This is a genomic window from Actinoplanes sp. NPDC020271 (genome assembly GCF_044388125.1).
In the GTDB taxonomy this organism is placed as follows: Bacteria; Actinomycetota; Actinomycetes; order Mycobacteriales; family Micromonosporaceae; genus Actinoplanes.
Genome location: NZ_JBIRWQ010000013.1, coordinates 1 through 115,343, shown reverse-complemented (window position 1 = coordinate 115,343; position 115,343 = coordinate 1). Strand labels below are relative to the sequence as shown.

At 70.6% G+C, this 115,343-nt stretch carries 102 protein-coding genes and 2 pseudogenes (1 of these 104 running past the window's edge); 51 read left to right on the top strand and 53 right to left on the bottom strand.

Going from position 1 to position 115,343, the window contains the following annotated elements; all coding sequences use genetic code 11:
- Window positions 1-424, bottom strand: the beginning of a protein-coding gene (locus tag ACH442_RS26890) for an oxidoreductase (protein WP_396340881.1). 482 nt of this gene lie to the left of the window's left edge; the window shows 424 of its 906 coding nt (coding positions 1-424); its start codon is at window positions 422-424; its stop codon lies off the left edge, out of view.
- A 128-nt stretch (window positions 425-552) separates the two neighbouring features.
- On the opposite strand from ACH442_RS26890, the gene ACH442_RS26885 reads away from it, so the two are divergent.
- The 5 genes from ACH442_RS26885 to ACH442_RS26865 all read left to right on the top strand — a co-directional run bounded on the left by ACH442_RS26885 (window position 553) and on the right by ACH442_RS26865 (window position 4,553).
- Window positions 553-1,416 (top strand): helix-turn-helix transcriptional regulator, encoded by an 864-nt coding sequence (locus tag ACH442_RS26885; protein ID WP_396340880.1) that lies wholly within the window; start codon window positions 553-555, stop codon window positions 1,414-1,416.
- A gap of 196 nt (window positions 1,417-1,612) precedes the next feature.
- Window positions 1,613-2,077, top strand: coding sequence for a VOC family protein (locus tag ACH442_RS26880; protein WP_396340879.1), 465 nt, complete (start codon window positions 1,613-1,615; stop codon window positions 2,075-2,077).
- A 378-nt stretch (window positions 2,078-2,455) separates the two neighbouring features.
- Complete coding sequence (locus ACH442_RS26875; RefSeq protein ID WP_396340878.1) at window positions 2,456-2,797, top strand: hypothetical protein; 342 nt, start codon at window positions 2,456-2,458, stop codon at window positions 2,795-2,797.
- 104 nt (window positions 2,798-2,901) lie between these two features.
- Window positions 2,902-3,423 (top strand): hypothetical protein, encoded by a 522-nt coding sequence (locus tag ACH442_RS26870; RefSeq protein ID WP_396340877.1) that lies wholly within the window; start codon window positions 2,902-2,904, stop codon window positions 3,421-3,423.
- A gap of 953 nt (window positions 3,424-4,376) precedes the next feature.
- Window positions 4,377-4,553, top strand: a complete 177-nt coding sequence (locus ACH442_RS26865; protein WP_396340876.1) for a DUF6959 family protein — start codon at window positions 4,377-4,379, stop codon at window positions 4,551-4,553.
- On the opposite strand, the gene ACH442_RS26860 is transcribed toward ACH442_RS26865, so the two are convergent.
- Window positions 4,545-5,327, bottom strand: coding sequence for a transposase family protein (locus ACH442_RS26860; protein ID WP_396340875.1), 783 nt, complete (start codon window positions 5,325-5,327; stop codon window positions 4,545-4,547). The genes ACH442_RS26865 and ACH442_RS26860 overlap by 9 nt on opposite strands.
- Before the next feature lie 672 nt (window positions 5,328-5,999).
- Between ACH442_RS26860 and ACH442_RS26855 the strand changes: the two are divergent.
- Window positions 6,000-6,056: pseudogene (locus tag ACH442_RS26855) on the top strand (hypothetical protein); the annotation flags it as partial.
- Between the two features lie 89 nt (window positions 6,057-6,145).
- Here the strand turns inward: ACH442_RS26855 and ACH442_RS26850 are convergent.
- From ACH442_RS26850 to asnB, 3 genes are read right to left on the bottom strand one after another with little or no spacing between them, the layout of a single operon-like run.
- Complete coding sequence (locus ACH442_RS26850; RefSeq protein ID WP_396340874.1) at window positions 6,146-7,330, bottom strand: serine/threonine-protein kinase; 1,185 nt, start codon at window positions 7,328-7,330, stop codon at window positions 6,146-6,148.
- A gap of 53 nt (window positions 7,331-7,383) precedes the next feature.
- Window positions 7,384-7,878 (bottom strand): MarR family winged helix-turn-helix transcriptional regulator, encoded by a 495-nt coding sequence (locus ACH442_RS26845; protein WP_396340873.1) that lies wholly within the window; start codon window positions 7,876-7,878, stop codon window positions 7,384-7,386.
- 38 nt (window positions 7,879-7,916) lie between these two features.
- Window positions 7,917-9,761 carry an asparagine synthase (glutamine-hydrolyzing) gene (gene asnB, locus ACH442_RS26840; protein ID WP_396340872.1) on the bottom strand — a complete coding sequence of 615 codons (1,845 nt, stop codon included), beginning with the start codon at window positions 9,759-9,761 and terminating at the stop codon, window positions 7,917-7,919.
- 181 nt (window positions 9,762-9,942) lie between these two features.
- Here asnB and ACH442_RS26835 point away from each other — a divergent pair, with 181 nt between their 5' ends.
- Window positions 9,943-10,308 (top strand): DUF6578 domain-containing protein, encoded by a 366-nt coding sequence (locus ACH442_RS26835; RefSeq protein ID WP_396340871.1) that lies wholly within the window; start codon window positions 9,943-9,945, stop codon window positions 10,306-10,308.
- A 253-nt stretch (window positions 10,309-10,561) separates the two neighbouring features.
- On the opposite strand, the gene ACH442_RS26830 is transcribed toward ACH442_RS26835, so the two are convergent.
- The 3 genes from ACH442_RS26830 to ACH442_RS26820 are packed head-to-tail and all read right to left on the bottom strand — an operon-like array spanning window position 10,562 to window position 13,673.
- Window positions 10,562-11,395, bottom strand: a complete 834-nt coding sequence (locus ACH442_RS26830; protein ID WP_396340870.1) for a carbohydrate ABC transporter permease — start codon at window positions 11,393-11,395, stop codon at window positions 10,562-10,564.
- A gap of 2 nt (window positions 11,396-11,397) precedes the next feature.
- The gene (locus tag ACH442_RS26825; RefSeq protein ID WP_396341022.1) at window positions 11,398-12,369 is read right to left on the bottom strand and encodes a carbohydrate ABC transporter permease; all 972 of its coding nucleotides are present in this window, start codon (window positions 12,367-12,369) and stop codon (window positions 11,398-11,400) included.
- A 17-nt stretch (window positions 12,370-12,386) separates the two neighbouring features.
- Window positions 12,387-13,673: an ABC transporter substrate-binding protein gene (locus ACH442_RS26820; protein WP_396340869.1), complete on the bottom strand. Its 1,287-nt coding sequence runs from the start codon at window positions 13,671-13,673 to the stop codon at window positions 12,387-12,389.
- Between the two features lie 226 nt (window positions 13,674-13,899).
- Here ACH442_RS26820 and ACH442_RS26815 point away from each other — a divergent pair, with 226 nt between their 5' ends.
- On the top strand, window positions 13,900-15,420 hold the full coding sequence (locus ACH442_RS26815; RefSeq protein WP_396340868.1) for an alpha-N-arabinofuranosidase: 1,521 nt from the start codon (window positions 13,900-13,902) through the stop codon (window positions 15,418-15,420).
- A gap of 7 nt (window positions 15,421-15,427) precedes the next feature.
- Here ACH442_RS26815 and ACH442_RS26810 read toward each other — a convergent pair whose 3' ends face one another.
- The 4 genes from ACH442_RS26810 to ACH442_RS26795 all read right to left on the bottom strand — a co-directional run bounded on the left by ACH442_RS26810 (window position 15,428) and on the right by ACH442_RS26795 (window position 21,449).
- Entirely contained in the window at window positions 15,428-17,083 is a 1,656-nt protein-coding gene (locus ACH442_RS26810; protein WP_396340867.1) for a glycoside hydrolase family 43 protein, read from the bottom strand.
- Window positions 17,084-17,329: 246 nt separating this feature from the next.
- Window positions 17,330-18,679 carry a PHB depolymerase family esterase gene (locus ACH442_RS26805; RefSeq protein WP_396340866.1) on the bottom strand — a complete coding sequence of 450 codons (1,350 nt, stop codon included), beginning with the start codon at window positions 18,677-18,679 and terminating at the stop codon, window positions 17,330-17,332.
- A gap of 16 nt (window positions 18,680-18,695) precedes the next feature.
- The gene (locus tag ACH442_RS26800) at window positions 18,696-20,003 is read right to left on the bottom strand and encodes a cellulose binding domain-containing protein (protein ID WP_396340865.1); all 1,308 of its coding nucleotides are present in this window, start codon (window positions 20,001-20,003) and stop codon (window positions 18,696-18,698) included.
- 66 nt (window positions 20,004-20,069) lie between these two features.
- The gene (locus ACH442_RS26795; protein ID WP_396340864.1) at window positions 20,070-21,449 is read right to left on the bottom strand and encodes an endo-1,4-beta-xylanase; all 1,380 of its coding nucleotides are present in this window, start codon (window positions 21,447-21,449) and stop codon (window positions 20,070-20,072) included.
- 350 nt (window positions 21,450-21,799) lie between these two features.
- On the opposite strand from ACH442_RS26795, the gene ACH442_RS26790 reads away from it, so the two are divergent.
- The 9 genes from ACH442_RS26790 (at window position 21,800) to ACH442_RS26750 (ending at window position 36,917) form a co-directional block, all read left to right on the top strand.
- The gene (locus ACH442_RS26790) at window positions 21,800-22,891 is read left to right on the top strand and encodes an RICIN domain-containing protein (RefSeq protein WP_396340863.1); all 1,092 of its coding nucleotides are present in this window, start codon (window positions 21,800-21,802) and stop codon (window positions 22,889-22,891) included.
- A 2-nt stretch (window positions 22,892-22,893) separates the two neighbouring features.
- Complete coding sequence (locus ACH442_RS26785) at window positions 22,894-24,516, top strand: glycoside hydrolase family 27 protein (RefSeq protein WP_396340862.1); 1,623 nt, start codon at window positions 22,894-22,896, stop codon at window positions 24,514-24,516.
- Window positions 24,516-25,883 carry a glycoside hydrolase family 43 protein gene (locus ACH442_RS26780; RefSeq protein ID WP_396340861.1) on the top strand — a complete coding sequence of 456 codons (1,368 nt, stop codon included), beginning with the start codon at window positions 24,516-24,518 and terminating at the stop codon, window positions 25,881-25,883. The genes ACH442_RS26785 and ACH442_RS26780 overlap by 1 nt, the downstream gene beginning before the upstream one ends.
- 122 nt (window positions 25,884-26,005) lie before the next feature.
- Entirely contained in the window at window positions 26,006-27,526 is a 1,521-nt protein-coding gene (locus tag ACH442_RS26775) for a sigma-70 family RNA polymerase sigma factor (RefSeq protein ID WP_396340860.1), read from the top strand.
- A gap of 163 nt (window positions 27,527-27,689) precedes the next feature.
- Entirely contained in the window at window positions 27,690-29,714 is a 2,025-nt protein-coding gene (locus ACH442_RS26770) for an RICIN domain-containing protein (protein ID WP_396340859.1), read from the top strand.
- 41 nt (window positions 29,715-29,755) lie between these two features.
- A complete protein-coding gene (locus ACH442_RS26765; protein WP_396340858.1) occupies window positions 29,756-31,279 on the top strand; it encodes a non-reducing end alpha-L-arabinofuranosidase family hydrolase in 1,524 nt (507 codons plus the stop codon).
- Window positions 31,280-31,345: 66 nt separating this feature from the next.
- Window positions 31,346-33,643 (top strand): beta-L-arabinofuranosidase domain-containing protein, encoded by a 2,298-nt coding sequence (locus ACH442_RS26760; protein ID WP_396340857.1) that lies wholly within the window; start codon window positions 31,346-31,348, stop codon window positions 33,641-33,643.
- Window positions 33,640-35,085, top strand: a complete 1,446-nt coding sequence (locus tag ACH442_RS26755) for a non-reducing end alpha-L-arabinofuranosidase family hydrolase (protein ID WP_396340856.1) — start codon at window positions 33,640-33,642, stop codon at window positions 35,083-35,085. The genes ACH442_RS26760 and ACH442_RS26755 overlap by 4 nt, the downstream gene beginning before the upstream one ends.
- 362 nt (window positions 35,086-35,447) lie before the next feature.
- Window positions 35,448-36,917, top strand: a complete 1,470-nt coding sequence (locus ACH442_RS26750) for an endo-1,4-beta-xylanase (protein WP_396340855.1) — start codon at window positions 35,448-35,450, stop codon at window positions 36,915-36,917.
- Window positions 36,918-37,054: 137 nt separating this feature from the next.
- Here ACH442_RS26750 and ACH442_RS26745 read toward each other — a convergent pair whose 3' ends face one another.
- The gene (locus ACH442_RS26745; protein WP_396340854.1) at window positions 37,055-37,762 is read right to left on the bottom strand and encodes a VIT family protein; all 708 of its coding nucleotides are present in this window, start codon (window positions 37,760-37,762) and stop codon (window positions 37,055-37,057) included.
- A 108-nt stretch (window positions 37,763-37,870) separates the two neighbouring features.
- Between ACH442_RS26745 and ACH442_RS26740 the strand changes: the two genes are divergently transcribed.
- On the top strand, window positions 37,871-39,019 hold the full coding sequence (locus ACH442_RS26740; protein ID WP_396340853.1) for an erythromycin esterase family protein: 1,149 nt from the start codon (window positions 37,871-37,873) through the stop codon (window positions 39,017-39,019).
- Here ACH442_RS26740 and ACH442_RS26735 read toward each other — a convergent pair.
- Window positions 39,004-39,363 (bottom strand): response regulator transcription factor, encoded by a 360-nt coding sequence (locus ACH442_RS26735; RefSeq protein WP_396340852.1) that lies wholly within the window; start codon window positions 39,361-39,363, stop codon window positions 39,004-39,006. The two genes, ACH442_RS26740 and ACH442_RS26735, sit on opposite strands and share 16 nt — an antisense overlap.
- Window positions 39,364-39,373: 10 nt before the next feature.
- Between ACH442_RS26735 and ACH442_RS26730 the strand changes: the two genes are divergently transcribed.
- Entirely contained in the window at window positions 39,374-41,572 is a 2,199-nt protein-coding gene (locus ACH442_RS26730; RefSeq protein ID WP_396340851.1) for an NACHT domain-containing protein, read from the top strand.
- A 319-nt stretch (window positions 41,573-41,891) separates the two neighbouring features.
- On the opposite strand, the gene ACH442_RS26725 is transcribed toward ACH442_RS26730, so the two are convergent.
- Window positions 41,892-42,611 carry a hypothetical protein gene (locus ACH442_RS26725; RefSeq protein WP_396340850.1) on the bottom strand — a complete coding sequence of 240 codons (720 nt, stop codon included), beginning with the start codon at window positions 42,609-42,611 and terminating at the stop codon, window positions 41,892-41,894.
- A 170-nt stretch (window positions 42,612-42,781) separates the two neighbouring features.
- Window positions 42,782-43,570: an SDR family NAD(P)-dependent oxidoreductase gene (locus tag ACH442_RS26720; protein WP_396340849.1), complete on the bottom strand. Its 789-nt coding sequence runs from the start codon at window positions 43,568-43,570 to the stop codon at window positions 42,782-42,784.
- Window positions 43,571-43,804: 234 nt separating this feature from the next.
- Between ACH442_RS26720 and ACH442_RS26715 the strand changes: the two genes are divergently transcribed.
- Window positions 43,805-44,404, top strand: a complete 600-nt coding sequence (locus ACH442_RS26715; protein ID WP_396340848.1) for a DUF4352 domain-containing protein — start codon at window positions 43,805-43,807, stop codon at window positions 44,402-44,404.
- Here the strand turns inward: ACH442_RS26715 and ACH442_RS26710 are convergent.
- Both ACH442_RS26710 and ACH442_RS26705 read right to left on the bottom strand, forming a co-directional pair.
- The gene (locus tag ACH442_RS26710) at window positions 44,385-44,999 is read right to left on the bottom strand and encodes a hypothetical protein (RefSeq protein ID WP_396340847.1); all 615 of its coding nucleotides are present in this window, start codon (window positions 44,997-44,999) and stop codon (window positions 44,385-44,387) included. The two genes, ACH442_RS26715 and ACH442_RS26710, sit on opposite strands and share 20 nt — an antisense overlap.
- Window positions 45,000-45,069: 70 nt before the next feature.
- Entirely contained in the window at window positions 45,070-45,534 is a 465-nt protein-coding gene (locus tag ACH442_RS26705; protein WP_396340846.1) for an SRPBCC family protein, read from the bottom strand.
- A gap of 105 nt (window positions 45,535-45,639) precedes the next feature.
- Here ACH442_RS26705 and ACH442_RS26700 point away from each other — a divergent pair, with 105 nt between their 5' ends.
- Entirely contained in the window at window positions 45,640-46,101 is a 462-nt protein-coding gene (locus tag ACH442_RS26700; protein ID WP_396340845.1) for a DUF427 domain-containing protein, read from the top strand.
- A 9-nt stretch (window positions 46,102-46,110) separates the two neighbouring features.
- Here the strand turns inward: ACH442_RS26700 and ACH442_RS26695 are convergent, their stop codons facing one another.
- Window positions 46,111-47,037, bottom strand: a complete 927-nt coding sequence (locus tag ACH442_RS26695) for a zinc-binding alcohol dehydrogenase family protein (protein ID WP_396340844.1) — start codon at window positions 47,035-47,037, stop codon at window positions 46,111-46,113.
- Window positions 47,038-47,119: 82 nt separating this feature from the next.
- On the opposite strand from ACH442_RS26695, the gene ACH442_RS26690 reads away from it, so the two are divergent.
- The gene (locus ACH442_RS26690; protein ID WP_396340843.1) at window positions 47,120-47,533 is read left to right on the top strand and encodes a MarR family winged helix-turn-helix transcriptional regulator; all 414 of its coding nucleotides are present in this window, start codon (window positions 47,120-47,122) and stop codon (window positions 47,531-47,533) included.
- A gap of 53 nt (window positions 47,534-47,586) precedes the next feature.
- Here the strand turns inward: ACH442_RS26690 and ACH442_RS26685 are convergent, their stop codons facing one another.
- Window positions 47,587-47,748 carry a hypothetical protein gene (locus tag ACH442_RS26685; protein ID WP_396340842.1) on the bottom strand — a complete coding sequence of 54 codons (162 nt, stop codon included), beginning with the start codon at window positions 47,746-47,748 and terminating at the stop codon, window positions 47,587-47,589.
- Window positions 47,749-47,895: 147 nt separating this feature from the next.
- Between ACH442_RS26685 and ACH442_RS26680 the strand changes: the two genes are divergently transcribed.
- Together ACH442_RS26680 and ACH442_RS26675 are read left to right on the top strand one after the other, a co-directional pair.
- Window positions 47,896-50,469 carry a DUF4132 domain-containing protein gene (locus ACH442_RS26680; protein ID WP_396340841.1) on the top strand — a complete coding sequence of 858 codons (2,574 nt, stop codon included), beginning with the start codon at window positions 47,896-47,898 and terminating at the stop codon, window positions 50,467-50,469.
- 149 nt (window positions 50,470-50,618) lie between these two features.
- Window positions 50,619-51,188 (top strand): NUDIX domain-containing protein, encoded by a 570-nt coding sequence (locus ACH442_RS26675; protein ID WP_396340840.1) that lies wholly within the window; start codon window positions 50,619-50,621, stop codon window positions 51,186-51,188.
- A 163-nt stretch (window positions 51,189-51,351) separates the two neighbouring features.
- Here the strand turns inward: ACH442_RS26675 and ACH442_RS26670 are convergent, their stop codons facing one another.
- Entirely contained in the window at window positions 51,352-51,969 is a 618-nt protein-coding gene (locus tag ACH442_RS26670; RefSeq protein ID WP_396341021.1) for a 3-oxoacid CoA-transferase subunit B, read from the bottom strand.
- Window positions 51,970-51,973: 4 nt separating this feature from the next.
- The gene (locus ACH442_RS26665) at window positions 51,974-52,672 is read right to left on the bottom strand and encodes a CoA transferase subunit A (RefSeq protein WP_396340839.1); all 699 of its coding nucleotides are present in this window, start codon (window positions 52,670-52,672) and stop codon (window positions 51,974-51,976) included.
- Window positions 52,673-52,760: 88 nt separating this feature from the next.
- On the opposite strand from ACH442_RS26665, the gene ACH442_RS26660 reads away from it, so the two are divergent.
- A complete protein-coding gene (locus tag ACH442_RS26660) occupies window positions 52,761-53,528 on the top strand; it encodes an IclR family transcriptional regulator (RefSeq protein WP_396340838.1) in 768 nt (255 codons plus the stop codon).
- Between the two features lie 209 nt (window positions 53,529-53,737).
- Here the strand turns inward: ACH442_RS26660 and ACH442_RS26655 are convergent, their stop codons facing one another.
- On the bottom strand, window positions 53,738-53,896 hold the full coding sequence (locus ACH442_RS26655) for a hypothetical protein (RefSeq protein WP_396340837.1): 159 nt from the start codon (window positions 53,894-53,896) through the stop codon (window positions 53,738-53,740).
- 112 nt (window positions 53,897-54,008) lie between these two features.
- Here ACH442_RS26655 and ACH442_RS26650 point away from each other — a divergent pair, with 112 nt between their 5' ends.
- The 3 genes from ACH442_RS26650 to ACH442_RS26640 all read left to right on the top strand — a co-directional run bounded on the left by ACH442_RS26650 (window position 54,009) and on the right by ACH442_RS26640 (window position 57,045).
- Entirely contained in the window at window positions 54,009-55,619 is a 1,611-nt protein-coding gene (locus ACH442_RS26650; protein ID WP_396340836.1) for a hypothetical protein, read from the top strand.
- A 203-nt stretch (window positions 55,620-55,822) separates the two neighbouring features.
- Window positions 55,823-56,356, top strand: a complete 534-nt coding sequence (locus ACH442_RS26645) for a GNAT family N-acetyltransferase (RefSeq protein WP_396340835.1) — start codon at window positions 55,823-55,825, stop codon at window positions 56,354-56,356.
- Between the two features lie 236 nt (window positions 56,357-56,592).
- Window positions 56,593-57,045 carry a hypothetical protein gene (locus tag ACH442_RS26640; RefSeq protein WP_396340834.1) on the top strand — a complete coding sequence of 151 codons (453 nt, stop codon included), beginning with the start codon at window positions 56,593-56,595 and terminating at the stop codon, window positions 57,043-57,045.
- Between the two features lie 261 nt (window positions 57,046-57,306).
- On the opposite strand, the gene ACH442_RS26635 is transcribed toward ACH442_RS26640, so the two are convergent.
- From ACH442_RS26635 to ACH442_RS26615, 5 genes are all read right to left on the bottom strand, one after another.
- Window positions 57,307-59,094: a glycoside hydrolase family 15 protein gene (locus ACH442_RS26635; RefSeq protein WP_396340833.1), complete on the bottom strand. Its 1,788-nt coding sequence runs from the start codon at window positions 59,092-59,094 to the stop codon at window positions 57,307-57,309.
- Window positions 59,091-59,438: a hypothetical protein gene (locus ACH442_RS26630; RefSeq protein WP_396340832.1), complete on the bottom strand. Its 348-nt coding sequence runs from the start codon at window positions 59,436-59,438 to the stop codon at window positions 59,091-59,093. The genes ACH442_RS26635 and ACH442_RS26630 overlap by 4 nt, the downstream gene beginning before the upstream one ends.
- Window positions 59,435-59,611, bottom strand: a complete 177-nt coding sequence (locus tag ACH442_RS26625; protein WP_396340831.1) for a hypothetical protein — start codon at window positions 59,609-59,611, stop codon at window positions 59,435-59,437. The genes ACH442_RS26630 and ACH442_RS26625 overlap by 4 nt, the downstream gene beginning before the upstream one ends.
- A 222-nt stretch (window positions 59,612-59,833) precedes the next feature.
- The gene (locus tag ACH442_RS26620) at window positions 59,834-60,850 is read right to left on the bottom strand and encodes a hypothetical protein (RefSeq protein ID WP_396340830.1); all 1,017 of its coding nucleotides are present in this window, start codon (window positions 60,848-60,850) and stop codon (window positions 59,834-59,836) included.
- A 41-nt stretch (window positions 60,851-60,891) separates the two neighbouring features.
- Window positions 60,892-61,623 carry a TSUP family transporter gene (locus ACH442_RS26615; RefSeq protein WP_396340829.1) on the bottom strand — a complete coding sequence of 244 codons (732 nt, stop codon included), beginning with the start codon at window positions 61,621-61,623 and terminating at the stop codon, window positions 60,892-60,894.
- A 195-nt stretch (window positions 61,624-61,818) separates the two neighbouring features.
- On the opposite strand from ACH442_RS26615, the gene ACH442_RS26610 reads away from it, so the two are divergent.
- Window positions 61,819-62,301: a MarR family winged helix-turn-helix transcriptional regulator gene (locus tag ACH442_RS26610; protein WP_396340828.1), complete on the top strand. Its 483-nt coding sequence runs from the start codon at window positions 61,819-61,821 to the stop codon at window positions 62,299-62,301.
- A 161-nt stretch (window positions 62,302-62,462) separates the two neighbouring features.
- On the opposite strand, the gene ACH442_RS26605 is transcribed toward ACH442_RS26610, so the two are convergent.
- Window positions 62,463-62,672 (bottom strand): hypothetical protein, encoded by a 210-nt coding sequence (locus ACH442_RS26605; RefSeq protein ID WP_396340827.1) that lies wholly within the window; start codon window positions 62,670-62,672, stop codon window positions 62,463-62,465.
- Window positions 62,673-62,792: 120 nt separating this feature from the next.
- On the opposite strand from ACH442_RS26605, the gene ACH442_RS26600 reads away from it, so the two are divergent.
- From ACH442_RS26600 to ACH442_RS26575, 6 genes are all read left to right on the top strand, one after another.
- Window positions 62,793-63,764, top strand: a complete 972-nt coding sequence (locus ACH442_RS26600) for an alpha/beta fold hydrolase (RefSeq protein WP_396340826.1) — start codon at window positions 62,793-62,795, stop codon at window positions 63,762-63,764.
- 94 nt (window positions 63,765-63,858) lie between these two features.
- Entirely contained in the window at window positions 63,859-65,673 is a 1,815-nt protein-coding gene (locus ACH442_RS26595) for a rhamnogalacturonan lyase (RefSeq protein WP_396340825.1), read from the top strand.
- Between the two features lie 2 nt (window positions 65,674-65,675).
- Window positions 65,676-66,635, top strand: a complete 960-nt coding sequence (locus ACH442_RS26590; RefSeq protein ID WP_396340824.1) for a pectinesterase family protein — start codon at window positions 65,676-65,678, stop codon at window positions 66,633-66,635.
- A 70-nt stretch (window positions 66,636-66,705) separates the two neighbouring features.
- Window positions 66,706-67,176, top strand: a complete 471-nt coding sequence (locus ACH442_RS26585) for a hypothetical protein (RefSeq protein WP_396340823.1) — start codon at window positions 66,706-66,708, stop codon at window positions 67,174-67,176.
- 254 nt (window positions 67,177-67,430) lie between these two features.
- Window positions 67,431-67,748: a hypothetical protein gene (locus ACH442_RS26580; RefSeq protein ID WP_396340822.1), complete on the top strand. Its 318-nt coding sequence runs from the start codon at window positions 67,431-67,433 to the stop codon at window positions 67,746-67,748.
- Between the two features lie 351 nt (window positions 67,749-68,099).
- A complete protein-coding gene (locus ACH442_RS26575) occupies window positions 68,100-69,230 on the top strand; it encodes an FAD-dependent oxidoreductase (RefSeq protein WP_396340821.1) in 1,131 nt (376 codons plus the stop codon).
- Between the two features lie 231 nt (window positions 69,231-69,461).
- Here ACH442_RS26575 and ACH442_RS26570 read toward each other — a convergent pair whose 3' ends face one another.
- On the bottom strand, window positions 69,462-70,124 hold the full coding sequence (locus ACH442_RS26570) for a hypothetical protein (RefSeq protein WP_396340820.1): 663 nt from the start codon (window positions 70,122-70,124) through the stop codon (window positions 69,462-69,464).
- Between the two features lie 22 nt (window positions 70,125-70,146).
- Window positions 70,147-71,553 (bottom strand): YhjD/YihY/BrkB family envelope integrity protein, encoded by a 1,407-nt coding sequence (locus tag ACH442_RS26565; RefSeq protein ID WP_396340819.1) that lies wholly within the window; start codon window positions 71,551-71,553, stop codon window positions 70,147-70,149.
- A 190-nt stretch (window positions 71,554-71,743) separates the two neighbouring features.
- On the opposite strand from ACH442_RS26565, the gene ACH442_RS26560 reads away from it, so the two are divergent.
- The 3 genes from ACH442_RS26560 to ACH442_RS26550 are packed head-to-tail and all read left to right on the top strand — an operon-like array spanning window position 71,744 to window position 74,492.
- Complete coding sequence (locus tag ACH442_RS26560; protein WP_396340818.1) at window positions 71,744-72,439, top strand: ABC transporter ATP-binding protein; 696 nt, start codon at window positions 71,744-71,746, stop codon at window positions 72,437-72,439.
- A 1-nt stretch (window position 72,440) separates the two neighbouring features.
- Window positions 72,441-73,733: a hypothetical protein gene (locus ACH442_RS26555; protein ID WP_396340817.1), complete on the top strand. Its 1,293-nt coding sequence runs from the start codon at window positions 72,441-72,443 to the stop codon at window positions 73,731-73,733.
- A gap of 9 nt (window positions 73,734-73,742) precedes the next feature.
- Window positions 73,743-74,492, top strand: a complete 750-nt coding sequence (locus ACH442_RS26550) for a hypothetical protein (protein ID WP_396340816.1) — start codon at window positions 73,743-73,745, stop codon at window positions 74,490-74,492.
- On the opposite strand, the gene ACH442_RS26545 is transcribed toward ACH442_RS26550, so the two are convergent.
- Together ACH442_RS26545 and ACH442_RS26540 are read right to left on the bottom strand one after the other, a co-directional pair.
- Window positions 74,493-74,795 carry a hypothetical protein gene (locus ACH442_RS26545; RefSeq protein WP_396340815.1) on the bottom strand — a complete coding sequence of 101 codons (303 nt, stop codon included), beginning with the start codon at window positions 74,793-74,795 and terminating at the stop codon, window positions 74,493-74,495.
- Window positions 74,796-74,825: 30 nt separating this feature from the next.
- A complete protein-coding gene (locus ACH442_RS26540; RefSeq protein WP_396340814.1) occupies window positions 74,826-75,365 on the bottom strand; it encodes a TetR/AcrR family transcriptional regulator in 540 nt (179 codons plus the stop codon).
- 63 nt (window positions 75,366-75,428) lie between these two features.
- Here ACH442_RS26540 and ACH442_RS26535 point away from each other — a divergent pair, with 63 nt between their 5' ends.
- A complete protein-coding gene (locus ACH442_RS26535) occupies window positions 75,429-75,890 on the top strand; it encodes a nuclear transport factor 2 family protein (protein WP_396340813.1) in 462 nt (153 codons plus the stop codon).
- 384 nt (window positions 75,891-76,274) lie between these two features.
- On the opposite strand, the gene ACH442_RS26530 is transcribed toward ACH442_RS26535, so the two are convergent.
- The 3 genes from ACH442_RS26530 to ACH442_RS26520 all read right to left on the bottom strand — a co-directional run bounded on the left by ACH442_RS26530 (window position 76,275) and on the right by ACH442_RS26520 (window position 79,098).
- Window positions 76,275-76,802 carry an NUDIX domain-containing protein gene (locus tag ACH442_RS26530; protein ID WP_396340812.1) on the bottom strand — a complete coding sequence of 176 codons (528 nt, stop codon included), beginning with the start codon at window positions 76,800-76,802 and terminating at the stop codon, window positions 76,275-76,277.
- Window positions 76,803-76,874: 72 nt separating this feature from the next.
- On the bottom strand, window positions 76,875-77,438 hold the full coding sequence (locus ACH442_RS26525; protein ID WP_396340811.1) for a hypothetical protein: 564 nt from the start codon (window positions 77,436-77,438) through the stop codon (window positions 76,875-76,877).
- A 265-nt stretch (window positions 77,439-77,703) separates the two neighbouring features.
- Entirely contained in the window at window positions 77,704-79,098 is a 1,395-nt protein-coding gene (locus ACH442_RS26520; RefSeq protein WP_396340810.1) for a Fic family protein, read from the bottom strand.
- A gap of 208 nt (window positions 79,099-79,306) precedes the next feature.
- Here ACH442_RS26520 and ACH442_RS26515 point away from each other — a divergent pair, with 208 nt between their 5' ends.
- Together ACH442_RS26515 and ACH442_RS26510 are read left to right on the top strand one after the other, a co-directional pair.
- Complete coding sequence (locus tag ACH442_RS26515) at window positions 79,307-79,933, top strand: ClpP family protease (protein WP_396340809.1); 627 nt, start codon at window positions 79,307-79,309, stop codon at window positions 79,931-79,933.
- Entirely contained in the window at window positions 79,930-80,544 is a 615-nt protein-coding gene (locus ACH442_RS26510) for a ClpP family protease (RefSeq protein ID WP_396340808.1), read from the top strand. The genes ACH442_RS26515 and ACH442_RS26510 overlap by 4 nt, the downstream gene beginning before the upstream one ends.
- Window positions 80,545-80,634: 90 nt before the next feature.
- On the opposite strand, the pseudogene ACH442_RS26505 reads toward ACH442_RS26510, so the two are convergent.
- Together ACH442_RS26505 and ACH442_RS26500 are read right to left on the bottom strand one after the other, a co-directional pair.
- Window positions 80,635-80,898 (bottom strand): annotated as a pseudogene (locus ACH442_RS26505) (helix-turn-helix domain-containing protein); the annotation flags it as partial.
- Between the two features lie 73 nt (window positions 80,899-80,971).
- Window positions 80,972-81,730, bottom strand: coding sequence for a hypothetical protein (locus ACH442_RS26500; RefSeq protein WP_396340807.1), 759 nt, complete (start codon window positions 81,728-81,730; stop codon window positions 80,972-80,974).
- A gap of 342 nt (window positions 81,731-82,072) precedes the next feature.
- On the opposite strand from ACH442_RS26500, the gene ACH442_RS26495 reads away from it, so the two are divergent.
- The gene (locus tag ACH442_RS26495) at window positions 82,073-82,396 is read left to right on the top strand and encodes an STAS domain-containing protein (RefSeq protein WP_396340806.1); all 324 of its coding nucleotides are present in this window, start codon (window positions 82,073-82,075) and stop codon (window positions 82,394-82,396) included.
- A gap of 21 nt (window positions 82,397-82,417) precedes the next feature.
- Here the strand turns inward: ACH442_RS26495 and ACH442_RS26490 are convergent, their stop codons facing one another.
- Window positions 82,418-84,343 carry a putative bifunctional diguanylate cyclase/phosphodiesterase gene (locus ACH442_RS26490; protein ID WP_396340805.1) on the bottom strand — a complete coding sequence of 642 codons (1,926 nt, stop codon included), beginning with the start codon at window positions 84,341-84,343 and terminating at the stop codon, window positions 82,418-82,420.
- Between the two features lie 68 nt (window positions 84,344-84,411).
- Between ACH442_RS26490 and ACH442_RS26485 the strand changes: the two genes are divergently transcribed.
- Complete coding sequence (locus tag ACH442_RS26485) at window positions 84,412-84,996, top strand: hypothetical protein (protein WP_396340804.1); 585 nt, start codon at window positions 84,412-84,414, stop codon at window positions 84,994-84,996.
- A gap of 33 nt (window positions 84,997-85,029) precedes the next feature.
- Here the strand turns inward: ACH442_RS26485 and ACH442_RS26480 are convergent, their stop codons facing one another.
- The 6 genes from ACH442_RS26480 to ACH442_RS26455 all read right to left on the bottom strand — a co-directional run bounded on the left by ACH442_RS26480 (window position 85,030) and on the right by ACH442_RS26455 (window position 89,814).
- Entirely contained in the window at window positions 85,030-85,881 is an 852-nt protein-coding gene (locus ACH442_RS26480; RefSeq protein WP_396340803.1) for an aldo/keto reductase, read from the bottom strand.
- Window positions 85,882-85,904: 23 nt separating this feature from the next.
- Window positions 85,905-86,723: a CPBP family intramembrane glutamic endopeptidase gene (locus tag ACH442_RS26475; RefSeq protein WP_396340802.1), complete on the bottom strand. Its 819-nt coding sequence runs from the start codon at window positions 86,721-86,723 to the stop codon at window positions 85,905-85,907.
- 296 nt (window positions 86,724-87,019) lie between these two features.
- A complete protein-coding gene (locus ACH442_RS26470) occupies window positions 87,020-87,874 on the bottom strand; it encodes a M15 family metallopeptidase (protein ID WP_396340801.1) in 855 nt (284 codons plus the stop codon).
- Between the two features lie 62 nt (window positions 87,875-87,936).
- Window positions 87,937-88,899: an undecaprenyl-diphosphate phosphatase gene (locus ACH442_RS26465; protein ID WP_396340800.1), complete on the bottom strand. Its 963-nt coding sequence runs from the start codon at window positions 88,897-88,899 to the stop codon at window positions 87,937-87,939.
- A gap of 43 nt (window positions 88,900-88,942) precedes the next feature.
- Window positions 88,943-89,401: a DUF6232 family protein gene (locus ACH442_RS26460; protein ID WP_396340799.1), complete on the bottom strand. Its 459-nt coding sequence runs from the start codon at window positions 89,399-89,401 to the stop codon at window positions 88,943-88,945.
- 74 nt (window positions 89,402-89,475) lie between these two features.
- Complete coding sequence (locus tag ACH442_RS26455) at window positions 89,476-89,814, bottom strand: STAS domain-containing protein (RefSeq protein WP_396340798.1); 339 nt, start codon at window positions 89,812-89,814, stop codon at window positions 89,476-89,478.
- 607 nt (window positions 89,815-90,421) lie between these two features.
- On the opposite strand from ACH442_RS26455, the gene lysX reads away from it, so the two are divergent.
- From lysX to msrA, 3 genes are all read left to right on the top strand, one after another.
- Window positions 90,422-93,811, top strand: coding sequence for a bifunctional lysylphosphatidylglycerol synthetase/lysine--tRNA ligase LysX (lysX, locus tag ACH442_RS26450; protein WP_396340797.1), 3,390 nt, complete (start codon window positions 90,422-90,424; stop codon window positions 93,809-93,811).
- Between the two features lie 694 nt (window positions 93,812-94,505).
- Window positions 94,506-94,988 carry a GNAT family N-acetyltransferase gene (locus ACH442_RS26445; RefSeq protein WP_396340796.1) on the top strand — a complete coding sequence of 161 codons (483 nt, stop codon included), beginning with the start codon at window positions 94,506-94,508 and terminating at the stop codon, window positions 94,986-94,988.
- Between the two features lie 310 nt (window positions 94,989-95,298).
- The gene (gene msrA, locus ACH442_RS26440; protein ID WP_396341020.1) at window positions 95,299-95,802 is read left to right on the top strand and encodes a peptide-methionine (S)-S-oxide reductase MsrA; all 504 of its coding nucleotides are present in this window, start codon (window positions 95,299-95,301) and stop codon (window positions 95,800-95,802) included.
- Between the two features lie 732 nt (window positions 95,803-96,534).
- Here the strand turns inward: msrA and ACH442_RS26435 are convergent.
- From ACH442_RS26435 to ACH442_RS26420, 4 genes are all read right to left on the bottom strand, one after another.
- Window positions 96,535-98,607 (bottom strand): iron ABC transporter permease, encoded by a 2,073-nt coding sequence (locus ACH442_RS26435; RefSeq protein WP_396340795.1) that lies wholly within the window; start codon window positions 98,605-98,607, stop codon window positions 96,535-96,537.
- On the bottom strand, window positions 98,604-99,659 hold the full coding sequence (locus ACH442_RS26430; protein ID WP_396340794.1) for an ABC transporter substrate-binding protein: 1,056 nt from the start codon (window positions 99,657-99,659) through the stop codon (window positions 98,604-98,606). The genes ACH442_RS26435 and ACH442_RS26430 overlap by 4 nt, the downstream gene beginning before the upstream one ends.
- Entirely contained in the window at window positions 99,656-100,486 is an 831-nt protein-coding gene (locus tag ACH442_RS26425) for an ABC transporter ATP-binding protein (protein ID WP_396340793.1), read from the bottom strand. Before ACH442_RS26425 ends, ACH442_RS26430 begins: the two co-directional genes overlap by 4 nt.
- Window positions 100,487-100,800: 314 nt before the next feature.
- Window positions 100,801-101,271 (bottom strand): ArsI/CadI family heavy metal resistance metalloenzyme, encoded by a 471-nt coding sequence (locus ACH442_RS26420; protein ID WP_396340792.1) that lies wholly within the window; start codon window positions 101,269-101,271, stop codon window positions 100,801-100,803.
- 76 nt (window positions 101,272-101,347) lie between these two features.
- Between ACH442_RS26420 and ACH442_RS26415 the strand changes: the two genes are divergently transcribed.
- On the top strand, window positions 101,348-101,719 hold the full coding sequence (locus ACH442_RS26415; RefSeq protein WP_396340791.1) for an ArsR/SmtB family transcription factor: 372 nt from the start codon (window positions 101,348-101,350) through the stop codon (window positions 101,717-101,719).
- Between the two features lie 26 nt (window positions 101,720-101,745).
- A complete protein-coding gene (locus ACH442_RS26410; RefSeq protein WP_396341019.1) occupies window positions 101,746-102,219 on the top strand; it encodes a GNAT family N-acetyltransferase in 474 nt (157 codons plus the stop codon).
- Between the two features lie 39 nt (window positions 102,220-102,258).
- Here the strand turns inward: ACH442_RS26410 and ACH442_RS26405 are convergent, their stop codons facing one another.
- Window positions 102,259-102,636 carry a hypothetical protein gene (locus tag ACH442_RS26405; RefSeq protein WP_396340790.1) on the bottom strand — a complete coding sequence of 126 codons (378 nt, stop codon included), beginning with the start codon at window positions 102,634-102,636 and terminating at the stop codon, window positions 102,259-102,261.
- 238 nt (window positions 102,637-102,874) lie between these two features.
- On the opposite strand from ACH442_RS26405, the gene ACH442_RS26400 reads away from it, so the two are divergent.
- On the top strand, window positions 102,875-103,972 hold the full coding sequence (locus tag ACH442_RS26400) for a Dyp-type peroxidase (RefSeq protein WP_396340789.1): 1,098 nt from the start codon (window positions 102,875-102,877) through the stop codon (window positions 103,970-103,972).
- Here ACH442_RS26400 and ACH442_RS26395 read toward each other — a convergent pair.
- The gene (locus ACH442_RS26395; protein ID WP_396340788.1) at window positions 103,918-104,379 is read right to left on the bottom strand and encodes a helix-turn-helix domain-containing protein; all 462 of its coding nucleotides are present in this window, start codon (window positions 104,377-104,379) and stop codon (window positions 103,918-103,920) included. The genes ACH442_RS26400 and ACH442_RS26395 overlap by 55 nt on opposite strands.
- Window positions 104,380-104,543: 164 nt before the next feature.
- Here ACH442_RS26395 and ACH442_RS26390 point away from each other — a divergent pair, with 164 nt between their 5' ends.
- Together ACH442_RS26390 and ACH442_RS26385 are read left to right on the top strand one after the other, a co-directional pair.
- Window positions 104,544-111,779 carry an IPT/TIG domain-containing protein gene (locus ACH442_RS26390; protein WP_396340787.1) on the top strand — a complete coding sequence of 2,412 codons (7,236 nt, stop codon included), beginning with the start codon at window positions 104,544-104,546 and terminating at the stop codon, window positions 111,777-111,779.
- Between the two features lie 50 nt (window positions 111,780-111,829).
- Entirely contained in the window at window positions 111,830-113,617 is a 1,788-nt protein-coding gene (locus ACH442_RS26385; RefSeq protein WP_396340786.1) for a hypothetical protein, read from the top strand.
- Window positions 113,618-113,964: 347 nt separating this feature from the next.
- On the opposite strand, the gene ACH442_RS26380 is transcribed toward ACH442_RS26385, so the two are convergent.
- Together ACH442_RS26380 and ACH442_RS26375 are read right to left on the bottom strand one after the other, a co-directional pair.
- Window positions 113,965-114,747: a hypothetical protein gene (locus ACH442_RS26380; protein ID WP_396340785.1), complete on the bottom strand. Its 783-nt coding sequence runs from the start codon at window positions 114,745-114,747 to the stop codon at window positions 113,965-113,967.
- A 231-nt stretch (window positions 114,748-114,978) separates the two neighbouring features.
- On the bottom strand, window positions 114,979-115,203 hold the full coding sequence (locus ACH442_RS26375; RefSeq protein WP_396340784.1) for a hypothetical protein: 225 nt from the start codon (window positions 115,201-115,203) through the stop codon (window positions 114,979-114,981).
- Window positions 115,204-115,343 lie beyond the last annotated feature (140 nt).

Here is a 115,343-nt window from a genome sequence, read left to right as displayed (position 1 = left end):
TCACCCGGGCCGGCCCCGCCGCGGTCAACGCGTCGAGCAGCAGACCGGTCAGCGCGAAGTGGCCCAGCACGTTGGTGGCGAGCTGCAGCTCGAAGCCGTCGGCGGACGTGCGGCGCGGGCCCAGCAACACCACCCCGGCGTTGTTGACCAGCAGATCGATCGCCGGATGGTCGGTGGCCAGCTTCGCCGCGAACGCCCGCACCGAGGCCAGCGAGGCCAGGTCCAGCTCGCGCACCTCGACGTCGCCGCCGACCCGCCGGGCGGCCTCCGCGCCGGCGGCGGTGTCCCGGACGGCCAGCACCACACGGGCGCCGTGGCGGGCCAGCTCGGTGGCGGTGACCAGGCCGAGGCCGGAGTTGGCGCCGGTCACGACGGCGACCCGGCCGTGCTGGTCCGGAATGCGGTCGGTGGTCCACCCTGTCATCTGCTGCTCCTCGGAGTCGGTTCGGTGACCGCCGACGCTAGAGGCGATCAGGGCGGGTTCCGTCGCACATCGTTGCCTAGGACTGCGGGACCTACCTTCGGGCGTCCGGCGCGGGGCACACTTTCGGCATGAGCAGCCCGAACCCGTACGCTCGTGAGCTCGCCGACTTCCTGCGCGCCCGGCGCAGCCAGCTGCGCCCGCACGACGTCGGCCTGGAACCGGGCGGCCGGCGCAAGGTCACCGGGCTGCGGCGTGAGGAACTGGCCCTGCTGGCCGGCCTCAGCACGGACTACTACCAGCGGATGGAACAGGCCCGGCAGGTGCGCCCGTCCGACACCGTCCTCGACGCGCTCGCCGTCGCGCTCGGCCTCGACGACGAGGACCGGCGACACATGTTCGCCCTGGCCCGAGCCGCCCGCCGGCCGGCGCCCACCGGGGTCGACCGCGGCCGGGAACAGGTGCCGGACAGCACCCGGCGACTGCTGCGGGTGATGGACACCCCGGCGGTCGTCCTGGGCCGGCACCTCGACCTGCTCGACTGGAACCCGATGGCCGAGGCGCTGCTCGGCGACCCGGACGGCCTCCCGCCCGAGCGGCTCAACATGCTCCTACTGATCTTCGAGGACACGCTGACCGGCGGGCGCACCTGCCGGGACTGGGAGCGGCAGGCCCTCGACTACATCGGCATGATGCGCGCCGCCGTGGCCGCCGACCCGACCCACCCGCGGGCCACCGCGATCATCGGGGAGCTGAGCATCCGCAGCCCCGAGTTCCGGCGGCTGTGGGCGCGGCACGACATCCGCGAGTCGGTCCGCGGGACCAAGACGTTCCAGGTGCCCGAGGTGGGCGACATCGTGCTGGACTGGGACACCTATCCGCTGCCGGGCAACCCGGGGCCGGTCATGCTGGTCTTCACCGCCGAGCCGGGCAGCGCCGGCGCGGACCGGCTGGCGCTCCTGGCGTCCCTGCACGCGACCCGCTTCACCCGGTGAGCTCTCGGTCCGAGACCCGCGTCGGTGTGCCGTCTGACCTCCGGCTCTGCCCCGACGTCCGTGCGGACGAGAATCCTACGTCGGCAAGGGTGACCACGGTGCCCGCCCCCCGGTGTGCTGGGCGTGGGCAGCGACTGGACCCAGCGCGCGTTGTGTGCGGCAGATGCGCGCTTGTACGCCGTGTACCGTCGCGACCGTGAGCAGTGAGCCGCCGGTGCGGGTGGGACTACGAGTCAATGACGTGACCGCCGCCGCGACGTTGTACGAAACCCTCGGTTTCGTCCCGGTGGGGACCGTTCCGGGTGCCGATGGCGGTGTCGTGATGGCGATCCTGCGCCGGGGACCGCTGCAGTTGCTGGTCGACGCCCTGGTAGGAATGCCGTTCCCGGACAGCCCGCGGGAACGGCAGACGAAGGCCGGCCCGCGGGGGCTTGGCGTCGTCATCGGACTCGAGGTCGACGATGTCGACGAGACGGCGCGTCAGTGCCGGGTCGCCGGGTGCGTCATCACTTCCGCTCCGGCGGACGCACCGTGGGGCGAGAGATACGCCGAGCTCGAGGACCCGTACGGGTACGCGTGGAAGCTCTTCCAGTCGACCGGTTCGTCAGACGACGGCATGCAAGCTGCCCATGACGCGTGGTTCACGGAGACGCGTTCATGAGGTAGCGGGGTCATGCCCAACCAGCGCAGACAATCCGTTCTTCGGTGAATCCGCGCATTCCCAGAGGCGGCCTTCGGTCTCAGCATGCCGTTTAACCTCCGGCTCCACCCCGAGGTTGCTGCGGACGAGGGCGCTGCGTCATCAAGGATGACTACGGCGCGTTCCGACCAGCGCTGGACGAGAGCAGCGACGGGAACCCAACGCGCGTTCTCTGCGGCAAATAGTAATCAGCTGATCTGTGACGCAGGGGTGTATACGTGCGGGTAGCGGGCGTCGCCGTGTTGGTCGCGCTGGTCGGATTGTCGGCCTGCGGGGTCCTCGGGCCGAACGAATCGGAGCGGGACCGCGATCAGATTCGCGTCGCCGGTTTCCGGGCACGTGGGAGATGGCCGGGCTCAACTGGGTGCCGCTGACGGTTTCTACGTCGGCCCGGCCAACGTGGACGTTGCCACGGCGGTGTCCGGGCCGGAGCTGACATTTCAGGACAATGTTGCGAACGGTTCGTCGGTCGGCACTTCTCAACGGGTCGCGTCCGGGGTGGGCCGGACCGATGACACCGGGAAGTGCCAGGTGCTGGTCGACCGGATCACCGGGGACACCACCGCGCAGTATCTGCGTTCCCAAGGTGATCTGACAGAAGCAGAGGAAGCGGGCCTGGCCGACGGAACCATGGTCGGTGTAGAAACGTCGGTGCTGTGCGATGCGCAGGGCGATGGATGACATCATGCCCGCCTGAAGGCTGACGTCCTCCGATATTCGAGGCTGCGGCCCGACTCCACGTCGGGTAGGAGCCGCGTCGTCTCAGCGGCGGGGGAAGGTGGACGATGCTGACTGTGAAGAACGCGATGGCCATCACCGCTTCGCTGCGGACCTCGGGAATCGAGGTGCTGGATTTTCGTTGGGACGCGGTGACGGTGCCGGCGTCCGCCGCCTGGAATCTCTCCGGATCCTCGGGGGCCGACGGCCGAGACGATGCCGTGATCCTGTTCGGCGACCCCGATCTGGTGGCGAACGCCAACGCCGCGTGGTGGCGCCTCGCGGAGGGCGGCGGTCTGTTCGGTGACGACCGCGACTTCCTCGTCTCGGTCGGTCCGGAGGACGGCGAGGTGCCGGCCCGGCCGCACTGGGCGCGCGTGCGTCTGATGGACGAGTGGGACGTCATCGGGGCCGGCACGGATCATGGTGTTCTCGGCGGTCCCCCGGGACGCCCGGGGTTCGTGATGATGTCGCTGGACGAGCGGTTGCTCATCGGTGCGACGACCTGGGACGGATTCCTCAGCATCATGACCCTGCCGGACCCGGGCACGACGGCTCCGATCCGTCGCGGCATGGGTTTGCCGTACTAGTCAACCGACGCCTGGTCTGACCTACCGGTCAGACCAGGCTTCGCCGGCGTGGCCCGCGTCGTCTCAGCGGCGGGAAGGCCGACGAACTGCTGTTCGGTATGAATCTGAGGCCAGGAACAGGTAGCGGTCGGTGCCCTCGCCGATCAACGCGAGCATATCGTCGGCAATGACTACGTGAGCTGGCTGCTGTGGGGCCGCAGCCTCAACGCCGACGCGGCTAGGTTCTGTCCCGCGGATCATGTCCGTCGGGGACCGCGCGTAGCCAGTCGAGCATCTCGACCAGGTCGAGAGTGGCCTGGCAGTCGACACCGAGTTTGTCGAACCTGGTCGCCAGCCCGCGCCAGTGTTTGCGCCGGTTGAAGCCGCGTTCGACTTGGTTGCGGCGTCGGTAGGCGTCGGGATCGAAAGCGGTGGGCGGCCGCCGCGAGAGCCGCGGCGTTTCCGGTTGGCGATCTGGTCGTTGGGTTCCGGGGTCGTCGCGCGGATTCGCTTACCGCGCAGGGCTTGGCGGTTCGCCCGTGACGAGTAGGCCTTGTCACTGGTGACCGATACGGGCCGGGTACGGGGCCGGTCGGCACCACCGGGCCGGGGCACGCGGACCTGTTCGAGCAGCGGGATCAGCTGCCGGGTGTCAGCGGCCTGACCTGGCGTGATGAGGGTGCCAGGGACCGGCCGCGTCCGTCGGCCAGGGTGTGGATCTTCGTGGTCAGCCCGCCGCGGGACCGGCCGATGCTTTCGCGTGCCTGCGTCTCGGTGACGGTCAGCCCCTTTCAGCGGCGCCGACGGCGTCCTGGTGGGCGCGCACGATGGTGGCGTCAACCTGGTCATCCATGATCGCTACGCATTATCCGCGGGACAGAACCTGGCCGCCTCGTCCCGTAGGGAGCACCACTCGGCATTTTCGAAAGCCTCGCGCGGGGACGAAATCTGCGATGCAGTGCGATCATCGGTGGGTGAGTGACGAACAGGCGCATGTATTGGCGTGTGGCGGGAACCTCGCGGTAACGCAGCTGGATGGCCGTGCCTTCCCGGGAATTCACATCCAAGGCGATACCTTCGCCGCGCTGCAACGGCAGATCACGCAGTCGGTCGGCCGGTTGCGGGGCACCGTTGAGCCGTTTTCATCCTGAGTAGGTCGGGTGCTCTACGTAGTGGAGAGCGAGGATGGCCTGCACGATTGCGGTTGCCCGGTGAGGGCTGCAGCGGAGCTTGGTCAGGATTTGCCAGGTCTTGAGGGTGGCGTTGGCTCGTTCGCCGATGGCTCGGATCCGGGCGTGAGCCCGGTTGACCGTCTTCTGCCAGGCCGTGAGCTTCGGCCGGTAGCGGTGTCTTTTGAACGGTGTCCGGATGCTGCCGCGGGCGCCTTGGTAGGCCTTGTCGGCGAACGTCATTACCTTCGCGCTGGTCAAGGCCTCGATGATGGCGTGGGTGCGGGCGGCGGTCAGGTCATGAACGGCGCCGGGCAGTGCTGGTGATGCCCAGACGAGCCGACCTGCCGCGTCGGCTATGACCTGCACGTTTACGCCGTGGCGGCGGTGTTTGCCCGAGTAGTAGGGCTTCTGGTCGGCGACTCGATCGATCGGGATCAGGGTGCCGTCGAGGATCACGTACGCCAGCAGCCGGATCCTGCTCATGGCCTTGTCGAGGTCGTCGGCGGTGGCGGCGAGCAGGTTGATGGCCTCGCGGACGTACCGCCAGGCCGTCGTCACTCCGACCTCGAATCCGCAGGCCAGACGGGCCAGGGTGTCACCGTTGCGCAGGTGGGCCAGGGCGAGCAGCGCTTGCCGGCCGGGATCGAGGCGCCGCCACCGTGACCTGCGCTGGTCACGGTGGGCCCGGATGAGGCCGGCGAGGTGGTTCAGGCTGCGAGTGGACAACCGAATCGCGGCAGGGTAGGACAACACGGCGAGGCTCCCGGTTGGGGCATCGGATCTTGGTCGACTGCTGTCTTACCGGGAGCCTCGTCCTATGTCGACTTCCGGCCGCCGCTACCCACCGTGACCTGCTCAGGCAGGATGAAAATGGCTCGTTGACGATGCTGATGTGCTCGATGACCTCGAATATGTTGCCAGGGAGATAACGGAAATTCTGCACTTCTACGAAGCCGCACTTGAAGAACGCGGCATCAAGCGACCGTACTTTCACTGACCGAGCGGCGCTGATCGGCGCCGGCACGACACACTCAACTCGGCAAATCCGTGCACTCGTAGGGTCCCGCTGCCGAGCCGACCGACGGTGACCCAGCGTCATCTGGCGCCCGGGTAGGTGACGCTTCGGCGTGCTGGCGCCTGCGGAGCCGTGTCCGCGCCTATCGATGATCGTTATTGCGGTCGTGACGAATACGGCGGAAACGATCGATGTGTTGGCGGAGCTCCGTGAGCAGCTCTACCGATGCATGACTCGGCGGGCGGGCGCGTGTTCGAGCTGGCCGACGCGCTGTTGTGCACCGATGGGCCGGTCAAGACACTGGTCGGGTTGTCGCTTGCTCCGCAGCACCGGTGGGGCCACGACGCCCTGTATGACGCGCTCGACGCGGGCGCATCGACGTCGAGTCGCTGCGCCGGCTGCTGGCCGGCTTGCCGCTCCCGCGGCCGGCGGACGGCCGCCTGGTCCTCGCGGTGGACGTCTCGCCGTGGCTGCGCCCGGACGGCAACTGCAGTCCGCAGCGCTCGTTCTGCCACAAGAAGGGCACCGAGCCTGCCGGACCGGTTGAACGACAAGCTTACGGGTGGCCGTGGCGAGGCTTCGGCGGTTTGGGATGCTTCAACGCCTTGGGAAGCTTCGGCGGCGTCGGAAGCTTGAGCGCCGGGCCGGCTGGTTTCGCCTGCGTCGGTGTGGCCGGGACCCGCGCGTCGCTGTGCTCCACCACCTGCCGGACGACTGTGGCCTGCACGGTCGTCGTCGTTGTCGTCGTCGGCGGCGGTGCGGCGGGAGAGCCAGTGGCGGCCGAGGCCGCCTGCGGTGCCGGAGACGGGTCACCGCCCAGCGTCCACCAGGAGGCACTCAACGCCAGCACGGTGGCCGCCGCCGCCCCGACCAGCACCGGCCGGCGGAGTGCGAACGTCAGGGAACGGGCCCCTTCGGGCTCCCGCCGGCCGCTGATCTCCCCGAGCACCTGAGCGATCTCCGCCGACGACGGACGTTCCCCGGGCTTCTTCGCCAGGCAACGTCCGAGCAGCCCGACCACCTCGCCCGGCAGCCCGTCCACCGTCGGCAACGGCGCCGGGCTCGTGTAGACGTGCGCCTTCAGCATTTGCGTCACGGTCGACACCTGCCACGGCAGCCGACCGGCCAGGGACCGGTAGAGCAGCAGCCCGAGCGCATAGACGTCGGTAGCCGGCCGCACCGGCCCACCCGCGATCCGCTCCGGCGCCAGGTAGGCGGGCGTGCCCAGCACCATCCCGTCCTGCCCGTCGAGTTCTCCGACGGTCGCCGAGATGCCGAAGTCGACCAGTTTGATCCCGGCGGCGCCGACCATGACGTTGCCCGGTTTCACGTCCCGGTGCACGATGCCGGCCCGGTGCGCCGCGGCGAGCGCGGCCGCCACCTCGGCGCCGATCAGCACCGCCATCGGCCATGCGAGCGGGCCGCCGCTGAGCATGTCGTTGAGCGACCGGCCTTCGACCAGCTCCATCACGACGTACGAGAGAACCTGCCCGGCCTCGGTCAACTCGCCGTAGTCGTAGACCGCCACGATGCCGGGGTGCCAGAGCCCGGCGGCGGCGCGTGCCTCGGCCTGGATCCGCTGCCGCAACGCCGGGTCACCGGCGAGGGCCGGCGACAGGATCTTGACGGCGACCTCGCGGCCGAGGCTTTCGTCGTCCGCGCGCCAGACCACCGACATACCGCCCTGCCCGAGGCGTTCGCTGAGCCGGTAGCGGCCGTCGATCAGGTCTCCGCACTTCACGGCGTCTTCGGTTCCCGTGTGCCGCCCGCCGAAACCCGATCGAAGATCACAAATTATGCCGTACGGCGTCTGCGCGGCGCCGCCGAGCGAGGCGGCAGTCCCCGCATGTGTGCCCGGATCCGGGTCATCAGGTCACCGAGCCGGTCCACGTCGGTGTCGCTGAGCGGGTCGAACAGCAGGCTGCGAGCCACCTGCACGTGACCGGGCAGCACTCGCGCGACGAGGGCGGCCCCGGCCTCGGTGATGGTGACCAGCGTGGCCCGCTCGTCGTCGGGGCTGGGTCCGCGTGTGATCAGCCCGGCTTTTTCCAGGAGCCCGGCCTGGTAGGTCAGCCCGCTGCGGCTGTAGACCACGCCGTCGGCCAGCTCGGTCATGGTGAGCCGGCCTTCGGCGTCGGCGAGCCGGGCCAGCAGCTGGAACTGGATCCAGCTCAGGTCGCCCTCGGCTCGCAGCTGCTTCTCCACTTCGTGCTGGAGCAGGCTGACCGCTTCCATCAGCGCGAAGTAGGCCCCGAGCTGCTTGGGGTCGAGGAAGTCGGATTCAGCCATCCGGCCAGGTTACTGCCGGGCGACCGGTGACCGGTGCCTCAGTCCAGCTGAAGGCTCACCGGGTACCGGGTCAGCCACTCGTCGAGGCTGAGGATCATCTCCATGCCACGGCGGCCCGCCCCGAACGAGTCGCCCTCGTAACCGCCCGTGGTGAGTTTCCGGACGGCCTCGTCGTCGATCAGCGGGCGCAGCGGCGAGTTCGGGTCGTCCAGCACGGTCCGGGTCTGCGCGCGCAGCATCTCCTCGTAGGCCGGGTCCTGCGTGGAGGGGTAGGGGCTCTTGCGGCGGTTCACCACCGAGGCCGGCAACACGTCGGCGGTGGCCGCCCGCAGCAGGCTCTTCTCCCGGCCGTCGAAGGTCTTCAGCGACCAGGGCGCGTTGTAGACGTACTCGACCAGACGGTGGTCGCAGAACGGCACCCGGACCTCGAGCCCGTGGGCCATGCTCATCCGGTCCTTGCGGTCGAGCAGCAGCTGCACCATGCGGGTCAGGTGCAGGTAGCTGATCTCGCGCATCCGGTGGTCGCCCGGCGACTCGCCGGGCAGGTGGTCGACCTCGCCGAGCGCCTGCCGGTACGCCGCGTCCTGGTAACCGGTCAGGTCGAGGTCCGCGGTCAGGTCCGGGGTGAACAGCGGTAGCTCGGGCCCGGGGGAGAGCGCCCGGATCGCGGCGACCCAGGGGAACGTGTCGGCGGCGATCACGGCCGGGTCGTGGAACCAGCGGTACCCGCCGAACACCTCGTCGGCGGCCTCCCCGGACAGGGCGACCGTCGACCGTTCCCGGACGGCACGGAACAGCAGGTAGAGCGAGGTGTACATGTCGCCCATGGCCGACGGCAGGTCGGCCGCGGTCAGCACCGCGCTGCGGTAGAGCGGGTCCATCAGCGCCGGCGAGTCCAGGACGATGTCGGCGTGGTCGGCGCCGACGTGCCGGGCCACGTCCCGCACGTACGGCGCGTCCGGCGTCGCCCGCATCTCGTCGGCGCGGAAGTTCTCGGTCTGGCCGACGAAGTCCACCGCGAACGAGCGCACCGCCTCCGCGCCGAGCGTCTTCGCGGCCAGCGCGGTGATCGCCGAGGAGTCCAGACCGCCGGAGAGCAGGACACCGACCGGCACGTCGGCGACCAGTTGCCGTTCGACGATGTCGTCGAGCAGACCCCGTACGGTCCGGACGGTCGTCTCCTGGTCGTCGGTGTGTTCCCGGGCGGTCAGCGTCCAGTACCGGCGGGGGTGCAGCCCGGCGTGGTCGACGCGGATCACCTCGCCCGGCAGCACCTCGCGCAGACCCCGGTAGATCCCGTGCCCCGGCGTCTTGGTCATGCTGAGCAGCTCACGCAGGCCGTCGCTGTCGAGCACGACCGGCACCTGCGGATGGGCCAGCACGCCCTTGGGCTCGGAGGCGAAGACCACCCCGTCGGGCAGCCGGTAGTAGTACAGCGGCTTGATCCCCATCCGGTCGCGGACCAGCAGCAGCGCCTGCTCGCGCGGGTCCCACAGGCCGAACGCGTACATCCCGTTGAGCCGGTCGACGAAGGAGGCACCCCACTGCAGGTAGGCCCGGAGCAGCACCTCGGTGTCGCTGGTCGTCCGGAACTCGTGGCCCAGAGTGCGCAGCTCGGCCCGCAGCTCGCGGTAGTTGTAGATCTCGCCGCTGTAGGTGACCACGGCGATCGTCGCGCCGTCGTGCTCGACCGTCATCGGCTGGGCGCCGGTCTCCAGGTCGATCACCGACAGCCGGCGATGACCGAGCCCGGCGTGCTGATCGAGCCAGATGCCCTCGGCGTCGGGGCCGCGCAGACTCATCGTCGCGGTCATGGCCCGCAGGACTGCCCCTTCGTGCCGCAGGTCCCGCCGGTAGCTGATCCAGCCCACGATTCCGCACACAAGCGACCTCCTACGCATCGATCGTCATCTCAGCAGTAGTCGATGCGTGCTGGGCTGGCAACGCTTGGTGACATTACAGACAATCAACGTCAAGGGGCTTGCGCCGGAAACCTTCCGGCGGTTCGGATCAGGACGTCGATCAGGTGGCTTATTCGCATCCGGTCGTGGGCACTCTGTCGACGTGCAGATCACGGTGTGGATTGACCGAGCGGACTGGAACTGTTGTGGCGAGCCGTTCCAGCCGGGTTCTCAGGTGACCTGGGAACTGCGGCGCGACATCGACACGGCCTGGCTGAGCGAGGCTCTGGGCCCCGACGTCGCGGCCGGGGTGGATGCGTTCCAGTATCACCACAGCCACACCGACATGGTGATCGAGCCGGCGAGCGGCACCGTCGCCCGCATCCAGGCAGTTCACTGGAAGACCGATCCGCAGACCGGCACCGTACGGGGTTCGGGTGTGCTCACCGACGTGGCCGACGCCGAACGCGGCGCCGCGAACCGCGGGGAGCTGACGTTCGAGGGCTTCCTGGTCGACCTGGAGGTGTGACGGCCGTTTGCCGCGGTGGTCGCCGGGCAGCCACCTTCCGGTGGGCTCACCGTCCGGCCGGCGCGAGCGCGTATCCCGGCCGGCGCGAGCGTGTCTCCGTCGGGCGGGCCGGCGGCCCCGACCGCCCGATCGAAGAGCCGGTCCTGACCCAGCTCGACCCCCGGATCGGCGAGGGCCGTCGGGTCCGCGGCGGTCTCGATGCCCTCGGCGACCACCGTGGCGCCGACCGCCGCGGCCGGCCCGGCCGGCACCGTCACCCTTTGACGGCCCCGGTGAGACCACCCACGATGCGGCGCTCGAAGAGGCTGAAGAACGCCAGCGCCGGGATCATCGACAGCGACGTGAACGCCAGCACTTTCGCGGTGTCCACCGAGTACTCCGACGAGAACGCCTGCACGCCCAGCGGCAGGGTGAACGAATCCGAGTCGTTGAGGATGAACAGCGGGAGCAGGTAGCTGTTCCAGCTGTTGACGAACGCCAGGATCCCGGTGGTGACCAGGCCGGGCACCGACAGCGGGATCACGATCCGCCAGAAGAACCCGAGCCGGCTGCACCGGTCGATGGCCGCGGCCTCCTCGATCTCCCGGGGGATCGCCCGCAGGAACGGCACCAGGATGATGATCGTCGTGGGCAGCGCGAACGCGATCTGCGGAAGGATCACCCCGGGCAGCGTGTTCACGATTCCCAGGCTCTTGACCAGGATGTAGACCGGGGTGATGGCGACCGTCACCGGGAACATCAGGCCGGCGGCGAACAGGGCGTACATCGCCCCGCGGCCACGGAAGCGGTAGCGGGCCAGGACGTAACTGGCCATCACACCGAGCAGGACCACCGCGAGCGTGGTGGCCACCGCGACGATCGTCGAGTTGCCGGCCTGACGCCAGAAGCTGCTGCCGCCCAGCACGTTCGTGTAGTTGGCGGTCTCCCACGGGTCGGGCAGACCGGCCGGGTCGGTGGTGATCTGCGCGTTGGTCCGGAACCCGCCGATGATGATGTAGACGACCGGCCCGAGCATCACGCCGATCAGTAGCAGGGCCCCGGCGTAGATGCCCGGGTGGCCCCAGCTGTTGTCGTTCCTGCCGGCCATGTCTACCGTCCTCCGGTGAGCGCGCCCTCGGTGTCCCGGCGCAGAACGAAACGCTGGTACAGCAGCGCGATGGCCATCGTGACGACGAAGAGCACCACCGCGACGGCGTTGCCGTAGCCGTAGTTGCCGGCGTTGCGACCCTCGTTGACCAGGTAGGTGACCATCGTCGAGGTGCCGGCGGTCGACGAGACGTACTGGCCCCAGATGATGTAGACCAGGTCGAACAACTGCAGGGACCCGATGATCGACAGGAACGCCCAGATCCGGATGGTCGGCCCGAGCAGCGGCAGCGTGATCCGCCACTGGGTCTGCCAGTAGGACGCGCCGTCGACGGCGGCGGCCTCGGCCAGCTCCTCCGGGATGTTCTGCATGCCGGCCAGGAACAGGATCACCGCGAAGCCGACGTACTTCCAGGTCAGGATCAACATCAGGGTCCAGATGGCGAGTTTCGGGTTCGCCAGCCAGTCCTGCGCCAGACCGCCGAGACCGATCGATCGCAGTACGTCGTTGACCGCCCCGTTGGTCTGCAGCATCAATGCCCACGCGGTCCCGACGATCACTTCGGCGATCACGTACGGGACGAAGATCAGCACCCGGATGACGGATCGTCCCCGGATCTTGCGGTTGAGCAGCAGCGCGAGGAGGACCGCGATCGGCCCCTGGAACACCAGCGACAGCACGAGGATCATGCCGTTGTGCTGGAGCGCTTCCCAGAATGCCGTGTCGTGCAGGATCGTGACGTAGTTGTCGAGGCCGACGAAGTTGGTCGGTGGCCCGAAACCCTTCCACCGGTAGAGGCCGAGGTAGACCGCGATCAGGACCGGGGTGACCACGAAGCCCAGGAAGATCAGGACGGCCGGGCCGGACAGCAGCAGGATCTCCAGGCGTTGCGCCCAGCCGATGCCCCGCCGCCGGGGACGTGCCGGGGGTGGCGGCTGCACGCCACCCCCGTCGCGTACGTGATCGGTGACCACGAGACTGCCGGTCACTCTCAGCCCTTCTTGGCCGCGTCGTTGACGGCCTTGATGATCCCGGCGACGTCACCCTTGCCGGCCAGCAGATTCACCACGCCGACGTTCAACGCGTTGCCGACGTTCTGGCCGTACAGGGTGTCGAGCCACTGGGACACGTACGGCGCCTTGTTGTAGGCGTCGAGAACCGCCTTGAGGTACGGCTCGTTGATGGCGCCCTGGGCCTGCTTGTTGACCGGCAGCGAGTTGAACGCCTTGTAGAACGCCTCCTGCACGTCCTTGGTCACGATGTAGTTCAGGAAGTCGCCGCACTCCTTGGGTGCCTTGGCCGAGCAGGAGTAACCGTCGGCGCCGCCCATCACCGCGGCCGGGTCGCCCTGGCCGCCGGGCACCGCGGGGAACGGGAAGTAGCCCAGGTCGGGCAGCGGTTTGGTGTCCTTGGTGAGGGACGCGATCACACCCGGGTCCCAGGCGCCCATCAGCTCCATGCTCGCCTTGTGGTTGGCGAGCAGCCCGGCCGAACTGCCCGCACCCTGCTGCGCCGGGGTGGTCAGGAAGCCGTCGTTGAACGGTTTGGTGTCGGCGAACGCCTTGAGCTGCTCACCGGCCGTGGTCCAGCACGGGTCGTCGAAGGTCTTGCTCTTCGCGGTGGCGTCGAGAGTGGCCTGGCTGCAGGCGCGCAACGCGAAGAAGTAGAACCAGTGCGCGGCCGGCCACGCGTCCTTCGCACCGAGCGCGATCGGGGTGCCCTTGGCCTTGAGTTTGGTCACCGCGGCGTTGAGGTCGTCCAGGGTGGCCGGTGGCGTGGTGACGCCGGCCGCCTTGAACAGGTCCTGGCTGTACCAGAGGCCGCCGGGCAGAATCGAGACCGGAACCGCGTACGCCTTGCCGTCGACCTGTGCGTTCTTGAGCGCGGCGTCGCCGATCGCCTGCTTGGTCTCGGCGCTGAGGGCGCCGGTGACGTCCTTGAGTTGGCCGGCCTCGACCATCGCGGCCATCTTCCCGCCGCCGCGCTGCAGGAAGATGTCGGGCGCGGAGCCGGAGTTGAGCGCGGTCTGCAGCTTGCCGTCGAGGTCCTCGTTCTGGATCGACTGAATATTGATCTTGACGGTCGGGTGGGCGGCCTGGAAGTCGGCGACCGTCTTCTGCCAGAACGCCTTGCCCGGCCCGGTGGTGGAGTTCTGCCACAGCTCCATCGTGACGTTGCCGCCGGAGCTCGATCCGTCGTCGCCGCCCGAGCAGGCGGTCAGGCCCAGCGTGCTCAGAGCCAGCGCGGCGGCCACGGCGAGGGTCCTCTTGGGTGTCATGAAAGCCGACCTCTCGTGAGCGAAAGTTTCGGGTTTTTATCGGAAGGTGGGCGCTCAAACTATGAAGCAGGTCATAGAGATGTCAAGATATTGACGGGGACGAAACACGGGGGAAAGGGCGGGAAGATCGCCTTGGGTTGAGTGGCACGCGTCCGCTCGATGCCCTGCGCGCTGTCTTCGATAGTTGCGAGATTCGTTCCGAAATTATCGGAGGAAAGGCAACCGATTGACCATCGAAGCTGTCATCAACGTGGACCTCGACGGCCCACGGATCAACCGCCACGTCTACGGGCACTTCGCCGAGCATCTCGGCCGCTGCATCTACGGCGGCTTCTACGTCGGCGACGACCCGGACGTCCCGAACGTGGGCGGTCTCCGTCTGGACGTCGTCGAGGCCCTGCGCGACCTGAACATCCCGAACCTGCGCTGGCCCGGCGGCTGCTTCGCCGACGAGTACCACTGGCGCGACGGCGTCGGGCCGAAGGATCAGCGGCCGGTCATGGTCAACACCCATTGGGGCGGGGTGGAGGAGAACAACCACTTCGGCACCCACGAGTTCCTGGCCCTGTGCGAGATGCTCGGCGCCGAGCCGTACATCAGCGGCAACGTCGGCTCGGGCACGGTGCGCGAGATGAGCGAGTGGGTCGAGTACCTGACCCGGGACGGCGACTCACCGATGGCCCGCCTGCGCCGGGCGAACGGCCGCGAGCAGCCGTGGCGGGTGCGCTTCTGGGGTCTGGGCAACGAGGCGTGGGGCTGCGGCGGCAACATGACCGCCGAGCACTACGCCCAGGAGGCCCGGCGGTACGGCACCTACAGCCGCGACTACGGCGACAACCGGCTGTACAAGATCGCCGCGGGCGCCAACGGCACCGATTACGCCTGGACCGAGACCCTGATGAAGCAGCTCGGCCACCTGGGCTGCCGGCACATTGCCGGCACGGCCTACCACGCCCTGTCGGTGCACTACTACACCGTCACCGGCCCGACGTGGGAGGAGAAGGGCTCGGCCACGGTCTTCGACACCGGGGAGTACTACACGACGATGGTGGCCGCGGCCCGCGTCGAGGAGGTGCTGGCCGGCCACGCCGCGGTGATGGACTGCTACGACCCCACCCGCAGCGTCGGCCTGGTCCTGGACGAGTGGGGCACCTGGTTCGACGTGGCGCGTGGCACCAACCCGGGCTTCCTGTACCAGCAGAACACGCTGCGCGACGCCCTGGTGGCGAGCGTCCACTTCGACGTCTTCCACCGGCACGCCGACCGGCTGGTGATGGCCAACATCGCGCAGACCGTGAACGTGCTGCAAGCCATGATCCTCACCGATCCGGACGCGAAGGCCATGGTGCTGACCCCGACCTACCACGTCTTCCGGATGAACCGCGACCACCAGGACGCGACGTCGCTGCGTGTCGACTTCCGCACCGCGCTGCCGTCCCGCCCGGTCGGCGACGCGACGCTGACGACCGTCTCGGCGTCTGCCAGCCGCAAGGACGGCCGCCTGCTGCTGTCCCTGTCGAACCTGGACGCCACCACCGCCGTCGACATCACGATCGACCTGCGGGGCGGGACGATCGGGACGGCTGACGCGACGATCCTGACGGCGGGCCTGCTGCAGGACCACAACACGCCGCAGGCGCCGTCGACGGTCGTGCCCCGGCCGTACGACCGGGTGTCGGTGACCGGGAGCACGCTGCGAGTGCACCTGCCGCCCCACTCGTTCGTGACGGTGAGCGGCGTGCTCTGATCCCCGCTCAGTCCGTGTGGAAGGCCGCCCGGTCGAAGTCGGCGTAGCCGCCCTCGGCCCCCAGGTCCTGAACCCAGAGGCCGACGAAGGCGCCGGTGAACCCCCACGCCGGGGGCTCGCCGGGGGCGGCCGTCGCGGCGTACTCGTCGGACAGGGTGGTGGCGTCGAACCGGCCGCCGATCTCCTGCCAGTCCGTCCCGGCGGTCCAGGCGAACGTGAGGTCCGGCCCGTCCAGGCGCGCGCGCAGGCCCACCCGGTGGACGTCGCCGAGCGGAACCCGCACGCCCGGGGGCACACTGACCCGCCCGCTGTCGCAGCACAGCACGTCGAGCACCGCCGCGCCGTCGTCGTCGGCGGTCACGTGCAGGTAGTACCAGTTGCGGGTGTTGTAGTAGGCGGTGATGCCGGCCAGCTGCCGGTAGCTGCCCGGCCGGAAGTCGAGGGTCGCCTCGAACGTGCACCTCGGCGCCGTCACCCGGCGGGCCACCAGGCTCGGTCGGCGCCGGGTCATCGGCGACTGCCCGCCGTGGATCCGCAGGTGCGACGGGCGGGCGGACAGGTCGACCCAGTCCGGGGTCGCCGGGCGGCGCAGCGTCGACCAGTTCGGCCCGAGCACCGGCGCGTCGAAGTGATCGTCCTCGGACTGCTCGCTGGAGACCCGCGGCGGCGTCAGGGTCACGCCGGCCGGAGCCGGGACCTGCTCGGCCGGCACGCCGTCCGGAATGCGCGGCCACCCGCCGGCCGGCCAGTCCACTCTCTGCAGAGCGCTTTCGCGGCCCAGCACACAACGATTGCCCTGCTGGTACGGGCGAGCCGCCAGATGCGCGAGGTACCACTCGCCCTGCGGGGTGCGCACCAGACTGCCGTGCCCGGCCTTCTGCAGGGTCAGATCGGGACGGCCCATCGAGGTCAGCATCGGGCCGGCCGGGTCCACCTCGTACTCCCCGAGCAGGTGCCGCGACCGGGCCACGGTCACCTGGTGCTCCCAGCTGGTGCCGCCCTCGGCGGTGACCAGGTAGTACCACCCGTCGTGGCGGTAGATGTTCGGCGCCTCGGTGAGGCCGGCCCCGGTGCCCTCGAAGATGACGTGCTCGGGGCCGACCAGGCGGCGCTCCTCACGGTCGTACCGTTGCAGGGAGATCCCGGCGAAACGGTCGCGTCCGGGACGCCAGTCGGCGCGCATCGACAGCATCCACGTCGTGCCGTCGTCGTTGTGGAACAGCGAGGCGTCGAAGCCGCGGCCGTGCAGGACGACCGGATCCGACCACGGGCCGTTGATGTCGGGCGCGGTGACCAGGTAGTTCTGCGGGTCCCAGTAGCCACCGGCGAACGTGCCGACGTCGGCGTAGAGCAGGTAGAACTGCCCGTCGTACCAGGTCAGGTTCGGCGCCCAGACCCCGCACGAGTCGGCCGTCCCGGTGAGGTCGAGGAGCCGTCGCTCGCCCAGCGCCCCGCCGAGCGGCTCCCACTGGACCAGGTCGGTCGAGTGGTGCAGGCGCACCCCTGGATACCACTCGAAGGTGGACGTCGCGATGTAGTAGTCGGTGCCGACCCGCAGGATCGACGGATCCGGGTGGAAGCCCGGCAGCACCGGGTTGCGGATCACGCCGTCGCCGCTCCCGGCGACTTCGGCGGAGGCGGCAGTGGCCTTGACGATCGTCATGCGGAACCTCCGCTGATCGGTGGCGAGGGATTGGCGGCCGTCCCGGTCCACCATGGCGCGATCGTCACCCGGAAACGGTAACGCTGTCAACAACTTCCGGAATTGAAACGGAAATACCGGGTCGCTCAGAGGCAGACAGAAGCCGGGAGTCCGAGCAGCTAGAGGCCACTCCGACTCCCGGCTCCCATCGCATTCCGTCACTGTTTTTTGGACTTCACGAAAGTCCGCTGACAATGTTTCCGAAACTTACGAAGCCGTGCAAGGGCTCCCGTTGAGCGTGTATCCGGTCGGCGCCCCGGCGTTGCCCGTGTGGGTCGCCTGGAAGCCGGCGGTGACCGTGCTGCCCGGTGCGATAGTGGCGTTGTAGGAGGCGTTGCGGGCGGTCACCGCGCCCGTCGCGGGCGTGTAGGTGGCGTTCCAGCCACCGGTGATCGTCTGCCCGGTGGGCAGCGTGAATCCCAGCGACCAGCCGTTGATCGTGCTGGTGCCGGTGTTGCCGATCGTGAGGTTGACGGTCAGGCCGTTGCTCCAGGCGCTGACCGAGCTGGTCACCGTGCACGCCGCGGTGACCGGCGGGCTGCTCGACGGCGAGACCGGCGTGGACGGCGAGACGGGGGTGGACGGCGAGACCGGTGTGGACGGCGAGGCCGGCGACGACGGCGTGGTGGTGCCGTCCAGGCCCAGGAACGAGATGGCGTACGCGAGTTGCCCCGCCATCGGAAGGGCGTGGCCCACCCCGGCGATGCTGATGCCCTCGACCGTCGCCCGGGTGCCGGTGGCGCCGTACCGGGTGCGGGTCCAGGACGACTGCGGGTGATCGGTGAACGCGGGCGTCTGGCTCAGCCCGTGCAGGTTGGTCCACTGTTTGATCTCCTCGCCGAAGTTCGGGTAGGCGAGGGTGGTGTCGGTCGTGCCGTGCCACAGCTGCATCCGCGGGTAAGCGCCGGTGTATCCGGGATACATCGCCCGGGCCTGGTCACCCCACTGCTGCGCCGACTTGATCAGGTTCCCGCCGGAACAGGTGCTGTTCCAGAGCGAGCCGTTGGTGGTGGCGAAGCAGCCGGCCGGCACCCCGGAGAAGGCCGACGCGGCGGAGAACACGTCCGGGTACTGCGCGGCCAGCACGTTGGTCATCATGGCCCCGGACGAGAAGCCGCTGACCACGATCCGCGCCGGATCCACGTTGTACCGCGCGCGAGCCCAGTCGACCATCGACTTGATCCCGGTGGAGTCGCTGCCACCGTCCCGGCGCAGCCCCTGCGGGCTGGAGACGTCGAAGCACTTCTCGGTACGGGTCGCCTCCGGCAGCACGACGACGAAGCCGTACCGGTCGGCGGCGGTCAGATAGTCCTTACCGTTGCCACCGGCGATCGCCGAGGCCGAGCCGCCGCAGTAGTGCACGAGCACGAGCAGCGCCGGCTTCGCCGCCACCCGGTCGGGCACGTAGGCGTACATCTTCAGGTTCGTCGGGTTGTTCCCGAAGCCGGTCACCTGGCTGAGCGAGGCGGCAGCGGCGGGCCGGGCGAACAGCAGGACCGCGATCCCGATCAGTGGCACCAGCGCCGCGACGAGCGCGGCGCGAAGATGGCGTCTCATGTCTTCCTTCCGTCGTTCAGGCGAGCGTGCAGGCGAGGGTGGGCGTCGACGCGGAACTGCCGTTGGCGAGCAGGCCGAACGTCGTGGCCGCGCCGGGTGCCAGCGCGCCGTTGTAGCTCGCGTTGGTGACCGTGGCGGTACTGCCGCTGGTGGTCAGCGAGCCGTTCCAGACCTGGCTCACGGACTGGCCGGCCGGCAGCGTCCAACTGACCCGCCATCCGGTGGTGGCCGCCGAGCCGCTGTTCGACACGGTGACCTCGGCCTGGAAACCGCCCTGCCAGCTGTTGACCACCCGGTACGCGGCAGCGCACCCGCCGGGCCCGGTCGACGGTGAGACCGAGACGGACGGTGAGACCGAGACCGACGGTGAGACGGAGACCGAAGCCGAAGCCGAGGCCGAGACCGACGCGGACGGTGAGGTCGTCGTCGTGCTGGGCAGCTGCGAGAAGAAGTTCCAGATCTCGCCGCCGACCCAGGTCCGGGCGCCGCTGGTGCTCGTCGAACCGTCCACGGGCTCCGGCGTGTGATCGCCGTCGAACGCGATCCATCGCACCGGATAGCCGGCGCGGCATCCGGTGTACGAGGTGGCGATGTGTGTCAGGCTGCCGCGGGCGGGTTCCGGCGGGTTCTGCGCGGCGCAGCCGTTGTTGCGCACGAACGTGTCGCGCAGCGAGCGGCCCAGCGAGATGTCCAGGACGCTGTCGTGGATGCCGTGAATCCCCAGGTAGGCGACCGGTTGGGTGCCTCCGGAGCAGCCGCTGAGGTTGGCCCCGGAGAGGACCGCGACCGCCCGGAAGACGGCCGGCCGGGCGCACGCCACGGCGTAGCTCATCGCGCCGCCGTAACTCCAGCCGGTCGCGAACACCTGCGAGGTGTCGACGCACAGGTCGCCCTCGATCAGCGCGGTCAGATTGTCCACCAGGGTGAGATCGCGCCCGCCGGTGTTGGCCCAGCCGTTGTCGATGCCCTGCGGCGCGACCAGGATCGCGCTGTTGTTCGAGAGTCCCTGCAATCCGTAGTAACCGGCGCTCGAGACGTTCTGGGCGGTGCCGTTCAACCAGTGAAAGGCAAAGATCAGCTTGTACGGGCGGGTCCGGTCATAGCCGTCCGGAATCCGCAGGATGTAGGTGCGGTTCTGGTTGCCGCTGCTGATGGTGCGGGTGCCGCTGGTCAGCGTCGGGGCCTTGCCGCACCCGGCGGTGGTGGCCGCGGCACCGGTCGGCGCGGCGGAAGCGACGCCACCGAGGACACCGGTGAGCATCGCGGTGGCGATCGCCAGGGCGGCGGCGAGAGCGGTCAGTGGCGCGAGTTTTCGTCGGGACATCGTGGTTCCCTTCCCCGGCGCCGGCCGGTGGCGGCCGGCGCCGGGAGCGGATCGTGGGGGAGAGGATCAGGCCGCGGAGCAGACCGGCGTGGCGGTGGGACCGGTGCCGGTGCCCTGGAAGCCGAACTCGGTGGTGCCGCCGGCCGCGAGCTGTCCGTTGTAGGAGACGTTGCGGAAGCCGACCGTGCCGGTGGTGCCGGTGTTGGTGGCACTCCACGTGCTGGTCACAGCGCTGCCCGAGGGCAAGGCGACGCTGACGTTCCAGCCGCTGAGCGCCGCGGACCCCGCGGTGACCTTGATGGTGGCGACGAACCCGCCGGTCCACGAGTTCAGCGACACCGACGCGCTGCACGCGCCACCGGGCTGCGGCGACGTGCTGGTGCTCGGGGAGGGCGACGACGGGGACGGCGACGGCGACGACGGCGACGGCGACGTGGTGGTGCCGCCGGCGTTGAGGGCGTTGAGCACCGAGGTGTACGCGGCCTTCTTGTTGCCGGAGTTGTCGAACAGCAGCGGGTTCTCCCCGGTGCGCCACGAGTCGCTGTCGCGGATGCCCCACACCGTGATGCCGGTGCACCGGGACACGGCCATGCAGGCGCGGGTCACGCTCGCGTAGATGCCGGCCTGGTTGCCGCCCTGCGCGACGTCGAGCTCGGTGATCTGCACGTCGACGCCGAGGTCGGCGAAGCGCTGCAGGTTGGCCTGGTAGTCGCCGGGGATGCTGGTGCCCAGGTGGGACTGGAAGCCGACGCAGTCGATCGGCACACCGCGGGACTTGAAGTCCTTGACCATGTTGTAGACGCCGGTCGACTTCGCGTTGACCCCGTCGGTGTTGTAGTCGTTGTAGCAGAGCTTGGCGTTCGGGTCGGCGGCGCGGGCTGCCTTGAACGCGGCCTCGATCCAGTCGTTGCCGGTGCGCTGCAGGTTGGAGTCACGCCGGGCGCCGCTGCCGCCGTCGGCGAACGCCTCGTTCACCACGTCCCAGGCGTAGATCTTGCCCTTGTAGTGGGTCGCGACCTGGGTGACGTGGTTCATCATGGCGCTGCGCAGCGCCGAGCCGGACATGGACTGGGCCCATCCCGGCTCCTGCTGGTACCAGAGCAGGGCGTGGCCGCGGACCTTGGCGCCCATGGAGATGCCCTGGTTGAGGATGCGGTCGCCGTTGGTGTAGGTGAACCGGCCCTGGGAGGGCTCGGTGGCGTCCCACTTCATCTCGTTCTCGGGCGTGACCGCGTTGAACTCGCGGTTCAGGATGCCGGTGTACGTGCCGTCGCCGAGCTTGCCGGCGGCGATCGCCGCACCGAAGTAGCGGCCGGTCTGTGCGGCCGAGGCGCCGAGTGTGCTGGCGGCCTCGGCCGAGCCGATCACGGCGACGCTGGCCGCGACGGCCACGGCGGCTGCGGCCGAGGCCAGCAGCAGGGAGCGGCTTCTCTTGAGGATTGGCATGGTGGGGAAACCTTTCGGGGGCAAGGTTTGGGAGCGTTCCCAGTGATGGTGGCCAATGTTGCCAGCGGGTTTCGCGGAAAGGCAAACACGACCATCGGCCCGCGATCGACATAACAGTTCCTGCGGGACGGGTCCTGCGCCAGGGCGGAAATTCGTCGCGGCGGAAGTGTTATGCCGAGGGCCCCGAGCGGGTCGCTCAAAGACCGTCTTGAATGTCAGGAAACATCCTGGCAATCTTCCAAGTCAAGCTGTTAGCGCTCCCATCCCTGATCTTTTCCCCGCCTGAAACGGCGTGTGAGCGATAACAGCGCATCCCCCGGTTCCACCAGAAGTCAGGGAGGCGCATCGCCATGCCCAGAAGAAGACGGTGGTTGTTCGCCACACTCCTCGCCACACTCCTCGCCGCCGCCGGTGTCATGATTCAGCCCGGTGCGGCGCTCGCCGAGTCCAACGGCGGAACCCGCGTCATGCCGCTCGGCGATTCGATCACCGAAGGCACGCAGGTGCCCGGCGGGTATCGGATCGGCCTGTGGCAGCGCATGGCCGGCGCCGGTTACCGCGTCGATCTGGTCGGATCGCAGTTCAACGGGCCGGCCGCGCTCGGCGACCACGACCACGAGGGCCACCCCGGTTGGCGGATCGATCAGATCGACGCCAACCTCAGCGGCTGGCTGGGAGCCACCACCCCGCGCACGATCCTGCTGCACATCGGCACCAACGACATCCTGCAGAACTACAACGTGAGCGGCGCCCCGAGCCGGCTGTCCACCCTTCTCGACCACATCAAGGCGGCCGTGCCGTCGGCCGACGTCTTCGTGGCCACGCTCATCCCGCTGGCCAATTCCGGTCAGGAGGCCGCGGCCCGGACCTTCAACGCGGCCCTGCCCGGCATCGTGAGCGGCAAGGGCTCCCGGTTCCACCTCGTCGACATGCACGCCGCGCTCACCACCGGCGACCTGACCGACGGCATCCACCCGACGGCCGGCGGCTACGACAAGATGGCCGCGACCTGGTACTCGGCGCTGCGCTCGGTGCCGGGCACGATCGGTGACCCGGCCACCGGCACCGGCACCGCGCTGGTCGGCACCGGGTCCGGCCGCTGCCTGGACGTGCCGGGCAGCAGCACCACCAACGGCGTCCAGCCGATCATCTGGGACTGCAGTGGCGCGGCCAACCAGCAGTGGGCCTACGGCGGGTCGACCCTGCGGTCGCTGGGCAAGTGCCTGGACTCGCCGACCGGGGCGACCGCCGGCAGCAAGGCCCAGCTGTGGGACTGCAGCGGCGCCGCCAACCAGCAGTGGACGTTCACGTCGGGGTCCACGATCCGCAACGTGCAGTCGGGTCTGTGCCTGGACGTCACCGGGAAAGCCACCGCCAACGGCACCGCCGTCGGGCTCTGGACCTGCACCAATGCCACCAACCAGCTCTGGACGAGGCGATGAACATGAAGCTGCGAAATCTGCTCGCTGCGGGATTGCTGCTGCTCGGCGGCGCCGTGGCCGCGCTGCCGGGCACGCCGGCCCAGGCCCTCGACAACGGGGTCGCGCGGACCCCGCCGATGGGCTGGAACAGCTGGAACACCTTCGGCTGCAACATCAGCGAGAGCCTGATCCGCGGCATGGCCGACGCGATGGTCAGCAGCGGCATGCGCGATCTCGGCTACCAGTACGTCGTCGTCGACGACTGCTGGTTCAACCCGAACCGTGACTCCGCCGGCAACCTGCAGGGCGACCCGACCCGGTTCCCGAGCGGCATGAAGGCGCTCGGCGACTACCTGCACGGCAAGGGCCTGAAGTTCGGTATCTACCAGGGCCCGCTGGACAAGACGTGCGCGCAGTACTTCAACAGTTACCCCGGCGCCACCGGCAGCCTGAACCACGAGGCACAGGACGCCCGGCAGTTCGCCGCCTGGGGCGTCGACTACCTCAAGTACGACTGGTGCTCGCCGACCGGCACGATCAACGACCAGGTCACCACGTTCGCCAAGATGCGCGACGCGCTCGCCGCCACCGGCCGGCCGATCCTGTACAGCATCAACTCGAACAGCGTCCACTCCAAGACCGGTCCGCAGCGTAACTGGGGCGACGTCGCCAACATCTGGCGCACCACCGAGGACATCCAGGACATGTGGGACAGCGGCCAGACCAACGGCTATCCCATGGGGGTGAAGAACATCGTCGACGTGACCGTGCCGCTGGCCGGTTACGCCCGGCCCGGAGCCTTCAACGACCCGGACATGATGGAGGTCGGCCGCGGTGGACTGACCGACACCGAGCAGCGCAGCCACTTCGCGCTCTGGGCGATGATGGCCTCCCCGCTGATCGCCGGCAACGACCTGCGCTCGATGAGCACGGCCACCCAGACCATCCTGAAGAACTCCCGGCTGATCGCGATCAACCAGGACACGCTCGGCCTGCAGGCGACCCAGGTCTCGTTCGACGGCACACGTCGCGTACTGGCGAAGCGGCTCTCCAACGGTGACGTCGCGGTCGCCCTCTTCAACCAGGGCGGCTCGACCACGACGATCTCCACGACCGCCGCGGCGGTCGGCAAGTCCGGCACGTCGTTCACGCTGCAGGACGCGTGGAGCGGCGCGACGACGAGCAGCACCGGAGCGATCAGCGCGAGCGTCCCCGCGCACGGCACGGTCGTCTACCGGGTCAGCGGCGGGACGACCACCACTCCGCCGCCGAGCAACACGCTGGTCAGCGCCTCCTCCGGGCGGTGCCTCGACGTACCCGGCGGAAATACGGCCAACGGGACGCAGCCGGTCATCTGGGACTGCAACGGCGGCACCAACCAGCGCTGGACGGTCAGTGGCCAGAGCCTTCAGGCGCTCGGCAAGTGCCTGGACGCGCCGACCGGCGCCACCGCCGGGGCCAAGGTTCAGCTCTGGGACTGCAACGGGCAGACCAACCAGCAATGGACGCTCCAGTCGGACGGCACGATCCGCGGCACCGCCTCCGGGCTCTGCCTCGACGTGGACCACAACCTGACCGCCAACGGCACGCTCGTCCTGCTCTGGACCTGCACCGCCGCCACCAACCAGCGATGGAGCCGGGCCTGATGTCGAGAAGATCGCTGATCGGCGCTCTCTGCGCGGCCGTGATGGTGCTGGTCACCGCCGCCCTGCCGGTCGCCGCGCACGCCGACAACCCGATCGTGCAGACGATCTACACCGCGGACCCGGCGCCGCTGGTCTACAACGGCCGGGTCTACCTCTACACCGGGCACGACGAGGACAACTCCACCTACTTCACGATGAAGGAATGGCGGGTCTACTCGTCGGCCGACATGGTCAACTGGACCGACCACGGATCCCCCATGAGCCTGGCCACGTTCAGCTGGGCGAAATCGGACGCCTGGGCCGGCCAAGTCGTCGCCCGCAACGGCAAGTTCTATTGGTACGTGCCGGTCACCGACCGCGCGACCGGGCGGATGGCGATCGGCGTGGGCGTGGCGACCAGCCCGACCGGGCCGTTCACCGACGCGCTCGGGCACCCGCTCGCCGAGAACGGGGAGATCGACCCGACGGTCTTCATCGATGACGACGGTCAGGCCTACCTCTACTGGGGAAACCCCAACCTGTGGTACGTGCGCCTGAACGCCGACATGATCAGCTACAGCGGCGGAGTCAACCAGATCCCGCTGACCACGTCCGGGTTCGGCACCCGGACCGGCAACACGAGCCGGCCCACGCTGTACGAAGAGGGCCCCTGGGTCTACAAGCGCAACGGCCTCTACTACAACGTGTTCGCGGCCAAGTGCTGCTCGGAGTTCATCGGCTATTCCACCGCACCCGGGCCGACCGGGCCGTGGACCTATCGGGGAACCGTGATGCCGACCCAGGGAAGCAGTTTCACGAATCATCCGGGCGTCATCGACTTCAACGGCAGCTCGTATTTCTTCTACCACAACGGGGCGCTTCCGGGCGGTGGAGGATACACCCGTTCGGTCGCTGTGGAGAGGTTCAATTACAACGCCGACGGCACCATTCCGACGATCAATATGAGTACTGCCGGAGCGCCGCAGAACGGGACGCTCGATCCGTACGTGCGGCAGGAGGCGGAGACCATCGCCTGGAGTTCCGGGGTGGAGACGGAACGGGCGAGCGAGGGCGGCATGAACGTCGGCTACCTCGAGAACGGTGACTACGTCAAGGTCAAGGGCGTCGCGTTCGGTTCGGGGGCGACCTCGTTCTCGGCCCGGGTCGCCTCCGCCGCGGCGGGCGGGCGGATCGAACTGCGGCTGGGTAACGTCAACGGCGCTCTTGCCGGCACCTGCACCGCGCCGGCGACGGGCGGCTGGCAGACCTGGACCACCGTCACGTGCCCGGTCAGCGGCGCCACCGGCACTCAGGACCTCTACCTGCGGTTCACCGGCGGCAGCGGCTATCTGTTCAACGTGGACTGGTGGCGGTTCGCCCACGCGTAGGTGTAGTAGGGCAGGATCATAGGCAACTCACAGGTAGGTCGTGTGCCGGAGCCCGGCCACACCGCAGCCCTCGGCCGGGCTCCGACACGACCTACGCCCGGCGCGGTGATGGTGGCAAGAGCATGGCGGTGACGCGGGTTGGCGGTCCCGGCCTGGTGCGAGCAGCCCAGGCCGGGGACCGTCACGCGCTGGACGAGCTCGTCACAGTGCATCTGCCGATGGTCTACACGATCGTCCGGCAGGCTCTTGACGGCGATCCGGACGTCGACGACGTCACGCAGGACATCATGCTGCGCGCGCTGCGGCAGCTGCGGTCGCTGCGCTCGCCGGACAGCTTCCGCCCGTGGCTGGCGGCGATCGCCCTGCGCCAGATCAGCACCCATCAGCATCGGCAGGACCGGGAGACGGCCCGGGTCGTGCCGCTCGACGACGCCCCGGAACTGCCGGACGCCGGGGCGCGCTTCGAGGGCCTCACCGACCTGCGCCTGGAGTTGTCGGCCCAGCGCCGTCAGGTGCGGCGGGCCGGCCGCTGGCTCGACCCGGACGACCGGATGCTGCTGTCGCTGTGGTGGCTGGAGGTGGCCGGTCGGCTGTCGCGCGCCGAGGTCGCCGAGGCGCTCGGCGTCACCGCGATCCATGCCGGCGTACGCATCCAGCGCATGCGCGGCCAGCTGGAGTTGAGCCGGGCGATCCAGGCCGCGCTGGACGCCCGGCCCCGCTGTCCCCAGCTCGACGCCGAGCTGACCGGCTGGTCCGGCACACCCGATCCACGATGGCGCAAACGCCTGGCCCGGCACGTGCGCGACTGTCCGGTCTGTGCCCGGGCCGCCGCCGATCTGCTGCCCACCGAGCGCCTGCTGCCCAGCCTGGTGCTGCTGCCGGTGCCGGTGGCGCTGACGGCGGCGGTGCTGGCCAAGAGCTCGGGCACCGGCGGGGTGGTGACGGCGCTGTCCTCCGCCTCGGCCGCGGTCGGCAAGGCCGGGGTGCTCGCGCAGTTGGCGGCGGCCCATCCGGTGGTGTCCGTGGTCGCCGCGGCGACGCTGATCGCCGGTGCCACCGCCGGCGCGGTGAGCCTGACCGGCCCGGAGACCCCACGCCCGGCAACGGTCGCGCAGACTCCGCAACCGGCCGCGCCGAGCGCGGTCGCGAGCGGGCCGGCTCCCGCGGTCGCGAGCGGGCCGGCCTCCGCCGCCGGGACCGGCCTCCTGCGCGCCGGACCGGTGTCGCTGGAGGCGGCCGACGCCACCGGGCGGTTCGTCACGGTGGCCGCCGACTACGGCCTGCTGACCCGGGTGGGGGCGGGTAACACGGTGACCGCCCGGCGGCAGGCCAGCTTCCGGGCGGTGGCCGGGTTGAACGACCCGCGGTGCTTCTCGTTCCGCGCGGCCGACGGCGGCTACCTGCGGCACTCGTCGTGGCGGTTGCGGCTCAGCCGGGACGAAGGGTCGAAGCTGTTCCGCGGCGACGCCACGTTCTGCCCGGGGCCGGGTCAGGCGGCCGGCTCGATCACTCTGGAATCGTCCAACTATCCGGGCTGGTTCCTGCGGCACCGCGGCGACGAACTCTGGGTCGACCAGTTCGACGGCACCTCCGGTTTCCGCGCCGACGGCTCATTTTTCGTGCGTCCGGCACTGGCCGACTGACACCGACCCCGGCCCGGCCGCGTACATAACAAAATTTTCCTTCCCAGAAATTGTTATAGCGAAGCGTTCCTGTTGGTCGGGCGGTTAAGGAATTGAAACACCTGAAACCGTCTGGCAATATCGCATCACGAATGTGAGCGCTCCCATAACGGAGGATCAGGCGATGAGAGCTGCCATTATCCGTGTGTTAGCCGCGTTTCTGAGTGCGGCCCTCGTCTTCACCGCCACTTCCGCGGCGGTTGCGGCGACGATCGACACGAGCGCCACGTACGTATTGGTCAACCGCAACAGCGGCAAGGCCCTGGACGTCCACAACCTGGCCACCACCGACGGCGCGAAGATCGTGCAGTGGGCCCGCAACGACGGGGCGCAGCAGCAGTGGCAGTTCGTGGACTCGGGCGGTGGTTACTACCGGCTGAGGTCCAAGTTGTCCGGCAAGGTGCTCGACGTCTCCGGCGCCTCGACCGCCGACGGTGGCGCGGTCGTCCAGTGGACCGACAACAACGCGTCCAACCAGCAGTTCAGCATCCAGGACGTGGACGGTTACGTCCAGCTGATCAACCGCAACAGCGGCAAGGCGGTCGAGGTGCAGGGCGCGTCGACCGCCGACGGTGGCGCGGTCGTGCAGTACAGCGACTGGAACGGCGCCAACCAGCAGTGGCAGCTCGTCAAGGTCGGCAGCGGCACGCCGTCCACCGGGACGTTCACCAACCCGGTGGTGTGGCAGGACTTCGCCGACGGCGACATCATCCGGGTCGGGGACGCCTACTACTACTCGGCGTCGACCATGCACTACTCGCCGGGCGCGCCGATCCTGCGGTCGTACGACCTGGTCAACTGGGAGTACGCGGGTCACTCGGTGCCGCGGCTGGACTTCGACTCGAACGCGTACGACCTCAACGGCGGCCGGGCCTACGTGAAGGGCATCTGGGCGTCGGCGTTGAACTACCGGCCCAGCGACAGCACCTACTACTGGCTGGGCTGCACCGAGTTCAACCGCACCTACGTCTACTCGGCGCCGGCGGTCGACAGCACGTGGTCGAAGCGGGCGCGGATCAACAAGTGCTACTACGACGCGGGGCTGCTCTTCGACGGCGACACCCCGTACGTCGCCTACGGCAACTCCACGATCAGCGTCGCCCAGCTCTCGTCCGACCTGACCTCGGAGGTGCGCTCGCAGACGGTCTACACCACGCCGTCGAGCATCGGCACGCTCGAGGGGTCCCGGATGTACAAGCGGGGCAACTACTACTACATCTGGGTGACCCGCCCGGCCAACGGTCAGTACGTGCTGCGCTCGACCAGCCCCTTCGGTCCGTACGAGCAGAAGCAGGTCCTTCTTGATCTTCCGGGGCCGATCTCGGGTGGCGGGGTGCCGCATCAGGGCGGCCTGGTCCAGACGCAGAACGGTGACTGGTGGTACATGGCGTTCACCGACGCCTACCCCGGCGGCCGGGTGCCGACGCTCGCGCCGATCACCTGGAGCAACGACTGGCCGATTCTGACCACTGTCGGCGGACGGTGGGGGAGCACGTACCCGAAGCCGAACATCACCACCTCGAAGACCGTCGCGTCGATGATCGGCCCGGACACGTTCACCGGCAGCACGCTCGGGCCGCGCTGGGAGTGGAACCACAACCCCGACACCAGCAAGTTCAGCGTCGGGAACGGGCTGCGGCTGTCCACCGCCACGGTGACGAACGACCTGTACAACGCCCGCAACACGCTCACTCACCGGATCCAGGGGCCGTCGTCGACCGCCACGATCGAACTCGACTACTCGCAGATGGCCAACGGTGACCGATCCGGATTGGCCATGCTGCGCGACTCGTCGGCCTGGATCGGCATCCGCAAGGACAACGGCACCACCCGCGTGTCGATGACCAACGGGCTGACCATGAACTCCAGCTGGGCCACGACCGGCACCGGCACCGAGGCCGCCGGCGCCAACGTCAGCGGCGGCAAGATCTGGCTGCGCGTGAGCGCCGACATCCGGCCCGGCTCCGGACGCACCGCCACGTTCTCCTACAGCACGAACGGCAGCACGTTCACCACGCTCGGCCCGGCGTTCACCCTCAACAACGCCTGGCAGTTCTTCATGGGCTACCGCTTCGGCCTCTTCAACTACGCCACTCAGGCCCTGGGCGGCGCGGTCACGGTCAACCGCTTCGACCTGACCACCCCCTGAATCACCTCCCCACCCCCACCCCCATCCCCGAGGAGACAGACATGAGAAGACCCGATTTCCCCGTACGGGGAACGGATGCGCGACCAGAGACGGCGGTGACGCGCCGCGGGTGGTGGCGCAGCGGCCTGGCCGCGCTGGCTCTGCTGACCGGCGTCGGCATCGCGGTGACCACCTCACCGGCGTCCGCGGCGACCGTCGACACCAGCGCCTCGTACATGCTGGTCAACCGCAACAGCGGCAAGGCCCTGGACGTCTACAACCTGGCCACCACCGACGGCGCGAAGATCGTCCAGTGGGCGCGCAACGACGGGGCGCAGCAGCAGTGGCAGTTCGTCGACTCCGGTGGCGGTTACTACCGGCTGAAGTCGAAGCTGTCCGGCAAGGTCCTCGACGTCTACAACCTGTCGACCGCCGACGGCGGCGCGATCGTGCAGTGGACCGACAACAACACCACCAACCAGCAGTTCAGCCTGCAGGACATCGACGGCTACATCCAGCTGATCAACCGCAACAGCGGCAAGGCCGTCGAGGTGCAGGGCGCGTCGACCGCCGACGGTGGCGCGATCGTGCAGTACAGCGACTGGAACGGCGCCAACCAGCAGTGGCAGCTGGTGAAGGTCGGTAGCGGCACGCCGAGCTCGCCGCCGCCGTCCGGCTCGTGCACGCTGCCGTCGACCTACCGCTGGTCGTCGACCGGCGCGCTGGCCACCCCGAAGTCGGGCTGGGTGTCGCTGAAGGACTTCACGGTCGTGCCCTACAACGGCAAGCACCTGGTCTACGCCACCACGCACGACACCGGCTCGGCCTGGGGATCGATGAACTTCACCCCGTTCACCAACTGGTCCGACATGGCGTCGGCGAGCCAGAACGGAATGAGCTCCGGCACGGTCGCGCCGACGCTGTTCTACTTCGCACCGAAGAACATCTGGGTGCTCACCTACCAGTGGGGCGGCAGCGCGTTCTCCTACCGCACCTCCAGTGACCCGACCAACGCCAACGGCTGGTCCGCGGCGCAGCCGCTGTTCACCGGGAGCATCTCCGGGTCGGGCACCGGGCCGATCGACCAGACGATCATCGGTGACGGCACGAACATGTACCTGTTCTTCGCCGGTGACAACGGCAAGATCTACCGGGCGAGCATGCCGATCGGGAACTTCCCCGGCAGCTTCGGCTCGTCCTACACCACGATCATGAGCGACACCACGAACAACCTGTTCGAGGCGCCGCAGGTCTACAAGGTGCAGGGCCAGAACCAGTACCTGATGATCGTCGAGGCGATCGGCAGCCAGGGTCGCTACTTCCGGTCGTTCACCGCGACCAGCCTCAACGGGTCGTGGACGCCGCAGGCGGCGACCGAGAGCAACCCGTTCGCGGGCAAGGCCAACAGCGGCGCGACCTGGACCAACGACATCAGCCACGGCGAGCTGATCCGCGCCACCGCCGACCAGACGATGACCGTCGACCCGTGCAACCTGCAGCTGCTCTACCAGGGCCGCTCGCCGAGCTCCGGCGGCGACTACGGGCTGCTGCCGTACCGGCCGGGTGTCCTCACCCTGCAGCGGTAGCTGATCCACCCCCGGTGGGCCGGCCCCCTTCCGGCCCACCGGGGACCTTCCCCTCCAGGAGCCAGCATGACCATCCCCATCAGCCGCCGACGCCTGCTGCAGGCCGCCGGGGCCGGCGCGGTCGCCGGCACCATCGGCGGCGTCGCCCGGGCCGACGCCGCGGCGATACCACCGGCCCGCCCGGACCTGGGCGTCTCGGCCTACCCCTTCGACCTCGGCCAGGTCCGGCTCACCGCCGGGCGATGGCTCGACAACCAGACCCGCACCCTCAACTACCTGCGGTTCGTCGACGTCGATCGGCTGCTCTACAACTTCCGGGCCAACCACGGCCGGTCCACCGGCGGCGCCACGGCCAACGGCGGCTGGGACGCGCCGAACTTCCCCTTCCGTACGCACATGCAGGGCCACTTCCTCACCGCGTGGGCCCAGGCGTGGGCGGCGCTCGGCGACGTCACCTGCCGGGACAAGGCGACCTACATGGTCGCGGAACTGGCCAAGTGCCAGGCGTCGAACGGTTACCTCTCCGGCTTCCCGGAGTCCGACTTCACCGCCCTGGAAGCGCGCACGCTGACCAACGGCAACGTGCCCTACTACTGCGTCCACAAGACGCTCGCCGGGCTCCTCGACGTGTGGCGGCTGATCGGCGACACCACCGCTCGCGACGTGCTGCTGCGCCTGGCCGGGTGGGCCGACACGAGAACCGCGCGACTGACCACCAGCCAGATGCAGGCGATGCTCGGTACGGAGTTCGGCGGCATGAACGAGGTGCTGGCCGACCTCTACCAGCAGACCGGGGAGACTCGGTGGCTGAGCGCGGCCCAGCGCTTCGACCACACCGCGGTGTTCACCCCGCTCGCCGCCGGCAGTGACCAGCTCAACGGGCTGCACGCCAACACCCAGGTGCCCAAGTGGGTCGGCGCGGTCCGCGAGTACAAGGCGACCGGGACGAGCCGCTACCGCGACATCGGGCTCAACGCCTGGAACATCACGACCGGCGCGCACACGTACGCGATCGGCGGCAACAGCCAGGCCGAGCACTTCCGCGCGCCGAACGCCGTCGCCGGGTACCTGACCAACGACACCTGCGAGCACTGCAACACGTACAACATGCTCAAACTCACCCGGGAGCTGTGGCTGACCGACCCGGGGCGCGCCGCCTACTTCGACTTCTACGAGCGGGCGCTGCTCAACCACCTGATCGGGGCGCAGAACCCGGCCGACAGCCACGGGCACATCACGTACTTCACGCCGTTGAAGGCCGGTGGCCGGCGCGGCGTCGGGCCGGCGTGGGGCGGTGGCACCTGGTCGACCGACTACAACAGCTTCTGGTGCTGTCAGGGCACCGGCGTCGAGACCAGCACGAAGCTGATGGACTCGATCTACTTCTTCAGCGGGACCACGCTGACGGTCAACCTGTTCACGCCGTCCGTGCTCAGCTGGGCCGAGCGGGGCATCACCGTCACCCAGTCCACGTCGTACCCGGTCGGTGACAGCACCTCGCTGACGCTGTCCGGCACGATGAGCGGGTCGTGGAGCATCCGGGTCCGCATCCCGGGCTGGACGTCGGGCGCGACCCTGGCGGTCAACGGCGTCGCGCAGAACGTCACGGCCACGCCCGGCAGCTACGCCACCGTCACCCGGGTCTGGGCCGCGGGCGACGTGCTGACCGTCCGGCTGCCGATGCGAGTGATCATGCAGCCGGCCGCCGACAACCCGCAGATCCAGGCCATCACGTACGGCCCGGTGGTGCTGGCCGGCAACTACGGCAGCACGACGTTGTCCGGCAATCCGTCGCTGACCGTCTCGTCGATCGCCCGGACCGGCACCGGGAGTCTGGCGTTCACCGCGACCGCCAACGGCGCCACCGTCGGCCTCGGGCCGTTCCACGACGCGCACGGCTTCAACTACGCCGTCTACTGGAACGCCGCCGGCGGGACCGGTGAGGCGACGTACAAGCTGGTCAACGCGGCCTCCGGACTGGTCCTCGGTATTCAGGACATGTCCACCGCCGACGGCGGGACGGCCGTCGTCTGGGGCGACACCGGCACCGCCGACCACCGGTGGGTGCAGGTCGCCGACGGCGGCGCCGTGCGGTTCCGCAACGTCAACAGCGGCAAGGTGCTCGGCGTCGAGAACATGGCGACCGGTGACAACGCGCGCGTCCTGCAGTGGGCCGACAACGGCACCGCCGACCACCGCTGGACGCTGATCGCCAACAGCGACGGCTCCTACCGCATCCGCAACGTCAACAGCGGCAAGGTGCTGGCCGTGCTGAACGCCTCGACTGCCTGGGGGACCCAGGTCGTCCAGGAGTCCGACAACGGCAGCGCCGACAACAACTGGCGTCTCGTCCGAGAGGAATGATCATGAAAAGATCCAGACTTCTGGTGTCGGCCGGCGTGGCCGTGCTGGCCTCGACGGCGGTCGTGGCGACGATGCCCGCCGACGCCGCCGCGGCCGGCTGCTCGGTGAACTACGCGGTGTCCTCGCAGTGGCAGGGTGGGTTCAACGCCGACGTGTCGATCACCAACCTGGGCGATGCCCTGTCCGGTTGGACACTGACCTGGGCGTACGGCAACGGGCAGACGGTGACGCAGGCGTGGAACGCGACGGTCACGCAGAGCGGGTCGGCGGTGACGGCGAAGAACGTCAGCTACAACGGCGCGGTCGCGACCGGCGGCACGGTGTCGTTCGGCTTCACCGGAGCGTGGAGCGGGGCCAACGCCGTACCGGCCAGTTTTGCTCTCAACGGGGTTGCCTGCACCGGAGGGACGGTGCCGTCCCCGTCCAGCCCGTCCCCGTCCAGCCCGTCCCCGTCCAGCCCGTCCCCGTCCAGCCCGTCCCCGTCCAGCCCGTCCCCGTCCTCGCCGTCGCCGTCCACCTCGCCCTCGACGCCGACGACGTGCACGCTGCCGTCGACCTACCGCTGGTCGTCGACCGGCGCGCTGGCCCAGCCGAAGAACGGGTGGGTGTCGCTGAAGGACTTCACCAACGTCGTCTACAACGGCAAACATCTGGTGTACGCGTCGAACGTCTCCGGCTCGGGCTACGGCTCGATGAACTTCGGGCTGTTCAGCGACTGGTCCCAGATGGGTTCGGCCAGCCAGAACGGGATGAGTCAGGGCACCGTGGCGCCGACCCTGTTCTACTTCGCGCCGAAGAACATCTGGGTGCTGGCCTACCAGTGGGGGCCGACCGCGTTCAGCTACAAGACATCGACCGACCCGACCAACGCCAACGGCTGGTCCGCGCCGCAGACGCTGTTCACCGGCTCGATCACCGGCTCCGGCACCGGCGTGATCGACCAGACGCTGATCGGTGACGGCACGAACATGTACCTGTTCTTCGCCGGTGACAACGGCAAGATCTATCGGGCGAGCATGCCGATCGGGAACTTCCCCGGCAGCTTCGGCTCGTCCTACACCACGGTCATGAGCGACTCGACGAACAACCTGTTCGAGGCGGTCGAGGTGTACAAGGTGCAGGGCCAGAACCAGTACCTGATGATCGTCGAGGCGATCGGCAGCCAGGGTCGTTACTTCCGGTCGTTCACCGCGACCAGCCTCAACGGGTCGTGGACGCCGCAGGCGGCGACCGAGAGCAACCCGTTCGCGGGCAAGGCCAACAGCGGCGCGACCTGGACCAACGACATCAGCCACGGTGACCTGGTCCGCACCAACCCGGACCAGACCAAGACCGTCGACCCGTGCAACCTGCAGCTGCTCTACCAGGGCAAGGACCCGAACGCCGGCGGGGCTTACGACCAGCTGCCGTGGCGGCCGGGTCTGCTCACCCTGCGGCGGTAACCCAAGACCCAACTCGGTGGGGAAAGTCGGCCCGGTGCGCATCCGGGGAAAGGCCAGCGCGCCGGGCCGACGCCTTTCCGGGTTTCTGTTATATCGACTGCTCGCCGATGGTCCATAGTCCGTAATTCTCGTAATTCTCTTCGAAACTTACGATAATGATTTGTCGGCCCGCGCATTGATGAGCGGGCATCTAGCTGGTCATTCGCTGGTGGGGCGATCTGATACTTCCGGAACTTTCCCGGAACTACTTGTTTCGGGAATGTTGCCGTGCCTAGCATCTGTCGCATTGAAGTCGGTCGTTCGACTTCTCCCCCCACGCGCGGCGGCCGTCCTCTGCCGTGCGTGCAGAACGGAGGCTCCACGTGGAAACCAGCTCCCCCGTCCCGCGCCGGGCATCACGCGCCCGGCTCCTGCTCGCCGGCACGGTGGCCGCCGTCACCGCGCTCGGCGCCGTGCTGGTGGCGTCCCAGGCCAGCGCCGCGGCCAGCACACTCGGCGCGGCCGCGGCCCAGTCCGGCCGCTACTTCGGTACCGCCATCGCCGCCAGCCGCCTCGGCGACTCGACGTACTCCACGATCGCCGGCCGTGAATTCAACATGATCACGGCCGAGAACGAGATGAAGCCGGACGCCACCGAACCCCAGCGGGGGCAGTTCAACTTCAGCTCCGGCGACCAGATCTACAACTGGGCCACCCAGCGCGGCCTCAAGGTCCGCGGACACACCCTGGCCTGGCACGCCCAGCAGCCCAGCTGGTGGGGCGGCCTCAGCGGCAGCAGCCTGCGGCAGGCCATGATCGACCACATCAACGGGGTGATGGCCCACTACAAGGGCAAACTCGCCGCGTGGGACGTGGTCAACGAGGCGTTCGCCGAGGACGGCAGCCGCCGCAACTCCAACCTGCAGGCCACCGGCAACGACTGGATCGAAGCCGCGTTCCGGGCCGCGCGCACCGCCGACCCGTCGGTCAAGCTCTGCTACAACGACTACAACATCGAGAACTGGTCGTACGGCAAGACGCAGGGCGTCTACAACATGATCCGCGACTTCAAGTCCCGCGGCGTGCCGATCGACTGCGTGGGCCTGCAGACCCACTTCACCGGCGGCAGCTCGCTGCCCGGCAACTTCCAGACCACGCTGCAGAACTTCGCCGCCCTCGGCGTGGACGTCGCGCTGACCGAGGTCGACGTCACCAACTCCTCCACCACGCAGTACGCCGGCCTGACCCAGGCCTGCCTCAACGTGCCCCGCTGCATCGGCATCACCGTGTGGGGCGTGCGGGACAGCGACTCGTGGCGGTCCAGCGAGAACCCGCTGCTGTTCGACGGCGGAGGCAACAAGAAGGCCGCGTACACCTCCGTCCTCAACGCCCTCAACAGCGCCGGGCCCGGCCCGTCCTCGCCGCCGCCGAGCGACGGCACCGGCTCGCCGTCCCCGTCGACCTCGGTCCCGGCCGGCAACGGCAACCGGATCGTCGGCGCCCAGTCCGGCCGGTGCATCGACGTGCCCAGCTCGTCGCAGAACAACGGCACCCGAGTCCAGCTCTACGACTGCAACGGGCAGAGCAACCAGACGTGGACGCTCACGTCGAGCAAGCAGCTCACCGTCTACGGCAGCCGGTGCCTGGACGCGGCCGGTTCCGGCAACGGCTCGGCCGTGCAGATCTACGCCTGCAACGGGCAGGCGAACCAGCAGTGGAACGTCAACAGCAACGGCACCATCACCGGAGTGCAGTCCGGACGCTGCCTGGACGTGTGGGGGACCGGCAACGGTCAGCAGGTCCAGATCTACGACTGCAGTGGACAGGCCAACCAGCGGTTCAGCCTGAACTGAGCCGCCGGCGGGGGTGAGAACCGGCCGGTCATCGGGGTCCGATACCCCGGTGGCCGGCCGGTTCGTTATGCGAGCCGGGTGGCGCCCGGAGCCACGGCCGCCGCTTCGGGTTGCCCGTGGCTAGGTGTGATGTCCAGCTAGGCGGTGGCGGTGCCGATCAGGGCGCCGACGGCGAAGGTCACCGCCATGGCCAGCGCGCCGCCGAGGACCAGCCGCAGGATGGCGCGGGCCGGGCGGGCGCCGCCGAGGCGGGCGCTCAGGTAGCCGGTGGCGGCCAGAGCGGCGATGACCACGAGGAACGTGACCGGGACGCGGGCGCCGGCCGGTGGGAGCAGGATCGCTGCCAGTGGAAGCAGGGAACCGGTGGTGAACGCGACCGCTGACGCGCCGGCCGCCTGCCACGGGTTGGTCAGCTCGTCGGGGGAGAGGTGCAGCTCGATGTCGGCGTGCGCGGCGAACGCGTCGTTGGCGGTCAGCTCCAGCGCCACCTGACGGGCGGTGGCCGAGGACAGGCCCTTCGCCTCGTACAGCTCGATGAGCTCTTCCAGCTCCTGTTCCGGGAATTCGGCCAGTTCCCGCCGTTCCTTGTCGAGCAGCGCCTTCTCGGTGTCGCGCTGGCTGCTGACCGACACGTATTCCCCGAGGGCCATCGACACCGCACCGGCGACGAGGCCGGCCAGACCGGCGGTCAGGATCGAGCCGGTGGACGTGGTGGCGCCGGCGACGCCGACGACCAGGCCGGCGGTGGAGACGATGCCGTCGTTAGCGCCGAGGACGCCGGCGCGCAACCAGTTGAGCCGGCCGGCCACGGTGTCGTCGTGCGGCTCGTACGGATGCGTGACCATGGAAGCGAACTATAGTCGCCGACCAGTTCGATTGAAGGTTCGAGGCACCGTGACGCAGGTGACTTCCGGTCAAGTCTCCACCGACGATTCAACGATACCGTTGAGGGAGTGAATATTCAGGACTTCGCCCGGCAAGCCGATGGACCGGGCATCTCGGCATTCCTGCGGGCGCTTCCCGAGCGGCCCCTGCTGCTCGGCCTCGGTGAGGCCCGGCACTTCGTGACCGAGCTCGGCGAGGTGCGCAACGCGATCTTCCGGCATCTGGTCGAGCACGAGGGGTTCCGGTCGATGGCGGTCGAGAGCGACTGCCTGCTGGGCCTGCTGGTCGACGACTATGTGACGAGCGGGGCGGGTGACCTCGACGACGTCATGGAACGGGGCTTCAGCCACGGGTTCGGGGCGGCGCCGGGCAACCGTGAGCTGGTGCGGTGGATGCGGGCGTACAACGAGGACCATGACGACAAGCTGCGGTTCTTCGGGTTCGACGGGCCATTGGAGTATTGGGCGGCGAGCCCGCGGCAGGCACTGACCGGGCTGTACGAGCTTCTCGACGGGCCGCTGCCCTGCACCCGGGAGACGCTCGACGCGCTGCTGGGGCCGGACGAACGCTGGTCGGACGAGGCCACGGTGATGGACCCGGCGCGATCGATCGGGCAGTCGGCGGACGCGCAACGACTGCGAGTGATCGCCGATGACCTGCTCTGTCTGCTGGACATGCAGGCGCCCGGGCTGAGCACGCGGGACAGGGAACGGGCGGAACTCCACGGGCGGACCGCGGTCGGGCTGCTCCGCTACCACCACTGGATGGCGGACACCTCGCCGGCGCGGATCTCGCGGCTCTCCGGGCAGCGGGACGCGATGATGGCGGACAACCTGCGGGCGGTCGCCGGGCACGGGCCGGCGCTGGTCTTCACCCACAACCTGCATCTGCAGCGGAATCGGAGCGTCATGTCGCTCGGCGAGCAGCGGGTGGAGATGTGGAGCGCGGGAGCGATTCTCACGGCGCGCCTCGGTGCCCGGTTCGCGTTCCTGGCCTCGGCGTTCGGCGTTGCCGGGAACGACGTGCCGCCGCCGGACACGGTGGAGGGTGTGCTCTCCGCGCTGCCGTGGGACGCCGCACTGGTCGATGCGCGTGGGCTGGCCGGATCGGTGCCACGGGTCTCCACGGACTTCGCCTACTTCCCGCTGGACCCGGCCCACCTCGACCTGATCGACGGAGTGCTCTTCCTCAGGGAAGCCAGTCACGTGCTCAAATAGCGCAGCACTGCGAGGAAACGGCGGTTGTCGGCCTCGTCCGGTGGCAGGCCCAGTTTGTCGAAGATGCTCACGACGTGCCTCTCCACGGTTCCGCCGGACACCACGAGCGCGTCGGCGATCCCGGCGTTCGACCTGCCCTCGGCCATCGGGGTGAGCACCTCGCTCTCCCACGCGGTGAGTGCGGCCAGACCGTCGGCGCGGCGGCTGGCGCGCAGCGGCTGGGCGACGACTGGATGAGGCCGGCCCCCTGATCGGCTGCCCGTCCGGAAGCGCGGGATGCTCGCACTTCCGGACGCTCCGCTTCGCCCGGGACATCGATGTCCTTGGCCTGTCCTGGCTGGCACAATGTCGCTCGTGAGCCGGACGGTGTTGCGGATCGTGCAGGTCAGCCTGGTCGCCGTCGGCAGCCTGGTGGTGATCCCGTACGCGGTCAACACGGACGCCCCGGCATGGCTGACGACGCACGTCACGGCGCTGCGCGTGCTGGCCCTCGGATGTCTCGTCCTGATCATCGTGCTGCAGGCTGCCGACGTGGTGAACGCGCCCGGCGAGGCCAAGATCTGGCTTGGTCCCCACCATCCGTACAACCGGGACATCGTCGTCCGGCGCGTGGACACGTATCTACGGCAACGTCAGGAGGGCCTTCTCTCCGAACGCATCCGCATCATGCTGGAGGAGCGTCCGGAAGCGGTCCGGCAACCCGTTCACCTCGTCGGGCGCATCCGCGGTGTCGAACACGAGATCTCCGGGAGCCGGCCGGTCGTTCAGGTGTTCGACGAGATGCTGGGCTCGATGCTGATTCTCGGAGCTCCCGGGGCCGGTAAGACGACCCAGCTGATCGACCTGGCCCAGCAGTTGCTGACTCGCGCGCAGGGCCGCCCCGAAGCGCCGGTCCCGGTCCTGTTCGACCTGTCGGACTGGGTGAACTCACGACCGTCCCGCTGGGCCGTTCGCCGCGACGGTCAGGAGACGCGCACCGTGCTGAACTGGCTGCTCGGTCAACTCCGGGAACGATACGGCTTCCACCGGCTGCTCGCGCGCCGCTGGCTGCGCGACAACGGCTTCGTGATCCTGCTGGACGGCCTCGACGAGGTTCCCGCCCGTCTCCGCGAGGCCTGTGTGGACCAGATCAACCGGATGCAACGCGACGCGCACGTCACCCAGATCGTGGTGTGCAGTCGCGAGATCGAGTACGACCAGCTGACGAGGCGCCTGAAGCTGGCCGGCGCGGTGCTGGTCCGGCCGCTCACCCGCGAGCAGGTCCTGGAGTACCTGGCCGCCACCAAACCCCGGCTCGCCGAGATCGCCGCGACACTCGACGAGGACGAGGCACTGTGGGAGCTGCTCACCACGCCACTGATGCTCAGCGTGATGATGCTCGCCCATTACCAGGGCCAGGACTGGCAGGCGGTGATCCTGCACGCCGACGCGGAGGAGAAACGGCGGCGCATCTTCAACGCGTACGTCGTCGAGGTTCTTGCCCGCCCCCGCACCCGGCAGGTGGCGCCGCCGGTGCAGACGCTGCAGACCTTGAAGGTGTTGTCCCAGCTGGCCGACCAGCGCGAATCCGGGATCCAGGTGGTTTTCCCGGCCCGGACGGATCTACGCTGGCTCCTGCCGTTCGAGGTCAGCGATCTGGTACGGGAGTGGCTCGTGCCACTGCCGTTCGCGGTCTGCCTGCTCGCTTGCGCCGCCGTTCTGGGCCGGCTCGGCGGGGTGGCGGCTGCCGCGGTCATGATCGTGCTCTGCACTGCGGTCCTGCTCCGGTTCCCGCAACGGCCCGGCCCGCAGACCGTGGACGATGACGGCGCGTCGATCACCCGGCTGGCGGTCTTCCTGGCCGTGGTCCTCGCCGGACTGGCCGGTCTCGTGCTCGGCGTGGACGCGCTCGGCTCGGGCTTCGACTCGGTGATCGTCCTGATCGTGCTGGTCCTGCTGCTGAGCGTCGTCGACATCGCCCTGCTGCTCACGTTCAGCGGGACGCACATGCTGCTCATCCTGCCGGTTTTTGTCCTGCTGTTCGTGGTGGCGATGACGACCGCGGCGGTCGGCGTCGACGAGGTCGCGGTCCGCAGCGCGGCGGCCGGGATGTTCTGCGTCGTGGGTGTGGTGTGCCTGATCGTCTCCGAGTCCACGCTGCGGCCGCCCTCCGGGCTCGCTCCCGCGCCCGCCCGGCTGAGCCTCGCGGTCGTCACGGTCGCCGAGGCGCTGATCGCGGTGGCGATCGCGGCGCTGACCTCCACGTCGCGGCCGGCCACCACGATTGCCCTGACGGGCTGGGCCGTCGGCGTCCTGTTCGGCTATCCGGTCGCCCTGGCCGTGGCGCGTTCCGTGCAGATACCTCTGGCGCGGGCGGCCGCCGCGATCCTGCGCCGGCCGGACCCGTGGAACACCGGTTTTCTCGCCTATGCAGCCGATCGCAGCCTGCTGATCAGAGCCGACTTCGGATACCGGTTCGTCCATCTGCTGATCCGCGACCACCTCGCCGAGATCGATCCGGAGAGGCTCGCCGAGGAGGTACGCCTGCGACGCCTCGAGATCGACCCGGTCTAGCGCAAACCGCGGAACCGGCCGGGCCGTTCGCCGAGGGGCAGCGGCACCGGCCGGCCGAGCCGGTCCGCACGGCTCAGCTCGGCCTGCACGCGGCGGCGTTCGCGCTGGGCCGGCGAGAGGAGTCGCTGCCGAACCTGCCGGCGCGGGCGCCGAGTCCCCCGGCGGAGCAAGTCCACGGTGTCTTCACCGCCGAGGGCGGGGCCTGGCCGCCGACCGCAGCGTCGTCCACCCGGACCGCTTGGCGCTGCACCTCACCCCGCGACGGCCGCGAAGCCGGATCGGTGAGCGGGACGGTCCGGGCCGTGGACGCTGCCGGGACTCAGGGCTGCTGTTGCTGCTGCTGGTTCTGACGCTCGCGGTCGGCGGCCATCTGCTCGAAGACCTGGTTGACCTTGGCCTGCTCCTCCTCCTGCATCGCCAGCAGGGTGGCGCGGTGCGCCTCGGTCAGGCGGGCCTGGTACATCAGCGCGCCGGTGACCAGAAGCAGCGGGATGCTCCAGGCGAGCGAGGCCTTCGAGTCCGAGTCGGTCAGTCCGCCGAGCACGAACAGGGCGGCCGGGATGGCGATGAACCAGCTGAGCCGCCGCACGCCGACGCGGCCGAGCGGGTTGCCGTAGTACCACATCACGGCGGACTTGAGCAGGCCGAAACCGAGCAGCGCGGGGATGCCGGCGAAGAACATGACGAGGAGCACGACGGCGATGCGGGCGCCGGTGCCGTCCGGCCCGTGCGTCCAGGCGAGGAACACCATCGCGCCCGCGACGACGAACGGCAGCAGGCTGTACGCCCCGGCGAGCTTGCCGCCGAGCTGGTCGTCCGCGGTCGGGACCTGGCCCGGCAGCGGCGCGCTCTGCCAGTCGGTGAACACCTGGCTGTGGTTGCGGAAGAAGACGGTCACCAGTGCGCCGGTCACCGCGCCCGCCGGGATCGCGATGGCGAAGCCGGTGAGGAAGTCACCGTCGAAGATCATGCCGATCCCGACGCACGTGAAGATGAAAGCGACGGCGAACAGAAAGCGTATCGGGCGGTAGATCAGCACGATGATAAATCTCCCCGTGATCGATGGTTGACGTGCGGTCCAGCACCATACACGGCGAGGCTGTGCCGGGCGGATCGGTGAACCGTTTTCAACCTGGCAACGGGCCCGAAGCGGCCGGGCCGCTGATCGCCGCCGGCACTACGGGCCCCGGCCACGTGGAAAAAGTTCAGTCAACCACGGGGTCGATCCCGGTAACGCGCGGCGAGTTGCGGTGACTGGTTGCCGAACGCGGCCAGGTCGGCGGCGAAGACCCGGTCGAGCAGGGCGGCGTCGTGCACCCCGGGCGCGATCACGGTCTCGCCGAGCGCGATCCCGGCCAGGGCACCGGTGACCACGTCGTCGGCGCTCATCCGGGGCAGCGCCGACAGGTCCATGCCCTGGACCTCGTGGAATTCGGTGGCGACGATGCCGGGGCAGAGCACGTGCGCGGTCACGCCGGTGCCGTCCAGTTCGGCCCGCAGCGTCTGGGCCATCGCGACGGTGCAGGCGAGGGTTCCGACGTAGACCGCGCGCTGCCCGGCCGGTGGGGCGGCGGGGGCCGGCCCGGAGAAGGCCAGCATCCCGGCCACGTTCACGATCGTCCCCGCACCGCGTTCGATCATTCCCGGTACGGCCGCCCGGCTCAGCAGCGTCGGCGCGGTCACCTTGACGTGCATGAGTTCGCGCGCTTTCTCCACCGGCAGCTCGGCGAACGGCATGTAGTGCGCGACGCCCGCGTTGTTGACCAGCAGATCCAGCGGGCGGGTGGCGGCGATCCCGGCCACGACCGCGACCCCGTCGCCGGTGGCGAGGTCAGCGGTGACGACGTCGACGGCGACTGCGGGCAGGGACGCGGCGAGCGCCTTCAGGCGGTCGGTGCGGCGGCCGACGACGACGAGGTCGTGGCCGGCCGCGGCGAGGCGCTCGGCGAAGGCTTTGCCGATGCCGGAGGACGCTCCGGTGACGAGGGCGAGTGACATGGTCGTTCTCCTGCGGGGTCGGTGGACGACGGGCGCGCGGCTCACGGCGTACCCCATCGCGGTTGTGCCTTCGATCGTGGTTGCCGGGCGGTGTGGCAGGCAGAGTCCCGCGTTTCCGGGGGACCGGCGGGGCCACCCGTCTTGTCCGATCAGGCGAAGAATGACACTGATCATGCTGAATCACTGGTACGGCGTGACACGGTAGCTGACAGTGAGGAGTGTGGAGGTGCTCCGATGGCGGGTGATCTGCGACGGCGGCCGCGTCCGGTCCGGGCCTCGCGGGGTGTGTCGCCGCTCAAGGTGACGGTCGCGGTGGTGGCCTCGGTCGTCGCGGTGATCGTGCTGTTCGCGGCCGGGATCGCGGCCGAGCAGTTCAACCGTGGGTTACCGGCCGCGGCGACGGCCACCACCAGCCCCGCGGCGAAGGCCGGGCCGGGGCTGGGCGACGCGGTGCGCGACGGCAAGCTGGAGTTCGTGGTCTCGCGGGTGGACTGCACGCACCGGACGGTCGGCGCCGAGCGTCTGACCCGGACCGCCGCGGGGAAGTACTGCGTGGTCAGCCTGTCGGTGCGCAACGTCGGCGACGGCGCGAAGTTCTTCGTCGGTCACGAGCAGAGGGCCTACGACGCGTCCGGCGCCGAGTATGCCGGTGACGAACTGGCCGGGGTCTACGCGAACCGCGGGACCGAGGCCTTCCTGCGCCGGCTCGAGCCGGGGGAGAGGGTGGCCGGCAAACTGGTCTTCGACATCCCGAAGAAGGCCGCCCTGACCACCCTCAAGGTTCACGACTCGCCGTTCTCGGGAGGAGCGGAGGTCATCCTCGCCCGGCGGTGAGCGACGCGGTGGCGCGCCGGCGCAGGTCATTGGCCTGAGTGGTGATCCACAAGCCGTAGGCGGCGGTGGCCGACGCGGTCCCGAGCGCGACGATGGCAGTGGCCGTGCCGACCGAGGTGTCGGTGAGCGCGAGCAGCAGGATGCCGGTCAGGCCGACCAGCGTGGTCCACGTCGCGAGCCAGTAGTCGACGGTCCGCTGGAAGATCGGCGCGAACGGGTAGAAGTGCAGGCCGACGATGAGCGCGATGGTGGGCACCACGTAGTCCTGCCGGCCGGTGGCGTTGAGGATGGTCGCCGCGACCGCGATCAGCAGGAATTCCGCGCCGAAGACAATGCCGAACCACATTCCCGTACGGCGGTGGAAGCGCTGATCCTCCTCGCTGAGCTCGTTGGGGAACGCCGTGCGCACGCGCAGCAACCGGATCGCGGTGGTCACGAAGTAGGCGGCGAGCAGCAGGCCGGCCACCCACAGTGTCGCGGCGACCGCGGTCGGCAGGAGCGGAAAGAGGTTGCCGAGCCAGAGGAGCGTGAAGAAGCTCATCAGGAACAGGCCGGACGTGACGCCGGAGAGGACGGGCCGGGGTGGGAGCGACATGTAGGGCAACGTAACAATCACGGTCACGCGGCCGGTGAGTGGTCACCGGCCGCGTGACCGTTTCGGTGCGTCAGGCCCCGGGGCGGGACACGTCACCGCGCCAGGCGCCGGTCTCGCCGCCACGGCTCTCGATGAACTCCTTGAATCGCTTGGCGTCGGCCTTCACCTGGTGACTGTCGACCCCGACGGCGCTGCCGACGTTCTCGACGAAGCCCTCCGGCTCCCAGTCCAGCTGGATGGTCACCCGGGTCTCGCTGTCGGCGAGCCGGTGGAACGTGACGACACCGGCGTGCTTGGTGTCACCACCGGTGCTGCGCCACGCGACCCGCTCGTCCGGGTGCTGCTCGGTGATCTCCGCGTCGAACTCCCGGGTCTGCCCGGCCACCTTGGTCACCCAGTGGGTGTGCGTCGCGTCGGTCTGGGTGATCGACTCGACGCCGTCCATGAACCGCGGGAAGTCCTCGAACTGCGTCCACTGGTTGTAGGCGGTGCCGATCGGCACGTTCACGTCCACGGACTCGGTCACGGTGCTCATGTTCTTCTCCTTCGTTCGTGGTGACCTCCGACTACCCGCGAGGAGAGAGTCCAAACAAGTTGCGTCGATTAGCGCGTCGATTTGATTCGTGGCAGGGTGGTTCCCGTGGAATCGGTCTGGGACTACCCGCGCCCCCCGCGGCTCGAACGCACCACCGCCCGGGTGACGATCACGCACGCCGGGACGGTGATCGTCGACAGCGATCACTGCTGGCGTGTCCTCGAGACGTCGCACCCGCCGGTCTACTACGTGCCCCGCGCCGACATCGCGGCCGGAGTGCTTCAGCGGGCCGCGGGCCGGTCGTACTGCGAGTTCAAGGGCGACGCCACCTACTGGGACGTGGTGGTCGGTGACGTCCGGGTGCCGCGGGCCGGCTGGTCCTACGAGAGCCCCACCCCGGAATACCGGGAGATCACCGGGGCTGTCGCCTTCTACCCGAGCCGGGTCGACGAGTGCCGGGTCGGCGGTGAGCTCGTCCAGCCGCAGGAGGGCGACTTCTACGGTGGCTGGATCACCGCCGGGATCGTCGGCCCGTTCAAGGGCGGACCCGGCACGCTCGGCTGGTGACCGCGCTGCTCAGGGCACGAACACCAGCCGGTCGCCGATGGCCGCGGTCCACGCCTGCGTGATGTCGGCGAGCGGGACCGCCCGCGGCCGGACGTCGATCCTGCCCTCGGACACCGCCGCCGCCAGCTGCGGCAACTCGGTGATGAAGTCGCGCGCCGGCACCGAACCGATGCCGCTGCCGACGATCTGCAGCCGGGCCGACCGCAGCGCCGCCGACGGGAGCGGCGCGACCGGGCCGGCCATCGACCCGATCTGGACCCAGGTCAGCGGGGCGGAACGGTCCGCGCGGGCGGTCAGCATCGGGATCATCGCGCCGGCCGCCGGCTCACCCCACACGTAGTCGAGGACCACGTCGACGTCCGCGGCCCGCTCGATCTCGTCGAACGTGCACGTGATGTCGGCGCCGAGCGCGGTCAGTTCCCCCAGCCGGGTCCGGTCGCGCCCGGCCGCGATCACCTGCGCGGCGCCGAACAGCTTCGCGATCTGGACCGCCATCCGGCCGGCGTTACCGGTCGCACCGATGACCAGCACGCGCTGCCCCGCGGTGAAGCCGATCCGGCGGCGCAGCGCCACCCACGAGGACATTCCCGGGTTCATCGCCGCGGCGATCCGGACCGGGTCGATGCCGTCGGGCAGAAGAACGCTTCGGCGTACGTCGATGACGGTGCGCTCGGCGAACGTCCCGAACTTCGTGTCGTCGAGCACGGCGTAGCGCAACTTCCCATCCGGGTCGCGAACCACGCCGTCCACGCCGGGGACCAGCGGAAACACTCCGTCACTGCTGTAGTGCGAACCGGTGGCCTTCGCCCGGGTCAGGTGGTGCAGGCCGGCCGCGAGCACCTCGACGGCCATCTCGTTGCTGTCGGCGGCGACCGGCTCCGGGTGCTCGCGGTAGGCCGGCGGGGTGTCGGACGAGGACAGGACTGCGGCGTGCATGGGGACCTCCGGGTTTTGGTTGGCATTCCCAACTACTTCGAGAATGGTTGGTAATCCCAACTATGTCAACTACGATTCCGGCATGAGTTCCGACGACTCCATGACCGCGCTCGTCGACGAGTTGGTCCGCCACGCATTCCAGGTGACCGCCGTGCTGACCCGCATCGGCGCCGAGAACGACTTGTCCCTGACCCAGCTGCGGGTGCTCGGCATCCTGCGCGACCGGCGCCCCCGGGTGACCGAACTCGCGGGCTATCTCGGGCTGGACAAGTCGACGCTGTCCGGGCTGATCGACCGCGCCGAACGCCGCGGACTGCTGGGGCGGGAGAAGAGCCCGGACGACGGCCGCGCGGTCGAGGTGTTCCTGACCCCGGCCGGGCACGAACTGGTGGAGCTGCTGTACCCGGAGGTTCACCGCGTCCTGGTTCCGGCGCTCGAACGGCTGGCGGGCGACGAACGGGCTCAGCTCCTCGATCTGCTGGTCAAGCTCGGGTGAGGCATCCCGCGATGCCCTTCTCCACCGGGCCGTCGTGCGCTGAGTGAGTCGTCTCACCGCACGTGACAGTTCACCTCGACGCCGGTGAGGCCGGCCTCCGGCACGACGACCACGCCCTCTGTACGGCGGATCGCGCCGGCGTTCCCGGCCGGTGTCCCGGTGACCTCGTAGCGCCCGGCCGGAACGGTCACGCTGAAGCCGCCGTCCGCTGTCACCTCGGCCGTCGTCGCGACACCGTCGGCCGACCGGAACAGCGAGGACGCCCGCCGGTTCCCTCCGACCGCCGCGAACCACCGCTGCGAGCACGAACTCGGCTACGGCGTGAACGGAAAGATGTCGCACCCGGTTGTTACCTTCCAGCGATGCCGATCGACGTGACTGCGGGCGGGACATTCGACGCGGAGGCGACCATGCGCCTGGTGGCCGGGAGCGTCCGGACCATGCAGCAGCGCTACAACAACCACACCGTCTCGCCCGCCGAGCTGCGGCAATACGTCCGGCACGCGGCGATGGTGTGCGGCTGGGCGCCGGCCGAGACGGGGAAAGCGCTGCTCGCCGCGCTCGTCGACCCCGCCGGGCCCGATGAGACGGTGCCGATCCAGCGTGGCGTGAGCGCCGAGGTCGTCCAGCTGACCGAGCAGCTCACCGCCGCCGTGGCCACGCTCGAGGGCGACGCCGCCGACCACGACCAGCGGGTGGAAGCGGCCGAGACCGCCGCGACGTTCCAGAGCACCGGCATCATCGGCAGCGCCTACTACCCCGAGGAGAAACAGTGGTGGGCGGCGGCGAGAAGCATCCGCGAACTGGCCGGTGAGCTGTTGCGCGCCCAGCCGCTGGACGTGCGGCAGACCCTGTTCGACCGGTGGACGGCCATCGAAGCGAAGCCGCACCTCGACCCGAGACGCAGCCTGATCGGCGCCATGGTGGCCGGCGGCGGCGTCGACGGGCGCGGCTGGCTCGACCGGCTCGGCGCCTGCTACCTGCAGCCGAGCGGCGACTGGACCGAGCAGATCATCCGGGCCGAGCACGGCGCCGGCCGCCCGCATCCGTTGGCGCTCGCCACGTGGCGGCGCATGCAGGTCGAGGACGGTAAGGCCGACACCGGCAGCGACCTGTGGCCGGTCCCGAACCCCGGCGAGCCGTGGGCCGACCGTGCCGTCGCGGACGTTGAAGCCACTGCCGGCGCGCGCCGGTCCGCCTGGCAGGCGTTGCTCGCTCACTGCGTACCGGGAAAGGATCAAGCTCGACCCGCGGCGGCCTGGCGCCGGCAGGCCGGTTCTCTGCTCGACGCGGTCGGCGCCGACGAGTTCGCCACGGTGTGCGACGGCTGGCTCGGCCTGGTCGGCGCGCCCCGCAGCGGCCCCGGCCGCCTGCCCGACCGCTACAACGTGCGGCTGCTCTCCGGCCTGCTCTGGGTGCGCGCGATGTGTCCGCCGTCCGAGGACTACCTGCGGAATCTCGGCCAGATCGTGGAACGGGCCACCCGCAAGATCTCCGGCCACGGCCCGGCCAGCCCCAAGCTTGCCAACGCGGCGGTGCTGGCGCTGCTCGACACCGACCGTCCGGCCGCTGTCGCGCAGCTCGCCCGGCTCGCGTCGCGGCTGACCTACAAGAGCACGTTGCGCCTGGTCGAGAAGGGTCTCGACGAGCGCGCGACAGCCCTCGGCATCGCCCGCGAGGACGTCGAGGAGATGGCCCTGCCGGGGTATGGTCTGCCGCTCGGCGACGACACCTACTCGGTCGAGATCCGCGGCACCACCGCCGTTCTGACCTGGCACGACGCGGACCGCAAGGACGAGCTGAAGGAACTCACCGCGACGGTCAAGGACATCAGCGCCACCCTGGTCGCCACCCGCGACCGGCTCGACACCCTGCTCCGCCGCGACCGCGTGTGGACGGTCGAGCAGTGGCGCGAGCGGTTCCTCGACCATCCGCTCGCCCGCACGCTGGCCCGCCGCCTGATCTGGACCGTCGACGGCGTCGCCTGCGGCTGGGCCGATGATGCGCTGCGCGGTCCCGACGACACCGTCATCGAGATCAAAGACGATTTCCTGGTACGTCTGTGGCACCCGGCCGTCGCGGATCCGGCCACGGTCGCCGCGTGGCGTGCGTTCCTGGCCCGGCACGGCATCACGCAGCCGTTCAAGCAGGCCCACCGCGAGCAGTACCTGCTCACCGAAGCGGAACGCGCCACCGGCACGTACTCGAACCGGTTCGCCGCCCACATCGTCCGCCAGCACCACCTGAACGCGCTGCTGTCCCGGCGCGGCTGGTCCTACCGGCAGCATCGCAACGACGGCGCCTCGTACGAACCGCCCCGCCTCGCCCTCCCCGGCTGGGACCTGCGAGCCGAACTGAGCATCGCCGGCATCGACGATCGCGGTGACGGCGTGTTCGACACCATGGCCACCGACCAGTTGCGTTTCCTCGCCCCGGACGGCAGACCCCTGCCCCTGGTCGAGGTCCCGCCCGTCGTCCTCAGCGAAGTGATGCGCGACGTCGACCTGTTCGTCGCCGTCGCCGGCGTGGGCAGCGACCCCAACTGGTACGACGGCGGTCCGCAGGGCCGGCACCGCGAATACTGGGCGCGCCACAGTTTCGGCGCCCTCACCCCACCCGGCGAAACCCGCCGCGAAGTCCTGGCGGCGCTGATCCCGGCCCTCACGATCGCCGACCGGTGCACCCTCACCGACAGATTCCTCGAAGTCCGCGGCGACCTGCACACCTACCGCATCCACTGCGGGTCGGGCAACATCCTGATCGCCCCGCAGGACCGCTACCTGTGCATCATCCCGGCGTCAGCGAAACGCCCCGCGGAGCAGGACCTGTTCATGCCGTTCGAGGGCGACGGCCGCCTCGCCGAGATCATCGGCAAGGCGCTGCTGCTGGCCGCCGACAAGAAGATCAAGGACCCGGTAATCCTCCACCAGTTGTGAATCACAGCCCCGGGCCGGTCGACGCCTTTGATCGAGGTTCACCCGGCGCCTGACCTGTCGTCCGGCAAGGGCCCTCGCGCAGCGCGACAGCCAGACGGTCGGCCACGTCGGATCTGCAGCGTCGCGGGGCTTGTGACAGCATCATCCGGATGCGTGAGTCCGTAAGGGTCGTCCATGATCTGGTGTCCCGGCTTTCACCGGTCGACGAGCTCGGCGCCGAACATCGCGCGTCTGCGCTGGCCTGGCTCGCGAGCACGGGCGACGTGTTCCGCCGGGTCAAGCCGGCGTCCCCGCCGCAGCACCTGGTGTCATATGTGGTGCCGGTCGCCGCGGACGGGCGGATCCTGCTCGTCGACCACGTCAACGCCGGGCTGTGGCTCCCGCCCGGTGGCCACGTCGAGGTCGATGAGGACCCCGCTCAGACGGCGCGGCGGGAGATCGGGGAAGAGCTCGGGCTGGGCGATACGGGTCTGTCGCGGTCGCCGATCTTCCTGACCATCACCCGTACGGTCGGTCAGGACCACGGCCACACGGACGTCAGCCTCTGGTACGTCCTGGCCTGCACCGGCGACGAGAACCTGCGCCCGGACGCCGGCGAGTTCCACGCCGTACGCTGGTGGACTCGTGACGAGCTGGCGGCGGCTGATCCGGGCCGTTTCGACCCGCACTTCTTCCGCTTCCTCGCTGCCCACGACCGGGCGGCCCGTTCGAGGAACTGATGCGGCGAATCTCTCTGAAGTGACTCAGCCGCGGCTCGGACCGTCGCGGCCCGGTCGCGCCCCTACTCGCGCCGGCTCTGTCCTCGGAAGCGGCGACCGTTCCCGTCGCCTCCGGTGTTCTTACGCGGGCACGGCGCCCTCGTTGCGGGCGCCGTGCCCGCTGTCATTCGAGGTCGACCGTGAAGCCGGCGCCGGTGGCGGCGAGGACGCCCCCGGCCGTCTGGTCCGGGGCGAGCCGGCGCAGGACCAGGCCGTCGCCGGTGACGTCGAAGACCGCGCGGTCGGTGATGATCCGGTCGACCACGCCCGCGCCGGTCAGCGGCAGCGTGCACGTGCCGACGACCTTCGGCGTGCCGTCCTTGGCGACATGCTCGGTGATCACGATGACCCGCGGCGTGCCGGCGACCAGGTCCATCGCGCCACCCATGCCCTTGACCAGCTTGCCGGGGATGGTCCAGTTGGCCAGATCGCCGTTCGCCGCGACCTGCAGCGCGCCGAGGATCGCGGTCTGCACGTGACCGCCTCTGATCATCCCGAACGACGTGGCCGAGTCGAACACCGACGCCTGCGGCAGCAACGTCACGGTCTGCTTGCCCGCGTTGATCAGGTCGGCGTCCTCGTCGCCCTCGAACGGGAACGGGCCCATGCCGAGGATGCCGTTCTCGCTCTGCAACGTCACCCGCACCCCCTCGGGCAGGTGGTTCGCCACCAGTGTGGGGATCCCGATTCCGAGGTTCACGTACTGGCCGTCGGTCAGCTCGGACGCGGCGATCGCCGCCATCTCGTCACGCGTCCACACGGGCCCGCACCGTCCTCTGCTCGATGTCCTTCTCGTGGATCTCGGTCCTGACCAGGTGCTGCACGAAGATGCCGGGCGTGTGCACGTCGTCCGGCCCGACCGCGCCGATCTGCTCGGCCTCGGCGATCGTGACCCGGCCGGCCGTGGCCACGAGGGGGTTGAAGTTGCGCGCCGTGAGCCGGTACCGCAGATTCCCCTCCGGGTCGGCGCGATGCGCACGGACCAGCGCCAGGTCGGCGACGATCCCGAGCTCGAGGATTGCCCGTACGCCGTCGAATGTCTTTTCCGGTTTGCCCTCGGCGATCGGCGTTCCGGCGCCGGTCGGGGTGTAGAAGGCCGGAATGCCCGCACCTCCGGCGCGCAGTCGCTCGGCGAGCGTGCCCTGCGGGACGAACTCGACGTCGAGCTCGCCGTCCAGGTACTGCTGGGCGAACAGCTTGTTCTCGCCGACGTAGGACGCGAGCACCTTGCTGACCTGCTTGTTCTCCAGCAGCAGGCCGAGACCCTTGCCGTCGACGCCCATGTTGTTGCTGACGATGGTGAGGTCGCGGACCCCGGTGTCGCGCAGCGCGACGATCAACGAGGTGGGGATGCCGGACAGGCCGAAGCCCCCGACCGCCACGGTCATGCCGTCCCGGGCGACGGCGGCGACGGCTTGCGCCGCGCTGTCGACGAGTTTGCTCATGGGCCGGCACGATAGAGCCGCCGCCCGACCGGGTCCGCGAATGATCACTTCATGGCCGGCCTGGGCACCACCTGCTCATAATGTGAGCATGCAGGGGACGCAGCTGGTCAGCCGGGTCGCCGCCGTGCTGCGCCGGGTCGGGTCGAGCGCCGCCGACGGCGTCACCACCGCGGAAGTCGCGACGGCAACCGGGCTTCCCCGCTCCACCGCCCAGCGGGTGCTGGCCGCGCTGGCCGAGGAGGGCTTCGTCGACCGGGACGCACGCCGCGGCCGCTGGTACCTCGGACCGGAACTGTTCCTGCTCGGCTCGGTCGCGGCGGAACGCTACGACGTGACGTCGACCGCCCGGGACGTACTGCGGTCGCTGGCCGCCAAGACCGGGGAGAGCGCGTTCTTCTCGGCGCGGCGCGGCGACGAGACGGTGTGCCTCGCCGGGGAAGAAGGCAGCTTTCCGCTGCGCTCCCACGTGCTGCACGAGGGGATCCGGTTCCCGCTCGGCGTCGCGTCCGCGGGGCTGGCGATCCTCGCGCTGCTGCCGCTGGCCGACGCCGAGACCTACGTCCGCTCGCGCAGCGCCGAACTCGCGGCGGCCTACGGCGAACAGCACGAGGCGGCGACACTGACCCGGCGGGTCGCGGCCACCCGGCGGCGCGGGTACGCGGTGAACCCCGGCCTCATCGTCCCCGGCAGCTGGGGCGTCGCGGCCGTGGTGTTCGACCGGGCCGGCTCGCCCGCGTGGACGCTGAGCCTGACCGGGGTGGAGTCACGCTTCAACGGCGACCGCACGACGCAACTCGGGGCGTTGCTGCTGGAGGCCGCACACACGCTGACCCGGCGCATCGCCCGGCGCGGTTAGCTCAGCCCCGGCGGGGCGTCCACGCTTGTCATGGCGCAAGCCGTGTGCCCGAACCCAGACAGTACCCGCCCGCGGCAGAAGTATCGGGCCGGCTGGATCTCCCGGCCGTCGGATTGGATGAGCCGGCTCCCGCGGCCGGCGTCGCGGGGAGCGGCGAAGAACTCGATGTACTTGCTCACCGGCCCATTTCTCCGCCCGCCGTGGCCGTGTCATCGCGGACGCCTCCGGTGTGAGCGTGGGCCGGGGCGGCGCCGGCGGGTGGTGGTGGTGGTGGCCAAGGAGAGCAGGGCGGCGGCCATCGACAGGAGGTCGGCGGTGATCTGGACGTAGTCGTGCACGGGCAGTCCCTTCGCGGTGATCAGCGGCACGAGGCTCGCAGCCGCCGGGCCGGTCCGGCCACCGCTCCGGACCCGCCCGGACCGGGTGAATCCGGTGACCTGGGCATTCCGTCCGGGGTACCGCCGCGCCTACCGTGGTGCGGTGCCCGCTCCGGACCCCGACCAGGTGCGCTCGCCCGAGCAACTGGCGGCGGCGTTGAACGCGCTGCGCGGGGACCGCTCCTACAAGACGCTCGTGCGGGCGTGTCCGGCGTTGCGCCAGAGCACGGTCGGTGACCTGCTCACCGGCCGGTCCACGCCGACCGCGGAGACGGTTGCCGCGTTCCTGTCCGCGTGCGGGCTGGAGCAGGAGGCGCAACGGCCGTGGCTGGCGGCGCGGGAACGGGCGGCTTCGGCGGGCGGGAGCCGACCGGCGGGGGCGATCCGAGTGCGTACGGCGGTGGCGGGCCGGCTCGGCGTCCATCCGTCGATTCACGGTCCGGACGGCGGGGACGGGCTACCGGCGTACGTGCTGAGGGACTTCGATCTCGATCTTCGGGGCTCGCTGCGACCGGGCGCGTTCGTGCTGCTGCGTGGCGGTTCGTCGACCGGGAAGACGCGGGCGCTGTTCGAGGCGGTGCGCGACGTGGTGCCGGACTGGTGGCTGACGCACGCGGACGACGACGGCGTGCCCGGCCCGCGGACCGTGCTGTGGCTCGACGAGCTGCAGCGCACCCCGGTGCCGCCCGGACGGATGCGGGCGATCCTGGCGGCCGGGGCGATCGCGGTCGGGACACTGTGGCCGGACGAGTACGACCGCCGGATCGCGCCGCGCAGTCCGGGACAGCCCGACCCGTACGCGGGGGAGCGTGAACTGCTCCGGCTGGCCCGGGTGATCGACGTGCCGGAGGCGTTCAGCCCCGCCGAGCGCCGCCGCGCCGAGCTGACCGCCACCGAGGACAGCCGACTGCGCATCGCCCTGAGCAGCACCGACGCGGGAGTGACCCAGGTGCTCGCGGCCGGTCCCGAACTGGTCCGGCGCTGGTTGCACGCCGACTCCACCGACCCTCGGCAGTGCGCCGGGCGCGCGCTCGTCACGGCCGCGCTGGACGCCCGGCGGGCCGGTGTGCGCGGCCCGGTGACCTGCGCTTTCCTGGTCGCGGCGGCTCCCGCCTACCTGTCCGCGGCGCAACGGGCGGCGGCTTCGGCGAACTGGCTCGACGGTGCTCTCGGCTACGCCACCACGCGGCTGCACGGCGCCGCCGCCTGCCTCACCCCGGTCGGCGACGGCATGGGGGTCGCCGCCGCCTACCGGACCGCCGACTACCTGCACCAGCATGCCCGCCGGCTCCGGCGGACCGAACCGCTGCCCGACGCGGTGTGGCAGGCCCTGGTCGACCACCATCCGCAGGACACGCTGAACCTGGCCGACAGCGCCGACCGCCGCGGCCGGCCCGACATCGCGCGACAGTTGCGGGCCCGGCTGCCGGCGGCCGAGCGGCTGCGGCACCTGCTCGGCGGGGAGTGCCACCGGGCCCTGGTCAGCGCCGTGATCCGGGACGGCCTCGATGACACGGACGAGCACGTCAACGCGTCGCTGGCCGCCGGCGAACGCTGGGCGGAACTGCGCGAACGTTCCGACGCCGGCCGGCCCGGCGCGGCCCGCCACCTGGTCGACGGGCTCGCCCGCGCCGGTGACCTCGACGCGGTGCGGGCCGAGATGCACGCGGGTACGCCGCTGGCCGCCGACCGGCTGCGGACCGCGGGCATGTGATGCGTCAGGTCCGCTAACCGAGCGCACGGGACCTCACCGACCGCTGCCGTCGTCGGCGACTCGCCCGTGCCCGGTCTTGCGTGGCGACCGTCCCTCGAGGCCGGCACCGCGGCCCGGCTCGGCGGCCTGGACGTCACCCCGGCGGACGCCCTCGCCTGACCGAGGGTGCCCCAGCCGGCGCTCGGTCACGTTAGATTCGCGGGATGTTCTCAATAATGCTGCGCGACGACGCCGTGCTGGAGCCGCTCGAAGTGTGGCAGGCGCAGGAGTTCGCCGATCACCTGGACCGGGCCCGCGAACACGTCCGCCCGTGGGTCGGTCCGCGGTTCATCGCCGACGCGGCCGCCACGTTGAAGCGGTACGCCGAGTTCCAGGCCGCCGACGGCGCACGCCTGTTCGGGATCCGGGACCGCGGCACGCTGGTCGGCGGGGTGATGTTCACCGACTTCAACGCGGCGATGGGCAGTTGTGAGCTCGGTTGCTGGCTGGAGCCGGCCGCCGAGGGTCGCGGCCTCGTCACGCGGGCGAGCGCCGTCCTGCTGGACTGGGCGTTCACGACCCGCGGGCTGCACCGGGCCGAGTGGATCTGCCGGGCTGACAACGAGCGGAGTGCGGCGGTGGCGAAACGGCTGGGCATGACGCTCGAGGGCGTACGCCGGGAAGCCTGGCCGTTCGGTGACGTGCGCTACGACAAGCAGGTCTGGGCAATCCTCGCCCCGGAGTGGCAGGCGCGCTAGAAGGCGAGCGATCCGCCGGCCGGCCTGCGGATATGCCCGTGATCAGGGGGACGGCGGCGACGATCTGGTCGTAGGTCTCCGGGCTGACCTGCTGGACTACGGCCGGCCCCGCCCGGGTGTCCCGGAGATGCCCGGCGACATCGACCGCCTGGCCGACAACGTCATCGCCGTCCGCGACCACCGCCGCGCCCGGCCGTCGGCTGCCCGCGACGGGCAAACCCCAGCAGAATGAGCCGATGGAACTGCGCCCCGAACTCTGCCCACCGGCCGTTTCGCCCGAGCGCGCGGCGCAGCTTCGCAGCGCCGTCGAGAACATCACTCGGCTGCTTGCCGGCGGTGAACCGGCCGATGGCGCGATCACCGCGTTCAACGCCGGCACCGGTCACTCCTACCGCGCGGAACACTTCCTCACCTATGAGGAGTCGCGTGGTCTCGAAGACTTCGTGCTCGAAGCGGCCCGTCCGGCGCGGCCGGTGGTCGCCGACATCACGCGCGACGAGCTGGCCGAGGTCGTTCGCCGGATCATCGCCGCCGACCATGACTCCGACTACTACGTCCTCCTGCTGACAACCAACGTCCGGCATCCTCGAGTGACGGACCTGATCTTCTGGCCGCCGCCCGAACTGGTGGACGCGACACCGGAACAGATCGTCGACGCGGCCGTGAGCTACCGCCCCATCGCACTCTGACCGCCCTGTGGGGGATGGCCGTACGACTCAGGTGTGCCGGAGCGATCCTGCGAAGTTGAGCCCGGCCTCGGGGTTGGTCCTGTGCGGTTCGGAACTCCGCGTGCCGGGTTGCAGGCGTTTCTCGAGCCGCACAGCGCATTCCGCCGCAGCCCCACGTCTGATCCGGCGGACCAGATTTGGTTGGCGTTACTGGTCGGCGCGATGTCGCCGGCCACGCGTACGCTGCAGCGCTCAGGCCGGCGGCGGCCTCGGTGGACGCGATCAGCTCGCTGAGGGCGCGGCGGGGGAGCCGGGGTCGAGGGCGCGGGCGGCGTTGACCAGGCCGACCAGGCTGAACGCCTGCGGCGTGTTGCCCAGCTGGTGGCCGCCGGTCGGGTCGTACTCCTCGGCGAGCATCCCGACGTCGTTGCGCAACCGCAGCAGCCGTTCGAACAGCGTGGTCGCCTCGTCCGTCCGGCCGATCCCGTGCAACGCCTCGACCAGCCAGAACGTGCACGCGAGGAAAGCGCCCTCGCTGCCGGGGAGGCCGTCGACGCCGTCGCGCCCGGGGCGGTACCGCAGCAGGAACCCGTCGTGGTCCAGATCCTTCATGATCGCTTCCACCGTGCCGGTGACGCGGCTGTCGCCGTACGGCAGAAATCCGGTCCGGGGAATGAGCAGCAGGGCGGCATCGACCTCGGTCGACCCGTAATGCTGGGTGAACGTGTTGCGGCCGGCGTCGTAGCCGTTGGCGCACACGTCGGCGTGCACGGCCGAGCGGGTGGCCCGCCAGCGGTCGACCGGCCCGTCGAGGCCGTGCCGCTCGACCGCGGTGATCATGCGGTCGAGCCCGGCCCACGCCATCACCTTGGAGTGCACGAAGTGCCGGCGCGGCCCGCGGACCTCCCACAGCCCGTTGTCCGGCTCCTGCCAGTGACCTTCCAGGTAGTCGAGCAGCGCCCGCTGCACGTCCCACGCCGCGCCGGTCGCGTCGAGCCCGTGAACCCGGCTCAGGTGCAGCCCGTCGAGGACCTCGCCCCAGACGTCGAGCTGGAACTGCCCGGCCGCGGCGTTGCCGATCCGCACCGGGCTCGACCCGCGGTAGCCGGGCAGCCAGTCCAGGGTCTCCTCGGTCAGGCGGCGGGTGCCGTCGAGGCCGTACATGATCTGCAATTCGGCCGGGTCCCCGGCGACCGCCCGCAGCAGCCACTCCCGCCACGCCTTCGCCTCCGCCACGTGACCCGCGCCGAGCAGCGCCTGCAGCGTGAACGTGGCGTCGCGCAGCCAGCAGAACCGGTAGTCCCAGTTGCGTGGCCCGCCGAGTTGCTCGGGCAGGGAGGTGGTGGCCGCCGCGACGATGCCGCCGGTGGGGGCATAGGTAAGAGCCTTCAGAAGAAGAAGACTTCGCCGTACGGCGTCAGCGTACCGCCCGTGATATCCGTGCCCGTCCATCCAATCCGTCCAGAACCGGCGGGTCTCCCGCAGCGCCCGGTCCGGCTCCGCCGGGCGCGGTTCCGGCAGGTGCGAGGCCCGATGCGTGAGCACGAACGGCACCCGCTGCCCCGCGCTGACGGTGAACTCCGCGGTGGTCGCCAGGTCCTCGTTGCGCAGCGGCACCGGCGCGGTGACCCAGACCGCGTCCGGCCCGGCGACCGCGTGCAGCCCGTCCGGAACGCGCCGCACCCACGGCACGATGTGGCCGTAGTCGAAGCGCAACGTCAGGTCGACACACATGCGCACCTGCCCGGAAATGCCCTCGACGACCCGGACCAGGTCGGCGCCCTTCCCGCGCGGCGGCATGAAATCGGTCAGCCGGACCGTGCCGTCCGGGGTGTCCCACTCGGTCTCCAGGATGAGCGTGTCGTCGGCGTACCGCCGCCGGGTCGCCGCCCCGGCCCCGGCCGGCGCGATCCGCCACCGGCCCGCGTCCCGGTCCCCGAGCAGCGCGGCGAAGCAGGCGGGGGAGTCGAAGCGGGGCAGGCACAGCCAGTCGACCGACCCGTCCCGCCCGATCAGCGCCGCGGTGTGCAGGTCCCCGACGAGCGCGTAGTCCTCGATGTGCGATGTCACGGCCTCGTCAGTTCCCCGGCCCGGCCCCGGCCAAGCGCAGCCCGGGCCGCGCGCTGCGCGTCGGCGAACCCGAGCCGGCAGGTGTCCGCGTCCCGGTAGACGCCCGGCGACTCGGCGATCGGGTGCCCGTCCCCGGCGCTGAACGTCCACCGGAAGTGTCCGTCGCCGGTCGCGACGACCGACAGCTCGCCGTCGCCGTCACGCACCAGCTCCAGGGGCCGGCGCCAGGGCAGGTCGCGGCGCGGGGACGGTCGGGGATCGCCATGGGCCAGCACGTCCGCGCCGGTCGAGGTGCGACTGATCAGGCTCCACCGGTGGCCGGCCCCGGGGATCACGGCGGTCATCGTGACGCCCCCTTGCGGATCTTCCGGCGGCGCAGCCCGGCGGCGATCGCCTCGACGGTCTGCTCCAGGTAGTTGAAGTCCGGCACCGCCACGGCCTCGGCGCGCTCGTGCAGCGTGGCCGCGGTGACCGTGTCGTCGATCCGGGATACGTGGTGATCGCCGTTGGCGTCCATGACGTCCTCCTCATAGGTTGCCTACAGCTATTATTGCACTGTGCAATGAAAGTCGCGACCGAGCGCCCGCGACATCACGGCCACCGGCTCGCGCGCCTCAGCAGCGTCCGCGTCGTTCGTCCGCCCCCTGATGCCGCGGGCCCGTGATCGCCGCCGGCTGCCCAAGCTCTGCGGTGGCCGCGACCGGCCGCTGGAGCCCACTACGCAGCGGACGAATGCCGATCACTCCTCCTCGTCGTCCTCAGGCGGGTCGTCCGGCAGCGGATAGCGGCGGTGCAGCTCCACCACGTCCGGACCGGCCGCGCCCAGCACCGCGCGCAGCAGCCGGACGGCGACGAAGCCGGCCACCGCGTCCGGATCCGGCCGGTCGACGAGCAGGCTGCCCAGCTTCTCGACGTGGACGTAGTCCGGATCCAGCGCCGAGTACATTGCGGCCAGGACCTGTTCGGCCGCCTTGGTGTGGGCCGGGCGGGCGATGGCCCGCCGGTAAGCGGGGTGGAACCGGGCCCGCCACGTCCGCGGATGAGACGGACCGAGAACACCGGCGAGATCCGCGGCGATCTCGTCGAACAGCCGGTTCGAGTCGCTCCAACCGGCGTGCTCGGTGCGGGCTTCGACGGTCGACGGATGCGCCGGCCCGAGCCGGCCGGCGCGCTCGGCTGCGAGCCGGCCCCACCCCGCGACGATCTCCGCGCGCCGCGACTCGCCGTCGTGGGCGAGCAGCTGCCGGCGTGCCTCCAGCGTGTCCGGGTGGTCGGGCCCGAACTGCCGCTCCCCGTCGGCGAGTGCCTGCCGCCACCCGTCGGCGAGCCGGGCGTGGATCGCCGCGCGGTCGGTGCCGGCCCGGTGGAATGCGACCCGATTCCACAGGACCGTGGTCTCCGGGTGGGTGAAGCCGAACACCCGCTCCCAGGTGGTCGCGAACGCCTCCAGCTCGGACACCGGACTTTCGTCGTCGTGCAGACCGCGCTGCTCCAGGAGGAGCCGCCGCGCTTCCAGAGTGCCGGGATCCTCCGGGCCCGCAGTGCGGGTACGGCTCTCGACGATCAGGGCCAGCTCGGCGAGACCCCGCTCGGCCCACTCGTGCGGATCGTCGGCCTCGGGCACGTACCGCAGGTACGTGTCGGCCAGGTGCACCCGCGCGTCCAGGGTGCACGGATCGTCCGGGCCGGCCGCGTCGGTCAGCGCGGCGACCCGGGCATGGTGGTCACGGATCCGGGCGAGCTGACTGCTGAACACGGCGGGGAGCCTATCCGGCCCGACACGACACAGGCACCTCGTCACCGCGGGAGCAGAATCAACAGCATTCCGGCGGCGACCAGGCCGATCTCCACCAGCAGCACGAACAGCCGATCGCTGAGCCGGCCCAGGGTCGCGCGGCCGGCCCAGGCGCCGGCCAGCGTCGCGGGAGTGAGGACCAGCCCGAGCAGCAGGACCTGTCCGGTCAGCAGCGTGCCGGTGCCGTAGACGACGAGCTTGGTGACGTGCATGAGCAGCGCGCAGGCAGCCTCCGTGCCGATGTAGGCGGACCGGGTCAGTCCGGCGGCCAGGAAGAACGGCGCGGTCAGCGGACCGACCGAGCCGAGCAGCGCGGACCCCAGCCCGGAGGCGGCGCCGACCGCGGTGAACGCCCGGGGACCGGGCGGGCGGAGACGTGGCCGCAGGCGCCGCCACGCGACCGTGACCAGCAAAAACACGCCCAGCAGGCGCTGCAGGCCGGCCAGCGGGGCGTGCGCGAGCAGCAAGCCACCGGCGACCGCGCACGGGACCGCGCCGGCGGCGAACCGGCCGATGATCCCCCGGCGCAGCTCACCCCGATTGAGCCAGGCCCGGGAGCCGTTGCTGGCGAGCTGCGTCAGGGTCAGCATCGGCACGGCCGCGCGCAGCCCGAACAGGCCGGTGAAGACCGGCAGCAGCAGCACCCCACCGCCGAACCTGGCGACCGCCGAGAGCCAGGCCAGCGCGAACGCCGCCGCCGAGGCCGGCCCCACAGTCGTCAGCGTGCCGGTCATGACGGTGATCGATGCAGAGACGTCACTCGGCGCAGCCTAACGACGCGGAAGTCGCCACGTGCGGCACGGCGGGTATGTGAGGCGCATGAAGACCTGAGGTCACGATCTCCGCGACGCCGGCCACGGCCGACATGGACGGGCCGGCCGGGGCACGCCCTACCGGGCCGGATGCGGCCACGATGCAACCATGTCCCCATGCAACCTTCTGAGCCGTCGGCCGCCGTGCAGGCGCTGATGCAGGCCAGCCGCGCCTTCGTCGGCATCACCGCCCGATCCCTGGCTGCCGTCGAAGGGGACGTGACGCTGCCACAGTTCCGCACGCTGGTGGTGCTGGCCGCCCGGGGGCCGCAGCGCAGCGTCGACATCGCCGACGAGCTCGGGGTCAACCCGTCGACCGGCACGCGGATGCTGGACCGGCTGATCCGCAAAGGACTCGTCCGGCGTACCCGCTCGGCCAGCGACCGGCGCGTCGTCCGCCTGCGGTTGACGACGGCCGGGCACGACCTGGTCCAGGCCATCCTCGACCGGCGGCGCACTGAGCTGGAGCGGCTCGTCGCGGCGACCGCAGACCTGTGGCGACCAGTGGCGATCGAGGCGTTGACGGCGTTCGCGGAGGCGGCCGGGGAGACCGCCGGGGACTGGTGGCTGGGCTGGGACGAGGGCGACGACGAGCCCTGACCGGACCGGCCCACCCACGGGCCGAGCAAGAAGCGTCCTGGCGGCACGGTCGCGTGGTCATCGAGGGCTGTTCCTCCGGCCACGCGAGCTGATCGCCGAACCGGGGCGGAGCCGGGCCGCGGTGCGGGGGGAGCAGCGCGGCCCGGCGGATCGGTTGCCGTTCAGGTCCCGGCCGGCGCCGGGGACACCGGCACCTCCGGACGCCCGGAGTCCCGCCGGCGGAAAACGGCGCGGAGGAAGTCGAACGTCAGGAACGCCAGCAGCGGAATCCCGAACAGCGGCAGGAACCAACCCAGCGCGAACACCACCGGCAGCCCGAATCCGATGACCGGCATCGGCAGCCCGCGCAACCCCGGGATCAGGTAGAGCACCGAAAGCCCGGTAGCCAGCACCCCGAGCGGGAGCTGTAACGCCTCCGCGGGCGAGCCGACGGGCGCGCAAGGTATTCGCGTACGATGTTCGCGTACATCGTTCGCGAATCCGATGGAAAGGTGCGGACATTGACGGCGCAGTACGCGCGCAACGGCGGAATCCGGATCGCTGTCGAAGACCTCGGCGGGGCCGGAGGCTCTCCGCTGCTCCTGGTGATGGGCTTGGGCACGTCACGCTTCTGGTGGCCCGACGGCCTGGTCGCCGAGCTGGTTTGCCGCGGCTTCCACGTCGCCGCCTACGACCAGCGCGATGCCGGGCAGTCCACCCACCTCCCGGCCGCCCGGCGCACCGGCCCGCCGATCGCGGCTCTGCTGCGCCGCTCGACGCCGGCCTACACCGCTGAGGACCTGACCGACGACGCGATCGCCGTTCTCGATCACCTCGGCTGGCGCCGCGCGCACGTCTTCGGCCATTCGATGGGCGGTCTCGTCGCCCAGCGCATCGCGATTCGCCACCCCGGCCGCGTGCTCACCGTGACTACTTCCGCGGCCGTCCCCAGCGACGCCCGTGGCCTGGGTGTCCTGCGTCATCTGCACCCGGCGCCGCTGGTCCGGTTCGCGCGCCTGCACTATCCCGCAACCCCGGAAGGCGACCTCGGCCTGGCCGTGGCCCTCGCCCGGATCCTCGCCGCGCCCGGTCAGTACATCGGCGCGGACGACGTACGTGATTTCGTCGCCAAGGAAGCCGCGCACCAGGTCGCCGGCTTCCGCGACGACAAGGCGCAGAGCCGCCAGATCGGCGCGAAATGGTCGGGTGGCCGGCTGCGCCGGGTCGCCGCGCCGGCGCTGATCCTGCACGGTGCACGGGATCCGCTGGTCCGCCCGAGTGCCGCCCGGGCCATCGCCGCGGCCGTGCCCACCGCCCGGCTGCGGATCCTGCCCGACGCCGGCCACTTCCTTTCCCGAGACCTCTGGAGCCTCTACGCCGACGAGGTGTATGCCCTCGCTGCCGGCGTCAGCACGGGGAAAGCGGAATCCTCCCGCCGCGACCGGCCGGGGTCAACAGGTTCGGGGAGGGTTTCAGGGATTTGAGGGCATCTATGGAATGCGTTATCCCAAGTGTTACGGTCCGGTTAACCGCTTCAGTAGCGGTGCGTCCCCGTCCTCAACCACGTTGGGATCCCCCATGCGACGCAAACTCCTGTGCGGCCTGTCCGTGGCCGCCGTCGTGCTCACGGCCGGCGGAGTCCCCACCGCCGCCGGCGCCGCCGACACCCCGGTCGCCGGCGTCGACAACCTCGACCGCGGGCTGATCAGCCTGCGGACGCCGACCGGGAACTTCCTGTCCTGGCGGCTGCTGCAGTCCGACCCGGCGGGCGTGGCGTTCAACGTCTACCGTGGTTCGACCAAGGTGAACGCGGCGCCGATCACGAAGGGCACCAACTTCACTGATTCCGGGGCTCCGGCCGGATCGACGTACACAGTGAAGCCTTTGATCAATGGGGTGGAAACCGCCGCACTGAAGGCGGCCACACCCACGGCCGCGCTCGCGGCGGCCTATCAGGACGTGCCGATCCAGATCCCGGCCGGGGGCACCACGCCCGACGGGGTGGCCTACACCTACTCGGCCAACGACGCGTCGGTCGGTGACCTGGACGGCGACGGCTCCTACGAGATCATCCTCAAGTGGGACCCGTCGAACTCCAAGGACAACTCGCAGTCGGGCTACACCGGGCCGGTCATCATCGACGCGTACAAGCTGAGCGGCACCCGGCTGTGGCGGCTCAACCTGGGCAAGAACATCCGGGCCGGCGCGCACTACACCCAGTTCCAGGTCTTCGACTACGACGGCGACGGCAAGGCCGAGGTGGTCATGAAGACCGCGGACGGCACCGTCGACGGCACCGGCGCGGTGATCGGCAGTTCCAGTGCCGACTACCGCAATTCATCCGGGTACGTGTTGTCCGGTCCCGAATACCTGACCGTGTTCAACGGCCAGACCGGCAAGGCGATGGCGACCGCCGACTACGTGGTCCCGCGCGGCACGGTCTCCTCGTGGGGTGACAGTTACGGCAACCGGGTGGACCGCTTCCTGGCCGGAACCGCCTACCTCAACGGCTCCTACCCGAGCATCATCATGGCCCGTGGCTACTACACCCGCTCGGTCATCGTCGCCTGGGATTACCGCAACGGCGCGCTGACCCGCAAGTGGACCTTCGACAGCAACTCCAGCACCAACGGCTCGGCGTGGACCGGTCAGGGCAACCATCAGCTCTCGATCGCCGACGTCGACAACGACGGCAAGGACGAAATTCTGTACGGGGCGATGGCCGTCGACGACAACGGCTCCGGCCTCTGGGTCAACGGGCAGGGGCACGGGGACGCGTACCACGTCGGTGATCTGATCCCGAGTCGTGCCGGCCTGGAAGTCTTCAAGGTCGACGAGGGCACCACGAAGCTCGCCGCCTGGATGGCCGACGCCCGCACCGGCGCGATCATCTGGTCGAACGCCTCGTGCGGCTGCGACAACGGTCGCGGCGTCTCCGACGACATCTACGCCGGCAGCCCCGGCGCCGAGTCCTGGTCGTCCGCGGTGTCCGGGCTCTACAACACCTCGGGGCAGAACATCGGGCGCAAGCCGTCGAGCACGAACTTCGTCATCTGGTGGGACGGCGACGCGCAGCGCGAACTGCTCGACGGCACCCACATCGACAAGTACGGCACCAGCGCCGACACCCGTCTGCTGACCGCCAGTGACGTGCACTCCAACAACAGCACCAAGGCCACCCCGTCGCTGCAGGCCGACATCCTCGGCGACTGGCGCGAGGAGGTCATCTGGCCGACGACCGACAACACGCGGCTGCGGATCTACTCGACGACCGACAGCACCAGCATCTCGCACACCTCGCTGATGCAGGACCGGATGTACCGCGAGGCCGTGGCCTGGCAGAACACCGCCTACAACCAGCCCCCGCACCCGTCGTTCGCGATCGGAGGATGATCATGCGTCGTCTGTTCACCCTGGTCGCCGCGCCGGCCATGCTGCTCGGTGTCGCCGCCGCCCCGGCGGAGGCGGCCACCACGCTGACCGTCGCGTCCGACGGCTCGGCCACCTACCGGACCGTGCAGGCGGCCGTGGACGCGGTCCCGGCCGGGAACACGAGCCGGGTCACGATCACCATCAAGGCGGGCACCTACCGCGAGAGCGTGGTCATCCCGTCCAACAAGCCGTACGTCACCCTCGAAGGCCTCGGGTCGACCGCGGCGGCCACGATGATCATCAACAACAAGCCCGCCTCGACCGCCGGGACGACCGGGTCGGCGACCGTCTACGTGCAGGCCAAGGAGTTCTACGGCAAGAACCTGACGTTCAGCAACGACTACGACGAGGCCGCCAACGGGTCGTCGCAGGCGCTGGCGCTGGCGCTCTACGGCGACCGGGCGCGGCTCGGCAACGTCCGGGTGATCGCCGACCAGGACACGCTGCTGATCTACAACAGTGCCCGGGCGTACGTCTGGAGTTCCTACATCGAGGGAACCGTCGACTTCATCTACGGCAACGGCAGCGCCGTCTTCTACGCCTGCCAGATCTACGAGAAGCGCAGCGCCGGCGGGTACATCACCGCCGCCAACACGCCCTCGACCCAGACGTACGGCTTCCTGATCTACAAGTCGACGATCACGGGCGCGCCGAGCAACCTCACGTATCTCGGCCGCCCCTGGGGTGCGGCGGCACAGGTCACCTACCGCGAGTCGAATCTGAGCGCCACGATCAAGGTGGCCCAGCCCTGGACCGACATGTCCGGCAACTCGTGGAAGAACGCCCGCTTCTACGAGTACAAGAACACCGGCGCGGGCGCGACCGTCAACAGCAACCGCACCCAGTTGACCGACGCCCAGGCGGTGAACTACACGCCGCAGAAGTATCTGGCCGGCTCGGACGGCTGGAACCCGGTCGGCTGACCCCGGCCCGGCCCGCGATCGACCCCTCGGCCGGTCGCGGGCCGTTCTGGCAACGTCCGGGGTGCGGGTCGTGCCCCACGGCCGGACCAAGCCGAGCAGCAGGAACACGGCCAGGCCGAGCCCGGCGCAGAGCGCGACGGCCATGGCGGCACTCGGCCGGAAACCGTCGGGCTCGCGGCCGGGCACCCCGGCCGCGGAGAGCCGCCGCGACGGCGGGTTCGCGAGCGCGCAGGGCGGCCAGGTCACGTTCGAGCGGGGCTTCGACGCGGAGGCAGTCCTCGTGGACCGCGACCGGCTGGCGCATCTCGACCCGCAGCCGGTCGCCGATCGCCTCGATGGCCCAGCCGGGGCGGGCGGCGAGCCTCCCCGCCAGGGGCAGATTCGAGCAGGTGCCGACGAACTGCAGCGCGGCCGCTGTGTCGGCGTCGACCCGGGGGCGGCCGACGACCCGGCGGAACAGTTCCAGGGACTTCGGCGGGGTGAACGCCGGCATCCGGAACGAGCGGGCGGCGGGCTGCCCGGGGGCGACGGTTGCCGGTGACGAGGGCGGCGCTTGCGGCTCCGGCCGGGAGGAGAGGACGTACCTGCTCGGCGTTGTCGGCGGCGGCCGCACGTGATGCCGCGCCACCGGGCGGATCGTTCGCTGAGCGGCGGCAGCCCCGCAGTCAGAGGCGGGGCTGACCGGTGCGCTGCGGCGGGACCAGCGCTGACGCGGGCTGAAAGATCGGGGTTTCGGCCCGGCGCCGGACAAGAGTTGGCACGCTCGGTCGGGTAGGCACCGAGGAGGGCTCAACGATGCGCACGGTCGCGGCGGCGCTCGCCGCAGGAATGCTGATCACGGCGTCACCGGCGCAGGCGGCGTCCGGTCCGCGCTACACGCCGGGGACCATCTACTTCAACAAGACGGAGACCGCCGAGCTCACCTACCCGGCGGGGCTGGCGGCCGTGCGCACGGTCGCGGCGGCTCCGTTCGGGCGGATCATCGGGAACAACGCGGCCGAGGTGATGGTGAAAGCCGGCTCCGCGAACGTGGTCGGGCAGTGCGTCAAGATCACGACCGCGGGCGTGATCGGCACCTACGGCGGGAACGACGGCGACGGCTTCTGCCAGTGACGACCCGGTGTGAGGCGGCGCACTTGGAGGCGTTGCGCATGGCGGTCGGTCCGATGCCGGTGAGGGGTGGCGGCTGACGAACATGTTCGCTACGATCATGTTTGTGAGTCCACGCCGGGAACCTGCCAGTCGCCGGGATCGACCGGTCCGAGCGCCTCTGCGCCGGCCCGGCCTTGTCGCGGCTGCGCTCGGTGTCCTGCGGCACGATTCCCGGCGATCGGCGCGCGGCCTGAGCTTCCGGCTGGTTCTCGGCGTCGTCGGCCGGCCCGGAAAACGACGCTGACGACCGGCCGAACGTATGCCCATCACGAACGCGTTCGTCACGAACGCGTTTTAACCAGAGGAGACGCCATGAACATCACCATCGTCGGAGCGGGACTGGGCGGCCTGACCCTGGCCCGGGTGCTGCACGTGCACGGCATCGCCGCGACCGTCTACGAACTGGACGCGTCGCCGGAGGCGCGGACGCAGGGCGGCATGCTCGACATCCATCACCACAACGGGCAGGTGGCACTGCGGGACGCCGGGTTGTCCGAGCAGTTCCAGGCCATCATTCACGCCGGTGGCCAGGCGATGCGGATCCTGGACCGGGACAACACCGTACTGCTGGAGGAAACCGACGAGCAGAGCGCCGGGGACCGCCCGGAAGTCGACCGGGGGCAGCTGCGGCAGATCCTGCTCGACTCGTTGCCGGCCGGCACGATCCGGTGGGGGAAGAAGGTCACCGACGTGCGGGCGCTCGGCGACGGGCGGCACGAGGTGAGCTTCGCCGACGGGGAGACGGTGACGACGGATCTTCTCGTCGGGGCGGACGGGGCCTGGTCACGGATCCGGCCGCTGGTGTCGGACGCGGTGCCGGCGTACACGGGAATCTCTTTCGTCGAGGTGGACCACCAGGACGCCGACGAGCGTCATCCGGTGCCCGCCTCGGTCGTCGGCGGGGGCATGCTGTTCGCGCTCGCGCCCGGGAAGGGGTTCCTGGCGCACAAGGAGACCGACGGCAGCCTGCACGTCTACGTCGCGCTGCGGACGTCCGAGGAGTGGCTCGACAGCATCGACTGGGCAGATTCGGACAAGGGGAAGGCGGTGCTGCTCGAAGAGTTCGGCGACTGGGCGCCGGAGATCCGGTCGCTGATCACCGAGGCGGACAGCGCGCTGATCCCGCGGACGATCAACGCTTTGCCGGTACGGCATCGGTGGCACCGCATCCCCGGGGTGACGCTGCTCGGGGACGCCGCGCACGTGATGTCGCCCTTCGCCGGCGAGGGCGCGAACCTGGCCATGTTCGACGGGGCTGAGCTCGGGAAGGCGATCGCCGCGCATCCCGGCGACCTGGAGAAGGCCCTTTCCGCGTACGAGGGTGAGCTCTTCGAGCGCAGCGAGCGTGTCGCCCAGGAGTCGGCCGACAGCCTGGAGCTGATCTTCAACGACGACGCACCGCGGTCGTTGGTCGACATGTTCACCTCGTTCGAGCGGGAGTGACTCAAGCGTCGACAGCATCGCCGGGTGGTCGCACCGCCCGGCGGCGGGTCCGCCCTCTTCCCGGGCGACCCGGTCCGGTCCCGCGCGCCTGGCTCGAACGGACCGCCGGCGTCGTCCGCCTGACCGAACCGCGCCGGGGCGGCCACTTCGCGCCCTGCGAACAGCGCGGCCCCGACGCGTAAGAGCTCCGCGACTTCTTCCGGCCTTCCGTTGATGCCGCGTGCCCACGTGTCAGGCCTTGTCGCGCGGCATGACGGGGGCGGGGCGTGGGCGGCGGTGCCGGGACCAGAAGATGGTCAGGGGGATGCCCGTGGCGAGGGCCAGGGTGATGACGGGTTCCCAGGCGTCGTAGCGGCCGTAGTCGATCACGGAGGTGAGCAGGACGTACAGGATCAAGGCCTGGGTGACGTAGCCCGAGGTGTACGGATCGGACCGGCCCGGGGTGGTTCTGCGGACCTGGACGGCGGAGACGACCGACAGCACGAACGCACCGGCCATGAACGTCAGCCCGACCAGGACGATGACGGAACCCGATCGGATGTACTGGCCGTCCACCGTCACCAACCGGCCGTGGGACAACCCGGCCGACACGATGCCGCCCTTTTCCGCCTTGATCCAGGCTCCGTAGATCGGCTCGGTCAGCTGTGCGTCGTTGTCCAGCCGCAGCGTGAACTTCTGACTGGTCCAGGTCGTGCTGCCGTCGAAGCCGGAGTCGTACTCCACGTCCAGCACCTCCGCCCGGTGCGTCTCCAGGCGGTTCGCGATGAAGTCGTCGCGGGTCGCGACCTCCATGCAGGTGGGGTAGGCGACGAGAAACAGCAAGCCGAGACAGATGGCCGCCGCGTATTTGAGGACGGCTCGCTCGCCGCTCCTGTCCACACTCACCGTGTCCATGACCTCACCGTACAAAAAGCGGTCATGCGCCGACGGCGCCGTCGACTCCCTCTCGGATCAGGTCGGCGTGGCCGTTGTGGCGGGCGTATTCCTGCAGCACGTGGGTCATCACGAAACGCAGGGAGACGTCCTTCTCCCACCGGGGCTGGTAGCCGATGCGGTCCAGCGACTCGGAGGACTCCTCGATGGCGCGGGCGTGGGCGACCTCGGACTCCCAGGCGGTGAACGCTTCGCTGCGGGTGGAGCTGCCGGCGTCGTACGCGGCCTGGAAGTCCATCGTGTCCGACCAGACCAGTGGGATGCCGCGGTCGTCGAAGACCCGCCGGAACCACGTGCGCTCCACCTCGGCCATGTGCCGGACAAGGCCGAGCAGCGTGAGGGTCGACGGGGGCACGGAACGTTCGCGCAGCTGGGGGTCGGTGAGGCCGGCGCATTTGCGGGCGAGTGTGGCGCGGTGGTAGTCGAGCCACGCTCGCAGCGTGTCGCGTTCGCTGCCGGTCAGCGGGGGTCCGATCCGGTCGTCGTCATTCATACCGTCGATCATGCTGGATGACGATGCGGGCCGGGCGGCGGCCAGATCGGACGGGTCACCGGCGGTGCTCGTGGCGGTGAGGGCCGCGGCGAACAGCAGCACCTGGTTGAGGGCGCTGAGGAAGACGAGCAGCCCGACCGAGCCGGCGACCAGCTGGTAGACCGGGTTGGCCTCGGTCGCCCGGACGTAATAGCGGCCGAGGGTCTTGAGCAGTTCGATCGCCGCTCCGGCCGCTACGGCCGGGCCGAGCAGGCGCCGCCACGGCATCCGGACGCGCGGCAGGCCGGTCAGCGCGCCACCGGCCAGCACCGTGTTCAGGGCGGTTCCGACCAGGAAGGATACGGCGGTGAGCGCTACCCGGGACAGGCCGTCGCCGGCGTCCGCGACCTCGGTGATGCGGGTCGCGACGACCGTCGTCGTGTAGGCGAGGGCGAGGGAGGCGACCAGGAGCACGCCGAGGCCGGTGAGTACGAGCAGGTCGATCAGCACCCGGTTGAGCAGGCGGCCCGGGTATTCGGGGAGCCGCCAGATCCGGCGGATCGAGGAGCGGACCGCGTCGGCCCAGAACCAGCCGGTGATCGGCAGCCCGATCAGGGCCACCACCCCGGCGGTGGTCCGGGTCGCCCGCAGCGCCTGCACGTCGAGGTTCGGCAGGTCCTGGGCGAGGTAGCGTTCGACGGTGTCGAGCACGTGCGGGTCGTCCAGGACGAAGCCGAAGATCGCGAAGCCCAGCAGCCAGGCGGCGAACGTTCCGAAGAACGCGTAGTAGGTGACCGCGGCGGCCAGCCGGCCACCGTCGGCCTGGTCGTAGCGGACACCCGCGCGGGCCAGGTGGTCGACCCAGCCCACCCGGTTCCGCAGACGCTGCCAGTGCTTCGAGGAGTGCCCGGCCGTCATGGCGGGGGTGCTACCCGCTCGGGGCCGCGGTTACTCCTCGGCCGGGTGGCGGCTGATCGGGCGGGGGTGCCCGGGGCGTCGTCCCGTGCCCGATCCGCGCGCGGACCAGGTTCGTACGGGAAAGTGATTTTGGTCGTGAGGGGGAAGGCCAGGTAGCCGCGAGCGCGAGTTGATCAATAACCTGACGGCCATGGTGATCGAGGTCGACCGGCTCGGTAAGACGTTCGGGGACACGGAAGTGCTGCGCGGGGTCAGTCTGAGCGTCGCGCCGGGGGAGTTCCTGGCGATCGTCGGGCCCAGCGGCTCGGGCAAGTCGACCCTGCTCTACTGCATGTCCGGGCTGGAACCGGCGACCTCCGGCAGCGTGCGGATCCTCGGGACGACGCTCGGGACGCTCAGCCGGGGCGGGCTGGCCGAGCTGCGGCGTGATCACCTCGGGTTCGTGTTCCAGTCCTACAACCTGATCCCGTCGCTGACCGCGCGCGACAACGTGGCCCTGCCGGCCCGGCTCGCCCGGCGCGGGATCAGCGGCGCCGACATCGACCGTGCACTGGCCGAAGTCGGTCTGGCCGATCGCGCCGACGCGCGGCCCTCCGCGCTCTCGGGCGGGCAGCAGCAGCGGGTCGCCATCGCCCGCGCGCTGGCCCTGCGGCCGGACGTGCTCTTCGCCGACGAACCGACCGGCGCCCTCGACACGACCGCCGGGGAGCAGGTGCTCGACCTGATCGGCAAGGTGGTCGCCGACGGCCGCTCGGTCGTCATGGTCACCCACGACCTGCGAGCGGCCGCTCGCGCCGACCGGGTGCTGGTGCTGCGCGACGGCGTCGTGCACCGCGAGCTGGACCACCCCGACGCCGCCGCGATCTTCACCGCGATGGGTGACTGACGTGCTGAAACTCATCCTCGGCGAGCTGATCGCGAACGTCCGGGTCTGGCTGGGCGCGCTCCTGGTCGCGGCGGCGACCGGTGCGGTCGGCGCGGTGATCGGTTCCGGTCTGCAGACCGCCATCAGCATCGATGGAAATCACCTGCTTGCGGTGTACGGCATCAGCGGCATCATCCTGACCCTGAGCACGATCACCGCGTTGATCGTCACCGGGACCGTCGCCAACCTCACGGTCGCGCTCCAGCAGCGCGGATACGCCCTGTGGCAGCTCGCCGGGATCACCCCGGCGCGCGTCCGGCTCGTCGTGACCTCGCAGCTCGCGATCGTCTCCCTGCTCGGCGCGGCGATCGGGTGCGTCGCGGCGACCCCCGTCCTCGGGCCGCTCTGGCGGTTCGCGCTGACCGACTTGACGGTACGTTTCGACGCGCGCGGCGCCGCGCCGGTGATCGTCGTCGTCGTGCTGATCGTGACCCTCGGTGGTTCCCGCGGAGCCGGACGAGCCGCGCACACGCCGCCGATCCGCTCCCTGCGCGAGCCCGAGTTGCCCGGCCGCGCGATGACCAGGGGTCGCTGGATCGGCGGAACGCTCACCCTGGCGATCACCGTCGCGATCGTCGTCAGCCTGCCCGGCCGCGACCCCTCGAAAATGACGGCGCCGCTCACGTTCGTGGCGCCGCTGCTGGCCGGGGTGCTCGCCGCGTTCGGGCCGCTCTACCTGACCGCGCTGCTGCGCGGCTGGACCTCGCTGATCCCGGCGACCGCGTCCAGCTCGTGGTTCCTCGCGCGCAACAGCACCGCGTACAACGTCTCGCGCAGCACCGCCACGATCAGTCCGGTCAGCGTGGCGATCGCGCTGACCGGTGGCCTCTACGCGGCGGACGCCACCACCACCGGGGGCGGGTCGCCCGAAGCCGGCTCGGTCGCGCTGCTGCTCGGCGGGCCGATGCTGCTGTCCCTGCTCGGCGCGGTCGCCACCATCTTCATGAGCAGCGGCCGGCGCGAGCGCGAATACGCCCTGCTCCTGGCCGCCGGTGGGACGCCCGGCACGGTGCTGGCCGCGGCCGCCCTCGAAGCGATCATCTACGTCGTCACGGCCATCCTGCTCGGCGCGAGTCCGGTAGTGATCACCGCCCTGGCCGGCGCGTGGGCGGCCGGCACCACGCCGTCCTTCGGTGTCGGCGCGATCCTCGCCGTGGCCGGGACGAGCCTGGTCCTGACGCTGGGCGCCACGCTGCTGCCGACCGCGCTCGCGCTGCGTCACGACGTTCCGCGCACGCTTGCCCGCGACGCGTAGGGTTCAACCGTGATCGAGCTGGTGACCGCTGTCGACGCTGCGCCGGCCCAGGTTTGCGCGGCGATGAAAGCCGTGACGCTGCCATGGGTCATCAGCAACGAGCGCCCCGGCACCCTGGTCGAACACGCCGGGGACGGCACCACCCGGCTGACCTACCGGCTGAGGCGGGACCTGCTCGGGCCGTACCTGACAATGCACGCGGGCCGCGTCAAGGGCCACGCCGAAAGCCTGGCGCGAGTCGACCGGGCCGGGCTTGCGCTGGTCATGCACGCGGTGGCGGTGGACATGGCGTTCGGCGGAACGGAGTGGCACCAGACCGCCCCGGCGATGCTGGCCGCCGGTGGGGACTGGCCCGTGATCGCCGAACTGGCCGCTGACGAATCGCTGGCCGACGACGGGAACAACCTGGACGCCGCGGTCCAGAAACGACTGGTCGAACAACTCGCCGCCGAGATCGCCGACCGGGCGCCGCTGAACTACTGGGATGTGGTCGCCGGGGTGGCGGCGCGCGCCTGCACGCTCGGCGTCATCAGCCTGTCCGAGTTCGAGGGTGTGCTCGTCACCAACGCGACCGACTCGATGGACGCGAGGACTGTGGGCGCGGACCTGATGTGGGAAGTCTGGTGCGACCGGTCCCACGAGTACGGCGTCCTGGAGTACGACGCGGAGAAACTGCTCGTTCGCGCCGACGTGCTGATCCCGCCGAACAGCATCGACGGGCCGCTCGCGGTGATCCTGGCCGAGCTGCTGCACGGCTGATCACCCGCTGAAGAAGTAGAGCAGGGTCGCGGCGAAACCCAGCATCCACCCGGCGGTCATGCCCCAGCCCGCCCCGCGACCGATGCGCCGGGACAGCAAGGCGCAGACTCCCAGCAGGACCAACTGGGCGATGCCGTATGCGCCCAGGCCGACGACCAGCACCCCGAAACGTTCCCCGGCGTCGAGGTCCGCGTGCGGGCCGCCGCCGAGCGCGATCACGACCACCATGGTCAGCCCCAGCACAAGGCCCTGGCCGACGATCGCGGTCACCACTCCGGAGAGATTCGCCCTGGTGATCTTCACCGGCCGAGTATGGCAACCGCCGGCCAGTTCCTACCTGGTGGCGAAGCCGGCCAGGATGACGTCGATGGCGCGGTCGAGGATGGGCGGCGGGACGGGGGAGACCGTGGTGGTCTGGCTCAGGCCGCGGATCAGCAGGTAGAGCTCCTCGACCCCGACGTCCCGCCGGATCTCACCGGTGGCCTGGGCGCGCTGGAGCACCTCGCCGACGGCGGATTTCACCTCGCCCGCCGCGGCGACGACGGTCGGGGGCGGTGCCTCGCCCAGCATCGAGGCCAGGGTGAGTTTGGTGGCGCCGTGACCGATCATGTCGCGGATGAGGGCGGTCAGCGCGGTCGTCGGGTCGGGTGCGGCGGCAGCGGCCCGAGTCCGATCGAGCAGGCCGGTGAAGTGGCGCACCAGCGTGGCTTCGATCAGGCTTTCCTTCGCCGGGAAGTGCCGGAAGACGGTGGCGATGCCGACCCCGGCCAGCCGCGCGACCTCTTCGGTGGAGCCGGCTTCGCCGTGGGTGCCGAAGACCTGCTCGGCGGCGGCGAGGATCCGCTCGCGGTTCTGCCGGGCGTCTTGGCGCATGACACGCACTCTATCCGTCGGTACGGTAAACGGAGTCCAGACTTCGGTACAGGAGGTCGCGTCATGCGCACGCCCGAGGAAACCGTCCGAGCCGTCGCCGCCGGTGTCTGCCGCCTCATGCGGGGCGGGCTCACCGCCGAGGAGGAATCAGCACAGCTCGACGAACTGGCCGCCCACTATGCCGAGCAGACTGACGTGCGGCACCCGTTCAGTCTGCTCGGCGACCCGCCGCTGCTCAGCCGGGCCGCGCTGCGCGAGCACTTCGGCAGGGGTGGGCAGATGAACGGGGTCGAGCGCTACGAGGTGGTCGACGACCGGGTCCATCCGACGCCGGATCCCGAGGTGGTGATCTTCGAGTTCCGCTACGAGGGCGTGCTCGACGGCCGGGAATTCACGATTCCGTGCATCTTCGTCGTGCGCGTCCGCCACGGGGAGATCGTCGAGTCCCGTGACTACGTCGATCACGTGGCGGGTGCCCGTGCGTTCGGCCGCCTCCCGGGCCTAGCCGCAGCCCTCGCCGCTTGAGCGACAGACGCCCTGCTCAGTGGCGGCATACAGCGTCGTCCGGCCGTCGATCCGGCCCACCGCCAGGTCGGTGATCTCATCCGGATGGCCGTCCAGCAGAGCGCTGTGCCGATCTCCGTACCGCTGGCCGCGTCGCAACGGCGCAACCTGCGGCCGGTGACAGTCGCCGGGTAGGGGCGGCCGGCGCTCTCGTAGGCGGTCACCCGGTGACCGTCCGGCAACGATCGGACCCGGCGGCGCCTCGCCAGGTCGAAAACGGTGATCGGTACTGCCGCGCGCCGCCGTGGCGATATGGCGGACCGGAAAGCCGCGGCCGGGGTCGGCTCGGACCAGTCGACGTCCTCGATGCCGTCGAGCGGCGGAGTCGTTGGCACCGCGCGGGGCTCAGGGCTGCCGGAGTCGGTAGAGGGTCAGCGCCGCCAGCGAGGGCGCGTCCACGATCTGTCCGGATCGGATCATCTCGTCGATCTCGGCGTCGCCGAACGCGCGATGGACCATGTCCTGCTCGGTCGCCTCCCGATCGGGTGCGCCCTCCTCGAGGCCGGTCGCCAAGTAGACGTCGAAGCCCTGCGTCGAATACCCGTACGCCTCGAAGAGGTGCCCGAGGTGCTGCATCGAGCCGGCGCGCAGACCGGTCTCCTCGGCGAGTTCGCGGCGGGCGAGGTCGGCCTGATCGCCGGTGGCGTCGCGGCCCCAGCTGCCCTGCGGGAACTCCCAGGCGCGCCGGCCGATCGGGTAGCGGAACTGTTCGACCAGCCAGAACCCGTCCCGGCAGCGCGGGAGGACCAGGGCGAAGTCCGGTTTCTCGACGACTCCGTAGATGCCGGGCCGGCCGTCCGGCAGTCGGATCTCGTCCTCCCGGACCGTCATCCACGGATTGCGGTACACCACGCGGCTGCTCACCTGTTCCATCAGCCGATCATCTCAGCGCGCTGATGACCGGGCTGGAACGGCGCGGCCCGAACCCGGGCCGCGCCGTCGACGTCAGTGCTGCGGCGGCTGCGCGTACGGGGCGTGCTGGCTCGCCTGCCACGCGGCGTGCTGCTGGGCGGCCTGCGCGTACGCGGCCTGAGCGGCGGCGACGAACTGGGGGTGCGCCTTCGGCAGATCGACCGTGGAGCCGTCCCGCGAGACGAAGCCCCACGGCAGCATGCGATACGTGCTCCGGCTCACGATGATGATGCCGGCGAACGCGGCGAGGAATGCCACCAGGACCAGCAGCGCGCCGGTGTCACCGGCCGACCCCGCGATCACGAAACTCAGCGGCAGCAGGGCGATCAGGACAATGCCGATGATCAGCCGGTTCTTGTGCAGCTTCTCGCACTGCGGGCAGAACGGCCAGGCCTGCGCCCGCACCTTCTTGCGGAGGATCAGGGTCACGATCACGAACGGCAGGGCGCCGAGCGCGATCAGCAGGTACGACCAGGTCGGCGGCTTCGACCAGAACTCGACCGCCTTGCGGACGGAAGCGGGCTCGCCGTGCCGCGAGCACACGTCAGGGATACCGGCGCCGTTGGCGACCAGACCGGAGGGAATTGCGATGCTCATGAACGCCTCGAAAGTATTTGTGCAGCCAGGGGCCGGATCTCAGTAGCGCGTGATGCTAGCAGGAAGATCGCCCAGGCCGAGGCCCGGTTTCCTACCGGCCGCGGGGGCGCACAGCCGCCCGCCGGAACCCGGGCGTGAGTCAGCGCCGGTAAAGGGTCACGTCGTCGGTCCGGAGCACGACCTGATACCCCTCGCCAAGCCGACGACCAACCCGGCCGGGAGCTTGCGCCGCGCTGAGCCCGTCCGCAGCGGCTACCGCACAGGGCTACCCGGTCAGCTCGGCACGCCGGCGGGTCTGCTCGATGAGCGCCGCTACGTGCCTGGCCATCGCCTCGGCGGCGCGTGTGTCGCCGGCTGGGCGCACGGTCATGAGCAGCGATGCCGCCTGATCCAGCACCACGTGCTCGCGGGCGAGGACGAAGTACAGCGCGAGCGCTGCCGAGCGGGCGTTGCCGTCGGGGAACGGGTGGAAGAACGCCACGTCCAGGTACACCCGGGCGGCCCTCGACGGCAGTGGAACCCGCGGGTCGGTGGCCTCGGCGAGGCACGCGTCGAACGCCTCGGGCAGCTCGGGCCGGTACCCGTACCGCTCTCGTCCGCCCTTCGCCCAGGCGGACGTGGTGCGGAACTGCACGTCGCCGGTTCCGAGGACGGCCCGTTGCCATGCCCGGAGCCGGGCGAACGTGAGGGGACCGTCCCCGTTGGTGTCGGCCCGGACCAGGCGCAGCGCGGCGAGCAGTCCGCCGGCGCCTTCCTGCCGCGCGGCGAAGAACTCGGCGATGCCGTCGCGCCGGGTGCGCGCCGGCCCGCGCACGTGTTCGGCGACATCGGACCATCGGGCCGTCCGCCGGACCCGCCGCCACCGGCCGAGGGCATCGACCGGTCGGTGAGAGGCCGGCGGCGGTGCGTGCGCAACGGCGGACAGTTCGCTGCTGCGCCGGCTCGGCCAGTTCTGCGGCCACGTGTCGGGCCAGGTGTCAGGACGCGCGTCGACGCCGGTGGCCGACACCGCCAGAGCCTCCGCGACTTCCGCGACCTCGGCGCCCGTCGGTGCGGCCCAACTGCGGAACCGGCCGCCGATCGCCTCCCCGACCAGGTTCTCGGCCAGGTGGTCCGGCACCCCGCCGGCGGAGAGGAACCATTCGAGGACCCGGCTGCTGTGCCCGTACCAGGCCTCCTGACTGCCCGTGCGCGCCGCGGCCGTCGCGACGAGATCGCCGACCGCGGCCTCCCAGGTGGCGAACGACGCGCGCGGATCCTCCGGCAGCGGCAGGTAGCGTGCGAAACGCCGGGCGAGTTCTTCGAGGTACGAGCGCCAGTCGAGCAGAGCTTCCGCGACGGCGTCCAGTGTCCGCTCCGGCGTCGTGAGCGAGTCCTCGGCGCAGCACCATCGCGAGCTCAGCCCGCCGCCGTGGGAGTGCCCGGTGCTCAGGTTCTCCCAACCGGCTGCCCATCGGCCGAAGTGCTCGACCAGACCCAGTTTCACGGCGTCAACCCAAGCGCGCGCCATCGGGTCGTGCGGCGGGGGCATCACGGCCGGAGCCACCGCGCGCACCACGGCGGGGACGGACCCCGGGTCGAACGGATGAGCGGCCGGGTCGACTTCCGGCCAGGTCAGCGTCCAGGACAGCAGTCGCGGATCAACGGGATCGATCGTCATCGTCCGGGCATTCTGCCATCGGACAGGGTGGGCCCGGCCGCCGCCGGGCCAACCGGAGGTTCGCTCGCCTCCACGGTGTGCCGGCAGGCCGGCGCCCGCGAGGTCGACTCCGGCAACGTCATCTGCTGACCGCAGATCGGCTTGGCCGGTGGGCGCCGTCGCGGTGAAGGTGGGAACGGCACGCAGGGCCGAGCCGGAGGAGAAAGAAATGCATCCGTTCACTGCCACGACACCGGGCGCGACCGGGTCCGTCGACGACCAGCTGTCCGTCCAGCTGCTGCACCAGCGCATCATCGTGCTCGGGACCGAGGTCGATGACCCGATCGCCAACCGGATCTGCGGGCAACTGCTGCTGTTGTCCGCCGAAGACCCACTGAGCACCATCAACCTGTACATCAACTCGCCGGGCGGTTCGGTCACCGCCGGGCTGGCGATCTACGACACCATGCGGCTGATCCCCAACGACGTCAGCACGCTCGCCCTCGGCCTGGCCGGGAGCATGGGGCAGTTCCTGCTCACCGCCGGTACCCCGGGCAAGCGGTACGCGCTGCCGCACGCCCAGATCCTGATGCACCAGGGTTCGGCCGGTTTCGGCGGCACCGCGGCGGACGTGGAGATCTACGCCAACCAGTTGGAGCGGCTCGGCCAGACATTGCTGCGGTTGACCGCCGAGCACACCGGGCAGCCGATCGACACGGTCGAACGAGACAGCCGCCGTGATCGCTGGTTCACCGCCGAGGAGGCGCTCGAGTACGGGCTCATCGACCGGATCCTCGACAGCGTCGACGACGTCCGCCCGGCGGCGGCCCGTCAGCCGATGGGCCTGAGCGCATGAGCCAGTACACGATCCCGACCGTCGTGGAGAAGACGCCGAGCGGGGAACGCGCCTTCGACATCTACTCCCGGCTGCTGTCGGACCGGATCATCTTCCTCGGCACCGAGATCGACGACGGGGTCGCCAACGTGGTGATCGCCCAGCTGATCCACTTGGAGTCCACCGGGGAACAGGAGATCGGGCTCTACATCAACTCCCCGGGCGGCTCCTTCAGCGCGCTGACGGCAATCTACGACACGATGCACTTCATCCGGTGTGACATAGCCACCATCTGCGTCGGCCAGGCCGCGTCGGCGTCGGCGGCGTTGCTGGCCGCCGGCACCCCGGGCAAGCGATCGGTGCTGAAACACGCGAAGGTCACCCTGCACCAGCCGTCCGGCCAGGCCCGCGGCACGCTGCCGGACCTGGCCGTGGAGGCCAAGGAGGTGGCCAAGGTCCGGGCCGAGATGGACCAGATCCTGGCCGAGCACACCGGGCATTCGATCGCCCGGATCCGGGAGGACACCGACCGCCGGATGACCCTGTCGGCCGCCGACGCCGTCGCCTACGGCCTCGCCGATCGGGTCATCACCCGGCGCGAGCGGCCCGGTTACCAGCTCACCGCCGCCTGATCAGGCGGCCAGCAGGACGACATCGCCGGACCGCAAGCCGCGTGGCGCATGTGCCGCGCGGCGCTGCCGGGCCGTCTCCAGCCGCAGAACCGGGGCGCGATGCGCCGTGAGGTCGCGCCCCACCTCGGACAGCAGGTCATCCAGTCGGATACCCAGCGAGTCGCAGACGGCGGCCACGATCTCCGAGCTCGCCTCCTTGCGGCCGCGCTCGACCTCGGACAAATACTGCACCGAGACGCACGCGTCCCGGGCGACCTCGGCCAGGGTCCGCTCCTGCTGCAGCCGGAGGCGCCGCAGCACCTCACCGACCAGGATGCGCAAGAGGGGCTGGGGCCGGTACGTCACGTGTTCCATACGCCGACGGTAGTGAGCCGTCGCCGTGGCCGGCACCCGATCGAGCCCGCTTCTGCCAGCAGCATAGGAACTTCTAGTCAAGCTCCCAGTCGGCGACGGTGGTCGACCGGTCACCGGTGGCGGCGGTACGCACCCGTACCGGTCGGGCGCCGTCGCGGATCTGGAAGACCACCTTTTCGACGACCTTCTGCCGATACTCGAGTCGATCGGTGCCGGCGAGCATCCCCGTCATCGCGGCATCATGCTGATACCAGGTGCCGTCGGCGTCGCAGAGCCAGGTGTAATTTCCGACCTGCGGGACGATGGCCGTCTGCCCCATGTTGCGTTCCTGCAGCGACACCGACACGAGCCGCCGGCCGTCCGCCGGCCGCAGGTCGTTCGACGGCTCGAGATCGTCCGCGCCGAGCACCGAGACGTCGTGCCGCCTCTCGGGCTCATCCTCGAGTTCCAGCAGATCTCCCAGCGCCATCGAAGTCCCGGGAGCCGGGAGATCCTCGACCAGGACTTCGCGTGGCATCCCGCTGACGTAGACGCTCGCCGTGTCGGGGGACATCGTCGGTTCCGACATGCACGCGGAGCCATCAGGCCCGGTAACCACGACTGCCGTGATGCCGGACGCCGCGGCGAGCACGACCACGACGGAAACGGCGATCCATCGCCGCGACGGCCGGAAGCGCGAGCCAGCGGGTGGCGGCTCCGGCACGGGCGCAGGCACCACGAGCGGTGCCGCAATGCGCTTGCGGCGACCGGCCAGCACCACCGCAGCGATGACGGCGAGTGACAATGCGCCTCCCACCGTCCAGCGGGTGACAGCTTTGCGGGTCAGAGGCACAGCGCCTCTCATCGGCGCGCCGCGCCCCGGCATGAGATCTCCGCCCAGCCCCTCGTCGTCGACTCCTCGGCCGGTGCACACGCTGTAGCCCCGCGAGCCCTGCCGTCCCCGGCCGGGCGTGAGAGAGGGGCCTTCAAGGGTGGGAGACACCGCTGAGGACCAGCCGGGATCGCGGCGCGCGGCCCGGCCCCGCCCGGAAGGACCGCGCGTCACGCCATGATCGGGTACGCCGCGGAGACGCACGTCACGAACCAGGTTTGAGCCCAGCTCGCGACCCCCGTCCGTACCGGCTCGGCGACCGATCGTGAATAGCCTGCCCGGGGAAGCGGGTAAACCCAGCGTATGGACGATCAGACCTACACGCTCACCGCCGAGCCGGGCGACACCGAGCGCGCCGTCGTTCTGAAGATCCGCGGCGCTCTCGACATCACCGCGCGCGACGACATCTCCACCACGATCGCCGGGCTCGTCACCTCCGGCTGCGACCGTCTCGTCGTCGACCTCGGCGAGGTCACGTTCCTCGACTCGGAGGCGTTGAGCGGGCTGCTGGAGGGCTACACCGCGGCGGGCCGCGCGGGCGTCACGATGACGGCCGTCGGGGCGCACGGCATCGTGCACCGGGTTCTGCACATCACCGGCCTGCTGACCGTGCTGCAGCACCCGTGACGCGCCGAGCGGGCGTCCGTCCTACCGCTGGACCGCCTGGCCGGCCGGCCGCTCGCTCAACCACGGCGGCAGGTCGCCGGCCGGCATCGGCCGGGCCACCAGGTAGCCCTGCGCGATGTCGCAGCCGGCCGCTTTCAGCAGGTCGGCGACCTCGACCGTCTCCACCCCCTCGGCGACGACCTGCAGCCCCAGGTTGTGGCCGAGGTCGATCATCGACCGGACGATCGCCGCGTGCGCGATGTTGTCCGGCAGGTCGTCGACGAAACTCTTGTCGATCTTCAACTCGTGCAGGGGCAACGTCGACAGGTAGCCCAGCGACGTCTGCCCCTGCCCGAAGTCGTCGATGCTGACCCGGATCCCGGCCTCGGCCAGCCGGTTCAGCACGTCGGCAGCGATCGCCGGGTCGGTCATCAGTGCCGTCTCGGTGATCTCGACGACCAGGCGCGCGGCGGGCACACCGGTGTCGGCGAGGGCGGCCAGGACGGTGTCGGCGAAGTCGGCGCGGGCCAGGTTCCGGGCCGACACGTTCACCGCGACGCTGAGCGCGCCGCACGGCTCACCCCACGCGACCACCTGCGCCAGTGCGGTGGCCAGGACCCACCGGGTGAGCGGGTCGATCAGGCCGGTCTGTTCGGCGACCGGCAGGAACGCGTCCGGCGCGACGAGGCCGCGCTTCGGATGCCGCCAGCGCACCAGTGCTTCGACCGAGCAAATTTTTCCCGTACGCAACTCGGCCTTCGGCTGATAGTGCAGCACCAGTTCGTCGTTCTCGATCGCCCGGCGCAACTCGGCGACCAGGGCCAGCTGCGCCGCGTCGTAGTGGTCGCGCCGCCGGTCGTACCGGGCGGTGCCGCTGCGGGTGCCCTTGGCCAGGTACATCGCCATGTCGGCGCGCCGCAGCAGCGTGTCCACGTCGGTGCCGTCGGCCGGTGCCAGCGCGTACCCGAAGCTCGCCTCCGGGGACAGCGGGAGTGTGCCGACCATCGCCTCGGCTTCCAGCGCCGCCCGCAGCCGGTCCAGGAGCGGGCCGATCGCGTCCGGCCCGATGTCCGGCAGCACCAGGCCGAACTCGTCGCCGCCGAGCCGGGCCACGGTGTCCCCGGAGCGCACGGCCGCGGCCAGCCGCCCACCCAGTTCCCGCAGCAGGGCGTCGCCGGTGCGGTGGCCGAGTGTGTCGTTGACCTCCTTGAACCGGTCGACGTCGGCGAGCACCACCGCCGTCGTACGCCCGTCGCGGCGGGCCGCCTCGACCGCCGCGGCCGCGTGCCGCTGGAACACCGTGCGGTTGGGCAGCCCGGTGAGCGCGTCGTGCCCGGCCTGGTGGGCGATCCAGCGCATCGTCGAGCCGCTGATCACGGCCAGGATCATCCACAGTGCGGCCAGGCCGGCGGTGAGCGCCAGGTAGACGGTGTGCAGGCCCCGGCTGACCTCGCGCGCGATCGGGTCGTACGGCAAATAGATTTCGAGAACGCCGAGCACCGGGCCATCGCGGATGATCGGCTGGTAGACCTCCACCACTTCCGGCCCGGCCGGGCCGACGTCGTTGCGGTCCGAGTTCAGCCTGGTCAGGTGCGCTACGACGGTGCCGCGGACGGCGTCGAGCACCTCGTCGCCGACGTCCGCGCCCGTCCCCGACCCGTCGTCGGAGAAGATCACCCGCCCGGCCGTGTCCCGCAAGCGCAGCCGCACGACCGCGCCCGAGCTGATCGCGCTCGCCGACAGCCGCTGCAGCTCCCCGGCGTCCTCGGCCGTGAGCGGAGCCTCCAGGGAGCCCACGAGCGGTTCGATGGCGGTACGCGCGACCAGGGCGGCCTGCACCCGGGCGACACCGATTCCGCGGTCGCGGGCCTCGTGTGACAGGGCGAACGTCAGCACCAGCCCCAGCAGCAGCACGGGGACGAGACTCGCGCCGGCGTACGTGAGAAACAACCTCCACGACGAGGACACAGCGGCACGGTACGCCCTCATCGTGGGCCGTGGGGGCCTTTCATCGACGGGTGTGCCATTGTGGACCGGTGACTGTGCGACTGCGGCCGGACCAGCGGACGGCCGCCGCCTGGCGGGCCCTGTGGGAGATCGTCGACGGGCGGCTGCTCAACGACTCGTTCAAGTGCAGCCAGGCGGCGATGGTGCTGATGCCCTATGCCTCCGAGCACCCGGCGAGCGTGCTGGTCGTCGCGGTCGACGCCGTCACCGACACCCTCGCCGCATGGGGTGACGACCTCGGGAAGAACCCGGCCTGCCTGGCCGAGACGGCCTTCTCCATGCTGCACGGCCAGTTGCAGCCGTCGGAGCGTCTCCTGCTGCTGGCCGCGGAGCAGACGCTGATGGCGCAGGATCCGACCGGTGAGGCCGGCCGCCCGCATCCGGTCTGCCGCCCGTGGCCGGCTCAAACGCCGGTCGTCTCGCTGGCCGCGGCCGGGGGCGGGCAGGTGCTGCAGCAGGCGATCGAGGCGGCGTCGCAGACCCACGGCCTGGCCGAGCAGCCGGTGATCGGGATCATCAACGCCGCCCCGGGCGTCCTCACCAACGTCCTCTGGGGCCTGAGCCGCTCGAACCCGGACCGGATGCGCGAGCTGCTCGACGCCCGAACGGTCTAGGTTCTTCGTCCCGCGGCTCACGCGGGACGGAACCTAGTGACCGAACGAGTCCGAGTCGGTGACCGCGGACTCGCCCCGGTCCAGCTCGGACAGCGCTGCCATCTGCTTGTCGGTCAGCTCGAAGCCGAAGACGTCCAGGTTCTCCCGCAGCCGCTGCGGGTCGGCCGACTTCGGGATCGGCACCAGGCCCAGCTGCAGGTGCCAGCGCAGCACCACCTGCGCGGGCGTACGCCCGGTCTCGGCCGCGATCTCACCGACGACCGGCAGCTCCAGGACGGCGACGCCCTGCCCGCCGATCGGGGACCAGCTCTCGGTGACGATGCCGTGCCCGGCGTGGAACGCCCGGGCCGCCTCGCGGGTCGACGCCGGGCTGAGCTGGATCTGGTTCACGTCCGGCGCGACACCGGTCGCGGCGATGATCCGCTCCAGGTGGGCCGGCTTGAAGTTGCTGGTGCCGATCGCCCGGACCCGGCCCGACTCCAGCAGCTCGACCAGGCCCTCCCACGCCTCGACGTAGCGGCCGTACGCCGGATTGGGCCAGTGGATCAACAGCAGGTCCAGGTAGTCCAGGCCGAGCGAGTCGAGGCTGCGCTGCGCCGCCTGCGCGACCAGGTCACGCCCGTGCCACTCCTTGTTGAACTTCGTGGTGACGAAGTACGCCGCGCGGTCCAGCCCGGCGGCGCGCAAGCCGCGGCCGACGCCGCGCTCGTTCCCGTACGCCTGCGCGGTGTCGATCAGCCGGTAGCCGGCGCTCAGCGCGTCGGCGACGACCCGCTCGGCCTCGGCGTCCTTGAGCGGCCAGGTGCCGGCGCCGATGCGCGGCATCTGCGCCCCGTGCAGCAAACGAACCGTCGCCTCGATCGTGTCGCCCATGGTGATCCTCACGTTGTTCCTGCAACCGGGCGAGCCTACTCCGGCGCGGGCGACCTGATCAGGTCCGTGGTGCCGGTCGGCGCGGCGCTTCCGTCCGGCTGTCCTGCTGCGGCCGGTTCGCGTTGCGCGTCGTGCGGGGCAGGTGAGGCCGGCGGAGCCGGCACGACCAGCAACGAGCACAGGTCCACCGCGACGTGCAGGAGCATCGCCGGAAAGATGTTCCCGGCCAGCAGCGTCATCCCGCTGAGGTAGAAACCCAGGAACGCGGATTGCATCACTCCCATCCGCCCCTGGTAGGCATGCGCGGCGGCGAACAGAACCAGGCTCAGCCCGGCCGCGGCCGGCGCGGGCAGCCCGAAGACGTGAACGCCCAACCCGATCAGCGCACCCCGGTACGCGATCTCCTCGGTGACGCCCGCGGTGACCGCCACTCCTGCGGCGTACCACCGCTCCGGTCCCGTCCGGGGGACGAGTGCCGCGACCTTGGCCCGCTGTGGATAGGCCTTCCCGGCCCGCATCTTGCGGCGGACCCGGACCGCGCCGATCCCCGATGCGATGCTCAGCCCGGCCGCGGCCACCCAGGCGAGCAGCGCGCCGCCGGGCAGGTCGGTGGCCGGCCCGCCACCCGCCGGCGACAACCCCAGGCCGGTCGGGGACAGCCCCGTGCCGATCGCGACCAGCGTCGCCACGGCCGCCCGTCCCCAGCCGATCGCGATGAACCGCCGATACAGGGAGACGCGCCGCGCGGGCGCGCGGTCGGCGGCCGCCAGCGCCCGCTTGGTGCGGGCCGTTCCCACGCCCGCGTCCACCGCGAGCGCGACGATCAGGGCGACGGAGAGACTCTCTGAGATCACAAGCGAAGATCATGAGGACCGATCCGGTGCGCGGCAACCCCGCCGTCCCGCCGGATTCGGTAGCCGCCGTGCTCGCTCGCAGCGTGATTGCCGAGGATGGCCTCGGTGGCGGTCGTGCCGCGCAGACGCTCGGCGTCGGCGCCTGCCCGCTGCGCGGTCAGCCGGGACGAGCCGAGGGCCGGGTGCAGCCCCGGTCGTGCAGGGCCCGGTGCAGCGAGCCGGTCTCCACGTCGAGGTCGAGCAGGGCGCTGAGGTGCCGCCCGGATGGTCATCCGCGCGACCCCAGCGTCAGCCGATCAGCCGCCGTTGGCGGAGAAGTGCATGAAGTCCTTCAGCGAGCGGTAGTCCCCGCCCCACTTCCACCCGACCGAGGCGAACGCGGCCACGACCGGCCCGCCGGGGACGATCATTCCGCGGCGCACGGTGCCGCGGTCGAGGTAGGAGGTCGCCAGCTCGGGCAGCACCACGGCACCCTTGTGGTACGGGTTGTGGAACGGATTCACGTCCACCGCCAGCCCGTACGCGTGCTGCGACCACGACTTGCTTCCCCGCACGGGACGACAGGCGAACCCCTCGGTGGTGTTGCCGTCCCCGGTCGGCGCCGCGTTCAGCTCGGCGGTGCTGCTGATCCGCATCTGCTCGATCGGATAGTCCGCCGCGAACAGCTTGCCGAAGACCGTGACCAGTGCTTTCGCGGCTTTCGCGTTCACCAGCAGCTCACCGGTGTGCGCCAGCCCGTCGAAGCCGCGGAAGCTGACCGTCACGTACCGCAGATCCTGGGCCTCGACCGGGCAGTCACTGCTCCACGACGAGCGGGCGAGCACGTCCGCCGGAACCGCCTCGACGCTGGAGTGGAACTGCCCGTCGGCCGGCGGCGGCAGCTCGTCCGTCGTGACGATCGAACGGTTCCGCAGCTCGGGCGGGGTCGTCTGGGCCGCCGCGAACCCGTCGGAGCCGACTTTCAGCACCCGGGTCCCGAGCCAGGACGGGGCCGCGGTCGCGCTGCTGGAACTGCTGACGCTGGTGGCGCTGGGCAGCGGCGGCGGCGACGCGACAACCGGCGGCGCGGGCGCGGACGAGGCCGCGTACACGTCGCCCCCGCTGGAACAGGCCGCCAGCGCGCCGCACACCACCACGGCCACCGTGCTCATCAGATACCGCACCATGCCGCCGCCCCGCGTCGTCGTCCCCGCCGGTCCGCCAGTCTGCCAGCTCAGTTCATCCCGAACCAGGCGAACCCCGCCAGCCCCGCCACGATGCAGTACACCGCGAACGGGTTCAACGTCCGCGTCTCGAAGTACCGGGTCAGGAACCGCAACGAGACGTACGCCGCGAGCCCCGCCACCACGCTGCCCACCAGCACCGGCCCGGCCACCCCGCGACCGGCGGGCCCGGCCAGCTCCGGCAGCTTCAGCACACCGGCCGCGGCGATCACCGGGGTGGCCAGCAGGAACGCGAACCGGGCGGCGTCCTCGTGGGACAGCCCGCGCAGCAGTCCGGCGCCCATCGTGACACCTGAGCGGCTGATCCCGGGCAGCAGGGCGAGGATCTGCGCGGCGCCGATCACGGTCGCCTGCCGCCAGCCGAGCCCGGCCAGCCGACGATCGGACTCGACGTCGCCGTGAGCAGCGGAGACACCCGCCTGGGCGGTCGATCCGACGTACACGCCGGGTTCGGCAAGGGCGACCGGGACCGGGGTGCGGGGCTGGGCCGTACGCCCGCGAAGTCTTTCGACACCGGCCAGCAGGAGTCCGTTGATGATCAGGAACAACGAGGCCGGCAGCGGTTTTCCCAGCGTCGTGCGAACCGTGTGCTCCAGCAGCAGCCCCGCCAGTCCGACCGGGACGGTCGCCACGATCAGCAGCCAGGCCAGCCGCTGGTCGGCGTCGATGATCCGCCGGTCGCGGACCGAGGTGACCAGCCCGCGGACGATCCGCACCCAGTCGGCGCGGAAGAACCAGACCAGCGCGGCGGCCGTCGCCACGTGCACGGCCACGAGAAACGCCAGGTAGGGCGACTGATCCGCGCCCAGGTTCAGGTCACGTGCCCAGCTGCCGCCGATCACGGCCGGCAGCAGCACACTGTGCCCCAGGCTGGAGACGGGGAACAGTTCGGTGACGCCCTGGAGCAGTCCGATGACCACCGCTTCGGGGTACGTGAGGGAGGGAACGACCATGGCGGCACATCGTTCCCGGCCGCCGATGAGAAAACGCTGAGAATCAGGAGACGCTGCGCGCCGCTTCGTGATCGTCCAGCGCGCGGCTCAACGCCCGGCACACCTGGCCGTAACGGATCGCGTCGTCGGTGCACAACACGCGGACCGGCGCCCGTGCCACCGTGATCCACAGCTCCTGCGACCGGCCGTAACGCCGGATGTCCTCCATCGCCTGCAGGCCCGTCGAGCCGGCCGCGAGGTGCGCGATTACCCGTACCAGCAGAATCGCCGCGACCAGCAGCAGACCGCGACCCGCCCAGATCCAGCGCGTGCTCCACCAGACCGCGGCCTCGACGACGACCGCCACGAGCAGCACCGCCCACGCGATCAGCGACTTGCGCCCCACGGCCCGGCGCGCCCCGCGCCACGCCTCCTCGATGTCACCCAGCGCATACGTCCGACCGTGCACCGCGATGCCCGACGCGGCGACCGTGATGTCCGCGTCCTGGTAGTAGATCCGCATCCCGCACCACCCATCCGTACCCAGGATGCGTCGGAACACAAGATCAGTTCACTGATCGGCCCACGATCGGGCTGTCACATTCCGGCAGCAGGCGTCACATGTCGCACCCGATGCGCCGGCACCCCCGCCGACGCCAGCCGGTCGGCGATCCACTGCCGCGGATGATCGAGAAAGACGGCGACCTTGTGCTCGTCGCCCAGCACGCACGCCGCCGCCAGCGTGCCCAGGTTGATCGGATCGAGATCGCCGACCTCGACCAGGTCCACCACCAGGCGCAACGGGCGCGTGTGCCGGATCGCGTGCACCAGCGTGCGCTGCAGATCCACCGCATCCGCGTCGTCCAGGCTCCCGTGCGGCCGGATGACCAGCGTGCCGTCGGGCCCGGTGCCGACGTCCACCGTCGTAGCGGTCATGGATGTCAACCTTCTGTCACCCGAAGTTCTCCGAGACGTCAGGTTACGCACCACATGCCGCCCGGTCGATGCCACGGTGCAAAGTTTCACCCCGCCCCCACCAGATCGAATGCGATTCCTTGCCGATCTTCGCTGTGGTCATCCTCCGCCGCTCCCGCGGGGACCCTTACGGGCCGAGCAGGGCGCAGGGCGCCCAGAGCGCTCAGCCCTCCAGGGCGATCTCCGTGGGTGGTCCCGGCGCCGAAACCCGCACGGCAGTCACACCGCCACCCCGACGCCCGCCGGGTAGACGCAAGCCCGCAGCGAGTCACCCCCTGCGCTGCTTGCTGGGCCACGGGATCGGTCGCGGACTCCGACGGGCGGGGACTGCGGGGCACGACGGGGTGGCGCTCTGGGCGCGACCACCCGCGGACGTCGCCCTTCCGGGTCTCGCGTTCAGGGCCGGCCACGGCCCTGCGAGGCCCGGAAGGGTCCCCGCGGGAGCGGCGGAGAAGGACCACAGCGGAGATAGGACATGAAGCATTTGACGTTGATCTTCGATGCGGGCGCGAGTAGTGGACGTGAGCTGCGTGGAATGGTGGGCTCAGCTCGGCTAACGTGAGCGCTCGTGGCAACTGTGGACGCCGGTGGGCGGGAACGGCAGGACTGGTTCGCGGATTGGCCGGGGCGGCTCGTCACGATCGCCGGGGTCTGGGTGGTGCTCAGTTTCCCGTTCCGGGCGTTCCACTGGACGTGGACGGTGGACTACGCGTTCGAGCTGGTGAACGTCCCGGCCGAGCCGAACCTGTTCATCGCCGCGGTGCTGCTGCTGATGGGCAGTGCGCTGCGACGGCGGTTGCGAGCGGCGTTTCTGCTGCTCCTGACGTTTCAGGTGCTGGCCACGCTGGTGGACGTCGCGGTTGCCGCGGTCGGGATCGTGTACTGGGATCAGCCCGCGAAGGCCGACCTGGACCTGAGCCGGACCGAGCTGATCGTGACGATCGGGGCGGCCCCGATCGGGCTGGTCATCACCGTTCTGCTGTGGCGGTCGCGCAAGGCTTTTCCGGCTCGGCTGGCGCACGCGTCGCGGCGTACGGCGATCGCTGTCCTGATCGGTGGCCTCGCCGCCGCGTGGGCCCTCGCGTTCAGCTGGACGTGGATGTTCCCGGACACGCTGCGCGGCGCGGGGGAGCGGGTGCGCTGGGCCAACCGGTCGGCGTTCGGGCTGAACGCGGCCGGGGACAACGCCGGGCTGCACGGGCATCACGGGCACCACTGGGTGTCGGTGGGCGCGTCGACCGTCTCGGCCCTGGTGCTGCTCGGTGCGGTGGCGATCTTCCTGCGGTCGGCGCGCGCCACGCAGTATCTGAGTGCCGACGCCGAGGTGCGGCTGCGCCGGCTGGTGCTGGCCGACGGGGAGCGGGACTCGCTGGGATACTTCGCGACCCGGCGGGACAAGTCGGTGATCTTCTCGCCGGACGGGCGGGCGGCGATCACCTACCGAGTGGTGGCGTCGGTGAGTCTGGCGAGCGCCGACCCGATCGGGCACGTCGGCTCGTGGCCGGAAGCGATCAGCGCTTGGCTGGCCGAGGCGCGCGCGCACGGGTGGTTCCCGGCGGTGCTGTCGGCGAGTGAGGCGGGGGCCAACGCGTACGTCGAAGCCGGTCTGAAAGCGTTGAACATCGGTGACGAGGCGATCCTCGACGTGACCGGCTTCCATCTGGACGGGCGGGTGATGCGTCCGGTGCGGCGCGCGGTGACCCGGGTGCGCAACGCCGGATACACGTCGCAGGTCCGGCGGCAGCACACGATCGACCCGGCCGAGCTCGCCGAGCTGGACAAACTCGCCGCGGTCTGGCGTGGGGACGGCTCCGAGCGCGGGTTCTCGATGGCGCTGGGCCGGTTCGGGGACCCGGCCGACGAGCGTTGCGTGGTGGTGACCGCGCACGACCCGGACGGCGTGGTCCACGGCGTGCTCACGTTCGTGCCGTGGGGTGTGCGCGGGTTGTCGCTCGACCTGATGCGGGCTGACCGGCGCGCCGAGAACGGTCTGACCGAGTTCATGGTGTCCGCTTTGGTGCAGGCGTGCCCGGATCTCGGCGTGCGGCAGGTCTCGCTGAACTTCGCGATGTTCCGGTCGGTCTTCAGCTCGGCCGACAGCGTCGGCGCCGGCCCGGTGACGCGGCTCTCCGACGCGGTGCTGTCGGTGGCGTCCCGGTTCTGGCAGCTGGAGTCGCTGTACCGGGCGAACGCGAAATATCTGCCGTCGTGGGTGCCGCGGTTCCTCTGCTACGACTCGTCGCTGACGTTGAGCCGCGCGGTCCTGGCCGCCGGCATGGCCGAAGGATTCCTGCCGTCCCTGGCGCCGCCGGCGCCCGACCCGACGAACGAGCTGGTCGGCGACGTGCCCTTCCACGAGGCGGTGCGCGCCCAGGAACAGGACCTGCTTCGCCCGGTACGGCCGCCGCGGCGTCTCAGCCAGCAACAACAGGCCCGCCTGGCCAAGATGGAACGGCTGGCCGAACCGTACCCGGTGGCCGTCCCGCGCACGTCCACCCTCGCCGCGGTCCGCGCCGCACACCCCGGCCAGGTGGCGGACGCGCACACCGGCACCCGTGTCTCGGTCACCGGCCGGGTCCGCGCCCTGCGCGACCTGGGTGGCGTGCTCTTCGCCGTGCTGCAGGAGGGCGACGTCACGCTCCAGGCGATGCTGACCGAAAAAGACACCCCGGTCGACGCCCGTGTGCGGTGGCGGCGCACCGTCGACCTCGGCGACCACGTCAGCGTCACCGGCGAGATCGTCACGTCGCGTAACGGTGAACTGTCGATCCTGGCCGTCGAGTGGACCATGGCCGCGAAGTGCCTGCGCCCGCTGCCGGACGCGCACGCCGGGTTCACCGACCCGGAGGCGCGCGTCAGCCAGCGACACCTGGACCTGCTGGTCAACCCGGACTCGATGCGCGTGCTGCGGGACCGCGGTGTGGCGGTGCGGGCGCTGCGCGACGGGTTCCACGCACGGGGTTTCGCCGAAGTGGAGACGCCGATGCTGCAGGCGGTGCACGGCGGGGCGACCGCGCGGCCGTTCCGGACGCACATCAACGCGTACGACATGGAGCTCTACCTGCGGATCGCACCCGAGCTATACCTCAAGCGGCTCTGCGTCGCCGGCATGGAGAAAGTCTTCGAACTCAACCGGAACTTCCGCAACGAGGGCGTGGACGCCACCCACAACCCCGAGTTCACGTCGCTGGAGGCGTACCAGGCCTACGCCGACTACGTCACGATGCGTGACCTTACTCGCGAGCTGATCCTCGACGTGGCGACCGCGGTGCACGGCCGTCCGGTGGCGATGCGGCCCGAGGGGCCGGTCGACCTCAGCGCGCCGTGGCCGATCATGACCGTCCACGAGGCGGTCAACCGCGCGACCGGCGCCGCGTTGAACTCAGCAACCCCGATCGATTCGGTCCGGGAAGTCTGCGCCCGTCACCACGTTCACGCGCCCGCCGACGCGACCGCGGGGGAGCTGGTCGTGGAACTCTACGACGCTCTGGTCGAGAAGCAGACGACGTACCCGACGTTCTACACCGACTTCCCGTTGGAGACGTCACCGCTGACCCGCACCCACCGCAGCGACCCACGACTGGCCGAACGGTGGGACCTCGTGGCGTTCGGGATGGAGCTGGGCACGGCGTACTCCGAACTGATCGACCCCGTCGAACAGCGCAACCGCCTCACCGCCCAGTCACTGAAAGCCGCGGCCGGCGACCCGGAGGCGATGCAGATCGACGAGGCGTTCCTGACCGCGCTCGACTTCGCGATGCCACCCACCGGTGGCCTCGGACTCGGCGTCGACCGCCTCGTCATGCTGCTCACCGGCACGTCGATCCGGGCTACGCTCGCTTTCCCGTTCCATCGCCCGGCAGCAGCCGAGCCGCGCAGCCCAGGCGCTCGGACAGATCGTCCAGAACCCGCTGCAACGCCCTCTCCCCGGCCCGCCGATGCCCACGCCCGATCGTGAACGGAACCAGTTTCCCGGCCGGCCCCTGAGCCAGGTTGAACGTCTGCTGCCGGACGATCGACCCGTCCTCCACGCGGAACCGGCCACACCACCACCACTCGCCGCGAGCCTGCACCCAGCCGGCCGCCCGATCCACCTCGATCGTCACCGGGACACCGGCCAGGCTCGCGCGGAACACGTCCGGGCCGCCGGTGATCACGACTCGGCGGTCACCCTGCTCACCCAGGACCAAGGGGACGTCGGCCCCGGCGAACTGGCCGGGGCGGACGTCGAGCAGCAGCGCCCGGATCTGATCCGGAGGGGCGTCGACCACTCCGCGATGCTCCGACAACACCGGCCCCGGTTCCCCAGAAGTCATGGACCCATTGTGGACCGTCCGGCCCGTCGGCGCGGTGCCCTCGGGCCGGCCCCTCAGCGAGCGGCCGGCGTCCGCGGGCCCTCGATCGCGGCGACGACCTCCCGTCGACGCGGATCGTGCCGGCGACCCCGAGCGCGGACCGCAACGGCCGGTGCGGACGCGGCACCTCGGTCGCAGCCGGCGCCTCGGGCACGCCGACCGGCTCACGGAGTCGCTCGGTCGCGGTGCTCATCACCGCGGCCGGCTCGATCAGGACGGCCCGGGCGGGCACCGTGCCGATCCGGCCTTCCTGCGGGTCGTGCCGGACAGCAGCGCAGGAGTGCAAGACTTGACCCCGTGCCCCAGTTGGAGCGGTTGCGCGCCGATCATGCCGCGGCGGTTCTTGCTTTCGAGCTGGCCCATCGCGCCTACTTCGCGGCATCGATCTCGGATCGGGGAGACGATTTCTTCGACCATTTCCCCGTACGGCATGACGAGGCCCTGCGCGAGCAGGAATCCGGCACGTGTGTGTACTACGTGCTGGTCGCCGAGGACGGATCGGTGCTCGGCCGGTTCAACCTGTACAACGTGGGTGCGGGAAGTGCGGATCTCGGTTACCGGGTCGGGCAGAACGTCGCCGGGCGCGGAGTGGCGACGGCGGCCGTCCAGGAGATGTGCAAGCTGGCCGCGGCCGAGCACGGGCTGCGCCGATTGCGGGCGGCCACCTCCGATCAGAACGTTGCCTCGCGGAAAGTGCTGCTCAAAGCGGGTTTCGTACCCGTCGGCCCGGCCCGGGTCGGCGGCAGATCAGGCACCCGGTTCCAGCGCGAGGTGGTCTGAGGGGTTGCGGTTGGCGGGTGGCCGGGGGTTTGCGCTTGCGTGGGTGGGGCTCGCCGCCGGCGAGCGGACCCTGCCCACCGACAGCCGGGAGCGGCGGCAGCCGACGCGAGCGGAGACGCAGGTGGCGGCACGCCAACCGTGACCACCGAGGACCGCGAGCGGCGGCAGCCACCGGGCGCCGGCGAAAGGGCCGCGGCCACGGGCACCGCGGTGATGGAACAGCGCGGTGGGTGATCGTGCTGACAACGGCCGGGCGCCGGCCCCCGGATCGGGCATGCTGGACGGGCACGACAACGAGGGAGGACGCACGATGGCGACGGAAAAGGCAATTCTGGCCGGTGGCTGCTTCTGGGGCATGCAGGATCTGATCCGCAAGCGCCCCGGGGTGACCACGACGAGAGTCGGTTACACGGGTGGTCACGTGGACAATGCCACCTACCGCAACCACGAGGGTCACGCCGAGGCCATCGAGATCACGTTCGACCCGGCGGTCACGTCCTACCGTGATCTGCTGGAGTTCTTCTTCCAGATCCACGACCCGACCACGCTGAACCGGCAGGGCAACGACATCGGCACCAGTTACCGTTCGGCGATCTTCTTCGAGAGCGACGAGCAGAAGCGGGTCGCCGAGGACACGATCGCGGATGTCGAGGCGTCGGGTCTGTGGCCGGGCAAGGTCGTCACCGAGGTGACCGCGGCCGGCCCGTTCTGGGAGGCCGAGCCCGAGCACCAGGACTATCTGGAGCGGATTCCGAACGGCTACACCTGCCACTTCCCCCGCCCGGACTGGAAGTTGCCGCGCCGCCAGTCGTGAGGAAGCCGCGATAGGGTCGGGCCGGGCGCTGGAAGCAGGCGCCGGAGACGCGACTGGCCACGGTGCGGACGTGCTGGAATCCCCGCTGCCGGTAATACTCGTGCAACCGTGGGTTGGTCGTCCAGGCGTCCAGCCGCAGCCGGCCGAGCCCGGCTTCCCACGCCCGGCCGCCCGCCCAGTCCAGCATTTCCGCACCGAGTCCGGCGCCCGACCGCGCGATCGGCACCATCGCCTTGGCCGCGTAAAGGGCGTCGGCCGGTTCGTCCCCGGGCTGCCAGAGCGCTTCCGGGTCGAGGTCCGGTTTCCAGAGACCCGCCATTTCCGCGTACGTCGTGAGCGTCACCGTCGCAACCGCCTCCCGCCCGTCCCGGACCAGCCACGTCTGCCCGGCCGCGACGGTCGCCTCCACCGCGGATCGTGGCAGCGGGATCGCCCATTGATCGAGCCCCCGCGCGCCGAGCCACGCCACCCGCTCCCGCCGCCACCCCATGATCACATCGATGTCGTCCCCGGTAGCCCTCTCGATGATCACGATCGCCCCCGTTCTGACAAGGCCGTCGAGCCCGCGCTCGTAAGGCCGCCGATCCCGCAAGAATGCCGTTCCCGCACCGCAAATCCAGTGACGATGCCGCCTCGCGAGCCGATCCGGGCCGGTCGGCTTGATCCAGCGCGGGAGTGGCGGAGGAGCCGGAGGCTGCCGCCTGGCGAGCCGATCCGGGCCGGTCGGCTTGATCAGGCGCGGGAGTGGCGGAGGAGCCAGATGAAGTAGGGGGTTCCGACCAGGGCCATCATCAGGCCGGCCGGGATCTGGGAGGGGGCGATGACCGTGCGGCCGAGGGCGTCGGCGACGCCGACGAGCAGGGCGCCGAGCAGCATGGCGACCGGGATGACGCGGCCGTGGCGGGCGCCGACGAGGCTGCGGGCGAGGTGCGGCGCGACGAGGCCGGCGAAGCCGACGACGCCGACGGCGATGACGCTCACCGCGGCGGTGACGGCGGCGATCGTCAGCAGGGTGAGTCGCGCGGCTTCACGACGTACGCCGAAGATTTTCGGGGTGTCTTCGTCGATGGACAAGAGGTCGAGCTGGCGGCGCAGGCCCAGCACCAGGGGAGTGGCGACGAGGAGGACGATCGCGACCGGGAGCACGTCCGGAAATGATCGGCCGTAGGTGGTTCCGGACAGCCAGGTCAGGATGCGTGGCGTGTCCCACGGGTCGGCGCGCAGCAGCAGGAACGTGCTGATGTCGGTGAGCGCGTACCCGCAGCCGATTCCGATCAGCAGAAACCGGTCGGGCATGATGCCGCCGCGCCAGGCGAGGACGGCGATCAGCGCGAACGTGGCGAGTCCCATGGTGACGGCGGTGACGACGAGCGCGGGCCGCCCGCCGGAGCCGGAGGTCACCACGATGACCGCGCCCAGACCGGCGCCGGCCGTGATGCCCAGGACGCCCGGTTCGGCGAGCGGGTTGCGGACGGTGCCCTGCACGACGGTTCCGGCCAGGGCGAGCGCGGCTCCGGCGACGACGGCCGCGGCGACGCGCGGGGCCCGGTCGTCGAGTGCGCGGGCGATCAGATCCGGCGCGGTGCCCTGCAACCAGAGGACCACATCCCCGGTACGCAACCACAGGCTCCCGGCCAGCAGACCACCGATCACCACCGTGATCAGCAGCGCGGCGACGAGGGTCAGGACGGTCATGAAGCGGCGGCGGGAGCGGACCGCGACGTGCGCGCGGGGTGCTTCCCGTCCGGCGCCGACGTCGCGCAGCCGCAGCGCGAGGATCACGATGACTGCGGCGCCGAGCAGCGAGGTGGGGATGCCGGTGGGGATCGACGCGGCGGCCTGAGCGCCGAGGACCGCGCGCAGCACCGCGTCGGCGAGCAGCACGAGCAGGGCGCCGGCCAGACCGCAGGCCGGGATGAGGAACGCGTGCCGGCTCAGTACGCCGATCCGGTTGGCGGCGAGGCGCACGGCGACGGGCGCGGCCAGGCCGATGAACGCGATCGGCCCCGCGAGGGTCACCGAGACGCTGGTCAGCAGCACCGCGCAGAGGATCGCGAGGATCCGGGTGGAGCGGATCGGCACGCCGAGCGAGGCGGCCGTGTCGTCGCCGAGGCCGAGCACGTCGAGGCGCCGGGACAGCAGGACGGCGACGGCGAGCACGGCGACGACGACCGGGGCGGCGCGGGTGGCGGCGTCCAGGTTGAGCTGGGCGAGGGAGCCGCTGCCCCACGCGTACAGGCCGGTGGTGTTCTCCTTGAACAGGATCAGCAGGATCGCGGTGGCCGCGTCGAGGGCCATCGCGACCGCGGAGCCGGCCAGGATCAGCCGGGTCGAGCCGATGCCGGACGCGGTGCCGACCAGCGCGAGCACGAGTCCGGCGGCGAGCAGGCCACCGCCGAACGCGACCGCGCCCGAGGCCCACAGCGGCACGGCCAGGTTGAACGCGGCGACCGTGCAGAGAGCGAAGTACGACCCGGCGGTGACGGCCAGGGTGTCCGGGGCGGCGAGCGCGTTGCGGGTGACCGACTGCAGCAGCGCACCGCTGGCGCCGAGCGCGACCCCGACCGCGATCCCGGCGAACATGCGGGGCAGGCGGGAGCCGGTGACGATGTCGCCGATCGGGACGCCGCCGACGTTCGTGTGCGCGCCGAGCAGGTAACGCAGCAGATCCCAGAACCCCACGCCGGAGGTGCCCTGCGTGACGTGCCACAGCCCGACCAGGATCACGGTGACGAGCAGGACGGCAAGCACTGCCGCCCCGCTCGCGCCGCGTCCGAGCCCGACCGGAGCTCGGGTGTCGCTCACTGCTTGGTCAGGATCTTCACGTAGGCGTCGATCGCCTCTTCGTTGGACCGCGGGCCGCCGGCGCCCCAGACGCCGGCCGGGAACGCGTACGCGCGCTTCTCGGTCACGGCCGGGAGCTTCGTCCAGATCGGGCTCTTGACCAGCTCTTTGACGTAGCTCTCGGCGGTCTGGTCATCGGAGTAGAACAGCGTCGCGCTGCCGACGGCGGTGAGACCCTCGATGTCGGTCTGGGCGAGGCCGTACGCGGGGTCGACGCCCCCGCTGCCGTACGTCTTGTTGATCGCGTCGGTCCACGCCGCGGTCATCCCGAGCTGCTCGCCGAGCTCGGTGAAGAGCGCACCCTGGCCGTACGGGCGGATGACGACGTTGCCACCCTCGATCCAGCCGTCGAAGAACAGGAAGTCCTCGGCGGTCACGTTCGCGGCCGCGACCTTCGTCTTCGCCTCGGTCAGGTGCTCGTCGAACTGCTTGAGTACCAGGTCGGCCCGCTCGGTGCGCCCGGTCGCCCGGGCGATCATCGAGAAGACCTTCTTCATGTTCGCGATCTGGCCGGTCGCGTCGGCGCCGACCGTCGCGAGCACCGGCACGCCGCGCTTCTCCAGCTTGCCGATGATCTCGTCGTCGGCCTTGAACGCCTCGACGATGATCAGGTCCGGGTTGGCCGCGTACAGCTTGTCGAGGTCGGGCTCGCCGCGTTCACCGGTGTCGACCGCGGTCGCGGGCAGGGTCTCGGCCTTCACGTACGTGCTGTAGCCCTTGGCGTCGGCGACCGCGACCGGGTTCAGACAGAGCGTCAGCACGTCCTCGGTCTGCTGCCACTCCAGGACCGCGACCCGGGACGCCGGCGCGGCCAGCTCGACCTTGCGGCCGACGCCGTCGGTCAGCGACACCGGGCCGGTCGCCGTCGTGGTCTTGTCGTCGGCGCAGGTCTGCGACGCCGGCGCGGCCGGGGTCCCGGCGGCCGGCTCGACCTTCGTGGTGCCGCAGGCGGTGAGCGCCGCGGTCACGGCAAGGGTCGCCGCGGTGGCCGCGAGGCGGGAAACGGGGATCATGCGGTTCGTTCTCCTGGGTGGATCATCGTGCGGCCGGGGTGCCGCCCGATCGGGTCGATGCGAATCCGGCCGGTGCGCGCGTCGACCTCGACCTCCACGCGCAGGCCGTAGACGTCACTGATGTGCTCGGCGGTGAGCACGTGCACGGGGTCGCCGGTGGCGTGGACCCGGCCGTCCTTCATCAGGACGAGCGTGTCGGCGACGCGGGCGGCGTGGTCGAGGTCGTGCAGCACGATCCCGACGGCGACACCCCGGTCGTCGGCCAGATCGCGTACCACGTCGAGGGTTTCGATCTGATAGCGCAGATCCAGGTGGTTGGTCGGCTCGTCGAGCAGCACGACGCCGGTCTCCTGAGCGAGGCACGCCGCCAGCCAGACGCGCTGCATCTCGCCGCCGGAGAGCTCACCGACAGGACGAGAAGCCATTTCCCGTACGCCGGTAGCGGTCATCGCGTTGTCGACGGCGTCCCGATCGCTGGGGGAGAGCCCGGCGAAGCGGCGCCGATGCGGGTGCCGCCCGAACGCGACGACCTCACTGACCGTCAAGCCGTGCGGGGCCTGGCGGGACTGCGAGAAGAGCGTGACCTCGCGGGCGAACTCCCGTGCGCTGAGCTGTGCCACCGCGCGGTCCTGGAGCAGCACCCGGCCGTCGTCGACGCGGTGCAGCCGGGCGAGCGAGCGCAGCAGGGTCGACTTGCCGCTGCCGTTCGGGCCGATCAGCGCCGTGACGCGACCGGGCTGCAGCGTGACCGAGACGCCGTGGACCACGGGCGCCTGGCCATAGCCGAGCACGAGCTGCTCACCGCGCAGGACGGACGTGGACACCATCGGACTCCGACTCGGTTAGGGTTGCCTTGCCTAACAGAGGCTAGATGATGATCTTGTTGCTCGGCAATCCGGGAGTCCGGACACCGGATACGGGACTCCGGACGTCAGCGCGCCCGGGGTCACCGAGTCGTCCGCGGCCGGTGACACGGCGTGGCGGATCACCGTGCCCGGGCCGCGCCGCCACGCGCCCGGGCTCAGGTCCCGGTGCGGCGTGGCGGCAGCGTAGTCGCCGCGCTGTTTGGACGGGCCGCGCGCACCGGCCCGGGCCTGCGTGCGAGCTGACCCGCGCCGGCCCGGGCTCATCCTTGAACCGGTCAGCAGCAGCCCGGCGAGGCCGCCACCGCGACCGGCGCCGAATCGGTGGCAGCGGGGTCGGCGCAGCAGCTCTCAGCGGCCGCGATCGGCTTGTCGCCGACGGCGGAGTCGCCCTTGACCACATACACCTCCCAGGGCTCGTTGCCCGGGCCGCGGACCCACACCTTGTCCTGCAGCGCGTAGCAGCATTCGGTGTCGCCCTCGGTCAGGGTGATCAGGCCGGCGTCGGTGAGCCGGTTGGTCGCGGCGTCGACCTGCTCGGTCGTCTCGACCTCGACGCCGAGGTGGTCCAGCACGGTCGGCCGGCCGGGCTCGCCTTCGAGCAGGACCAGCTTGAGCGGCGGCTCGGCGATTGCGAAGTTCGCGTACCCGGGGCGGCGCTTGGCCGGCTCGGCGCCGAGGAGTTTGGTGTAGAACGCGACCGAGGCCTCCAGGTCCGAGACACGCAGTGCGAGCTGAACACGGGACATGACACCCTCCACTTATCTAGATGAATCTCTAGATAGCAGCTTGCATCGTTGCCTAGAGGGCTGTCAACCTAGAGGTGTGTCTAGGCAAGAGAAAGTGCTGCCGGTCGCCGGCTGCTGCGAGCCGATGGTCGCCGAAGCGCTGTCCCCGGAGGGCGCGGCCGAGCTGGCCCGCTCGTTCAAGGTGCTCGGCGACCCGGTCCGGCTGAGGGTGCTGTCGCTGATCGCGGCCCGTAAGGGCGGCGAGGTCTGCGTCTGCGACATCACCGACGCGTTCGACCTGACCGGCCCGACGATTTCGTATCACCTGCGGCAGCTGCGCGAGGCCGGCCTGGTCGACTGCCAGCGCCGCGGCACCTGGGTCTACTACTGGATCATCCCGGCCAAGCTTGCCCTGCTCTCGCAGTTTCTCGATCCCGCCGACGCCACCGTTGCGGCGGCCACGCCGTGACCGCACCCGCAGTCCGGATCACGGCGATGACCGACGAGCACGCCGCGCAGGTGCTGGAGATCTATCGGCTCGGCATCGCCACCGGCAACGCCACCTTCGAGACCGAGCCGCCCACCTGGGACCGGTTCACCACCACCCGGCTGCCCGAACACCGCTTCGTCGCCCTCGGCACCGACGACGACGTGCTCGGCTGGGTTGCCTGCAGCGCGGTGTCGGACCGCTGCGTCTACGCCGGCGTCGTCGAACACTCCGTCTACGTCCACCCCGCCCACGGCGGCCGGGGGATCGGCCGGACCTTGCTCAAGGCGCTGATCGCCAGCACCGAGCAGGCCGGGATCTGGACGATCCAATCCGGGGTCTTCCCCGAGAACACCGCCAGCCTGGCCCTGCACGCCGCCTGTGGCTTCCGCACCGTCGGCACCCGGATGCGGGTCGCCCAGCACCACGGCACCTGGCGCGACGTCATCCTCGTCGAACGCCGCAGCTCCAGCATCAACTGACCACCGGAGAACGCCGTGCGCCGGCTCGCCGAAGCCTCATCAGGACAGACAGTGGATGGCGACCACGATGCGGTAGGTCGTTCCGGTCAACTCGGCGGAGACGACGTCCAATTCGGCGGGGCGCCGGTCGGTCCGGACCAGGGAACCCTTCTTCGCCGCCAGGCAGCTCGGCCAATGCCCGACCAGACGGGTGTTCTTCGCGTCGGTCCATTCGGTGATCGCGGTCTGGTACTCGCCGTTGTCCGCGGTTGTGGCGGCCTCGAGAACGAGACGCTGGGCGTCCTCGTTCGACCAGGTCACCGTGCCCTTGATCCGTCGAGGCGCGGCCGTGTGATCCCGCCAGGCCCACGCCGCCCCGAACCCGGCGCCGGCCGCCAGGATCAGGCCGGCCACGATCGGCGCTCGCAGTCCCTTCACAAGATCACGTTACCGCCGCCGCGTCGGTGTCGGAGGGCGATCCCCGTAGGCGCGCGGGCCGACCGCTGGGGCGGTTGACATGCCGGCGCCGGAGCCCCCAAATCAGATGATCATCCTGGCTCCGACGGAGTTCGCCGCTTCGACGTCGACGGCGTGGCGCCGGTGCGCTGTCCCGGATCTGTCCCGGAAAGCCGCCGGCGGCCGCCGGCGGGAGCGAGCCGTTCCTAGGCTCGGCGCCGTGGAGAGTGATCGGAACCCTGGCGGGACCCGGCGGCGCACCCTGCTGGGGGTCGCGGCCGGTGGGATGGCGGGGCTGGTCGCCGGTTGCCGGGGCCAGGACGGCCCTCGGGATCCGACGACCGGACCGGCTGTCGAGCACCAGACCGGTGTGGTGTCCCGGCCGCCCGGATTTCTGCAGATGGTCGCCCTGGATGTCGGCGGCGGGGCCGGCCGGGTTGTCGCGGGGCTCGCCGATCGGATCGAGCGGGTGCACTCGGTGGGGGCCGGGAGCGTCACGGTGGGCGTCGGGGCTTCGCTGTTCACCGCCGGGGCGGACCGGCCGCGGCTGCTCACCGATATGCCGGCGTTTCCCAACGACGTGCTGGACGAGGCGTGGTGCCACGGGGACCTGCTGGTGCAGGTGGGCGGGTCAGGTGCGGACCAGGTGGCCGCGATCGCCGCGGATCTGGTCACGGCGGCGGGCGACGACGCGCGGGTGCGGTGGCGGCTCGACGGGTTCCGGGCTGAGAACGGGACCACCGCCGCGGGGCGGCCGTCGACCCGTAACCTGTTCGGATTCCGGGAGGGCTCCGGGAACCCGGATCCGTCCGACGCGGCGCTGATGGATCGGCTGGTCTGGACCGGCGCGGACGAGCCCCCATGGGCGGCGGGTGGCACCTACCAGGTCGTACGGCTGATCCGGTTCGCTGTCGATCTGTGGGATCGGGAGCCGGTGCCGTTTCAGGAGGCGGCGATCGGACGGCATCAATCCGACGGGGCGCCGCTCGCCGGTGGAGCAGAAGACGCGACCATCGACTACTCCGGTGACCCGGCCGGGGCGGTCACCCCGCTCGGGGCGCACATCCGGCGTGCCAACCCGCAGACCGCGGAGAGCCGTGATCATCGAATCCTGCGGCGCGGGTACTCCTACCGTCGGGCGGATGACGACCAGGGGCTTATCTTCGTCTGCTTCCAGCGGGACCCGGAGAACGGCTTCGCGGCCATCCAGCGCAGGCTCGCGGGGGAGACCCTGGACCGGTACGTGTTGCCGTTCGGCGGCGGCTACTTCTTCGTTCCGCCGTCGGTGTCCGCCCTGGCCGGGATGCTGGGCGGCTGAGCGTCGAGCGTCAGCAGACGGGTGGCGTCGGCGGCGGCGCGCCGGACGGTGACCAGGTGCTCGGCGGCCGGGGCGTCGCGGCTGCCGAGGATCCGGGCGGCGGCGCGGGCGGCCTCGTCGATGGTGGCGATGTGCCGCGCCAGCGCCTGTCGCATGTCCGGCGGTGGACCGTCCGCGGGGCGGCGGCGGGTGCCTCGCGCGGCCACCCATTCGGCCCGCAGATCGGCCGGGTCGGCGTCGCAGATCCGGCACAGCTCGGCCACGACCGGCCAGGGCGGGACGGCCTGCCCGGACATGTAGCGCGATAGGGCAGAGTCGCTGACGAACATGGTTTGTTGCAGCTCACGTAGGGTGCGGCCGGACCGGGTGTAGACCCCACGGAATTTCTCGGCGAACGCGGAACGCATCGAATACCCCCGTATCCATCGTGCCGGTCGGAGCTTATACACATCGACGGACATCTGTCCCGATCCCGTCCCGCACAATGGCGAATCTATCGCCCTTCGTGAATCGATACCGCGACGATGGTCCCGCCCGATGACGTCCTCTGTGGACCTTTCTGGAGGCTGAAGTGCCGACCGTCCATCGCACCTCCCGCCGGCTCGCCGGAGTCGCTCTGGCAGCGCTTCTCGTCACCCCGATCTGGCCGGGCCGGCCCGCTGCGGCCGCTCCGGATGCCCCACCGCGAGTCGCCGCCGCGGCCCCGGCCGCTGCCGACTACGCGTACGACGGTGCTGGTCAACTGCGCGGCGTCAGCACACCCGAGGGGACTGCCCAGTACGACTACGACGACTCCGGCAATCCCACTTCGGTGACCCGGCTCGCGGCCGGTGCCGTCGCGGTCAGCAGCATCGCACCGAGCCGTGCTGCGGCCGGCGCCGCCGTCACCGTCAGCGGTGCCGGGTTCGCGACGACCGTCGCCGGTAACACGGTCAGGTTCAACGGCGTCACCGCGACGGTGACCTCGGCGTCGGCGGCCCGGCTGGTGGTCACCGTCCCGTCCGGGGTGACCGCCGGGCCGGTTACGGTCACCACCTCCGGCGGCACCGCAACCAGCCGGCAGAGCTTCACCCCGATCGCGGCGGCGCCGGTGCCGGTGATCACATCGTTCAGCCCGGCGCTCGGCGCGGCCGGCACGAGCGTCACGATCACCGGCACCGGCTTCTCGGCGACGGCCGCCGCCGACAACGTCGCGTTCGGCGCCACCCGGGCCCGAGTCACGGCAGCCACGACCACCAGCCTCACCGTCACCGTGCCTCAAGCTGCCGGATCGGGCCGGATCACGGTGGGCACCACCGGCGGGATCGCGACCAGCGCGACCGACTTCGTCGCGGTACCCAAGCCGTTCGCCACCACCGACGTGTCCACCAGCGGGACGCTGACCGTCGACGGGACCGCCACCACCGTCACGTTCGGCACCGCGGGCAAGGCCGCCGTCCTGCGCTTCACCGGGACGAAGGGCCAGCGCCTCAGCTTCGGGGTCACCGGGTCCACCGTCGGTGACCTGAACATCTACGGGTACACCCCGTCCGGCGCGGCGTTCGCCCGGAACCTGTTCGAGGCCCCGTGGACGCAGACGTCGCTGGCCGGCGGCCTCGCCCTGCCGCCGCTGCCGACCAGCGGCGTGTACCAGATCGCCCTCAAGCCGGTGACCGCGTCCGCGACCGGCTCCGCGGTGGCCACCCTGTCCACGCGCACGGTGTCGGCACTGAACCTGACCGGGTCGGGTACGACGGCGTCCTTCGCGCGGGCCGGCCAGCAGGTGGACCTCACCTTCGCCGCCACCGCCGGTCAGCAGATGGGCATCGGTCTGACCGGCAGCACTCTGAGCAGCACCAGCCTGACCGCGCAGATCCTCGACGCGAACGGCTCGGCGCTGTTGTGGAACGACGCCAACGGCAACCAGTTCAAGCGGACCCTGGTCGGCCTCAGCGGCTACGACCTGGACTTCGTCGCGCCCACGACCGGCACCTACACACTGACGCTCGGCTCCAGCGACGCCGCCACCGGCTCGGTGCTGGTGACTGCCTCGGCCGCGCAGAACCTCGGCACGCTGACCCCGGGCACCGCCAAGGTCGCCTCGGTCACCCGCCCCGGCCAGGACCTGCTGGCCACCTTCAGCGGCACGGCCGGTCAACTGCTGAGCCTCGACTTCGAGTCGGCGACCTCGACGTACCTGCCGGACGTCTTCCTGGTCGGTCCGGACGGCGCCGTACTGTCCGAGAGCTCCGCCTCCAGCGGCCGGGCTGACCTGCCGGCCCTGCCGGCGACCGGCACCTACACGCTGCGGATCAACCTGTATTCCGGAACCGGCAGCTTCGGCCTGAAACTGTGGCAGCGAACCAGTTCCGGGGCGCTGAGCCTGACCGGCGCCGGCACGTCAGTCAGCTTCACCTCGGCCGCGACACTCGCCGACCTCAGCTTCACCGCGACCGCCGGCGGGGTTTACACCTTCGCCCTGAGCAACTGGACACTGCCGGCCACCGGCAGCGTGCGCGCCCGGATCCTCGACGCGTCCGGCGCGGTGGTGCAGGACTACACCATCGGCTCGCTCGGCACGGTCAACCTCGCCGCGGCCACCAGCGGCACGTTCCACCTGCTGCTCGCCCCGACCGGCGGAGCCACCGGCGGACTGCTGGTCACCTGGTCGCAGCGGATCCTCGGTGGCAGCCTGACACAGGGCAGCACTTCGGCGATCAGCGTCACCCGCCCGGGGCAGATGACGCTGTTCACGTACGCCGGCACCGCCGGTCAGAGGCTCGCGTTGATGGCCGACACCTACACGTTCGCGCACGCCGTCACGGCCGTGGTCTACAACCCGGACGGCACGGTGCTCTACAACGGCCTGTTGCGCGGCCGGTTGTTCGACCTGGCCGCGCTGCCGGCCACCGGCAGCTACCAGATCCTGCTCGAGCCGTCGGCCGAGACCGGCACGCTCACGTTCACACCGGTGATCGCGGTCAACGGCGGCACGCTCGCGGTCGGCGGCACGGCCCCGACGTACACCGTCCCGGCCGGCGGCCGGTACCTCGACGCCACGTTCACGGTCGGCGCCGGGCAGCGGATCTCGCTCGGCTTCACCGGGTGGACCTTCGCCAGCAGCACCCTGCTGGTCCGGATCACCGACTCGAGCGGCACCGCACTGTACGAGTCGACGCTGACCAAGACGGGCAGCCTCGACTACCCCGATCTGGCGGCCGGCACCTACCGCGTGGATCTCGTCGCCACCGACCGAGGCGCAGGAGCCGTCGTGGTGACCGCGTCGGCGCAGGTCAACGGAGGCTCGTTCACACTCGGCGCGGCGAAGACGATCACCGCGTCGCGGATCGGGCAGAGCACCTATGCCGTCTACGCCGGCACGTCCGGGCAACTGCTGGCCCTGGCCTACACCAACGTCACGATGACGTACTACCCGAGCGTCGTGGTCCGCGACGCGACCGGAACGGTGATCGCCGCGCTGGCCGGTGCGGCCACCGTCAACCTCCCAGCCCTGCCGGCCACCGGGACGTACACCATCACGATCAGTCCGTACTCGGCGTCCGGCAGCGCCACCGCGACGCTCAAGACACGGACAGCGCCGGCTGCCGGCAGCGCCTCGACGCTGAGCGCTCAGGTCCGGCTGAGCACACCGCCGGCCGGCCCCGTCGCCCGGAAGAACACCGCGTGGCACCGTACGCCCCAGAAGCTCTCCTCGGCGGAGCCGAGAACGGCGACCGGAGCGCAGCCGCGGCCGAAGCCGGGAGCTGGGGAGAGCTGGGCCCCGGACGCGGCGACGCTGGCCGGGCGGGGCTGGACCACCGGACGGACCACGGTGCTGGCCGACAATACGCCCCGCCAGGGGCCTGGTGGCGCCACCGCGCTCAGCGGCCGGATCCTGACGCTGGAGGACAAGCCGCTGCCCGGCGTGACGGTCAGCGTGGACGCGGTCGCCGTCACCAGTGACGCCGACGGCAGGTTCCTCCTGACCGGGCTGACCCCGGGACATCGGGTGCTGCGCGTCGACGGCTCCACGGCCGGCTCACCGGGTCGCGCCTTCGGCCTTCACGACATCGGCGTCGACGTCAAGGCCGGCGTCACCACCGTGCTGCCGTACACGATCTGGCTGACCCGCCTCGACACCACGCACACGGTCACGTTCGCCTCGCCGGCCAAGGCCGAGGTCCGGATCACCACGCCGGCCATCCCGGGGCTCGAGGTGCGACTACCGTCCGGCAGCGTCGTGCGCGACGTGCACGGCAAGGTCGTCACCCAGCTCGGCATCACCGCGATCCCGGTCGACCGCACGCCGTTCCCGCTACCCCGCTCACAGGTACCCAGCTACTTCACTGTCCAGCCGGGCAGCTCCTACGTCTTCCCGGCCGGCGCCCGGGTCATCTATCCGAACTTCACCCACGCCAAGCCCGGCGCCTCGATGGACTTCTGGCACTACGACCCGGCCGGCAAGGGCTGGTACGTGTACGGCAAGGGCCGGGTGACCAGCGACGGCAAGCGCGTCGAGCCGGCCAAGGGCACCGAGGTATACCAGTTCACCGGCGCGATGCTGATCACGCCGAGCGCCGACCCGCCGCCGTCCTCGGCGCCGGCCGCGGGCGGGGGTGACTACGACGGCGACCCGGTCGACCTGAACACCGGCCTGATCGTCGACCGGCACACCGACCTGACCGTCGATGACCTCATCCCGATCAGCGTCACCCGTACCTACCAGCAGAGCGACGTCGGGCGGCGGACTTTCGGCATCGGCGTCAACTTCGACTACAGCCTCGACCTGTACCGCAGCGCGAACAATTACCTGGAGTGCTGGCTGCTGCTGCCCGACGGCGGCCGGATCCACTACCACCGGACCTCACCCGGAGGCACCGGTGCCTCCGACTACCTCAACGCGGTCTTCGCCGCCGACCCGACCCCGACCGAGTACAACGCGTCGTCACTGGCGTGGAACGGCGACGGCTGGGACCTGACCCTGCGCAGCGGGCTCACCTACATCTTCGGCACCGAGGCGCCGCTGCAGGGCATCCGCGACAAGTTCGGCAACACGGTCACCATCACCCGTGATCCGGCCCCGGCGGCCGCCGACGGCAACGTGCACGCCGAGGGGCCGATCACCCAGATCACCTCACCGAGCGGCAAGTGGATCCGCTTCGAGCACGACTCGGCCAACCGGATCACCCGGGCCGAGGACGTGCTCGGGCGGGCGGTGACCTACACGTACACCACCGACGGACACCTGTGGACGGTCACCGATCCCGCTCAGGGGGTCACCACCTATACGTACGAGTCGGGACGGCTCAAGACCATCAAGGATCCGCGCGGCACCGTCTTCCTGACCAACACGTACGACTCGGCCGGCCGGGTGAGGACACAGACCCTGCCGGACAATGCGACCTACCAGTTCACGTACGGCAGCGGTTTCACCGACCTGACCGATCCGCGCGGCCACGTCCGGCACGTCACGTTCAACAACGCCGGGTTCAAGACCTCGGAGACGGCCGCCTACGGCACCACCTCGGCCGTGACCACCACCTTCGCCCGGGACCCGGCCAGCAACCGGATCACCGCGGTGACCGACCCGCTCAACCGTCGCACCGAATACGGCTACGACACTCTGGGTAATCTCGCCAGCGTCACCGCGCTGGCCGGCACCGGGCGGGCGCGGACCACCACGTACACCTACGGCGGCCCGTTCAGCCAGCTCAGCAGGGTGACCGACCCGCTCAACCACTCGACCGACTACGGCTACCAATCCGACGGCGCCCTGCACACGGTGACCGATCCGATGAGCCGCGTCACCACGTTCACCACCAACGAGGCCGGCCAGGTCGGCAAGGTCACCGACAACCAGAACAAGACCACCACCCTCACGTACGGCTTGGGCGACCTCACCGCGGTCAGCGACCCGCTGGGCCGGATCACCCGCAGCTTCACCGGCGCAGACGGGCGCAAGCAGGTCAGCGCCGACCCACAGGGCAACACCGTCATCGTCGGCTACGACACGGCCGGGCGGATCGCCACCACCTCCGATGGCACGGGCCGGATGACGGCGTTCGAGTACGACCCGAACGGCAACCTGTACAAGGTCACCGATCCGCGGTCGCACACCACGGTCTACGCCTGGGACACCAGCGACCGGCTGCAGACGGTCACCGATCCGCTCAACCGGGCCACCGCATACACCTACGACGCCAACGGCAACCTCAAGACCGAGACCAAGCCGAGCGGCAAGCAGACGGTCTACGACTACGACGATCTCGACCGGCTCGCCACGGCCCGCTACGGCGTCTCCGGCAGCACACAAGAGAGCACCACCACCTACCAGTACGACGCCGGCGACCGGGTCCGGACCGTGAACGACTCGGCCGGCGGCGCGATCACGATCACCCCGGACGACTTCGACCGGCCGCAGACGGTGGCCGGCGCGCAGGGGCAGGTCGCCTACACCTACGACGCGGCCGGGCGCCGTGCCACGATGACCGCCTCCGGCCAGGGCCAGACCGTCTACGGGTACAACAACGCCGACCAGCTCACCTCGGTGACCCGCGGCAGTGACGCGGTGAGCATCGGCTATGACACCCTCGGACGGCGGCAGACGCTCACGCTGCCGGCCGGGATCACCCAGACGTACGGCTACGACGATGCCGGCGGACTGACCAGCATCGGCTACGCCCGGGGCACGACCACGCTGGGCGCCATCACGTATCAGCTGGACGCGCTGGGCCGCCGGGTCCACGTGGACGGCAGCTACGGCCGGGTTGCGCTACCGGCCGCATCGGCGGCCACCACCTACGATGCGGGCGACCAGCGGGCCGGCGTCACCTACGACGGCGACGGCAACGTGACCCGCGACTCCGCCGGCGCGTACACGTGGAACGCCCGCGGGCAGCTGACCGCCGCCGGAGCCACCACGTACGGCTACGACGCACTCGGCCGCCAGGCCACCCGCACGGCGGCCGGGACGACGACGTCCTACCTGTACGACGGGCTCAACGCCGTACAGGAGACCGTCGGTACGTCGACGACGAATCTGCTGACCGGCGACGTCGACGAGGTGTTCGCCCGCAACGCCCGGTCGCTGTTGACCGACGCGTTGGGCAGCACGATCGCTTCGGCCGACACCTCGGTGGCCGCCGAGTACACCTACGACCCGTTCGGCGGCACCACTCTCACCGGGGACGACCAAGGCAACCGGACCCGGTTCGCCGGGCGCTCGGACGAAGGCGGCGGCGTCTACCAGTACCGCAACCGCTTCTACTCGGCGACCGCCCAGCAGTTCCTCAGTCGCGATCCGCTGGGCCTGGCCTCCGGCGACGCGAACCCGTACCGGTACGTCGGCAACCAGCCGACTACGCTGACCGATCCGCTCGGCACCAAGCCGCAAGGCACCGGCGGCCTGCCGAACCGGGTCTTCCCGATCGTCGAGCCGGATCCGCAGTCGACCATGCCGGCCAGCGAGTGGATCACCTCCGCCGCCGGTGCCACGGCCGGCGAGCGGCACTTCTTCGTGGTCATGCAGGGCGGCCAGGTCCGGGCCATCGCGGGTAGCCGGTTCGACACCGAGTTCCAGCAGGTCGACCCGGTGCACGGGCGGCTGTGGCCGGGGCACACCAGCCTGGCCGAGCGACAGTCGGTGTGGATGGCCGGGACCTTCGAGCTCGACGGCAACGGAGTCCTCGTCGAGATCACCAACCATTCCGGGCATTACAAACCCAACGACAGTCTGCCCGGCTTCCGCCCGATCGAGGACGTCGCCCGCGACGCGCTGGGCCGGGCGGGATTCCCCGGAGCCGACACGGCCGGCTGGGACGCCTGGTAAACAGTGCACGGGGGCCGCCGCGGCGGCCCCCTTCTCCTTAGGATGTGACGATGCGCCTCGATGTGCCCTGGCCGGTCGTCTGGGCCGGCGGCACCGACGACGACCCACGGATGATCCGTTCCTGGCGGGTGGACGGGGTCCGGACGGCCGCGCTCGCCCCGGACCTGGTCGCCGCCGGCATCCCCTCCGGGATCGAGGTCCGCGACCTCGGTGGCGAGCCGCGCTGGACGACGGCCTGCCCGGAGCCGCGGTGCCTGGCGTTCGCGGACGGGCTGCTGCTCAGCGGGCACGCAGACGGGCTCCGGATCTGGGACGCCGCGACCGGGACGCCACTTCGCCGGGTGCCGGACCCCGGCCAGGTCCAGCAGTTGATCGTCGTGGGCACCGACGTGCTGACCCGCGATGGGCGCGCCCTGGTGCAGCGCTGGCGGCTGCCGTCCGGGCGTCCGGTCGGCGGCCCGCCCCTGCCCGCGGCGCATGCCGTCGCCGGTGGACGGCTCGGTGACGGCCGCCGGGTGCTGCTGGCCGGCCTCGACGGCCTCGCACTTCACGACCTGGACAGCCACGAGCAGACCTGGATCGTCGAACCGCCGCGCCTGGGCCGGGTCCGATCGGTCGCGCTGGGCACGGCGACCGGCCGGGACCTGGTCACCGTCGTCGATCAGAAAGGCTCGATCCAGACCTTCGACGTACGGACGGGCGCCGCGACCGCCGAGCCGATCCTCGCACCGCCCGGCCGTCCGGAGCACGCCCGCCGGCGGCGCCTGGTCGTGGCCGGCGGCATCCTGGCCGTCTCCGACCGGTGGCGTGTGCACCTGTACGACCAGGCCACCTGCGCACCGGCCGGTCCGGCGCTGCCCGGTCCGGTCGCCGCGCCCACCCTGACCGTGGCGGGAGACAGACTGCTCACGTCCTCGGCGGAGGACCACTGTGTCGCCGTGTGGGACCTCAGCCGCCCGGCACCCGGGGAACCCGGACACGACGAGCGGATCGTCGCTCTCGCCCTGGCCGGGCCCGGTGTCGTGGTCAGCGCCGACTCGGCCGGCACGCTGCTGGCCCGTGACACCGCTGACGGCCGGCTGCTGCACCCGCCGGCCCGCACCGGCGTGCCGCACACCCACACCGTGGCGGCGTGGACTGACGGGCCGTCGATCGTGGCGGCGACCGGGGCCGGCACACCCGACCACCGGGATCCGCTCGTACGCCTGCTGGACCTCGCCACCGGCGAGCCGTACCGTCCGCCGATCGACACCGGGCAGCGCGTCGTCTGCCGTCTGGCGGTGACCGGCCCGGAACTGATCACCGAGTACGGCTGGTTACGCAAGTGGCTGATCCGTGACGGCAGCCTGCGCGACGCGTGGATCCCGCCGCCGGGGCCCGCGGCCACCGGCTTCGGTGTGGGCACGCGCGACGGCCGGGACGTCGTGGTCACCTGTGTGCCGGGCCTGCGGTTCGAGGTCCACGACGTGGGCGACCTGAGCGCCGGCCCGGTTGTCGTCCCGGCCGGGCCCGACGACGTCATGCTCGCCGTGTCCGGCCCGCACATCGTCACCCGCGGCCGGGTCCTCGACACCGCCGGGCGCACGATCGCCGCCGGCGTCCGGCGACTGGCGGACGCGACCCTGGCCGCGGTGCGCGTCTGGCCGCAGGCCTACCTGGCGCACGAGGACGGCTCGATCTCCCTGACCGACCTGTTGACCGGTGCCGACCTCGCCCCGCCGGTCACCTTGCCCAGCCGGCCGATCAGTCTGGTCACCGCCGCGGACGGCGACCTGCTGGTGGGCTACGGCAGTGACGTCGCCCGCCTGCGCCCGCACCCGATCTCCTCGAACCCGTGAACCCGATTTCCGGATACGGAGCCGGGCCGTCACGGCTCGGCCCGACCGCGTCGGTCGGGCCGCCGCGGACCGTGCCCACGCCGGATCCGCGTGATGACCGCCGAAGCCGTCGTCGCGTGTCCACGATCAAGCGGCCTGGCCGAGATCGGCTGGCGGAGCGCGGTGTGCCGCGCCGGCCATCAGCAGCGTCGACTCCTGGGCGAACTCGTCCATCGGCTGGCCGGTCGGCGCCCTGACGAGCTGGTATGTGCTCGGCGCGCTTGTCCTCGTCTCGGGTCTCGCCGTGCCGTTCGCCGTGCACCGGGCGGCCGATGTCCGCCCGGCTCACCCGGTCGCGGTGAGCTTTCTCAGTCTCCGAAGGCGACGGCGAGGTCCCGGAAGACGTTCTCGGCACGCTCCAGCTGCCGCCGGTCGAAGCGGCCCGGATCCGCGTGGTGGACCGCTCGGCCGGTCGAGCTCCACAACGCCTGCGGTGACACCACTTCCGCGCCGTAGGCCACGAACTTGCGGGCCTCCGCGACCACCGCGGCCGCTTTCAGGTACTCGTAGTGGGCCAGCAGGCGCTCCTCAGCGTCCAACCCGGCCGGATCCGCGGGCGTGCAGGCGGCGATGGCGTCGGCCACCGCCAGCCACTCGCCGGCGTCCAGCAGCTCGGACGGGCGTTCACCGCCGAAGCTGGGCTCCTCCGGATCGGGGATCAGCGTCTCCTCCGGGAGCCGGAAGGTGAACTCGCGCGGATTGCCGCACTCCGCGCACGCGCCGGTGTATCGGCTGCACAGCTCACCGTGCACGGTGACGGCGTCGACTCTCCGGTCGAACTCGTCCTCGGCGCAGATCTCGCACTCGTGCAGATCCATGAACAGGTGGGCCTCGGCGGTGGACCGGACGAGACCGATCACGGATGGGGCCGGCGGCTCGTCGGCGGCGGGATCGGTCGACCGGAACGTGAACTCGCGCAGCCGGGCACACTTCACGCAGTAGAAGTCGTAACGCACGCCGTAGACCCCACCGATCAGCACTCTCTCACCGGCCGGGTTCGGGATCTCGGTCCTGGTCGAGCGGCACACGCACCGGCGCTTCTTCACGTAGGCGAGGACCTCGTCGAAGGTACGAGCGTACGGAAACGTCATCGGCCACCTCTCGAACACTCGGCGGCACCATTGTCGCCGGGCTCCGCCCGCGGCGCACCCGCCCGGCCAGTTCCCCGGCCACCAGCGACCGGCCGCTCACGGATCACGCCGGACGGCCCGAGCCCGCTGGGTTCCCCCGACTGGTCGTTGCCGGCGCCTCCGGTCCGGACCACCCCGAAGACACGATCGAATTCAGACTTCCCGCGTACGTCGTGAGCGCGCTGCCGTTCCTCACTCGTGGGTGGCGGCGCGGCCGCGCAGGGCGAGAGTCGCGTGGACCTGCGCGAGCTGCGTGGTGGCGGTGAGCATCGCCAGGTCCGCCCCGGGCACGTACGGCTCCTCGGAGTGATCGTCCTCGTTGATGTTGGTCTGATAGTCGACGAGGCAGATCTGGTAGAGGCGCTCGGCCTCGTCGAGGAGCTCGGCGGCGCGGGCGGCATGTTCGTCGGCGGTCATGCTGATCATGGTGTCATTCAGCTGGACGATCCTGCCCACGGCGGGCGGCAACCGGATGGCGACGGGAGCGCCACCGATCTGCGATCACCGGAGTTGAGCGCTCGACGAAGAGAACGGTGCAACCGGCGAACACGCCGGGG

Bases quoted from the DNA above. Each gene is read 5' to 3' on its own strand.
- ACH442_RS26795 (WP_396340864.1), bottom strand. From the start codon at position 21,449: ATGCCAATCCTCAAGAGAAGCCGCTCCCTGCTGCTGGCCTCGGCCGCA.
- ACH442_RS26705 (WP_396340846.1), bottom strand. From the start codon at position 45,534: ATGAGCACCGTGACCGAGTCCGTGGACGTGAACGTGCCGATCGGCACC.
- ACH442_RS26810 (WP_396340867.1), bottom strand. From the start codon at position 17,083: ATGACGATCGTCAAGGCCACTGCCGCCTCCGCCGAAGTCGCCGGGAGC.
- ACH442_RS26470 (WP_396340801.1), bottom strand. From the start codon at position 87,874: ATGAGCACGGTGGCCGTGGTGGTGTGCGGCGCGCTGGCGGCCTGTTCC.
- ACH442_RS26715 (WP_396340848.1), top strand. From the start codon at position 43,805: ATGGCGGGTGATCTGCGACGGCGGCCGCGTCCGGTCCGGGCCTCGCGG.
- ACH442_RS26610 (WP_396340828.1), top strand. From the start codon at position 61,819: ATGCAACCTTCTGAGCCGTCGGCCGCCGTGCAGGCGCTGATGCAGGCC.
- ACH442_RS26775 (WP_396340860.1), top strand. From the start codon at position 26,006: ATGGCGGTGACGCGGGTTGGCGGTCCCGGCCTGGTGCGAGCAGCCCAG.
- ACH442_RS26460 (WP_396340799.1), bottom strand. From the start codon at position 89,401: ATGCGGATCTACTACCAGGACGCGGACATCACGGTCGCCGCGTCGGGC.
- ACH442_RS26695 (WP_396340844.1), bottom strand. From the start codon at position 47,037: ATGCACGCCGCAGTCCTGTCCTCGTCCGACACCCCGCCGGCCTACCGC.
- ACH442_RS26640 (WP_396340834.1), top strand. From the start codon at position 56,593: ATGGAACTGCGCCCCGAACTCTGCCCACCGGCCGTTTCGCCCGAGCGC.
- ACH442_RS26660 (WP_396340838.1), top strand. From the start codon at position 52,761: ATGCAGGGGACGCAGCTGGTCAGCCGGGTCGCCGCCGTGCTGCGCCGG.
- ACH442_RS26645 (WP_396340835.1), top strand. From the start codon at position 55,823: ATGTTCTCAATAATGCTGCGCGACGACGCCGTGCTGGAGCCGCTCGAA.
- ACH442_RS26845 (WP_396340873.1), bottom strand. From the start codon at position 7,878: ATGGCTGAATCCGACTTCCTCGACCCCAAGCAGCTCGGGGCCTACTTC.
- ACH442_RS26515 (WP_396340809.1), top strand. From the start codon at position 79,307: ATGCATCCGTTCACTGCCACGACACCGGGCGCGACCGGGTCCGTCGAC.
- ACH442_RS26870 (WP_396340877.1), top strand. From the start codon at position 2,902: ATGCTGACTGTGAAGAACGCGATGGCCATCACCGCTTCGCTGCGGACC.
- ACH442_RS26535 (WP_396340813.1), top strand. From the start codon at position 75,429: ATGCGCACGCCCGAGGAAACCGTCCGAGCCGTCGCCGCCGGTGTCTGC.
- ACH442_RS26385 (WP_396340786.1), top strand. From the start codon at position 111,830: ATGCGCCTCGATGTGCCCTGGCCGGTCGTCTGGGCCGGCGGCACCGAC.
- ACH442_RS26710 (WP_396340847.1), bottom strand. From the start codon at position 44,999: ATGTCGCTCCCACCCCGGCCCGTCCTCTCCGGCGTCACGTCCGGCCTG.
- ACH442_RS26410 (WP_396341019.1), top strand. From the start codon at position 101,746: ATGACCGACGAGCACGCCGCGCAGGTGCTGGAGATCTATCGGCTCGGC.
- ACH442_RS26380 (WP_396340785.1), bottom strand. From the start codon at position 114,747: ATGACGTTTCCGTACGCTCGTACCTTCGACGAGGTCCTCGCCTACGTG.
- ACH442_RS26760 (WP_396340857.1), top strand. From the start codon at position 31,346: ATGACCATCCCCATCAGCCGCCGACGCCTGCTGCAGGCCGCCGGGGCC.
- ACH442_RS26590 (WP_396340824.1), top strand. From the start codon at position 65,676: ATGCGTCGTCTGTTCACCCTGGTCGCCGCGCCGGCCATGCTGCTCGGT.
- ACH442_RS26575 (WP_396340821.1), top strand. From the start codon at position 68,100: ATGAACATCACCATCGTCGGAGCGGGACTGGGCGGCCTGACCCTGGCC.
- ACH442_RS26570 (WP_396340820.1), bottom strand. From the start codon at position 70,124: ATGGACACGGTGAGTGTGGACAGGAGCGGCGAGCGAGCCGTCCTCAAA.
- ACH442_RS26625 (WP_396340831.1), bottom strand. From the start codon at position 59,611: ATGGACGCCAACGGCGATCACCACGTATCCCGGATCGACGACACGGTC.
- ACH442_RS26520 (WP_396340810.1), bottom strand. From the start codon at position 79,098: ATGACGATCGATCCCGTTGATCCGCGACTGCTGTCCTGGACGCTGACC.
- ACH442_RS26805 (WP_396340866.1), bottom strand. From the start codon at position 18,679: ATGAGACGCCATCTTCGCGCCGCGCTCGTCGCGGCGCTGGTGCCACTG.
- ACH442_RS26780 (WP_396340861.1), top strand. From the start codon at position 24,516: ATGTCGAGAAGATCGCTGATCGGCGCTCTCTGCGCGGCCGTGATGGTG.
- ACH442_RS26765 (WP_396340858.1), top strand. From the start codon at position 29,756: ATGAGAAGACCCGATTTCCCCGTACGGGGAACGGATGCGCGACCAGAG.
- ACH442_RS26525 (WP_396340811.1), bottom strand. From the start codon at position 77,438: ATGAGCATCGCAATTCCCTCCGGTCTGGTCGCCAACGGCGCCGGTATC.
- ACH442_RS26820 (WP_396340869.1), bottom strand. From the start codon at position 13,673: ATGACACCCAAGAGGACCCTCGCCGTGGCCGCCGCGCTGGCTCTGAGC.
- ACH442_RS26595 (WP_396340825.1), top strand. From the start codon at position 63,859: ATGCGACGCAAACTCCTGTGCGGCCTGTCCGTGGCCGCCGTCGTGCTC.
- ACH442_RS26670 (WP_396341021.1), bottom strand. From the start codon at position 51,969: ATGGCGGCGATCGCCGCGTCCGAGCTGACCGACGGCCAGTACGTGAAC.
- ACH442_RS26785 (WP_396340862.1), top strand. From the start codon at position 22,894: ATGAAGCTGCGAAATCTGCTCGCTGCGGGATTGCTGCTGCTCGGCGGC.
- ACH442_RS26790 (WP_396340863.1), top strand. From the start codon at position 21,800: ATGCCCAGAAGAAGACGGTGGTTGTTCGCCACACTCCTCGCCACACTC.
- ACH442_RS26560 (WP_396340818.1), top strand. From the start codon at position 71,744: ATGGTGATCGAGGTCGACCGGCTCGGTAAGACGTTCGGGGACACGGAA.
- ACH442_RS26495 (WP_396340806.1), top strand. From the start codon at position 82,073: ATGGACGATCAGACCTACACGCTCACCGCCGAGCCGGGCGACACCGAG.
- ACH442_RS26395 (WP_396340788.1), bottom strand. From the start codon at position 104,379: ATGCGTTCCGCGTTCGCCGAGAAATTCCGTGGGGTCTACACCCGGTCC.
- msrA (WP_396341020.1), top strand. From the start codon at position 95,299: ATGGCGACGGAAAAGGCAATTCTGGCCGGTGGCTGCTTCTGGGGCATG.
- ACH442_RS26680 (WP_396340841.1), top strand. From the start codon at position 47,896: ATGCCGATCGACGTGACTGCGGGCGGGACATTCGACGCGGAGGCGACC.
- ACH442_RS26675 (WP_396340840.1), top strand. From the start codon at position 50,619: ATGCGTGAGTCCGTAAGGGTCGTCCATGATCTGGTGTCCCGGCTTTCA.
- ACH442_RS26665 (WP_396340839.1), bottom strand. From the start codon at position 52,672: ATGAGCAAACTCGTCGACAGCGCGGCGCAAGCCGTCGCCGCCGTCGCC.
- ACH442_RS26755 (WP_396340856.1), top strand. From the start codon at position 33,640: ATGATCATGAAAAGATCCAGACTTCTGGTGTCGGCCGGCGTGGCCGTG.
- ACH442_RS26745 (WP_396340854.1), bottom strand. From the start codon at position 37,762: ATGGTCACGCATCCGTACGAGCCGCACGACGACACCGTGGCCGGCCGG.
- ACH442_RS26530 (WP_396340812.1), bottom strand. From the start codon at position 76,802: ATGGAACAGGTGAGCAGCCGCGTGGTGTACCGCAATCCGTGGATGACG.
- ACH442_RS26580 (WP_396340822.1), top strand. From the start codon at position 67,431: ATGCGCACGGTCGCGGCGGCGCTCGCCGCAGGAATGCTGATCACGGCG.
- ACH442_RS26800 (WP_396340865.1), bottom strand. From the start codon at position 20,003: ATGTCCCGACGAAAACTCGCGCCACTGACCGCTCTCGCCGCCGCCCTG.
- ACH442_RS26455 (WP_396340798.1), bottom strand. From the start codon at position 89,814: ATGACCGCTACGACGGTGGACGTCGGCACCGGGCCCGACGGCACGCTG.
- ACH442_RS26510 (WP_396340808.1), top strand. From the start codon at position 79,930: ATGAGCCAGTACACGATCCCGACCGTCGTGGAGAAGACGCCGAGCGGG.
- ACH442_RS26830 (WP_396340870.1), bottom strand. From the start codon at position 11,395: ATGGCCGGCAGGAACGACAACAGCTGGGGCCACCCGGGCATCTACGCC.
- ACH442_RS26615 (WP_396340829.1), bottom strand. From the start codon at position 61,623: ATGACCGGCACGCTGACGACTGTGGGGCCGGCCTCGGCGGCGGCGTTC.
- ACH442_RS26565 (WP_396340819.1), bottom strand. From the start codon at position 71,553: ATGACGGCCGGGCACTCCTCGAAGCACTGGCAGCGTCTGCGGAACCGG.
- ACH442_RS26375 (WP_396340784.1), bottom strand. From the start codon at position 115,203: ATGACCGCCGACGAACATGCCGCCCGCGCCGCCGAGCTCCTCGACGAG.
- ACH442_RS26630 (WP_396340832.1), bottom strand. From the start codon at position 59,438: ATGACCGCCGTGATCCCCGGGGCCGGCCACCGGTGGAGCCTGATCAGT.
- ACH442_RS26420 (WP_396340792.1), bottom strand. From the start codon at position 101,271: ATGTCCCGTGTTCAGCTCGCACTGCGTGTCTCGGACCTGGAGGCCTCG.
- ACH442_RS26430 (WP_396340794.1), bottom strand. From the start codon at position 99,659: ATGATCCCCGTTTCCCGCCTCGCGGCCACCGCGGCGACCCTTGCCGTG.
- ACH442_RS26720 (WP_396340849.1), bottom strand. From the start codon at position 43,570: ATGTCACTCGCCCTCGTCACCGGAGCGTCCTCCGGCATCGGCAAAGCC.
- ACH442_RS26690 (WP_396340843.1), top strand. From the start codon at position 47,120: ATGAGTTCCGACGACTCCATGACCGCGCTCGTCGACGAGTTGGTCCGC.
- ACH442_RS26770 (WP_396340859.1), top strand. From the start codon at position 27,690: ATGAGAGCTGCCATTATCCGTGTGTTAGCCGCGTTTCTGAGTGCGGCC.
- ACH442_RS26425 (WP_396340793.1), bottom strand. From the start codon at position 100,486: ATGGTGTCCACGTCCGTCCTGCGCGGTGAGCAGCTCGTGCTCGGCTAT.
- ACH442_RS26540 (WP_396340814.1), bottom strand. From the start codon at position 75,365: ATGCGCCAAGACGCCCGGCAGAACCGCGAGCGGATCCTCGCCGCCGCC.
- ACH442_RS26885 (WP_396340880.1), top strand. From the start codon at position 553: ATGAGCAGCCCGAACCCGTACGCTCGTGAGCTCGCCGACTTCCTGCGC.
- ACH442_RS26465 (WP_396340800.1), bottom strand. From the start codon at position 88,899: ATGGTCGTTCCCTCCCTCACGTACCCCGAAGCGGTGGTCATCGGACTG.